The sequence below is a fragment of the Halobacillus kuroshimensis DSM 18393 genome, assembly GCF_000425705.1.
GTDB lineage: Bacteria > Bacillota > Bacilli > Bacillales > Halobacillaceae > Halobacillus > Halobacillus kuroshimensis.
In genome coordinates this window covers 288,358-403,700 of record NZ_AUDY01000009.1, presented here as the reverse complement: position 1 = coordinate 403,700, position 115,343 = coordinate 288,358, and the positions used below count along the sequence as shown (strand labels likewise).

Annotated in this window: 96 protein-coding genes and 2 riboswitches (2 of these 98 only partly in view); of the genes, 17 read left to right on the top strand and 79 right to left on the bottom strand. The window is 47.3% G+C overall.

The window, feature by feature from the left end; translation table 11 throughout:
• From H615_RS0109900 to H615_RS0109885, 4 genes are all read right to left on the bottom strand, one after another.
• Positions 1 to 1,311, bottom strand: partial view of an extracellular solute-binding protein gene (locus tag H615_RS0109900; RefSeq protein ID WP_027955000.1) — the 5' portion only. Its footprint begins 66 nt before the window's first position; only the first 1,311 of its 1,377 coding nucleotides appear in the window; the start codon lies at positions 1,309 to 1,311; the stop codon falls past the left edge of the window.
• Between the two features lie 57 nt (positions 1,312 to 1,368).
• The gene (gene murQ, locus H615_RS0109895; RefSeq protein WP_027954999.1) at positions 1,369 to 2,274 is read right to left on the bottom strand and encodes an N-acetylmuramic acid 6-phosphate etherase; all 906 of its coding nucleotides are present in this window, start codon (positions 2,272 to 2,274) and stop codon (positions 1,369 to 1,371) included.
• A gap of 7 nt (positions 2,275 to 2,281) precedes the next feature.
• A complete protein-coding gene (locus H615_RS0109890) occupies positions 2,282 to 3,241 on the bottom strand; it encodes an N-acetylglucosamine kinase (protein ID WP_027954998.1) in 960 nt (319 codons plus the stop codon).
• 131 nt (positions 3,242 to 3,372) lie between these two features.
• Entirely contained in the window at positions 3,373 to 4,449 is a 1,077-nt protein-coding gene (locus tag H615_RS0109885; RefSeq protein ID WP_027954997.1) for a YkvI family membrane protein, read from the bottom strand.
• 185 nt (positions 4,450 to 4,634) lie between these two features.
• On the opposite strand from H615_RS0109885, the gene H615_RS0109880 reads away from it, so the two are divergent.
• The 4 genes from H615_RS0109880 to H615_RS0109860 all read left to right on the top strand — a co-directional run bounded on the left by H615_RS0109880 (position 4,635) and on the right by H615_RS0109860 (position 10,357).
• Entirely contained in the window at positions 4,635 to 5,885 is a 1,251-nt protein-coding gene (locus H615_RS0109880; protein ID WP_027954996.1) for a PucR family transcriptional regulator, read from the top strand.
• 107 nt (positions 5,886 to 5,992) lie between these two features.
• The gene (ald, locus tag H615_RS0109875; protein ID WP_027954995.1) at positions 5,993 to 7,123 is read left to right on the top strand and encodes an alanine dehydrogenase; all 1,131 of its coding nucleotides are present in this window, start codon (positions 5,993 to 5,995) and stop codon (positions 7,121 to 7,123) included.
• 295 nt (positions 7,124 to 7,418) lie between these two features.
• The gene (locus H615_RS0109870; protein ID WP_027954994.1) at positions 7,419 to 9,077 is read left to right on the top strand and encodes a M4 family metallopeptidase; all 1,659 of its coding nucleotides are present in this window, start codon (positions 7,419 to 7,421) and stop codon (positions 9,075 to 9,077) included.
• 377 nt (positions 9,078 to 9,454) lie between these two features.
• Positions 9,455 to 10,357, top strand: coding sequence for an acetamidase/formamidase family protein (locus tag H615_RS0109860; RefSeq protein ID WP_027954992.1), 903 nt, complete (start codon positions 9,455 to 9,457; stop codon positions 10,355 to 10,357).
• A 58-nt stretch (positions 10,358 to 10,415) separates the two neighbouring features.
• On the opposite strand, the gene H615_RS0109855 is transcribed toward H615_RS0109860, so the two are convergent.
• The 6 genes from H615_RS0109855 to H615_RS0109830 all read right to left on the bottom strand — a co-directional run bounded on the left by H615_RS0109855 (position 10,416) and on the right by H615_RS0109830 (position 18,081).
• A complete protein-coding gene (locus H615_RS0109855) occupies positions 10,416 to 11,708 on the bottom strand; it encodes an aldehyde dehydrogenase (protein WP_027954991.1) in 1,293 nt (430 codons plus the stop codon).
• A gap of 266 nt (positions 11,709 to 11,974) precedes the next feature.
• A complete protein-coding gene (locus H615_RS0109850; RefSeq protein WP_244877740.1) occupies positions 11,975 to 14,134 on the bottom strand; it encodes a TRAP transporter permease in 2,160 nt (719 codons plus the stop codon).
• On the bottom strand, positions 14,134 to 14,628 hold the full coding sequence (locus H615_RS21190; RefSeq protein WP_051254660.1) for a DUF1850 domain-containing protein: 495 nt from the start codon (positions 14,626 to 14,628) through the stop codon (positions 14,134 to 14,136). Before H615_RS21190 ends, H615_RS0109850 begins: the two co-directional genes overlap by 1 nt.
• 38 nt (positions 14,629 to 14,666) lie before the next feature.
• Complete coding sequence (locus H615_RS0109840) at positions 14,667 to 15,662, bottom strand: TAXI family TRAP transporter solute-binding subunit (RefSeq protein WP_027954989.1); 996 nt, start codon at positions 15,660 to 15,662, stop codon at positions 14,667 to 14,669.
• A 132-nt stretch (positions 15,663 to 15,794) separates the two neighbouring features.
• Positions 15,795 to 16,484 carry a response regulator gene (locus H615_RS0109835; RefSeq protein ID WP_027954988.1) on the bottom strand — a complete coding sequence of 230 codons (690 nt, stop codon included), beginning with the start codon at positions 16,482 to 16,484 and terminating at the stop codon, positions 15,795 to 15,797.
• A complete protein-coding gene (locus H615_RS0109830) occupies positions 16,459 to 18,081 on the bottom strand; it encodes an ATP-binding protein (RefSeq protein ID WP_027954987.1) in 1,623 nt (540 codons plus the stop codon). Before H615_RS0109830 ends, H615_RS0109835 begins: the two co-directional genes overlap by 26 nt.
• Before the next feature lie 85 nt (positions 18,082 to 18,166).
• Between H615_RS0109830 and H615_RS0109825 the strand changes: the two genes are divergently transcribed.
• Both H615_RS0109825 and H615_RS0109820 read left to right on the top strand, forming a co-directional pair.
• On the top strand, positions 18,167 to 19,225 hold the full coding sequence (locus H615_RS0109825; protein WP_244877739.1) for a DctP family TRAP transporter solute-binding subunit: 1,059 nt from the start codon (positions 18,167 to 18,169) through the stop codon (positions 19,223 to 19,225).
• A 13-nt stretch (positions 19,226 to 19,238) separates the two neighbouring features.
• Positions 19,239 to 19,544: a DUF3870 domain-containing protein gene (locus H615_RS0109820; RefSeq protein WP_027954985.1), complete on the top strand. Its 306-nt coding sequence runs from the start codon at positions 19,239 to 19,241 to the stop codon at positions 19,542 to 19,544.
• Between the two features lie 149 nt (positions 19,545 to 19,693).
• Here H615_RS0109820 and lhgO read toward each other — a convergent pair whose 3' ends face one another.
• The 32 genes from lhgO to H615_RS0109655 form a co-directional block, all read right to left on the bottom strand.
• Positions 19,694 to 20,905 carry an L-2-hydroxyglutarate oxidase gene (lhgO, locus tag H615_RS0109815; protein WP_027954984.1) on the bottom strand — a complete coding sequence of 404 codons (1,212 nt, stop codon included), beginning with the start codon at positions 20,903 to 20,905 and terminating at the stop codon, positions 19,694 to 19,696.
• 18 nt (positions 20,906 to 20,923) lie between these two features.
• A complete protein-coding gene (glaH, locus tag H615_RS0109810) occupies positions 20,924 to 21,859 on the bottom strand; it encodes a glutarate dioxygenase GlaH (RefSeq protein WP_051254658.1) in 936 nt (311 codons plus the stop codon).
• A 304-nt stretch (positions 21,860 to 22,163) separates the two neighbouring features.
• Positions 22,164 to 23,063: an AEC family transporter gene (locus tag H615_RS0109805; protein WP_027954982.1), complete on the bottom strand. Its 900-nt coding sequence runs from the start codon at positions 23,061 to 23,063 to the stop codon at positions 22,164 to 22,166.
• A 56-nt stretch (positions 23,064 to 23,119) separates the two neighbouring features.
• Positions 23,120 to 24,553, bottom strand: a complete 1,434-nt coding sequence (locus tag H615_RS0109800; protein WP_027954981.1) for an aldehyde dehydrogenase family protein — start codon at positions 24,551 to 24,553, stop codon at positions 23,120 to 23,122.
• 20 nt (positions 24,554 to 24,573) lie between these two features.
• Positions 24,574 to 25,464, bottom strand: a complete 891-nt coding sequence (locus tag H615_RS0109795; protein ID WP_027954980.1) for a class II fructose-bisphosphate aldolase — start codon at positions 25,462 to 25,464, stop codon at positions 24,574 to 24,576.
• Between the two features lie 15 nt (positions 25,465 to 25,479).
• Positions 25,480 to 26,211: a GntR family transcriptional regulator gene (locus tag H615_RS0109790; protein ID WP_035531810.1), complete on the bottom strand. Its 732-nt coding sequence runs from the start codon at positions 26,209 to 26,211 to the stop codon at positions 25,480 to 25,482.
• Positions 26,201 to 27,367, bottom strand: a complete 1,167-nt coding sequence (locus H615_RS0109785; protein WP_027954978.1) for a diphosphate--fructose-6-phosphate 1-phosphotransferase — start codon at positions 27,365 to 27,367, stop codon at positions 26,201 to 26,203. Before H615_RS0109785 ends, H615_RS0109790 begins: the two co-directional genes overlap by 11 nt.
• A gap of 12 nt (positions 27,368 to 27,379) precedes the next feature.
• Positions 27,380 to 28,723, bottom strand: coding sequence for a sulfoquinovose isomerase (gene sftI, locus H615_RS0109780; protein ID WP_027954977.1), 1,344 nt, complete (start codon positions 28,721 to 28,723; stop codon positions 27,380 to 27,382).
• Positions 28,724 to 28,798: 75 nt separating this feature from the next.
• Positions 28,799 to 30,850 carry an alpha-glucosidase gene (locus H615_RS0109775; protein ID WP_027954976.1) on the bottom strand — a complete coding sequence of 684 codons (2,052 nt, stop codon included), beginning with the start codon at positions 30,848 to 30,850 and terminating at the stop codon, positions 28,799 to 28,801.
• A 12-nt stretch (positions 30,851 to 30,862) separates the two neighbouring features.
• The gene (locus H615_RS0109770; protein WP_027954975.1) at positions 30,863 to 32,620 is read right to left on the bottom strand and encodes a solute:sodium symporter family transporter; all 1,758 of its coding nucleotides are present in this window, start codon (positions 32,618 to 32,620) and stop codon (positions 30,863 to 30,865) included.
• A complete protein-coding gene (locus H615_RS0109765) occupies positions 32,617 to 33,303 on the bottom strand; it encodes a DUF4867 family protein (RefSeq protein WP_027954974.1) in 687 nt (228 codons plus the stop codon). The genes H615_RS0109770 and H615_RS0109765 overlap by 4 nt, the downstream gene beginning before the upstream one ends.
• A gap of 385 nt (positions 33,304 to 33,688) precedes the next feature.
• Positions 33,689 to 34,897 (bottom strand): MFS transporter, encoded by a 1,209-nt coding sequence (locus H615_RS0109755; RefSeq protein WP_027954973.1) that lies wholly within the window; start codon positions 34,895 to 34,897, stop codon positions 33,689 to 33,691.
• Complete coding sequence (locus H615_RS0109750; protein WP_027954972.1) at positions 34,884 to 35,321, bottom strand: MarR family winged helix-turn-helix transcriptional regulator; 438 nt, start codon at positions 35,319 to 35,321, stop codon at positions 34,884 to 34,886. Before H615_RS0109750 ends, H615_RS0109755 begins: the two co-directional genes overlap by 14 nt.
• A 315-nt stretch (positions 35,322 to 35,636) precedes the next feature.
• Positions 35,637 to 36,416, bottom strand: coding sequence for an enoyl-CoA hydratase/isomerase family protein (locus tag H615_RS0109745; protein WP_027954971.1), 780 nt, complete (start codon positions 36,414 to 36,416; stop codon positions 35,637 to 35,639).
• A gap of 29 nt (positions 36,417 to 36,445) precedes the next feature.
• The gene (locus H615_RS0109740) at positions 36,446 to 37,633 is read right to left on the bottom strand and encodes a thiolase family protein (protein ID WP_027954970.1); all 1,188 of its coding nucleotides are present in this window, start codon (positions 37,631 to 37,633) and stop codon (positions 36,446 to 36,448) included.
• Between the two features lie 16 nt (positions 37,634 to 37,649).
• Positions 37,650 to 38,801: an acyl-CoA dehydrogenase family protein gene (locus H615_RS0109735; protein WP_027954969.1), complete on the bottom strand. Its 1,152-nt coding sequence runs from the start codon at positions 38,799 to 38,801 to the stop codon at positions 37,650 to 37,652.
• A gap of 76 nt (positions 38,802 to 38,877) precedes the next feature.
• Entirely contained in the window at positions 38,878 to 40,101 is a 1,224-nt protein-coding gene (locus tag H615_RS0109730; protein ID WP_027954968.1) for an ABC transporter substrate-binding protein, read from the bottom strand.
• 60 nt (positions 40,102 to 40,161) lie between these two features.
• Positions 40,162 to 40,869 carry an ABC transporter ATP-binding protein gene (locus H615_RS0109725; RefSeq protein ID WP_027954967.1) on the bottom strand — a complete coding sequence of 236 codons (708 nt, stop codon included), beginning with the start codon at positions 40,867 to 40,869 and terminating at the stop codon, positions 40,162 to 40,164.
• On the bottom strand, positions 40,862 to 41,626 hold the full coding sequence (locus H615_RS0109720) for an ABC transporter ATP-binding protein (RefSeq protein WP_027954966.1): 765 nt from the start codon (positions 41,624 to 41,626) through the stop codon (positions 40,862 to 40,864). Before H615_RS0109720 ends, H615_RS0109725 begins: the two co-directional genes overlap by 8 nt.
• A 2-nt stretch (positions 41,627 to 41,628) precedes the next feature.
• A complete protein-coding gene (locus H615_RS0109715; RefSeq protein ID WP_027954965.1) occupies positions 41,629 to 42,651 on the bottom strand; it encodes a branched-chain amino acid ABC transporter permease in 1,023 nt (340 codons plus the stop codon).
• Complete coding sequence (locus H615_RS0109710; RefSeq protein ID WP_027954964.1) at positions 42,652 to 43,515, bottom strand: branched-chain amino acid ABC transporter permease; 864 nt, start codon at positions 43,513 to 43,515, stop codon at positions 42,652 to 42,654.
• A 64-nt stretch (positions 43,516 to 43,579) separates the two neighbouring features.
• On the bottom strand, positions 43,580 to 45,259 hold the full coding sequence (locus tag H615_RS0109705; protein WP_027954963.1) for a long-chain fatty acid--CoA ligase: 1,680 nt from the start codon (positions 45,257 to 45,259) through the stop codon (positions 43,580 to 43,582).
• A gap of 47 nt (positions 45,260 to 45,306) precedes the next feature.
• Complete coding sequence (locus H615_RS0109700) at positions 45,307 to 46,068, bottom strand: SDR family NAD(P)-dependent oxidoreductase (RefSeq protein WP_027954962.1); 762 nt, start codon at positions 46,066 to 46,068, stop codon at positions 45,307 to 45,309.
• The gene (locus H615_RS0109695; protein ID WP_035531805.1) at positions 46,065 to 46,478 is read right to left on the bottom strand and encodes an acyl-CoA thioesterase; all 414 of its coding nucleotides are present in this window, start codon (positions 46,476 to 46,478) and stop codon (positions 46,065 to 46,067) included. Before H615_RS0109695 ends, H615_RS0109700 begins: the two co-directional genes overlap by 4 nt.
• A 62-nt stretch (positions 46,479 to 46,540) precedes the next feature.
• Positions 46,541 to 47,110 carry a TetR/AcrR family transcriptional regulator gene (locus tag H615_RS0109690; protein ID WP_027954960.1) on the bottom strand — a complete coding sequence of 190 codons (570 nt, stop codon included), beginning with the start codon at positions 47,108 to 47,110 and terminating at the stop codon, positions 46,541 to 46,543.
• Positions 47,111 to 47,178: 68 nt separating this feature from the next.
• Entirely contained in the window at positions 47,179 to 48,354 is a 1,176-nt protein-coding gene (locus H615_RS0109685; protein WP_027954959.1) for a thiolase family protein, read from the bottom strand.
• A 15-nt stretch (positions 48,355 to 48,369) separates the two neighbouring features.
• Positions 48,370 to 49,143: an SDR family oxidoreductase gene (locus H615_RS0109680; protein WP_027954958.1), complete on the bottom strand. Its 774-nt coding sequence runs from the start codon at positions 49,141 to 49,143 to the stop codon at positions 48,370 to 48,372.
• The gene (locus H615_RS0109675; protein WP_027954957.1) at positions 49,130 to 50,362 is read right to left on the bottom strand and encodes an acyl-CoA dehydrogenase; all 1,233 of its coding nucleotides are present in this window, start codon (positions 50,360 to 50,362) and stop codon (positions 49,130 to 49,132) included. Before H615_RS0109675 ends, H615_RS0109680 begins: the two co-directional genes overlap by 14 nt.
• 13 nt (positions 50,363 to 50,375) lie before the next feature.
• Positions 50,376 to 50,795 (bottom strand): MaoC/PaaZ C-terminal domain-containing protein, encoded by a 420-nt coding sequence (locus H615_RS0109670; protein WP_027954956.1) that lies wholly within the window; start codon positions 50,793 to 50,795, stop codon positions 50,376 to 50,378.
• The gene (locus H615_RS0109665; RefSeq protein WP_027954955.1) at positions 50,792 to 51,226 is read right to left on the bottom strand and encodes a MaoC family dehydratase N-terminal domain-containing protein; all 435 of its coding nucleotides are present in this window, start codon (positions 51,224 to 51,226) and stop codon (positions 50,792 to 50,794) included. The genes H615_RS0109670 and H615_RS0109665 overlap by 4 nt, the downstream gene beginning before the upstream one ends.
• Positions 51,227 to 51,244: 18 nt before the next feature.
• A complete protein-coding gene (gene fabG / locus H615_RS0109660; RefSeq protein ID WP_027954954.1) occupies positions 51,245 to 52,009 on the bottom strand; it encodes a 3-oxoacyl-ACP reductase FabG in 765 nt (254 codons plus the stop codon).
• A gap of 15 nt (positions 52,010 to 52,024) precedes the next feature.
• Positions 52,025 to 53,194 (bottom strand): acyl-CoA dehydrogenase family protein, encoded by a 1,170-nt coding sequence (locus H615_RS0109655; protein ID WP_027954953.1) that lies wholly within the window; start codon positions 53,192 to 53,194, stop codon positions 52,025 to 52,027.
• Positions 53,195 to 53,464: 270 nt separating this feature from the next.
• Here H615_RS0109655 and H615_RS21185 point away from each other — a divergent pair, with 270 nt between their 5' ends.
• From H615_RS21185 to H615_RS22070, 3 genes are all read left to right on the top strand, one after another.
• A complete protein-coding gene (locus tag H615_RS21185; RefSeq protein ID WP_051254657.1) occupies positions 53,465 to 54,286 on the top strand; it encodes an alpha/beta fold hydrolase in 822 nt (273 codons plus the stop codon).
• Between the two features lie 144 nt (positions 54,287 to 54,430).
• Positions 54,431 to 56,380, top strand: coding sequence for an alkyl/aryl-sulfatase (locus H615_RS0109645; RefSeq protein ID WP_051254656.1), 1,950 nt, complete (start codon positions 54,431 to 54,433; stop codon positions 56,378 to 56,380).
• Between the two features lie 322 nt (positions 56,381 to 56,702).
• Positions 56,703 to 57,158 carry a DUF948 domain-containing protein gene (locus H615_RS22070; RefSeq protein WP_084163087.1) on the top strand — a complete coding sequence of 152 codons (456 nt, stop codon included), beginning with the start codon at positions 56,703 to 56,705 and terminating at the stop codon, positions 57,156 to 57,158.
• Between the two features lie 163 nt (positions 57,159 to 57,321).
• Here H615_RS22070 and dhaM read toward each other — a convergent pair whose 3' ends face one another.
• From dhaM to H615_RS0109595, 9 genes are all read right to left on the bottom strand, one after another.
• The gene (gene dhaM, locus H615_RS0109635; RefSeq protein WP_027954950.1) at positions 57,322 to 57,702 is read right to left on the bottom strand and encodes a dihydroxyacetone kinase phosphoryl donor subunit DhaM; all 381 of its coding nucleotides are present in this window, start codon (positions 57,700 to 57,702) and stop codon (positions 57,322 to 57,324) included.
• Positions 57,702 to 58,310, bottom strand: coding sequence for a dihydroxyacetone kinase subunit DhaL (gene dhaL / locus H615_RS0109630; protein ID WP_035531801.1), 609 nt, complete (start codon positions 58,308 to 58,310; stop codon positions 57,702 to 57,704). The genes dhaM and dhaL overlap by 1 nt, the downstream gene beginning before the upstream one ends.
• A gap of 13 nt (positions 58,311 to 58,323) precedes the next feature.
• Positions 58,324 to 59,319, bottom strand: coding sequence for a dihydroxyacetone kinase subunit DhaK (dhaK, locus tag H615_RS0109625; RefSeq protein ID WP_027954948.1), 996 nt, complete (start codon positions 59,317 to 59,319; stop codon positions 58,324 to 58,326).
• Positions 59,320 to 59,381: 62 nt separating this feature from the next.
• On the bottom strand, positions 59,382 to 60,875 hold the full coding sequence (glpK, locus tag H615_RS0109620; RefSeq protein WP_027954947.1) for a glycerol kinase GlpK: 1,494 nt from the start codon (positions 60,873 to 60,875) through the stop codon (positions 59,382 to 59,384).
• Between the two features lie 21 nt (positions 60,876 to 60,896).
• The gene (locus H615_RS0109615; protein ID WP_277988094.1) at positions 60,897 to 61,796 is read right to left on the bottom strand and encodes an MIP/aquaporin family protein; all 900 of its coding nucleotides are present in this window, start codon (positions 61,794 to 61,796) and stop codon (positions 60,897 to 60,899) included.
• A 588-nt stretch (positions 61,797 to 62,384) separates the two neighbouring features.
• Entirely contained in the window at positions 62,385 to 66,674 is a 4,290-nt protein-coding gene (locus tag H615_RS22805) for a cell wall-binding repeat-containing protein (protein ID WP_156896474.1), read from the bottom strand.
• Between the two features lie 228 nt (positions 66,675 to 66,902).
• Positions 66,903 to 67,307, bottom strand: coding sequence for a GNAT family N-acetyltransferase (locus tag H615_RS0109605; protein ID WP_027954944.1), 405 nt, complete (start codon positions 67,305 to 67,307; stop codon positions 66,903 to 66,905).
• A 117-nt stretch (positions 67,308 to 67,424) separates the two neighbouring features.
• Positions 67,425 to 69,491 carry a S8 family serine peptidase gene (locus H615_RS21815; RefSeq protein ID WP_051254655.1) on the bottom strand — a complete coding sequence of 689 codons (2,067 nt, stop codon included), beginning with the start codon at positions 69,489 to 69,491 and terminating at the stop codon, positions 67,425 to 67,427.
• 217 nt (positions 69,492 to 69,708) lie between these two features.
• A complete protein-coding gene (locus tag H615_RS0109595) occupies positions 69,709 to 70,479 on the bottom strand; it encodes a tyrosine-protein phosphatase (RefSeq protein WP_027954943.1) in 771 nt (256 codons plus the stop codon).
• 446 nt (positions 70,480 to 70,925) lie between these two features.
• On the opposite strand from H615_RS0109595, the gene H615_RS0109590 reads away from it, so the two are divergent.
• Positions 70,926 to 72,653: an ABC transporter ATP-binding protein gene (locus H615_RS0109590; RefSeq protein ID WP_027954942.1), complete on the top strand. Its 1,728-nt coding sequence runs from the start codon at positions 70,926 to 70,928 to the stop codon at positions 72,651 to 72,653.
• 111 nt (positions 72,654 to 72,764) lie between these two features.
• Here the strand turns inward: H615_RS0109590 and H615_RS0109585 are convergent, their stop codons facing one another.
• The gene (locus tag H615_RS0109585; protein WP_035531799.1) at positions 72,765 to 73,706 is read right to left on the bottom strand and encodes an LCP family glycopolymer transferase; all 942 of its coding nucleotides are present in this window, start codon (positions 73,704 to 73,706) and stop codon (positions 72,765 to 72,767) included.
• A 231-nt stretch (positions 73,707 to 73,937) separates the two neighbouring features.
• On the opposite strand from H615_RS0109585, the gene H615_RS21175 reads away from it, so the two are divergent.
• The gene (locus H615_RS21175) at positions 73,938 to 74,255 is read left to right on the top strand and encodes a VanZ family protein (RefSeq protein WP_051254654.1); all 318 of its coding nucleotides are present in this window, start codon (positions 73,938 to 73,940) and stop codon (positions 74,253 to 74,255) included.
• Positions 74,256 to 74,258: 3 nt separating this feature from the next.
• Here H615_RS21175 and H615_RS0109575 read toward each other — a convergent pair whose 3' ends face one another.
• From H615_RS0109575 to H615_RS0109515, 13 genes are all read right to left on the bottom strand, one after another.
• Positions 74,259 to 75,866: a C40 family peptidase gene (locus H615_RS0109575; RefSeq protein ID WP_169516194.1), complete on the bottom strand. Its 1,608-nt coding sequence runs from the start codon at positions 75,864 to 75,866 to the stop codon at positions 74,259 to 74,261.
• An 85-nt stretch (positions 75,867 to 75,951) separates the two neighbouring features.
• Entirely contained in the window at positions 75,952 to 77,595 is a 1,644-nt protein-coding gene (locus tag H615_RS0109570; protein ID WP_027954939.1) for a gamma-glutamyltransferase family protein, read from the bottom strand.
• A gap of 204 nt (positions 77,596 to 77,799) precedes the next feature.
• On the bottom strand, positions 77,800 to 78,177 hold the full coding sequence (locus tag H615_RS0109565) for a hypothetical protein (protein ID WP_156896473.1): 378 nt from the start codon (positions 78,175 to 78,177) through the stop codon (positions 77,800 to 77,802).
• Between the two features lie 43 nt (positions 78,178 to 78,220).
• Positions 78,221 to 79,378: a CapA family protein gene (locus H615_RS0109560; RefSeq protein WP_027954937.1), complete on the bottom strand. Its 1,158-nt coding sequence runs from the start codon at positions 79,376 to 79,378 to the stop codon at positions 78,221 to 78,223.
• A 12-nt stretch (positions 79,379 to 79,390) separates the two neighbouring features.
• Positions 79,391 to 79,840 carry a poly-gamma-glutamate biosynthesis protein PgsC gene (gene pgsC / locus H615_RS0109555; protein ID WP_027954936.1) on the bottom strand — a complete coding sequence of 150 codons (450 nt, stop codon included), beginning with the start codon at positions 79,838 to 79,840 and terminating at the stop codon, positions 79,391 to 79,393.
• A 19-nt stretch (positions 79,841 to 79,859) separates the two neighbouring features.
• Positions 79,860 to 81,041 (bottom strand): poly-gamma-glutamate synthase PgsB, encoded by a 1,182-nt coding sequence (gene pgsB / locus H615_RS0109550; RefSeq protein ID WP_027954935.1) that lies wholly within the window; start codon positions 81,039 to 81,041, stop codon positions 79,860 to 79,862.
• Between the two features lie 298 nt (positions 81,042 to 81,339).
• Positions 81,340 to 83,217 (bottom strand): LTA synthase family protein, encoded by a 1,878-nt coding sequence (locus tag H615_RS0109545; RefSeq protein WP_027954934.1) that lies wholly within the window; start codon positions 83,215 to 83,217, stop codon positions 81,340 to 81,342.
• 123 nt (positions 83,218 to 83,340) lie between these two features.
• The gene (gene mmuM, locus H615_RS0109540) at positions 83,341 to 84,288 is read right to left on the bottom strand and encodes a homocysteine S-methyltransferase (RefSeq protein ID WP_035531797.1); all 948 of its coding nucleotides are present in this window, start codon (positions 84,286 to 84,288) and stop codon (positions 83,341 to 83,343) included.
• Positions 84,254 to 85,663 carry an S-methylmethionine permease gene (mmuP, locus tag H615_RS0109535; RefSeq protein WP_027954932.1) on the bottom strand — a complete coding sequence of 470 codons (1,410 nt, stop codon included), beginning with the start codon at positions 85,661 to 85,663 and terminating at the stop codon, positions 84,254 to 84,256. The genes mmuM and mmuP overlap by 35 nt, the downstream gene beginning before the upstream one ends.
• An 86-nt stretch (positions 85,664 to 85,749) precedes the next feature.
• A riboswitch (SAM riboswitch) is annotated at positions 85,750 to 85,853 on the bottom strand.
• A gap of 120 nt (positions 85,854 to 85,973) precedes the next feature.
• Entirely contained in the window at positions 85,974 to 88,451 is a 2,478-nt protein-coding gene (locus tag H615_RS0109530; protein ID WP_027954931.1) for a cell wall-binding repeat-containing protein, read from the bottom strand.
• 103 nt (positions 88,452 to 88,554) lie between these two features.
• Positions 88,555 to 92,511 (bottom strand): cell wall-binding repeat-containing protein, encoded by a 3,957-nt coding sequence (locus H615_RS0109525; RefSeq protein WP_027954930.1) that lies wholly within the window; start codon positions 92,509 to 92,511, stop codon positions 88,555 to 88,557.
• Between the two features lie 180 nt (positions 92,512 to 92,691).
• Positions 92,692 to 93,036 (bottom strand): VOC family protein, encoded by a 345-nt coding sequence (locus tag H615_RS0109520; protein ID WP_027954929.1) that lies wholly within the window; start codon positions 93,034 to 93,036, stop codon positions 92,692 to 92,694.
• Between the two features lie 92 nt (positions 93,037 to 93,128).
• Complete coding sequence (locus H615_RS0109515) at positions 93,129 to 94,058, bottom strand: aldo/keto reductase (protein ID WP_027954928.1); 930 nt, start codon at positions 94,056 to 94,058, stop codon at positions 93,129 to 93,131.
• A 419-nt stretch (positions 94,059 to 94,477) separates the two neighbouring features.
• On the opposite strand from H615_RS0109515, the gene H615_RS0109510 reads away from it, so the two are divergent.
• The 4 genes from H615_RS0109510 (at position 94,478) to H615_RS0109495 (ending at position 97,629) form a co-directional block, all read left to right on the top strand.
• Positions 94,478 to 95,476 (top strand): hypothetical protein, encoded by a 999-nt coding sequence (locus H615_RS0109510; RefSeq protein ID WP_027954927.1) that lies wholly within the window; start codon positions 94,478 to 94,480, stop codon positions 95,474 to 95,476.
• Between the two features lie 149 nt (positions 95,477 to 95,625).
• Complete coding sequence (cidR, locus tag H615_RS0109505; protein ID WP_027954926.1) at positions 95,626 to 96,516, top strand: cidABC operon transcriptional activator CidR; 891 nt, start codon at positions 95,626 to 95,628, stop codon at positions 96,514 to 96,516.
• 212 nt (positions 96,517 to 96,728) lie between these two features.
• A complete protein-coding gene (locus H615_RS0109500) occupies positions 96,729 to 97,283 on the top strand; it encodes an acyl-CoA thioesterase (RefSeq protein WP_027954925.1) in 555 nt (184 codons plus the stop codon).
• Positions 97,258 to 97,629: a hypothetical protein gene (locus tag H615_RS0109495; protein ID WP_027954924.1), complete on the top strand. Its 372-nt coding sequence runs from the start codon at positions 97,258 to 97,260 to the stop codon at positions 97,627 to 97,629. Before H615_RS0109500 ends, H615_RS0109495 begins: the two co-directional genes overlap by 26 nt.
• A 56-nt stretch (positions 97,630 to 97,685) precedes the next feature.
• Here the strand turns inward: H615_RS0109495 and H615_RS22325 are convergent, their stop codons facing one another.
• The 9 genes from H615_RS22325 to H615_RS0109450 all read right to left on the bottom strand — a co-directional run bounded on the left by H615_RS22325 (position 97,686) and on the right by H615_RS0109450 (position 106,204).
• Complete coding sequence (locus H615_RS22325) at positions 97,686 to 97,841, bottom strand: hypothetical protein (protein ID WP_156896472.1); 156 nt, start codon at positions 97,839 to 97,841, stop codon at positions 97,686 to 97,688.
• 192 nt (positions 97,842 to 98,033) lie between these two features.
• Positions 98,034 to 99,395: a hypothetical protein gene (locus H615_RS0109485; protein ID WP_027954923.1), complete on the bottom strand. Its 1,362-nt coding sequence runs from the start codon at positions 99,393 to 99,395 to the stop codon at positions 98,034 to 98,036.
• Between the two features lie 120 nt (positions 99,396 to 99,515).
• Positions 99,516 to 100,211: an N-acetyltransferase gene (locus tag H615_RS21170; protein WP_035531793.1), complete on the bottom strand. Its 696-nt coding sequence runs from the start codon at positions 100,209 to 100,211 to the stop codon at positions 99,516 to 99,518.
• Positions 100,212 to 100,226: 15 nt separating this feature from the next.
• Positions 100,227 to 101,363 carry an o-succinylbenzoate synthase gene (gene menC, locus H615_RS0109475; RefSeq protein WP_027954922.1) on the bottom strand — a complete coding sequence of 379 codons (1,137 nt, stop codon included), beginning with the start codon at positions 101,361 to 101,363 and terminating at the stop codon, positions 100,227 to 100,229.
• Positions 101,360 to 102,484 carry an amidohydrolase gene (locus H615_RS0109470; protein ID WP_027954921.1) on the bottom strand — a complete coding sequence of 375 codons (1,125 nt, stop codon included), beginning with the start codon at positions 102,482 to 102,484 and terminating at the stop codon, positions 101,360 to 101,362. The genes menC and H615_RS0109470 overlap by 4 nt, the downstream gene beginning before the upstream one ends.
• Positions 102,485 to 102,497: 13 nt before the next feature.
• On the bottom strand, positions 102,498 to 103,874 hold the full coding sequence (locus H615_RS0109465; protein ID WP_027954920.1) for a YjiH family protein: 1,377 nt from the start codon (positions 103,872 to 103,874) through the stop codon (positions 102,498 to 102,500).
• 26 nt (positions 103,875 to 103,900) lie between these two features.
• A complete protein-coding gene (locus tag H615_RS0109460) occupies positions 103,901 to 104,737 on the bottom strand; it encodes a MurR/RpiR family transcriptional regulator (RefSeq protein WP_027954919.1) in 837 nt (278 codons plus the stop codon).
• A gap of 133 nt (positions 104,738 to 104,870) precedes the next feature.
• Positions 104,871 to 105,482 (bottom strand): hypothetical protein, encoded by a 612-nt coding sequence (locus tag H615_RS0109455; RefSeq protein ID WP_027954918.1) that lies wholly within the window; start codon positions 105,480 to 105,482, stop codon positions 104,871 to 104,873.
• A gap of 113 nt (positions 105,483 to 105,595) precedes the next feature.
• Positions 105,596 to 106,204: a pyroglutamyl-peptidase I gene (locus H615_RS0109450; RefSeq protein ID WP_027954917.1), complete on the bottom strand. Its 609-nt coding sequence runs from the start codon at positions 106,202 to 106,204 to the stop codon at positions 105,596 to 105,598.
• Between the two features lie 241 nt (positions 106,205 to 106,445).
• Positions 106,446 to 106,549, top strand: a riboswitch (purine riboswitch).
• Between the two features lie 132 nt (positions 106,550 to 106,681).
• Here H615_RS0109450 and H615_RS0109445 point away from each other — a divergent pair.
• On the top strand, positions 106,682 to 107,548 hold the full coding sequence (locus H615_RS0109445; protein ID WP_027954916.1) for a 5'-methylthioadenosine/S-adenosylhomocysteine nucleosidase: 867 nt from the start codon (positions 106,682 to 106,684) through the stop codon (positions 107,546 to 107,548).
• Positions 107,549 to 107,587: 39 nt separating this feature from the next.
• Here the strand turns inward: H615_RS0109445 and H615_RS0109440 are convergent, their stop codons facing one another.
• The 5 genes from H615_RS0109440 to H615_RS0109420 all read right to left on the bottom strand — a co-directional run bounded on the left by H615_RS0109440 (position 107,588) and on the right by H615_RS0109420 (position 113,955).
• On the bottom strand, positions 107,588 to 108,127 hold the full coding sequence (locus H615_RS0109440) for a hypothetical protein (protein ID WP_027954915.1): 540 nt from the start codon (positions 108,125 to 108,127) through the stop codon (positions 107,588 to 107,590).
• A 12-nt stretch (positions 108,128 to 108,139) separates the two neighbouring features.
• Positions 108,140 to 109,765 (bottom strand): sodium:solute symporter family protein, encoded by a 1,626-nt coding sequence (locus H615_RS0109435; protein ID WP_027954914.1) that lies wholly within the window; start codon positions 109,763 to 109,765, stop codon positions 108,140 to 108,142.
• Complete coding sequence (locus H615_RS21165; RefSeq protein WP_051254652.1) at positions 109,762 to 110,919, bottom strand: glycerate kinase; 1,158 nt, start codon at positions 110,917 to 110,919, stop codon at positions 109,762 to 109,764. Before H615_RS21165 ends, H615_RS0109435 begins: the two co-directional genes overlap by 4 nt.
• Complete coding sequence (locus H615_RS0109425; protein WP_027954913.1) at positions 110,916 to 112,622, bottom strand: alpha-amylase family glycosyl hydrolase; 1,707 nt, start codon at positions 112,620 to 112,622, stop codon at positions 110,916 to 110,918. The genes H615_RS21165 and H615_RS0109425 overlap by 4 nt, the downstream gene beginning before the upstream one ends.
• A gap of 142 nt (positions 112,623 to 112,764) precedes the next feature.
• The gene (locus tag H615_RS0109420; protein WP_027954912.1) at positions 112,765 to 113,955 is read right to left on the bottom strand and encodes a CdaR family transcriptional regulator; all 1,191 of its coding nucleotides are present in this window, start codon (positions 113,953 to 113,955) and stop codon (positions 112,765 to 112,767) included.
• Between the two features lie 721 nt (positions 113,956 to 114,676).
• Here H615_RS0109420 and H615_RS0109410 point away from each other — a divergent pair.
• Positions 114,677 to 115,343: the 5' portion of an L-lactate dehydrogenase gene (locus H615_RS0109410; protein ID WP_027954911.1), read on the top strand. 299 nt of this gene lie beyond the right edge of the window; the window shows 667 of its 966 coding nt (coding positions 1–667); the start codon lies at positions 114,677 to 114,679; the stop codon falls past the right edge of the window.

Sequence of the window (115,343 nt, the reverse complement as noted above, 5' to 3'; positions counted from 1 at the left end):
TATGTTTCCGAGCATGAGGGAAACGAGCGAGTTGCTGATCGGCGTTTCCAGCTCTGAACTCATTGGGTGGGGCTTCTGATGAATCTGCACCTGTTCCGGATCGTTGATCATTTCATTCGCTTCGATCAAGAAGGAAGGCACTTCTTCACTGGAAGATAAATCAACCCCCTGCAGGTTCATGATTGCTCCTGTATGTTCAGAGAAGCTCTTCGCATACTCTTTTGTGAAAACAAACTCGACAAACGCTTTGGCTGCTTCCTTGTTTTCTGCTTTTTCAGCGATAGCCAGTGGACGAAGGTCAGGAACGATGGCATAAGGCTCTCCTTCATCCTGCATCGGTGATGGAACGAATCCATACTCGAAGTCATCCGGTGTATCGTTGGCCATTTCGTTAGGCAGCCAGAATCCTACAGGAATGAACGCATTGTCATGAAGAAGGAAGTTCATCTGGGACTGCGTATGGTTCAAAGCACCGAACCCATCATCAATCATGCCTTCTGCCTGCATCTGCTCGACTTTTTTCATAACATCAAGAACCGGATCGCTCGTCCAGGCCCCTTCATTACCTTTAATCACATCCGTCAAAAGCTCATCCCCGCCGGCCGCACCGAAGGCGGGATACAGCACACCGCGCAGGAAGTAATACGGGTACTGACCAGTGGTGACAAAAGGAGCGATGCCCTCTTCGTCTTTGATCTGCCCCATCGTGTCCATAAATCCAGGAAAATCTTTTGGAACCTCCCAGCCTTTTTCTTCAAACCAGGCATTGTCATACCACGTTCCCCATGTATCAAAAACAAGCGGCAGGCTGTATACGCTGCCATCATAATCAGCCGGATCGACGATAAAGCTCTCGCTCAAAGCCGTACCATCCTCAAGCTCGACGCCTTCCATCCAGTCGGTCAAGTCCATCAACTGACCGTCTTCCACCATCTGTGTTTCACTGGAGCCTGCTCCATCGATGTAGACGACATCAGGCGGATCGTCCGAAACCCAGCGGGAACGCATTTCTTCGTTAATGTTCGGACCGGCATGCTCCGTAATCGTGACATCCGGATACTCCTCCTGGAAATCACCGATAACCTCTTTCCACCAGGAATCTCCATAACCGCCGACAAAATACTGAATTTCAAGTTCTCCCGAAACCTCTCCCGATTCTTCTCCGCTGTTCTCTGAAGAAGACTCCTCTTCGCTGCCCTCACTATCTGTCTCTTCTGTCCCTGCTCCGGGTGCACAACCGACGAGTAAAAGAAAACCAAATAAAACGGCGACAATCAACCAAGCTGATGTTTTCCTCCATAAACTCAACATAAGCTCCCCCTTTTTTGAATGAAATCATGTATTTGAAACCAACGTGTGGTTTTCAAATTAAGTTTTCGCATTCACCGCATCCCGGAGCTGCCCGTCACAGGTATCGAGGAGACGTTTAGCTTCTTCAAAGGACACCTTCCTTTTCAACATAACGATGGCAGGTTTCACCTGATGCTGCGCTTTCTGCAGAGCCTCTTCCGCTTCCTCATAGGAAGTCCCGGCCGCTTCCATTAAAATGCTTTTAGCCCTCTCCCGCAGTTTGTAGTTGTTTGCATGCACATCCACCATCAGGTTTTCATACACCTTTCCAAGCTTGACCATCACAGCTGTGCTCAGCATGTTCAATACCATCTTATGAGCCGTCGCTGACTTCAAACGGGTGGACCCTGTCAATACTTCTGGTCCGACGATGACTTCGATCGGACAATCGGCCTTCCCACTGATTTCAGACTTATCATTACAGGAGAGAGAGATTGTAAAAGCGCCGACCTCCCCGGCATAAGTCAGCGCTCCGATAGGATAAGGGGTCCGGCCGCTGGCAGTAATCCCGACGACGACATCCTTTTTGCTGAATCCGCGGGCCTTCAAATCTTCCCGGCCCTGATTTTCGTTATCTTCGGAGTTTTCCTTTGCTTCTGTAAATGCCCGGCCGCCTCCGGCCATCACTGCCTGCACAAGCGAAGGGTCAACCATAAATGTCGGCGGACACTCCGATGCATCAAGCACGCCGAGTCTTCCACTCGTTCCTGCGCCGACGTAAAATAAGCGGCCCCCGTTTTTCAAGGCTTCTGCGATGTGGTCGACAGCTTTTGTAATCGCCGGCAGTACGTTTTTCACAGCCTCCGCTGCTTTATGATCTTCGTCGTTCATCACCGTCAGCATTTCTACTGTTGTCATCTCGTCCATATGTATCGTCCGTGCGTTCCTCTGTTCCGTCGTTAAAAATGTAAGGGAATCTGTCATGAGTCCATCACCTTTCTTTTTCCATTCCGGCTGATCTGCCAAGTAAAGCCGCTCCATATTCCGGTGGAGCGTAAGGATCGGTCAAGGGACCGAACTGCCTGTCTTCCAACAGCTTTCCAACATGATTTCGAAGAACTTGGGAGTATGTAAGGATGGAACCCGCTGCTGAAACAGGCGCTTTCGGATCCACTCCCTGCTTAACGAGACTTTCAATATGAAGCACCAGCTCTTCTGCCGCTTCCTTCAGCAGATCCACCGCTGCCTTATCGCCCTGTTCAGAAGCTTCGATGATGTAAGGAGCCAAAGCAGCGACTTCCTTCTTCTCAAAAGGACGATCATACAGACACCGAATCAACTGTTCCGGTCGCTCTAAACCGCAAGCACGCAGAATATAAGAAGTCATTTGTGTAGGCTCTCCGCGCCCATCCGCTGCCTTAGCCACTTTTGATAACGCTTTCAAAGAAAGGTGATAACCGCTGCCTTCATCTCCAATTAGATGTCCCCATCCCCCGCATGTCACAATTTTTCCCTCCGCTGTTATTCCAACAGCATTGGAGCCCGTGCCGGAAATCAACAGCATCCCTTCCTCTATGCCTGGGGCCAGCGATCCCTTCAACGCCGCATGCACATCGGATGTGATGTACAAGTTTAAATTTTCTGAAAAATATGGATTAAAAAAAATAGTACGCATTGTACCCACCATCTGTTCGATCTCATCCCGCCTGCCGACTCCTGCCAGTCCCATTCCTGCTCCTGATATTTCCTGCGGTGCCAGGGAGAACGTCTTCATTCCGTGCCGGATCAGGCTCTCAAGTCTTCTCCCGGCTTCCTCAAAACCAACGACGTGTGGGTTTGTCCCCGGCCCTTTCACCATCAGCGGCCGCTTTGGATACGCCCTTTCGTCCGCTTTCAAAAACAGACAGGTCGTTTTGGTTCCTCCACCGTCAATACCTATGATGTACGTCATGGGCTTCCTCCCAAACCTTGTTGAACTCATTATAGAGCGTATGAATTTTCATGTCAATTAAATGTTAGAAAATTCGTAATTATATTTCAAAAAAGAAAAACCCGGACTGTTATTAGTCCGGGCTGTCTCCGCTATGCTGCTTGTTTGCTGTTCTTTTTTTCTTCCGCCCTAAACCGGAACGGCGCAACAAGGAGTGCCGCAATTAAAAAGAGACCCATATTTCCAATGAGAGGATAGAATAAGGAAACGAGGTCTGTAAATCCGAGGAAGCTCAATCCGAAAGCGGCCGCAATCGTCATTAGAACGAATTTTTTATGCCGGGCTGTCCCCAGTGTTGTAAAACGTGCAGCGAAAGAGAAGAACATACTGACCGCGGTGTTGAATACCATTCCGAATAAAACGATGGAATAAAACGCCCCGAGCACCGGCGACAGCTCGTCCACTAAAGCCAGCAGCGGCATGTCGTACCCCGCAATGGAATCGACTCTTGAAAAAATGGCAAGATGGCTGAGCACGATCATCAGACCGAGACCGAGTCCGCCAAAAAGTCCGCCAAGCGCAGAGGTTTTTTCATCTGTTTCGTTCCCGCCCATCAATAGAGCCATCGAAGCACCGACTGCGATATTAAACGACACATAGTTCATGGCAGAAATGAACCAATAGGAAAAGTCACTCGGCTGCTTCAGGGCGGTCGCTTCCAAAACAGCAAAGCTTTTATCCATCGACATCAAACTATAGATAGAAATAACCACGACAGTCAATATTAAAAACGGGGTAATACTGCCGATAATCTTTACCACTTTGTCGACATTCAACAATAGGGCAGACGTTACGATGACGCACATGAAAATGACACCTGTGATTGCTGGAATTCCGAACTGCTGACTTGGAATCGAACCTGCTCCAGCAATCATGACAACACCTACGCCGAATAACGTGAAAATGATAACCGCATCGACGACCCATCCCAGCCAGCGCCAGCCGCTCACACGGTGGACGGCTTCTTTATGAGAATCGGCTTTCATCCGGGTGCCGAGTCTTGTCAGCATCATCCCCATGTAGGCGAAAAAGGCTGTGGCCAGTACGGCCCCCGCGGTACCCATATGTCCGAAGCTGGTGAAATACAACAACACTTCCTGGCCGGAAGCGAAACCTGCTCCTACAATAATTCCGATAAATGCACTGGCAATCTTAAAAATTCTACTCATGCTGCTCCTCCTTATGTAAAAAATTCCTGTTGTTTTATGAAACGCTTTCTGCCTTTTGTCGTTTTACACAAACAGATCTTTCTATCTTCGTATAAATACACAAAATAAGCAAGGGAAAATGGTCATGTCTGCATACGGAAAACCATGATAGAATAGAAGTAATGATTGAAAGAAGGAGAACGTCTATGAGTCCATCACCACGTACCCCTAAAACATTGAACGATCTGATTGATTCTCCCGAAGGATTAGCCGATCGAATCGCCGAAAGCCTTGGATGCCCCGTAACAATCGAAGATGCCAATCATCAGATTGTTTCCTACAGCAAACATGAAGAACGTGTGGATGATGCCAGAACGGCTACGATCATGCGCCGGAAAGTACCGGAGAGCGTCGTCAACGGCTTATGGAAGCACGGCATTATGGCCAGGCTTTTCGAAAGCGGACGCCCTGTCATCGTCCCTCCGATTGATGACATCGGCCTCGGCCGCAGGCTTGCCGTATCGGTAAGGCATAAAGAGGACATCCTCGGCTTCATCTGGGCACAGACCGCGGAATTGACGATCACGGAAGAGCATCTTCAGACCATTGAAGATGCCGCCCGCATCGTAAGTCAGCACCTGCTCCGCCAGCAGGCGAAGAAAAAGAAATCCGAAGAAAACCAAAAAGAGTTTTTCTGGCAGCTGTTAACCGGCGCTTTGGAAAACTCCTCCGATATCAAACGACTGGGAAAAAAATATCAAATGAACCTCCAGGGTCAGCTTTGTGTAGCTGTCTTCGAATTTACAGAAGACCTCAGTCAGTCTGTCGAACGTCAGGCCTACTATTTATCAGAGACACTGTACCAGACAAGGATTGTCAGCCGGATTTTTGACGATCATCAGCTGATCCTGCTTGTACGGACAGACCCTAAAGAAGAGGCGGAACACTTGAGCCGTGCTTTTCTGAACGATTTCACCCAGAAAATGAAAGAACGGCTGAACTTCGATGATTTAAAGGGAGCCGTCGGCCTCGTCTACCACACACCGTCGCTGATCCACTCCAGCTACAAGCAGGCCCTTAAAGTGCTTGAGTTGAAGGATCAATTCCCGAAAGCCCTTGCTGAAGTGGATCATTACCAGGACCTCGGCATCTATCAGTTCATTAATGAAATTGCCGAGCTGCAGAGGAAAGAACATTACCATAATGATGCCCTCCGCAAAATCAAGGTGTATGATGAAGATAACCGGGCGGCCCTTCTTGAAACGTTGAAGGTCTTCCTTGCTCATAACAGCAACGTCCATAAAGCAGCCGAAGACATGCATATTCACACCAACACATTGAATTACCGGCTGAAAAGGATCCGGGAAATCGGCGGAATCGACTATAAAAATGCCAGTCAAAAAATGATGCTGTTCATAGATTTGCTAATCGATGAACAAGAAAAAGAGGATTTGTGATTTTTCACAAATCCTCTTCTTTATTTTCTCATTTTCTGCTAAACAAAAAACTCATTTCCCGGGCTATACTTTTCTTACAAATTGTTCTGAAAGGTGGTCATTTTCTTATGATTATCGGAGTACCGAAAGAGATTAAAAACAACGAAAACCGTGTAGCTATTACACCATCAGGGGTTGTAAACCTTACAAAAGCAGGACATAAAGTATACATTGAAGTCGATGCCGGTCTTGGCAGTAACTTCACGAACGAAGAATATCAAGCCTCTGGTGCTGAGCTTATTGAAAGCGCTTCAGAACTGTGGGCTGCTTCTGAAATGGTTATGAAAGTTAAAGAACCACTGGCTTCAGAATATCCTTATTTCCGTAAAGGATTAATTCTTTTCACCTACCTTCACCTGGCGGCAGAGCCTGAATTGACGAAGGCACTTGTGGAAAATGAAGTAACGGCAATCGCTTACGAAACCGTTTCTGCTGATCAAAAACTCCCTCTGCTTACACCAATGAGTGAAGTAGCCGGGCGGATGGCTACCCAGATCGGTGCCCAGTACCTTGAGAAATCCTACGGCGGCATGGGCATACTATTGAGCGGTGTTCCAGGCGTTTCCCGCGGTAAAGTGGTCATCATCGGCGGCGGAATCGTTGGTACGAACGCTGCGAAAATCGCAATTGGTCTCGGTGCTCAGGTGACCATTCTTGACCTTAATCCGACACGCCTCCGTGAACTTGACGATCAGTTCGGTTCCGACATCCAGACATTGATGTCCAACCCGTATAACATTGCTGAATCTGTGAAAGATGCAGACCTTGTCATCGGCGCGGTTCTTATCCCTGGAGCTAAAGCACCGAAGCTGGTTTCTGAAGATATGGTGAAATCCATGAAAGAAGGTTCTGTCATCGTTGACGTTGCTATTGATCAGGGCGGGAACTTCGAAACAGTGGATCACATTACCACTCACGATGATCCAATTTATGAAAAACACGGTGTCCTTCACTATGCTGTCGCCAACATCCCGGGAGCTGTACCACGCACGGCGACGATTGGACTGACAAACGTCACCATTCCCTACGCCCTGCAGATCGCCAGCAAAGGAGTTACCGCTGCAGTGAATGATAACAAAGCGATTGAAGAAGGGGTCAACACAGCTAACGGTCACTTGACGTACGAAGCGGTTGCCCGTGATCTTGGCTACTCCTACACACCTGTGTTGGAAGCTTTAAAAGAAATTGCCCACGCGTAAGAAAATACAGTAAATGCTAACCATAAACCCGTGCTGTGAACACAGCACGGGTTTTACAATGTCTCCTCTAAATGCACCGCTCTTCCCTATAAGCATCAGCTGACTTTTCCTGCCCTCTTTTTGTTCGTGAACCCATTGTCTCCTATGACCAGCCCCTCCCCTTCTTACCTGCGTAAATAGTCACAATTCTTGTTATTCCTGCATAATTTTCAGAAAAGATAAACAGTTCGAACGACTCTGTCTTTTTTACCTATTTTTTCCTATAATTGGTTGTATTCCTGATAGGAGGTTGATTATGAAAAAGAAGTACGTCATTCCAGTAGCCGTCTTGTCGTCCGCGTTATTCATGGGAACATTGGCCCCTGTCCAGACACATGCCGTCAGTACATCCGATCAAACGCAGGTTCAACAGAAGATTGTACATAATCAGCAGAACAAGCCTTTTTTCAACAAAGAAAAGACACAGACGTCCTCAAGTGCCACGGAAAAATCCGCTCAAGAGCATTTGAAGCAGAACAAAAAGGCATATAACATTTCCAATCCGGACCAAAGCCTCAAACAGACCGACCTGAAAACCGATGATCTCGGAATGACCCACGTGACCTTGCAGCAGACAAAAAACGGGGTCCCAGTCGAAGGACATCTTGTTAAGGTGCATTACAGTGAAGACGAGAAAGTGGAAGCTGTGAATGGGCAGTTCAACACTTCTATTGAAAAGTCCAGCATGTCCACAAAGCCATCCATAACAAAAGCAAAAAGCATCGCCACCGCTAAGAAAGCGGTTACTGCACCCGATGAACTAGTTGAATCCCCCACTTCCGACCTTGTCATTTATCCATTCAACGATGAAAATCACCTGGCTTATAAAGTAAACGTCAACTTCCTTGGAGAAACGCCGGGAAACTGGATGGTGTATGTAGACGCTAAAACCGGGAAAGTCATCGATCAGTATAATACGATTATGCATGCCAGCTATAAAACGTCCCGCGGCTTTGGCATCGGTGTGCTTGGGGATTACAAGACGCTGCACATTTCCAAGGACATGAGTACCCAGGGACGGGATTACTACCTGCTTGATCAGAGCCATAAGAACTTGGATGGCATTTATACCCTGGATGCTGAAAATCAATGGGTGCTTCCAGGCAAGCTGTTCTCCTCCTCGGATGCGGCTTTCCGCACTTCCTATGAACGACCGGCGACAGATGCCCACTACAATTCGGAAGAAGTATACAAATACTTCCTGGAAGAACACGATCGAAACTCTATCGATGGAGAAGGCATGCCGATCGTATCGACGGTTCATTTTGGGGAGGATTACAACAATGCCTTCTGGAATGGTCAGCAGATGACCTACGGAGACGGCGACGGGGATTTCTTCATCCCACTATCCGCAGGTCTTGACGTTGCTGCCCACGAAATGACCCACGGGGTGACGACTTTCTCAGCAGGGTTGAAGTACCGCTTCCAATCAGGGGCTCTGAATGAAGCCTTCTCCGACATCTTTGGAGCCTTGGTTGATGAAGATGACTGGGAAATGGGTGAAGATATCATGGGAGCTGGAGCGAAAGCAGACGGCCGGACCGCCCTGCGCAGTTTGAGTAACCCGAGTAAGTTTCCTGTCGGGGCAGATTATGTCTCTTACGGAGATGGAAACGGCATGTACCCTTCCCATATGGACGAGTATTATGACCTGCCTATCGAACTGGATAACGGGGGCGTCCACATCAACTCCTCCATCATCAACCATGCCGCCTACCTGACAGGTGAAAAGATTGGTAAAGATAAACTCGGCCATATTTATTACCGCGCCCTTACCGTGTACCTGATGCCTGATTCTGACTTTGACCATGCACGTGAAGTGATCATTCAATCAGCGGTCGATCTATACGGAGAAGACAGCCCTGAAGCAGCAGCTGCTGCCTATGGACTGAACGAAGTAGGAATCACAGGCTGATCAGGAAGCCCCCATTAAGGGAGCGTCTGGCTGTCGAGAGGTCTCGACAGCCTTGTTTTTTTTCGATTTTAAGCCCCCCAAGGAGCGCCGCCCCTTCCACTCCTGCGGAAGAACGAGTGAGCCGAGATCGCCGAGCGTGGGTTTTGCGAGGAAGCTCGGGCGCTCGTCTGCGGAAAGGGAAGGGGCTTTCACTCCTGGCGGTAAGAAAGAAAAAAGCTTGTAAAGAAATATAGGTTTCTCTACAAGCTGAGGCTCCCATTAAGGGAGCCTCTTTCATAAGAATGGGCGGCAGCTCTCATCAGAAGAGACGACCCCAAGCCTTCGATACAAAGGATTCAAAATTTATTGAAATACGGAACCAAAAGGAGGAAAACCCTATGACAGTCACTTTATCCAAGGAACATTTCGTCTATGCGATGGACAAGGATCATCCCCCTGCCTTAAACGTTTCATCAGGCACAACGATTCAGGTGCATACGAACGACTGCTTCGAAGGTCAGATCCAGTCGGAGGATACCGAAATTGATGCGGTGGACTGGAACCGGATCAACCCGGCTACAGGACCTGTCTACATTGAAGAAGCAGAGCCTGGAGATACATTGAAAGTTACGATTCAGGATATTCAATTAGGGGACAGCGGAGTGATGGTCACCGGTCCTGACCTTGGAGTGATGGGGCACCGGATGGAAGAATTCCAGGCGAAAATCATTCCTGTAGAAGACGGAAAAGCTGTTTTCAATAAGGATGTATCTCTTCCGCTTAACCCGATGATCGGGGTGATTGGAGTGGCACCTGAGGGTGATGCCGTGTCCTGTGGCACACCAGGCGCCCACGGAGGAAATATGGATACAAAAGAAGTGACGACAGGAGCTTCTCTCTACTTCCCTGTTTTTCAAAAAGGTGCCCTTCTTTCTCTGGGGGATCTTCACGCAGCCATGGGAGACGGAGAAATCAGTGTCTCCGGTGTGGAAATTCCGGCGGAAGTTTCAATCCATGTAGAGATTATCAAAGGCCGGCCACTTCCTTTCCCTTTCTTGAAAAATGAGGATGGACTGAGTATTCTTGTCTCTAAAGAAACGCTGGATGAAGCTGTAGACTCTGCGGTTGAGCTGATGATTGATTTCCTCCAGCCGCAGACAGACCTTTCTGTATCGGAACTGACGATGCTGATGAGTGCTGCCGGGCAGGTACAGGTCAGTCAGGTCGTGGACCCGCTGAAAACTGCCCGTTTCTTCGTACCAAACCAAGTGCTTGAAGCCTATTCCATCTCTATAGAATAAAAAAAGAGCTGCTTCCGGAAATAAACCGGAGCAGCTCTTTTCGTATAGGGATATTTTTTCATCGTTTCAAAACACTCTTGAAGTGTGTGAAAGTATCAAAGCTTGCTTTGCCGTGATAAGCTCCCATCCCACTGTTTCCTACACCACCAAATGGGAGGTAGTGGGTTGTCATATGGTTGATCGTATCGTTAATCGCACCTCCACCAAAGGAGATGTTCGTGAAGACATCGTTCTGGACTTCCTCGTCTTTTGTAAACAAATAGAGGGCCAGTGGTTTCGGACGGTCCATGACCGCTTCAACAGCTTCAGATACTTCATCAAATGTGAGCACAGGAAGAATCGGACCGAATATTTCGTCCTGCATCACATCGTCCTCCCAGGTAATTTGATCAATAAGCGTTGGCTCAATAAATAAGTTCTCCTTATCCGTACGTCCGCCCATGTAAAGTTCGCCGTTATCCAAAAAGTTTTTGAGACGATCGAAGTGCTTTCCGCTAACTACGTGAGGATACGTATCAGCCGGAACCACATCGCCATACGTGTTCGTTTTCACTTCTTTGATTTTCTGCATCAATGCCTCTTTCACATCGCTGTGGGCTAGAACATAATCAGGAGCCACACAGGTTTGCCCGGCGTTCATGAATTTACCTCCAGCAATACGGGCAGCTGCCTGATCCAGGTCAGCGTCCTTGTGAACAATCGCTGGACTCTTACCTCCCAGCTCAAGGGTCGTTGGTGTTAAGGTCTTCGCGGCAGCTTCTGCTACGATACGACCGACGCCTGTACTACCCGTGAAGAAGATGTAGTCGAAATTTTCTTTAAGCAGGGCCGTACTTGTCTCTACTTCCCCTTCGACTACATGGATGTATTCTTCCTTGAAGTTTTCATTAATCATGCCGGCCAGCAGGCTGGATGTGTTCGGCGTTAACTCAGACGGCTTCAATACAGCCGTGTTTCCTGCTGCGATGGCTCCGACTAGTGGGGCCACAGCCAGCTGTACGGGGTAGTTCCACGGAGAGATCACCAGAGTGGAACCATAAGGCTCAGGCTGGATAAAACTTTTGGCTTCGCCATGAGTTTTAGGAGTCGGAACTTCCTGCGTGGCCGACCATGTATCCAGATTCTCAAGCATAAAATCAATTTCTGACAGTACAAGACCGATTTCTGCACGGTTAGTCTCTTCCTCCGGCTTATTCAAATCCGCCTTCACTGCATCGATGATATCCTGTTGGTGAGAGGTCATATATTCTTTGATTGTTGTTAAAGCTTGTTTACGAAAAGCTGTCTCCTTCGTCTTTCCACTACGGAAAAAGGATTTCTGCTTCTGTACCAGTTCTTGATAGTTTTCCATCATAAACGTCTCCTTTTGAATGTTGAGCAGTCAAACGACCTTCTTGTACAGGCTGTTATGCCCCGGCTCTTCCCTATCCAGGAAACGGTGAAACGCCGGGACCGTCTGCGGCCCAATTCCTTGGACTCACCTAACCAGATGAGCGTGCTGTCTAAACTACTCCTCTATAACCGGACAGTCAATTGATTTGTCTGGAAGAGGCCTTTAAAACAAAATCCCCTGACGTGATTTTTGAATCTCGCCAGGGGTCGGAATGCTGTATTTTTTTAAAGAGCAGACCTCTGCTCGCTGACTGCATTCGTCTGTCTAAAGTTGAATAGAAGGATGACCACAAAGACTGCCAATCCAATAAAGTCAGTCCACAACCCTGGATAAATCAGCAGCAGTGCGCCTGCTCCGGCAAGAAAACGGAAGCCGGTGGAAACCTTCGTCTTCAAGTATCCCTCTGTCATGATGGACAGGAGGAAAACGCCTATGAGGGACGTAACGGTAATCGTCACAATGTTCATCATCGTCGCATCCACCATCAGCATTTCGTGCGAAAATACAAACATGAAGGGCACAATAAATCCGGCAATCGCCAGCTTCATCGCTTGGAAACCGGTTTTGTTCGGATCACCGCCTGCGACTCCGGCTCCGGCAAAGGCCGCCAAAGCTACAGGTGGAGTAATGTTGGCAAAGATACCAAAGTAAAACACAAACATGTGGGCCACAAACGTCGCGGTTTCCGTCGATCCTGCCAGTTCTCTATACAACGGAAGCTGGAGAAGGATAGGTGCCGCCATCGTGCTTGTAATAATATACGTCGGAATACTTGGAAGTCCCATGCCTAAAATGATTGACGTGATCATCGTCAGAACGAGCGTAATGATCAGCTGGATCAGCGGACTGTTCACCGCACTTCCGATACTTACGATACTGTTGGCAATTTCCAGGGCTACCCCTGTTAAAGAGGCAATCCCTACAACAATCCCTACCGCTCCACAGGCAATCGCAACGGGCACCGTTGTTTTCGCGCCTTCCTCTAAAGCCTTCAAGCAATCAACCACGCCTACTTCATCCCCTTTAATTCGGAGACGCTTTCTCCATAGGTTAATCGCAAGTGGAACGGCTACGATAAGCAGCAGCTCCCACCAATCACTCCGTACATTCGGTACGGCGCTTCCGGACAGAACCGCAGACAGTTGCGGCTGGAAGATGAGAAACATAGAGATTCCGAGGATAATAGGAATCATTTTGCTCGTCCCGGCAATGACGACGGTGGCAATAATCGACCAAAACGCCGCATAAAACGGAGTTTTGCCGGAAAACAACAAGTAAAGCAAGGTGAGCATCGGAATGATTAAATGTCCGCGTTCAGCGATGACTTCCTTTACAGACGGCAGTTCACTTTTAGGCAGTCCCTGCAGACCCCGTTTTGCTGCCCGGAAATGAACCTGAAGTAAAATCCCTACATAGAACAAAAGAGCGGGAATAATCCCGGCGAGAATGATTTTCGTGTAAGGGACGTTCAAATTTTCCGCCATAATAAAAGCAGCAGCCCCCATGATCGGAGGAAGGATCTGTCCACCTACACTGGCCGCGGATTCCACGGCACCGGCAAAGTTCTTTTTATAGCCGATTTTTTTCATTAGTGGAATGGTAAACGTTCCTGTTGTGACGACGTTGGCAATCGCTGATCCATTAATGGATCCTAAAAAACCACTGGCGATGACCGCCACTTTGGCAGGGCCACCTTTCGTATGACCGGCCACGGCAAGGGCCAGATCATTAAACAACTGCCCCATACCGGACCGGGCTAGGAAAGCACCGAATAAGATGAACAGGATAATGTAGCTCGCCGACACCCCGATGGCTGTTCCGAGCACCCCTTCGGTGATGAAGATGAGCTGGGCAATGATCTGCTTCGCCACACTCGTAACAATGACGCTGTTCAGATCTGGATAGACAGACAATTTCACATAAAAGCCGTAAACCAAAAAGCCAAGTCCCAGCAGGGTAAGCCCCCACCCCGTCACCCTTCTCGTAATATCAAATAAAAGAAGCAGAATGAGAATCCCTACGTAAAAATCCATATCGTTGATCTGCCCTCCGGATTGGATAATCCGTTCGGCCGTCATAAACATATACAAGCCGGCAAATACTGAAAGACCGGCCGTGATGTAATCATAAACCGGAACTTTCCTGCTTCCTCTTTTCCTAACAAAAGGATACAGCAGAAATCCGAGTGTCATTAACGTATACAAGTGGATGCTCCTTTGTTTTACATCCACAAGGGAACCGGCATAGGACGTGTACAAATGAAATAAGGATAATGAAATCGCAAGGACGGAAATCGCTATCGCCATCGGCTTTACAAAGTCCGTTCTCGTCGTACTTTCCCTGTCATACTTTTCTGCAGTTTCACTGTTCTGTTTGTTCATCATCATTCCTCTCCCTTCCACCCCTGTGCTTTTAAAACAACATACCTCCAGACGGTCATCCGACGGACAACAACCCGATAAGCCTTCTTCTCATCCAGCTGGTACGTGATATCCTTTCCATAGAAAAGGCGGTGTTCGGTTGCTTCCCCTGTACGGACGACCAGCTCACTTCCAATCGGCTGGTGAATGCCTGTCATATACACCCAGCCGTCCTCGACATACGTATCATCGCCTGTATCATGGGGTACACCGGCTCCAAAAGTTTTAAAGCGTGTCCCTGTCAGGGTGATCCCGCCATCCTGGACGATGAATATTTCTTCCCAATCTTCTTTTTCAACCGAATGATTCCAGCGGATGCGGAATTCCTGCTCCGAATCTGTAAGGTATAAAGCTGTGATCTTTCCTTCTTTAATCAATGTCAGCGCTTCTAAAGAATAAAAGGCTGAGAACAGAGACACGGCTGATAGACCGATTAGAAACACATAGAAAATTCTCATCGTAATAAAGGGCACCGGATCAACGATGCCCCTCTCCTTTACTCTAAAATTCCCTGTTCCTCATAGAATTTCTCAGCACCTGGATGCAGCGGAGCAATCAGGCCTTTCGCAATTTCATCTCTGTCCAGCTGTTTTAACGCTCCAACGGAAACTTCTTCTGTTCCTAAATACTCGTAATACCGTTTGGTCATGTCGTAAACGACGTCTTCACTCAAATCTTTGGACACGATAATCATGTTCTGAATACCAACCGTTTCCACTGCTTCATCAAGATCATACGCCGCTTCATTGCCAGCCTCTATCGTATTCGCCTTATAGAAAGGGTACTTGTCCATCAGCGTCTTGGCTGTCTCCCCGCTGATTTCGACAAACTGGATGTCTGTCTGCTGCATCAAATCGGTAATATTACTGTTCGGTACCCCTGATGTGAAGAAGGCAGCATCCAGGTTTCCATTCTTCATTTCCTGCACGCTGTCGGCATAGCCGGTATGCGTCACTTTGGAAAGATCATCATAGGTAATATCCTCTGCCTCCAGGACTTTCTTCGCACTCTGCTCTACGCCGGAACCGACTTTTCCAACTCCGACTTTCTTGCCTTTCAAATCAGCTACAGACGTAATCCCACTGTCTTTTAAAGCGACAATCTGGACAACATTCTGGTACATTCCCGCCATCGCTTGAACGTCAACCGCATTTCCATCAAACTGCCCCTGCCCTTCTATTGCATCATAACCGACATCACTCATAATGATGGCCATCTGATTCAAACCATCTTTAATATTCTGGATGTTCGCGACAGAAGCCCCAGTTGATTCCACGGTGACATTGTCCACAGTTTCACTTTCCTCAAATACGGGTTTGACCGCTCCACCAATGGGATAATAAGTTCCTGATGTACCACCTGTACCTAATACAATCGATTCTGAACCTGATTCACCGGACCCGGATGCCTCTTCTGAATCTCCACTGCCTCCGCAGGCCGCTAAAAATGCCGTAAGAATCAGTACAGATATAAGAAAAACACGCTTCATCATAGAATTGCCTCCAATTCGTAATATTCTAAAAATAATGATAACGCTTACAAATTAGATTGAGAATATTACGGACATAATGAACATTTTGGTCTTTTTGTTCATAAAAAAACTCCCCTGCATACGAGGAGAGAGTCAAGGTTTTATCCGGTAGCGGTTCACCGGACGGCCTACCGTTCCATATTGAATATCAATGACGACCGATCCTTCTTTCTGAAGATATTCCAGATACCTCCTTGCCGTGACACGGGCTGCCCCGATCGCTTCAGCCGCTTCCTCCGCCGACAGTGGGTGCGTCGAGGATTTCAATACATGGACCACCTGTTTCAGTGTCTGCTCATTCAATCCCTTAGGAAGCACCTTATTTTCTGCTGGGACTGTCGATCCAAACAGCTCATCCAGCTGGGTCTGACTGAGCTCTCCATTTCCAATCACAGCCGTCCGGTAGGTTCTGTACTTTTCCAGTGCGTGCTGCAGCCGTTCAAATTTGAACGGCTTGATGATGTAGTCAATCACTCCGTACTGATACATCGTCCGAATGGTTTCTTTCTCTTTTGAAGCCGTAATAGCAATCACATCCGCTTGAACACCGTTCGCACGGAGTTCTTTCAATGTCTCTACTCCATCCAATTCAGGCATGTACACATCGATGACAATCAGCTGAGGGTTATGTCGGGAGGCAAGTGCAACACCCTCTTTTCCATTGGAAGCAATGGCCTGCACCTTGTAAGGTGGCACCTTTTCAATGAACTGCCGGTTGACTTCCTGAACCATTGGATCATCTTCGATCAAAAGAACTTCAAGCGTTTCTAACTGTCTGCTCATCCTGTCCCTCCTCGATGATAAGTGGTACATCAATGATGATGGTTGTTCCCTGTCCCTCCGCAGATTTCACGGTTATTTTTCCTATGGCTTGATCCACGAGGTTTTTGACAAGATACAACCCAATGCCGGACCCATGATCTCCCTTCGTGGAAAAGCCTTTTTTATACATCTGCCGGCTGACCGAAGGGCTCATCCCCATCCCGTTATCTTCAACGATGATGGAGCACGTTTCGTCGTCCTGTATAACTGTAACCCGGATCGTTTTTTCATCCTGTTGGATCCCTTCAAAGGAGTGAAAGGCATTTTCAATCAGATTTCCCAATATAAGCACCAGGTCATGATGGTCCCAGAGCGGGGGAAATACCATCAATCCGCTTTCTTCCTCTACAGAAACATCAATCCCTAATTCCTTTCCTCTGGCAATTTTACTCAGAAGGAGGCCGGCGATGCTGTAATCCTGGAAGGTGGCCAGAAGGGAACGTGACAGCTTCTCCTGTTTTTCTGATGTGTCAAATACATACTGCAGGGCTGCATCGTTCTGTTCCAGCTGAATCATACCGGCGATAGTATGAAGCTTATTGCGATGCTCGTGGTTTTGTACCCGCAGGGCATCAACAAAAGCTTTCACTCCTGTCAGTTCTTCAGCGAGCCGTGTCACCTCGGTCCGATCCTGAAAGATCAAAACGGCTCCTTCATATCGATCCTCTACTTTGATCGGAATACACGTAGCAAGAAGAAGCTTCATCCCTGCACGGATCTCACGATTCAACACAGGCTCTCCACCAGCAAGGACATGGCCGAGTTTCAGACCAGGGACGATAGTATGTATAGAATGCCCTGTCGGTGAGCCCGTAACATCCAGCAGGGACCTTGCCCTTTGGTTGATTAATGTCACTTTTCCAGCCGTATCCACAGTCACGATTCCTTCATTCATGGCTTCGAAGGCTGCCGTCCGTTCTTCATAAAGCTGAACAATTTCGTGAGGCTCCAAAGCAAACATCTGCTCCTTTAAATGACGCGCAAGCAGCCAGGATCCGGCCATCCCGAATAAAGAGGTGAGAAGAAGAACAAGGCCTATTTCGTTTTTCATTTCCCATATGACTGCTCTCATGGAGGGAAGGATTTCACCGACAATCACGACACCGATCTGCTCATGGTTCTCATCCATTACAGGGACAAACCCGCGCACGGCTGTCCCCGATTCTCCTTTCGCTTTGGAGGTATAACTGTGCTCAGCAAAGGCCGGTCCTTCATCTCTTCCGGAAGACAACGTGCCCAGATTTTCCTCGACAGGGTGCGAGTAGCGGATCCGGTTCATGTTCAAAACAACGATGTAGTTCGACTGGTAGACGGTACGCATCTGTTCGACCAGAGGTTGAATGTTCTCCCAGCCCCTGGGTTCTTTGAGATGGCTCTGAATTTCAGGAAGGCTTGCGATGGTCTGTCCGGTCAACAGCGCCCGTTCTCCCAGTTCTTCTTCTTTTGTTTCGACCGTATGACCGACAATGAGAATTCCACCGATCAATAATGAGAAAAGGACCATACCAAACGATAGAATGGTAATCTTCCAGCGAATCGGCATGCGTTTCAATGACATGAATCTGCTCCTTTCCCCTTTTGTTCTTCCAGTGTATCATCTTCCACACAAATTATGGTACACTTGTGTAAACGATTTCAGAGGAGTGCTGTCATTGAGAACGTTCGCACTCATTTCTCTCTTTATATGCAGCGGAGTGCTGGCGGCTTTCGTTTTCGGTTTTGACCTCAAAGATACCGTACAAACGCTGGAATATGATGATGAACAGGAAGGCCTGGAAGATCAGGTCGTCATCAAATTCAGCCATGTCACGTCTGAACACACACCAAAAGGTTTGGCCGCGCGTAAGTTTGCGGAGCTCGTGGAAGCACGTACAAATGGCACCGTGTCAGTAGAAATCTATGCCAATGGGGCGTTGTATAACGATCAGGACGAACAGCAGGCTCTCAAAGAAAACCGTGTACAGATGATTGCTCCTGCTACGTCTAAGCTCACTTCAGAGTATCCCGGTTTTCAAATTCTGGACCTCCCTTATGCTTTCTCTTCCTATGAAGAAGTTAGAAAAGCTTATGAGGGTACAATCGGGCGGACGCTGCTTGCTGAATTGAACAAATCAGATATGAGAGGAATGGGATTCTGGTATAACGGCTTCAAACAAATGACGAGTACCAGTGAGTCTCTCCTTCATCCGAGCGATTTTGAACGGATGCATTTCCGCAGAATGCCGAGTCCGGTGATCGAAAGGCAGTTTCAAGCCCTGGACGCAAGTACAAGTCTGCTGCCCTTTAATAAAACCTACGAAAACCTGCATGTTGAATTTATCAATGGCCAGGAAAATACCACGTCCAACATTTATACGAAAAAGCTCTACGAGACACAAGATCACTTAACCATCAGCAACCATGGCTATCTCGGCTACATCGTCCTTACAAATGAAACCTTCTGGAAGAACCTGTCCGACGAACAACAAGAAATCATTGAAACATCCATGGAGGATGCAACGGAATGGATCCGCCGCCATTCTATTGAAACGAACGATGCCCACCTCAGGGAATTAAAGCGCACCGACTCGATCAGCATCCATTATTTAAATCAAGAGCAGCAGAACATATGGCGGCAGGCGCTCGAACCCGTCTACATAGAAACAGAAGCATTCGTGGGCAGAGAATTGATGCAGGAACTTGATCAAATCACCGACCAGTGAAGGAGGCGTACAAATGAAAACGATTTTCGTAGCCGGCCACGCCAAACTCCCAGCAGGGATGGCCGCCAATCATATCTCGGAATCTTTAACACTGACGCTTGAAGTGGACAGAAAGTATGGCGTCATCGTCGATGCTTCCTGTACACTTGCTACAGAACACGGACGAAGTTTCGTCAAAGCGTTACTGAAAGGCTACAGTTTACAGGACGGTGTGGAAGAGCCTGCAGCTGAATTAAAAACAGGATATCTGGGTAAAGCAGGGAACGCTCTCGAAGCCTCCCTTAAAGACGCACATAAGCAGTACCTTCTCCATCAATAATGGTTTAGTATGTAAAACCCCGTACAATGATTGAATCATTGTACGGGGTTTTTTTATTGGATCGTGCACGACCTCCGCTTTCCTTAGAGACGACTGCACCGGAAATCATTCCAAAGAACGGATAAACACTATTAACGAGGTTTCTTTACTCAGCTTATCGAAACACGTTCCCTTCCCAGCCCGGGCAGTTTTTCAGCAATTTCCTTCCCGATTTCCAACGAAGCAGTAGCTGCCGGGGAAGGGGCGTTGCATACGTGAACCGTCCGTTTCCCTGGAATAATATAAAAATCGTCCACGAGCTTTCCATTTTTCAACATCGCCTGTGCGCGTACACCGGCATCCGTCGGTACAATATCTTCCGCGTTGATTTCGGGAACGAGACGCTGCAGGCTCTTCACAAAGCTTTCCTTATAGAAGGAGCGGACCATCTCTTTCATCCCCTCCTTCATATTGGCTCCTGCAAGCTTCCAAAAACCAGGGAACGTTAAAACCTCTTTCATGTCCTTCCAGTCCATGTCCACTTTGCGATAACCTTCCCGTTTAAGACTCAGCACCGCATTCGGTCCGGCATGAACGCCCCCATCCATCATTTTCGTTAAATGAACCCCTAAGAAAGGGAAGTCCGGGTTGGGAATCGGATAGATTAAGCCTTTGACGAGGTGACGTTTTTCCGGCACCAACTCAAAATATTCCCCGCGGAACGGGACAATCTTCACATCCGTATGAATGCCGCTCATCGCTGTCATCCGATCACTGAACAGCCCCGCACAGTTGACCATATACCGGGAATGAATGGTACGTCCGGGTGTCTCGATGATAACCTCATCCTTTTTTTCTACAATATCCTGGACAGGAGAACCGAGAAAAACATCGGCTCCTCCTTTTTTCAATTGTTCCATAAGCTTCCGGCTGACCTCTTTATAGTCGACAATGCCTGTCGTCGGCACCTTCAATCCAGACAGCCCATGCACATGAGGCTCTACATCATGAAGCTCCTCCTGCGAAAGTCTTGTCACATGCAGCCCATTCTGCCCCACCCGTTCATATAGAGCTTCCATCCGCGGCAGTTCCTCGGGCTCTGTGGCCACAAGCACTTTCCCACAGACGTCGTGGGGAATCTCATGCTCCTCGCAGAACTTCACCATGGAATTTCTGCCTTGAACAGCCATTCTAGCTTTGAGACTGCCGGGCTTATAATACACACCTGAATGGATCACTCCGCTGTTCCGGCCAGTTTGATGAGCCGCAATTTCCGTTTCTTTTTCCACAACCGCGATAGAAGCGTGCGGTTCCTTGTTTCGTAATGCGTACGCTGTCGAGAGCCCGACAATACCAGCCCCGATAATCACATAATCATACATATAGAAGCCCCCTGCCTTTTACTTGAAAAATCGTCCCCGCTGTCGGAGAAGCTCTCTGTGGAGATCGGTATTCTTCTCAAAAGCTCCGCGTCCGTGCAGCCAGAAGCGGTTGTTCAGCATCACCAGATCTCCTGTTGGAAGTTCAAGCTCCACTAAGTTTTCCGAGTTCTCCATTGAATGGGATAGATCTTTTAAATACTGTGCCTGTGTGATCGTTTCTGGATAGACGAATTGGTCAATAAAGCAGATGCACGGCTCATTGTTCCACGTATAAAACGTCTGCCGCTGCACTTCTTCACTAACATTTTTACTCGCTGGGGCTTTGTACGTAAACGGGTAGTCGGCCAGCGCATGACGGCTGTAATAGTCCAGGTCCTCCCATTCATCCAGATGAAGAAGGCGGGAATTACCGCCCGAAGCATTTTCCTCTTCCATTTTCATCATGAGCAGCCAGTCTGTCGGCTCATCCACATACGTCCCATCCGTATGAAGGGTAAACCTCCGGTAAGCCTGTCGCAGGTAGGAATCACTGTCATCCGTATGTTGGACAGAAAAACGAGCGTAATATTTTTTCGACATCGCATCAAAATTCGGAATACCTGCCAGGTGCGAAAACGCAGTTGAAAATTTCACATAATCCTGAGTATCCATCGTCGTTCCCTGAACACCTGTGGTAAAACCGCCGGATCTTCTGTCATTCAGAATAGACGTCACATGCTTTTGGAAATCTTCATCCAACACGTTTACTAAAGCTTGAGCCGTCAACAGCCGCTGGTAAGGAATATACTCCAGCTGTTCATCACTGATATCTTTCACGTCCTCTAAAAACTTCCGAACCGCCTCTGTATCCAATTCAATCGTATACAAACGTTCATGCTTTTCATGAGGGCGGATCGTATATCCGTTTCCTGAAAAAACCGGCATTTGTTCTTTTCTAACGTCTACAGCACACATAAACATTCCCCTTTTTTATAATAGAGTAGGTTTTCCATCCAGGCCTGGATATGAAAAAAAGCCAGTCTTCCCCATAAAGGAAAACTGGCTTTAAACTGCGGATGGTCTCCGGATCATGGAGATGGGGCAGTTTTAACAGTTTGGTATTGCTACAACGTTCATGGCAGACCGAACGGAAAAGGGGATACCTTTTTTAAGGTCTGCTTTCTATTTCTAAGATTATATCTTTTACAATTTTCTGTCAACATGTAAATATCCATTAGAAAGGAACGACTACGTATAAACTTATCATTATTTGAGGATGTTAAGTGACCAAATATATAACTACAGGAATCGTAAGAATGCTGATAAGGGTTGTAAAAAGAGTTGAACTTGTAACCGTTTGTGGCTCGGTCTGGAATTGAATGGCGTACATCGTTGTATTGGCAGCGGTAGGAGTAGCGGCCATAATGATCATGATCTGTTTCATTAAAGGATCAACAGGCAATCCCCATACGATGACAGCTGCAATAGCTGGAGCTGCGATAAGCTTGATAATTAGAGCTGTTGATACTTTTCGATATTCCAAGCCTGTCACTTTTATATTGGCCAGCTGCATTCCTAAAGTCAGCATGATTAAAGGGATGGCCGCACCTGCAATTAAATCCACCCCACCCTCCAGTCCACCGATGCTGAGGTCAAAGGTCTGAAAGAGATATCCGATCAACGCCCCATAAACCATTGGCATACGGCGGACGGAACGGAGTGCGTCTTTCACACCACTTCCACCCTCTCCCCCTTTAGCTGCATAATAAACTCCTAAAGTACTCATAAGCAGCTGTTGGAGAACCATGAGGACAATAGCTGTATCCATCCCTGTAGTTCCGAATAAAAATAAAACCAACGGAGTTCCGTAGTTTCCATTGTTCGTAAATGCACAGGATAGCACCAACCCACATCTTTCTTTCTCCGAGTATCCTCTGACTTTTGATAAAATGGTTACAATAGCAATAATCGTTACACAAAGCCCGAGCATATAAATGGAAATATAAACATAGGAGAATGTAATGGTTTCTTCATAAAAAGTCTGGAACACGAGAAAAGGGACAAGGATATAAAGCGCTAATTTCGAGAAGGCTGACGTATCAAACTGCAGAATCTTCTGAGCTGCAAAACCAATGCCGAAAACGAGGAAAATGGGCAGCAGAATTGTAATAAATTCCATCATCTTTCTCCTATAATTTAAATTAAGAAAGGGAGTCACCATGACTCCCTTTCCCTTTACAAGTTAAATACGACAATTTTTTCTTCTGTCATTTCTTCAATAGCGTAGCGTGGACCTTCTTTTCCAGTCCCGCTTTTTTTGACTCCACCATACGGCATATGATCAACCCGGTACCCTGACGTGTCATTGATGATCAGTCCGCCTACATGAATACGATCAGCTGCGTACATTGCCAAAGCTAAATTATTTGTGAACAGGCCTGCTTGAAGACCATATTCAGAATCATTAACAAGAGAGATGACTTCATCTTCGTTTGTATAAGGCTGAACCGCTACAACCGGACCAAATACCTCTTGTCTGCAAACCTTCATATCAGCATGAACATGAGAGAGGACCGTTGGGTGGTAAAAAACGCCCTCACGCTTTCCGCCGGTTTCAACAACAGCTCCTTCTGCAACCGCTTCGTTCACCCATTTTTCAACCCGAATGGCTTCTTCTTCTGCAATCATCGGCCCCATTTGGGTGGCGGAATCCAAAGGGTCACCTAACTTGATCCGGGAAGTTGCTTCTTTCACTTTCTCCATAAACACCTCATAGACATCCCTATGCACATAGACACGTTGAACAGAGATACACACCTGCCCGGCATTGTTAAAACTTTTCTGAGCCACAAGTTGAGCCGCTTGATTGACGTCGGCATCGTTATGCACAATAGTGGCCGAGTTATTGCCAAGCTCAAGAGCGGTATCTCTAAGTCCGGCTTCCCTGCGGATCTGCTCCCCCACCTGTGGACTTCCTGTAAAAGTAAACATGTTTATTTCCTGGTTAGCGGTAAGCAATGGACCAACTTCACGTCCTTCTCCAGTGAGAACATTTAGTCTTCCTTTCGGCAGCCCGGCTTCCTCAAAGAGTTTAGTAAGTAATAATGCAGATAATGGCGTTTCTTCTGCGGGTTTCAAAACGACACTGTTCCCTGCTGCAATAGCAGGGCCAACTTTATGACAGACAAGGTTTAAAGGAACATTAAAGGGCGTAATGGCTGCCACAACACCGACAGGATACCTTCTTGTAAAGGCTTTGCGATTTTCTGATCCCGGGGCAGCTTCAACGGGAATTTCCTCGCCATGAATCCGCTTTGCTTCTTCCGCAGAATTCTCTAACGTTAAAGCCGAACGGCCGACTTCCCCCCTGGCTTCATTGATGGGCTTCCCAACTTCTTTGGCTATGATTTCCGCAAATTCCTCTACATGATCCCGCAGTAACTGAGCGACCTTTAACAACACTTCGTAGCGGTCGTATAGAGAAAAAGGAGTACCTTGAGCCTGTTTCGCCGCAGCAACAGCTTTGTTCACATCAGCTGCAGTACTGACTGCCGTTTCCCCTACCTTTGATTGATTGTATTTGTTCCATACATTCAATGTTTGTTCTGTCTCCTGCCATTCTCCATCAATAAATAACCCAAACGAATAACTTGTAGCAATACTATTCATCACAACAACCTCCTTATATGTTATAACGTTACGACCTTTTCCTTCATAGAAAATTGATCTGCCTTACCAGCACTACCGAAAACATCAATCTTCTCTTTCACCTTTTCTTTCATATATTCTCGTCCAGCACCCAGCGAATCAGCCAGAACAATATCATCGGGATGGTCCCGCAAGTACTCCTTTATTCCCTTTGTATAAGCTTGACGCAGTTCAGTGTCCACATTTATTTTAGCGATTCCCATCGTAATAGCTTTTCGGACTTGTTCATCCGGTACATCTGAACCTCCATGAAGGACTATCGGCCGTTTCACAGCCTGGGATATTTCCTTCAGCCGTTCAAACCGAAGGTTCGGAGTTCGTTTATAAATCCCATGAGCCGTACCAATCGATACCGCTAAATAATCAACATCTGTTTCATTTACAAAATTCAGAGCTTCTTCTGTCGTTGTGATCAACGCATCCTTTTCATCTACCGTAATGTCATCCTCAGTTCCGCCAATTTTCCCAATTTCCCCTTCGCTGCCTATGCCAAGAGCCCGTGCCGTTTCAACGACCTGTTTCGTGATCCTCGTATTTTCCTGGAATGTTAAGCCGGATCCATCAAACATGACAGACTGGAACCCTGCCTGAACAGCTTCCATTGTCTGTTCATACTGCCGGCTGTGATCGAGGTGGATGCAGACCGGTACAGAAACATTTCTGGCAAACGCATCTACCATTTCTTTCATAGGTTTTAGTCCTAATGTTTGAATCACTTTCTGTCCAATCTGAATCATCACGGGGGACTGTTTTTCTTCAGCTGCATCTAATATAGCTAGAATTGTTTCCGCGTTATGAGCACTGAAGGCACCGATTCCGTATTGATTCTCATATGCATGAGTCAATAAAGTTTTTCCATCTACAAATGGCACAGAAGACCACTCCTTTTATCTTTTCAGCTCAAGGCTGTAATGATATTGATCATTGCGGTATTTCGTTTTCGTATACTCAATAGGGCGTTCGTTTACTCCGAAACTTAATCGTGTCATTTCAAGTAAAGCTTCTCCTCCCCTTATTCCCAGGGCATCCGCTTCATCAATGGTGGCATTAATCGCTGCTATTTTTTCACTAGCTCTATTTAAATAGATATTATAGTTCTCAAGAATTTCGTAGTATCGTGCTTCATCAAGATTGTGCTTGATAAGAATTTCACCAATTTCTTTCGGCCAGCATGTACGTTCAAGTGCTACAGGAATCTCATCGGCCATCCGTATTCGTTCGATAAGCAGGATAGGTTCATCGTCTTTAATCTCCAACATAGATTTTTCGTGATGAAGATTGGATTTGAATTCTGCGCGGATCAGCTTACTACGAGGTGTCTGTCCTCTTTCCAGTACCTCTTCTGCAAAACCTTTCAACTGGCTTAGGTTTCCACTCAATTTCCGCGGCTTGACTATGGTACCGCGTCCTTGTTTCTTTTCCACCAATCCTTCCTGCACCAGAATCGATACAGCTTGACGAATGGTGGTGCGGCTGACATCAAATTCTTTCATAAGTTCCTGTTCCGTAGGGATGAGTTTATCGGCCTCCCACTGACCATTCTGAATTCGATCTATAAACAATTCCTTCAATTGTAAATACAGGGCCAGATCTTTGTTCGGGTTAATTTTAGTATTCACTATATTGAACTCTCCTTTTCGAAAGCGGAGGGTAAGTAGGACGGTCACCTCCCATCAAAGGGGCCAGCCATTCATAATAGGCATTCCTGTCTTTAATGAATGTTGCTGGAAGTAATCGTTCACCCTCAGCTATAACTGTCTCAAGTTTCACTGGTATAATCTCTATTGTATAACAAACATCTGATCTGCGCCCAACAGCAGCCATCACCTTATCATATTCCTGAAAGACCCAATTCCCACCTTCTTCTCCGATTCGATAGGCTTCATTCGAATCAGTGGTGGACAACGATGAAGTGTCGGCCCGCTGATTCATCCCCAGTAATTCGGCTCTGGTATTGACTTTCAATTCTTCACCAATAAATTCACTGATCTGCTTGGAAATCCCCCCAAGAACCGTCCTTCCATCTACTTGGTTGAGCTCAATCTGGCTGCCTTCTTCCCATTGAACACCTTCACTGACAACGATAAGAGCGTATCCAAAGTCATCCAGAGCCTGTTGAACGGTCTTCAGCAGCTGATGGCGATTTAAGGGTTGTTCCGGAAGAGCAGTAAAATGAGGCCCTTCTTCTTCATACTCTTTCCAAGCGCCGGCCGCAGCTGCAAGCCAGCCGGCATTCCGTCCCATCGTTTCCAGTACCCGGACCTGCTCGAAATTCTTCATAGCGTACAAGTCCCTGCTTAAATCTTTGGTCGTTTTAGCAATGTACTTGGCTGCACTGGCAAACCCTGGTGCATGGTCCGTTCCACCAAGATCATTGTCCACTGTTTTTGGAAGCCCAATGACTTGAAGCGGCCAATCCTGGCGCTCAGCTTCTTTTTTTACTTTGAAAAGGGCTTCCATTGTGCCATTTCCTCCAATAAACACGAGCGTATCGATATTGTTCTTCTTAAGAGAACGAACGGCTTCACAAATTTCTTCCTTTTCAAATGGGTAACGACCTGATTGTAAGCAGGCTCCTGGAACAAAGCGGTTTTCTTTAATCCATTCCACCGTTTCTTCATCTCCGGCCAGGAAGTTTTCTTCCACCAGTCCCTTGTATCCTCCTTCAATGAAGGTTAATCGACATCGCTCTTTTACACTGTCCACGAAACCAGCCAGAGTGGCATTAATAACAGCTGTAGGCCCCCCTGCCTGTCCTACTGCGACGTGTTTCATCTGGTGTCCTCCTTATTCTTTTGTATATACGATGGTTTCAAGACCCAGTTGACGCCCCAGTTCCTTAAGCTCTTCTACGACATCTTCATAAACAAGAGCATAGTGAGGCTCAAACCCTTCTTCCATTAAACTGTAAAGGGTGCCGTTGATATCTGTCTCTAATTCTACTTCCACCGATGTCCCGTTGAACCGCTTAGGGGTATCCAAGGCATTCCCACGCATAACAAGCAGCCGGTAACCTTCCGGTGTGTAGCTGACACGGAACATAGTCACTTGACCCGGCTTCAAACCGAACTCCATTGTAAATCCAAGTTTACGATTCGGATGAACCCCGGGTCTCGCCCCTTGATCCGGGTGGGCAAGCGAGTAGGCTCCCGCTCCACAATGCCAGAAAACTACTGAATTACTAGCTTCATTCACGTGAACCATGTCGCCCAGGTACGGAGATTTCCCTCCACTTAATTGCTGAAGGATAAACATAGAAACCGATCCGTGTATATCTGATTCACAGGAAGAAACAATCCCATCTTCTGTGAACTGAGAAAGTGTGGAGCACGCAGCCGCTCCCAGTTCATTAAAGAATTCCGGCCAGCAGCGGATCGCTAATCCTGATAACTGCTCCTTATCTACGATGGATTCTACATACGTTGTGAACTGAGCAAACCTTTGTACCGTTTCGTCATTTCTATTTAAGCCAATGACTTGCTGCTGCGCCCGGTCGACAGCATGCTCCCATTCTCCTTCTGTTAGTTTCTTAGATTCTTCAAAGGCTTTCATCAGATCAACCTGCTTCACTTCCACACCTAGTTGTTTGTGAAGCATTTCTTCGTCTGTTCCGGAGAAGAAGAAACCAGGAGGATGTTCTCCAATGACACCAATCTTGAATTCTCGTAAATCCTGAATCATCTGCTGGACTTTTAAATATTTGGTTAAACGACCACGGATTTGTGCTTCTTCGGGATTACCAAAAAGAAAGGAATACGGATGACCGGCACATTTCAGGACGTGACTGGTACTGTTACCACCAGTTAAAGAATTTAATCGAAGACGGCCATTGATGCTTGGTTCGCGGATCGACCATACCATTACCGGTGCTTGAACCTGTTTGATCAACGTTTCGACAAATTCTCCATCAGCGAATGTGACACTTTGATAGATTGATACTCCAACCTCTTCTTCAGGAATCGCTTTCAAAAAATCATTCAAATCATCTGGTGAAGTAAGAATCCCCTCCGGTTCAATTACTTCAACCCCAAGATCATTCAACATTTCCGAACTTTTTCCCCTTTGAATTTCTCCTGCTTCTAGATCAAACGTCTTTCTTCCAATTGGAAGATATAACACTTTCATAGTCATTGATCTGTCCCACCTTTATCTCTGTTTGAAAACATCATAACATACGTACCTACCTTTAAACAAAGGTTATTACCTTTATTTTTCGATCGTATACTCTGCCTTTATTTTCTTATAGAGATCAGCATATTCAGATCCCTTTCTATAGAATACAGGCGGCTGTCCCAGCGGCGCCTCCACTTCAACATTCCCACCTGTAAATTCCTCTCCAGTCCATAAATGAATCCACACTACATCTGGGAGATACACACGCCAGTGACTTACAGATTCCTCATAAACTGGAGCTACAAGGATGTCTCTCCCCAACATGTATTGGTATTGGATATCATAAGTTTTTTCATCAGATTCAAACTCCATAAATAAAGGACGTTGGACAGGAATTCCTTTTTCTGCATTCTCCTTCACAATTTCTTTAAGGTAAGGAGCTAATGTGGTATGAATATCTGTCATGCGTACGAAAGCATCCATCGTTTCTTCATCACGATCATACTGGTGGCTGTCTGTTGGACGGTTACCTTCATGACTTCTCATGACAGGGGTGAAAGCAGCAAGTTCAAGCCATCGCAATAGTAACTCTTTCGAGCGTTTATTCCCATGTAAACTTGTGTACCCGCCTATGTCACTATGATGAAGACCATTCCCCGTTAACCCCGCTGAGAGAGCTGCAGGAATCACAGAAGCAATTCCATCATCAAGATCCCAGTTAACACTTTGATCACCTGCCCACAGTAGACGGCAGTATTTTTGACTTCCTGTATAGCCAGCACGCATGAAGTACACAATTTCTTCTGTTTTACCAGCTTCATCGACTGCTTCAAAATTAACTCTGGCCCATAACGCAGGCCAGGCATTATGCATCAGCATGGCAGGCTCACCATTGAAGAGTTTGGCATCTGTCGGAAGGTATTCTCCGAAGTCCGCCATCCATCCATCTAATCCGAAATCAATCATATAGATTTGAATGACACGTTTATACCATTCGAAAGCGTCTGGGTTGGTCAAGTCTACAATTCCACAGTCAAACTCTCCAAAATCGACTAGGTAAATGTCATCTTTTTGATTCAGCACAAAGTAGTTTTTCGCAGCAGCTTCTTGATACAGCGGTCCATCAAGAATTAAATATGGGTTGATGTAGCCTAGAAAACGAATGCCCTGCTCTTTCCATTCTTTAAGCTTTTGATCCAGACCAGGATATTCATTCGCATCCCACTGCCAGTTCCAGTTCAACCGACGTCCAAAGGAAGTGAAACGTTTCCCCTGCCAGTCCTGAGCCCATACAGCTCCCACCTTCAATCCTTTTTCCCGGGCCTCATCTATTTTTTTCTGAACAGCATCCGTTCCTCCCTGCATCCCCAGCCATATTCCATCATACGTCCATTCTGGAAGCTCCGGCTGCCTTCCAAGATGCTTCGTTAAACGAGAAACCAGCTCTTTAAAATCCGCTCCTGTTTCAAACATGATGTGTTCAGGAACTTCCCACATTTGCAGCTCATGATATTGATCTTTACGGAAATCAAAATCTGCGTAAGCTGTCGTATCGACATGACAGAAGTATTTCTTAGAGGAAAGGTACGTTGGCTGCGGAAAATTCGTATGATAATAATCGCCGCCTGCTTTGTCATGAACATCCGCAAGAAATGTCGTATACGTCTTTTTATTTCTTCCTACGCCAGGTTCTGAAGTCCATAACGGGAAGTTTTTTCCACGCAGGTTCAAATGGGACATCTGCTCCCCACATCCATAGATCTTCTCATCAGAATCAGCGGCAATCCGGATCCAAAAACGGCTGTACGTCTCACGATCACCAGAAAAAGTTAGTTTTAAATTATGGTCTTTGTAGAGGAAATCCACTGTTAACACTTCTGTGTCTGCAGGCGTTCTTTTAAAGTCTATTTGAAAACCATCATCTCTTTTTCGGCTTATTTCGTAGGTCTTCAACCCGAACCTTTCCACAACATAATCTTCAATATGATAATTCCCTCGATACATCTCAATAGTCTCTTCCCCGCTTCCGACATATAAACATGGAGAAGCTGGGGAATGCTTAAAAATAGATTTACTGTCCAATGTAACCTCAAAGGTTCCCCCATTAGTGTGAATGTCCAATCCTTGCTTTAGTTTAGTCTGCATAATTGGTACCTCCTATAAATTTGCCGCTTTTTTGGTTTGATTTTCTAAAACTTGATCATACTTCTTGTCCCACTTTTTCAGAGCAAATACTAAGGTTACAGTTGTCAATCCAATTAAACCGCCTGACGCTGCCCAGAACCATGACGAAACGACAGCATCCGGGTATGCCAATCCTATTGGAGAGAAGGTAATGTAAACGAATACAATTAAACTTAAGAGAATAATAGCTGTAGGGATCGCGTACTTCCATGGTACCATGCTCACTTTTGGTGCATGTTTGAAAGAATACGGTTCTGAAAGCGGCCGTATATATCCCACAACCAGCATAATTCCTACTTCGATGAAGAAAAGAATAGCAGAGATATGGATAAAGTTCATGGTAATTTCAATACCAAACAACTGATTTAAACCCCATACCAGCATATAGTAGGTCACTACATGAAAGATGACAGCTATTTTTGCTCCCAGAGGGGGGACAAATTTCGATGCAATCCCTACAAGGACAATAGCAATGATTGGAATGTTGAAGAAACCAGTAAACTTACGGATGATGTCCCAAAGGCCATCCGGTGCACTCATCAGCATCGGTGAAATAAAAAAGGACACCAAAGCCAGAATGGTTCCAAAATATTTACTAACCCGAATCAACTGCTCATCGGATGCATCCGGTTTAAAGCCTGGCTTGTAAACATCCAGAGCGAACATGGTCGCAGCAGAATTCAACAATGAGTTAAAGCTGGAGAAGACCGCGCCGAGCAGCACTGCAAGAAACAATCCGGAGAAAATGGTCGGCATCAAATTAGTAACCATAGTTGGGTAAGCTAAATCGACGGTTTTAAATCCGGAACCATACAAATGAAAAGCGATAACACCTGGAATCATCATTAAAATTGGAACGAGGAGCTTGTAAAAACCTGAAAACAGAACCCCTTTTTGACCTTCAGCAAGGTTTTTAGCTCCGAGAGCCCGCTGAATGACATACTGGTTCGTTCCCCAGTAAAACATATTCATGAAAATCATTCCTGTAAAAATTGCTGAAAATGGTACAGAGTCTTCCTTTCCACCAATAGCATTCAACTTATCAGCATTTTCTGTGGCCATCGTTTCAAATCCTCTAAAGAAGTTTCCATCTCCAAGGGCAAACAATCCGATAACAGGAATCATCAAACCGATCAGCAAAAGGCCGATTCCATTTAATGTGTCAGACACAGCTACGGCTCTTAAACCACCAAAGATAGCATAAACAGCACCGATAATACCGATGACCCATATGACCAGCCATACCGATGACTCAAAAGATATACCTAAAAGTGAAGGAACATCAAATAGTTTTAAAACAGCCAGTGCACCTGAATAAAGAACAGAAGGAATCGTCACGAACGCATACCCCAGCATAAACAGAACAACGATATACCTTCTTACCCCATCATCAAAGCGGGTACTTAAAAATTCAGGAAGCGTTGAAAATGCACCACCCAGATATTTCGGAAGTAAGACCAAAGCCATAATGATGACTGCAATGGGAGCGGTTACTTCCCAGGCCATATTTGAAAGATTTGTACGATAGGCCTGACCATTCAACCCTATTAATTGTTCAGCAGACAAATTTGTGAGCAGGAGACTTCCTGCAATAAATCCGCCTGTCAAGCCTCTTCCCGCTAGAAAGTATCCGTCGGAATCATTCACCTGTCCCTTGGCTTTTCGATAAGACACCCAGCCAACCAAACCCATGAACAAGACACATGTAATCAGTGTAAAAAAGAGATTCATTGCTGCTTTCCTCCCTCTCGCTCCATTAAATAATTCACAAAAACGTTAGGACCTTTTATACCAACATGGGCTCCTTCAGATACAAAACGCTGATGATCCTTATGGGATAGCAGCCACTTATTTTTCTTAAATAGAAGGAGATCCTGCTCGACAGCTGAATCATTTAAAGGGGTGTTTGTGCCTTCTGGAAGAATAACAATCGTTTTAAACCCTTCTTCAGATACTTTACAAGGAGCTAAGTGTAAGGTGGTTTGAAACAATTCGACTACATAACCCTCAGGCACGTAAAACGCCCTTAAATGCTCTGTTGAAAACGTATGATCTTTTATATCATTAAAATGACCTATTAAAAGAATCATATCAGTGACAGCTATGTTGAATTCGCTTCCCTTGTGGAATTCCAACCCTCCTAAATGTGAGTTCTTACCAACACAAAAACCAATCTGGACAGGCATCCCACCATAGTAGAAGTTCTCAATTTTTTCTTTATCCCCTGCTGTTTCCAACCTTAGATTAGCGGGTTCGTAGACATTCCCTTCCGCTGGAATAGAGACGTCTTTCATTTTGTCTAGTAAACGATCTTTTGGAAAATTCTCATGCACTCTTCCAAACAAGTGGAAGGACGCCTCATCAATATGGTGGATTTCCATACCTTCATTACACTTCTGAATAGTCTTTAGCATATTGTTCCTCCCCATTAAAAGATAACTACCTTTAAAAATACATAGGTACCTTTTGTTGTTATCCATTCTAATGGAAGCGCATACAGAAAAGCAAGTATAATTTTTAAAATATTTGGTAAATAAAGATGAATCAAAGAAATGGAAAAGAACTTTATCAGCGTTCATAATTACGAAAAAGCAGGACCCCTGTCAGGGGCCCTGCTTTAAAATCAATTTAATTTATTAACATATAGACTGCTGTGAAAATCAATCCCCACAAAGGAACCGATAACAAAACCGCCCAAAACAGTCCCTTCGTGAAGTTCCCTTCTTCTTTCATCATTTGACCACCTCTTTGTTTTCAGTGTAGCCAAATGAGATGCTTTTTATAGAAAAAGCTGCCGCATCAGACTTCTTCAGCTCTCTCTTTTACCATCCGCGTTTTCTGTTGGCGTGTATAAGCATAATAAAAGATTCCGAGTACTAGAAGAACGAGAATCCCGCTGATCTGATAGGTCACACTGAAACTTGTCATGGAAACCATCAGCCCTAAAACATAAGATCCTGCTGCTATTCCGGTGTCATACATCATGAAAAAGGTGGCTGTAGCATGGCCGCTCCTATGCTCTGGAGCAGACTGGACAGCCATCGTTTGGAAACTCGGAAGCAGTGATCCATAACCAAGTCCGACGATGGCTCCGGCCAGCAGCATTCCCCATAAGGAATCGATGTACCCAAGCAGGATCAAGCCTCCTGCAAAAATAAGCAGACTCGGCAGAATGACAATGCTCGGTCCTTTATTATCAAACGCCCGGCCGAGAGAAGGGCGTGAAACAATCATCACGACAGCGAAGACGACAAAGAAGTAACTGGATACGCCTCCGAGCCCTAGTGAATTCGCGTATACGGATATAAACGACACGATACTGGAATAGGAAAAAGCAACAAGGCTGGCAATCAAGGCCGTCGGCAGGGCTCGTGTTTCAAATAAATCATGGAAAGATACCTTTGCTGCTTTCTGTTCAGTCTTCTGTACGGCTTTTTCACCTGAAGAACGAATCATCAATGAACTAATTACACCAAGCAGCATAAACGCACTTAAAACGATAAACAAAGTCTCAAAAGGTGCCGCCTGAAGAATGGAAAGACCGACAAACGGACCGACAACGACAGCCACATTCATGGACATCGCAAAATATCCAAGTCCTTCTCCGCGTCTCTGTGCGGGAACAACATCTGCCGCAATAGCTCCCGTTGCTGTCGTTACAACGGCGAAGGACAGACCGTGAATAAACCTCAGGGCCATCAGTCCTTCAAATTCAGAGACCGTCAGATAAAAGATCATGGTAAGCAAATAAAGGGAGGCCGCCGCAATAAGTCCTTTTTTCTTACCCGTCTTCTCCAAAAATTTACCGGAAAACGGCCGGATCAAAATGGCTGCCACCATAATGGCGGTGACGACGAGACCACCCTGGGCCTCATTGCCGCCAAGTTCATCGATCACGTAAATAGGGAGGGTGGTAAGCAGAGCGTAAAACGTGACGAACACAAAAAAGTGCGTCAGCGATACACTGATAAAGTTTTTCGTCCAAATTGGCTGATTAGTCTTCTGCATTAAGATCCCCCTCCTCCATCATCATTTTTTCTAAAAGATGCCGGAGCTGATGTTCTTCCTCTTTCGTAAGCCCAAGCAGCTGCTCGTTTTCATACTTTCGAATACTCGTAGATATCTCATCTCTGAGCTGTTCTGCTTCTGGAGATATGTGAATGATCCGCTGCCGCTTATCGGCTCCCTGCTTACGGACGAGCCACCCCTTTTCCTCCAAACGGGTAATGGTCCTTGTAACCGTCGGAGCTTCCACATTCAAATACTGCCAGATTTCTTTCTGCGTCATCGGCCCCATCGTATGAAGCGTATATATGATCACCCACTGCGACATGTACAAATCGTATTCCTTCAGTTTTTCATTCATCCTTTGGTTCAACCGCCGCACCTGCTGATTTAACAGGTGGAGAATATTATGATCGGAGCGTTCCATCCTATCACCCCTTAATTATTTACTTAGGTAAGTATTTGGCATACAGACGATTTTAAAGGTTGTGGGGAGTTTTGTAAACCGGTAGGAAGAATGAGGAACTGAGTGTTAGAGGCGCTGGATATCCATTTTTTTATCCATATATCAATTAGTTTTTGAATATATCAATTAAATTGGGATTATATCAGCCAAATTTGAAATATATCGGTCAAAATGGAATTATATCAACCAATTACTAAATCACTCCTGATGCCTGATTCATATTTCCCGGGAAATCCTCTGGAAATCACAAAAAGGGCGGAAATCCGCCCTTTCCTGTTATCTGCCTTCAAAAGAAGGCTTTCTTTTTTCAAGAAATGCCCGTGCCCCTTCATTTTTGTCCTCTGAGTTGAACAGGACCGCCTGAGAGAGACGTTCCAGCATTAATGCCGTCTTCATATCAGTTTCTGCTCCCATATGAACCGAAAGTTTTGCGAGCTGGACGGCGAGTGGGCCTTTTGCCAGAATGCTGGCACATGTGTCCTCGACCTCTGTGCGCAGTCGTTCCGGCGTAACCACTTTCGTGACAAGACCGATCGCCAGGGCTTCTTCTGCGGATATTCTTTTCCCTGTCAAAATCATTTCCAATGCCTTTCCTTTCCCCACTAAACGGGTCAGGCGCTGGGTACCTCCGGCGCCCGGGATGATGGACAATGACAATTCAGGAAGACCGAAGGAAGCGTGGATGGAGGCGATACGGATGTCACAGCACATCGCCAGTTCACAGCCGCCACCAAGCGCAAAGCCATTGACCATGGCTATCGTCGGCTTTTGGTAAGCTTCGATCTTATCGTACAACTGCTGCATATCGCCGCTCTTCAATGCATCCACCGCTTCCGCTTCGGTCAGCTGCTGAATATCAGCGCCGGCGGCAAATGCTTTCTCTCCCTGTCCGGTGAAAATGACGACGCCTACGTCATCATCTCCCTCTGCCCGGCCCAGCGCGTCCTCCATTTCATCGAGCACGGCCTGACTTAAGGCATTCCGGACCTCAGGACGATTAATAACAATATAAGCGAGACGATCTTCTTTCACATACGCTATGTTTTGATATTCCACAACACCGCTCCCTTTCTAAGATTCCTTCCTTAAACACGTTCAAACAGCATGGCCATTCCTTGACCGCCACCTGCACACAACGCAGCGAGTCCATACCTTTCCTTTCTCCGCTTCATTTCATGAATCAGCGTCGTCACAATCCGGGTCCCACTTGCCCCGACGGGATGGCCTAGAGCAATCGCTCCGCCGTTGACGTTCACGATATCAGAATCCACTTCCAGCTCCCGGATAACGGCAAGTGCCTGGGCAGCAAAAGCTTCATTCAACTCTATCAACCTGATATCCTTCAGACTCAAGCCTGTGCGGTCCATCAGCTTTTGGACAGCGGGTACAGGACCGATTCCCATGACTTCCGGGGAGACACCAGCCACCGCCCAGTCCGTGATTTTGACAAGGGGGACACACCCCATTTCATCTGCCTTTTCCCTTGTCATCATGACAACAGCTGAGGCCCCATCATTACGTCCACAGGAATTGCCGGCGGTTACTGTGCCGTTATCCTTAAACACCGGACGTAGAGAAGCCAGCTTTTCCTTTGTCGTTTCCGGTCGGGGGTGCTCATCAATCTTGATCGTTTGAATCCCTTTTCTACCTTTCACTTCATAAGGAATCACTTCATCTAAAAAAACCCCTGCCTCCACTGCAGCAGCAGCAGCACGCCGCTGGCTCTCAAGCGCAAATAAATCCTGATCTTCTCTTGAGATCCCATAGCGTTCGGCGACATTTTCAGCGGTTATACCCATCCCGAGGTCAGGCCCGTACATTTCTTTTGGCTGCTGACCGGCTTCCTTATGGGAGTCCACTAAGACAGGGGCTCCTTCCCCAAACCTTGCCTGTCTTAAATATATAGGTGCGCGGCTCATACTCTCTGTGCCGCCCGCCACTACAATATCTGCCTGTTGAAAGACAATCTGCTGGACACCAGAAGCGATCGCTTCCATACCGGATGCGCACAACCGATTGATCGTGTATGCCGGGGATGATTCAGGAATTCCTGCTCTCAAAGAAGCCACACGGGCCACGTTCGATGCTTCTGTCGTCTGCCGGACTTCTCCAAGAATCACTTCGCTGATATCGTCCCCCTTCAGCCCGGCCGTGGATACCGCCCCTTTGATCGCGTGAGATGCGAGATGGCCGGAAGATTCATTCCTCAGCGAACCGCCATATCGGCCGACAGGAGTCCGAACAGCACTGACGATGACGATTTCCTCGTTCATTGGATCCCTCCATCCATCAGCGGGCATATTCCTTCCGCAGCTGCCCGGCTATGATATTCTTTTGAATCTCTGAAGTCCCTTCATAAATTCTTGTAATTCTCGCATCTCTGTAAAAGCGTTCCACCGGATAATCTGAGATATAGCCGATCCCTCCGTGCACCTGAACCGCCTTATCCGCCACGCGGTTATACACTTCCGATCCATAAAGCTTCAGCATGGCGGCTTCTTTAATGACCTTTTTCCCTTGATCCACCATCCACGCCACCCGGTACGTAAAGGAACGGAGCGCTTCGATTTCCACAGCCATTTCCGATATCATATGGGCGACCGCCTGGTGCTCGATAATCGGGACCTCGAACTGCTGGCGCTCCTCTACATACTGCATCGACATGTCGAGCAGTTTCTGACAGGAGCCCAGGTTCCTTGCGGCAAGTCCGGCACGGCCGTTGGCAAGAATCTTCAAGGCATTCACATACCCTTCCCCTTCTTTTCCAAGCACATTTTCTTCCGGGACTTCACAATCTTCGAGAATGATTTCGGCTGATTGAGAGCCGTGCAGGCCCATTTTCGGTTCCACAGCTCCGACCTTGAAACCGGGAAAATCCTTTTCTACAATGAACGAAGTGATCCCCTTTGCCCCTTTTTCCGGATCGGTAACGGCCATAACCGTAAACACATCTGCCACCGTTGCATTCGTAATGTATTGCTTCGTCCCGTTCAGAATGTAGCGGCTTCCTTGTTTCACCGCCGTTGTCTTTAGAGCGCTGGCGTTGGATCCTGCTCCAGGCTCAGTCAGGGCAAAAGCCCCCAGTGATATCCCCGCTGCCATTGGCGGCAGATACTTAGCTTTCTGCTCTTCAGTCCCAAGCTCGACAATTCCCACGCTGCCAATACCTGTGTGAGCGCCGATCACTGTTGTATATCCGTTGTGGGTCGCTCCGATTTCCTCATACAAGGCACATTTTCCGACCATTGAAATGCCTAATCCGCCGTATTCCTCCGGGATGCTTAATCCGAACAATCCGAGGTCGCGGGACATTTTCATAATCGCTTCAGGAATATGATCTTCCTTTTCAATGACGGCGGCAGCCGCTTCCACTTCTGACTGTACAAAAGCTCTGACACTCTTTTTCAACGCCGTCGTCTGTTCGTCCAGTTGAAAATCCATCTTTCGCCTCTCCTTCCTCCTTGAAAAAAGAAACCCGGCGATGCTATAGGAGTCACCGCCAGGTTGTCAGGTACCATCAATCGTTGACTTCAATCGTTACGATTTCACCATTTTCCACAGCAGCAATGCTTAAATCCGTCGCAAACCCGCCATCTTCCCCGATCTCTTCAATGGTGTACACTTCTTTTTCTTCCGGCAGGGCATCAAGGCCGTCCTGTATATGGTCACGGATGGCTTTCGGATCATCGACGCTGCCTGCCGCCTTCATCGCTTCCATCAAAATGTTCATCGCTACATAATGGTACCCTGCTTCAGATCCCGGCACTTCATTGTGCTCCTCTTTATATTTTTCGATAAAAGCGGGCGTCCCCGGGTATTCGGAATTGGCCAGTGGCAGAACCCCGACGGACCCTTCCAATGATTCATACGATCCGGTAACCGCCTCCATCTCATCCAGCTTGGCCTGGTCCATAATCATAAACCCGCCTTCGAATCCAAGTTCCCTGGCCTGCTTCGCTACTTTAGCGGTCGGTTCAGAGGGACCTCCGATGAACAGAACGTCAGGATTTTCCTTCAAGGCATTGGTCACAAGGGTGAAAAAGTCGGTATCCTTGGAAAAATCAATCGAGGAATTGTACACCACTTCTCCGCCTTGTTCCTCCCAGTAAGGCACGATCGCTTCTGTCCAGTCCTTCCCGTACTGAGAGGATGTTGGCAGGGCGGCCAGCTTCATGCCGTGGTTTTCCATCGCATAGGATGTGAATGGTTCAAGATAGCCATCATAGCTTGGAGGTACACGTACGGTTAACGTGTTTCCTTCAGCTGTAACGGCAGGCTCACTCGTATAGGCACCAATCAAAAAGTTCTCCTGTTCGTTAAATACCTGCATTGCCTTGATTCCGCCGCTGTGTGGAGAGAAAATGACCGGAGTGTCGTTTTCCTGAAGCAGGCGTTTTGCATTGGCTGCGGTTTCATTCGGCAGGTACTTATCATCCAGCGATACGAGGTTGAACTTGTACGTCTGATCTTCAATCTCAAAGCCGCCATTGTTGTTGATTTCATCAACAGCCAGCTTGAGTCCATTTAATGTACGCTCGCCGTAATAGGCAGCCGGACCGCTCAATGGACCACTGTAGCCGATACTGACAACTTCCTCTCCTTCTTCAACTTCCGGTGCTTCGGATTCAGTCTCACTGCTTCCTCCGCTTGTGGACTGGTTCGATGGATTATCAATACAGCCAGCGAGAAGCAGAAGCAGGACGGCCAATAGGAAAACAGCTGAACCTTTGATCATTTTCATAAGAGATCCCCCTAGATATGAAATGTTTGTTGCAGACCAAACAAAAGCAGAACGCTGCCATCAGGCTCCGATATAAGCTTTACGTACCGTATCGTTTGCCAGCAGTTCTTCTGCTGTCCCCTCCACAACGACGGATCCACTCTCAAAGACATAGCCGCGGTCGGCAATTTTCAAAGCGGCGAATGCATTCTGCTCGGCGAGCAGGACCGTCGTTCCGTCTTGATTGATTTTCTGTATCACCTCAAACATCTGCTCGACAATCAGCGGAGCGAGTCCGATGGAAGGCTCATCCAGCAGCAACAGCTTCGGTTGAGCCATGAGCGCACGCCCGATCGCAAGCATTTGCTGCTGTCCGCCGCTTAAGGAGCCTGCAGGCTGATCCTTTTTCTCTTGTAAAATCGGGAACAGTTCAAAGACATCCTGCAAAGACTGATTCACCTGCTTCCGCTTCCTCCGATGCACATAGCCTCCCATCACCAGGTTTTCCTTGACTGTCATCTGCGGAAAGAGCTTCCGGTCTTCAGCGCACTGGACAATGCCTGACCGGACAATTTTATCAGGGCCAGCCCCTTGAATCGGGCGGTCCTCGAAAACAATAGTTCCGGCACTCGGTTTCTGCAGTCCGCTGATCGTGTTAAACGTCGAACTTTTTCCTGCACCGTTTGAACCGAGCAGAACGACGAGCTCTCCCTTTCCTACGTGAATATTAATGTTTTCCACAGCGGTAAAAGATCCATACTGAATCGAAACATCGGTTAACTCAAGCACTCGCACCGCCTCCTAAGTAAGCTTCGATGACCGCTTGGTTGTTCATGATTTCCTCAGACGTTCCTTCTGCGATTTTTTCTCCATAATTCAAAACCATGATTTTGTCCGCAAGCTTCATGATCATTTTCATTTTGTGCTCAATCAAGCAGACGGTAATGCCCCGCTGCACCATTTTTTCCATCAGAGAGGCCAGCCCTTCGGTTTCCCCGGGATTGATACCTGCTGTCGGTTCATCCAGAAAGACGACTTCGGGATCCGTGGCAAGGGCAAGGGCGAAGGCCACCCGCTTCTTCTCCTCCTGCGTGATGCTTCCCGCCTGCTCGTCCATGACATGTGTGAGCTCGACGAATTCCAATACTTCCATCGCTTTATCCCGACACTTCTTTTCTTCAAACTTGAAACGCCTTGTACGGAATACGGCATCCCATAAGTTCGATGACGTCCGGAGGCGGTGACCGACAATCACGTTATCAAGCACGGTGGATTCTTCAAACAAATGCGTCGTCTGAAACGTCCGGGCAACGCCAAGCCTTGCGATTTTATCCGGCGGCCGTTTCGTAATATCCTGTCCTTTATAAAACACCTGACCGGCGGAAGGGGTGTACGTACCGCTCAGCAGGTTGAAAAAGGTGGACTTTCCGGCTCCGTTCGGTCCGATAATCGCATTGATCTTCCCTTTTTCGATCGTAAAATCCACGTCGTTGACAGCCGTAAGACCACCAAACTGCTTCGTCAGCTTTTTTGTCTCCATCAACATGCTCATCCCTCCTTCACCTGTTTCTCCGATTCTTCTGTCTCAAAGTACTCCTGCTCCTTCTGCGGACGCGTCCGCTGAGCAGACTTCCGTTTCAAACGCCAGTCATGATAGGCTCCAGCGATTCCACGCGGATAAAAAATAATCAATAAGGTTAAGAGTGGGCCGAAGATGAGCATCCGGTAATCCTGAAGAAACTGCAGCGACTGGGACAAGGCGACAATGAGGAAGGTTCCTACAATGGGACCTGCGAGTGTTCCGATACCGCCGACCAACAGATAGGTCAGCAGGTCAAAAATAATTGTAATATAACCAATGTCCGGACCGATGAAGCGGATGAAGGAAGCATATAAAGCCCCGGCAAGTCCGGCGAAAAACGCCGAGAGGACAAAAACCATCAGTTTATTTTTCATTGTAGATATGCCAAGGGTGCGGGCCAGGTCTTCACTGTTGCGGATCGCTATAAAAGTCCGGCCGGTCAAGGAATGGACGATCCGGTACATAACCAGAATCGTGAACAGAAGAAAAGCAAAAATTAAGTAGTATTGAGAAATCGGCGTCTGGAAGGATATGGGTCCGATATTGGAAGGTTCAGGGATGCCGATCAACCCGCGTACACCGCCGGTTAAGCTGTCCCATTTGTCGATGATGAGGTAGATGATATATCCGACACAAAGCGTATAGATGGCAAAAAAGTGCTCCCTCGTCCTTAAGGCAACGAGACCGACGACCAATCCGACAGCACTTGTGATTAAACAGGCCAGAATGAGCGCGAGCCAGTAGTTCATTCCTGTCTTGACCGTCAACAATCCCAACCCGTAGGCACCGACGGCAAAAAATCCAGCATGAGCCAGGGACAAATAACCGGTATAACCGGCCAGTAGATTCAAACCGTAAACAGCAATCATCCAAATAAAGGCGAGCGTTAAAATATGCAGAAAATAAGCGTTGGGCAGAACAAAGGGAAATAAAACGCCGGCAGCGATAAACCCTATGATCCATCCCCTGTTTTTCAGAAGTGAGACCAATTAAAAGCCCTCCCTTGAAAACAATCCTTTAGGCTTGATCGACAGAATGATCACAAGCATTAAAAAGGCGATGATATCCTTATAGTCATTGGAGATATACGTGGCTCCAAGACTTTCGGTAAACCCTAGAATGTACCCACCTAAAATAGCTCCGGGTACGCTGCCCATCCCACCAAGAATAATAATGACAAAAGCTTTCAAAATGACGAGATGCCCCATACCGGGAAATACAAGGTTGATGGGTGCGGATAAAGAAGCAGCAACAGCAGCCAGTCCCCCGGACAGCATGAACGTCAGCATGGCGACCCGGCTTGTGTTGATGCCGACAAGACTGGCGCCTTCGCGGTTCTGTGCCATAGCAATGATCGTGGAGCCGGCGTACGTCTTTTTCAAAAACAAATAAAGCAGAATCATGACGACGACAGCTCCAATATTAATGAGGACACGCTGCGTCGTTGCGGTCATTCCGAAAAGGTTGACGACCTGACCATATGGCGTTTCCATCGTACGGTAGTCTGCTCCCCAGATCAGCTGGGCAAAGGCTTCAAGAAACAATAGAATACCGATAGCCGCAATTTTGTCATGGATCGGCGGTGCATTACGAAGGGGGTGAAACACCAGTCTGTCCATTAACACACCAAGCAGACCGACAACAAGAACCGATACAGCCATCGCAATCCAGTAATGGATGCCCCACAAAAGCATCATCGTCAATGTTATGTACGCACCCAGCATGTATAGTGCGCCATGGGCAAAGTTCGGAATGTGAAGGATGCCGTACACAAGTGTCAGACCAAGCGCCACCAGACTGTAGACACTGCCAATCGTCAAACCATTAAACACCTGCTGAATGAAGATATCCATGGAACGTCCCCTTTACCTTCAATTTAAAAGCGGCCGGTCCCGGATTTTCCGGGACCGGGTGTTTTTATTCCAGTGGCCCCGTTTCTGCCTTCTGCCGTTCCTGTTCCTGAAGCTTGCGCCAGAGGATTTTCCCGCTGTTGGTCATCGGGAATGCCTCCACAAATTCCACCTTGCGTGGATATTTATAGGCAGCCATCTTTTCTTTGGCCCAGGAAATGATCGCATCTTCTGTGATCTCTCCTTCAACGCCGTCATTCAAAATGACAAATGCTTTGATTTCCTCTCCTTTTCTCGGATCAGGAACCCCGACGACACACGCCTGCTGGACTGCTGGATGATCGTAGAGCGCAGACTCGACTTCTGTCGGCCATACGTTGTAGCCGGATGCGTTGATCATCCGCTTCAGACGATCGACCATGAAAAAGTAGCCCTCTTCGTCATAGCGTCCAATATCTCCAGTTCTGAAAAAGGACTTCCCTTCAATATCGATAAACGCATGCTCGTTTTCATCCTCCCGGTTGTAATACCCGGTCATCACCTGGGGGCCATTGACGACAATTTCACCAATTTCCCCGACGCCCACTTCTTCAAGCGTCCCTGGGTCGATGATTCTGGAATCGACATCAAAGGAAGGGATGCCGAGGCACTGCATTTTCGGCCGCTCCTGCGGATTGAAGTGGGTCTGGGCGATCGTTTCTGAAAGTCCGTAGCCCTCCACAAATTCAAGGCCTGTCAGCTTGTACAATTTTTCGCCAAGTGCCTTCGGGAAAGCAGCGCCCCCTCCGGATATGCCATGAAGGGAAGCCATGTCCCCGGCCTGCAGTTCAGGGTTTGCCAGAAAATCCACAAGCATCGTACTGATCGTCACCCAGTGTGTACACTGCTCACTGCGCAGGAGCTGCCGGGCAGTTTCCCTGTTCCAACGCGTCATAAGTACCATTGTGCTTCCGCTGTAAATCGGCATGTGCATGCTGTGGACCATACCGGTGACGTGGAACAGTGGAAGCGTCCCGAGAGAGCGGGCATCCATCGTCACGCGCGACCAGTAATAGGCACCGAGTGTATTCGCCTGGACGGTCCTGTGGGTATGCATACAGCCTTTGGGAAGTCCGGTCGTTCCTGACGTATACGGCATGACGGCGAGATCATCGGCACTCGCCACGACGTCTCTGGCAGGCACATGCAGGGCAAGAGCCTCTGACCATACGTGAACGGCCTCTCTGGTATACACTTGTTTAGCAGCCGACACTTCCGGCGGCAGGTCCACGCTGCCGGATTCCTTCACATAGTCAGAGTAGGCCGCGGCTACAATAGATGACAGGGATGTCGATTCCAAGAGCGGTTCGATTACATCCATCAGTTCCTGACCAGCAAGGGCATGATTGATGGCACCATCTTTCACATAAAACTCCAGTTCATTCGTCTTCAGCATCGGGTTAATCGGTACAACGACCGCTCCCGCTCGTAAAATGGCATAATACCCGATAATGAACTGCGGAGAATTCTGCATGAACAACAAGACTTTATCACCCTTGTCCACGTTCAAATGAACTTGAAGGTATCCGGCAAGGCGGTCTACCTGCTCTTTCAATTCCCCGTAGGAAAGGCCTGTTCCATAATAGTGAATCGCTTCATGGGTTGGATAGCGCTCCGCGGACATACGCAGGTTATCGTAGAGTGTTGTTTCAGGAATCGTGAGTGTCTTCGTTAACGTCGGCCAGAAATCATAATGCTTGGTCAGCATGAGATCACTCCTCTTTAATGTAAGCGTTACCAAAAAATGTGGACAGACTACTTTATGAGCCAGCCTCCATCAACAAGAAGATCTGAACCTGTCATGTAAGAGGCTTCATCGGAGGCAGCAAAACAGATGACGCTGGCGATTTCCTCCGGCTGTCCGACTCTTCCAAGGGCTGTATTGCGATTGACAGCTTCTTCAAAGCGTTTGTTCTTCAGACCATCCGCCGTCATCGGGGTTTCAGCGAATCCCGGTGATACGGAATTGACGCGGATCCCTTTTTCAGCAAATTCAAGGGCAAGGGAGCGTGTAAAATGAATCACCGCCGCTTTCGATGAACTGTAATGCGGGATTTTCGCTCCTGCCTTATGGCCGGAAAGGGATGCCACATTGACGATGGCCCGTGCACCCTCCGAACCTTCCATCATAATTTTCCCAAGCGCCTTGGAGGTCAGAAACACACTTTTGACATTCGTTTCCTGAATCCTGTCCCATTCATCAGCACCAAGATCCATAATCGTCGCATTGCCCGATGTTCCCGCATTGTTCACAAGGATATGCAGATCCCCAAACGTTTCTTTGACGAAGGAAGCAAGTGCGCCTACTTGGTTCTCGCTTTTCACATCCGCCTGGAAAACAAAGACCTCTGCCCCTTCGTTTTCCAGAATGTCAGCGGCCACCCGCTCCAGTTTTTCCTTTGTCCGCCCGACAAGCACGACAGACGCTCCTTCACGGGCAAGCTTTTTGGCTGTCTGCTCCCCGATCCCACTGCCCGCTCCTGTTACAACGGCCACTTTGTTTGTAAAACGGCTCAAAGGTTCACCCCCTTTTTTACGTAATCCTCAAGCATCATCCGCCATTCCGACGGCAGGGCTTCGCTCTTCTGCCTTTCATAATTGAAATGGACAACCACCGCTTCCGATGCAGCTACAAGCTGGTCGGTGCCTTCAACATAAACGCGGTGGGAAAATGTGAAACTGGAGTTTCCAATTTTTGAAATCGTCGTTTCGATGAGCAGGTTCTGTCCGAAATAGGCCTGACTGATGAAATCACACTTCGTTGACGCGAGGATAAATCGGCCGAGCGTATTCTCCTGGGAGTGAAACAAGTCCCGAAAAAACTTTCCCCGCGCTTCCTCCAAATAAATGAAATAACTCGTGTTATTCACATGACCGGCCATATCCGTTTCAGAAAACCTGATCCCTACCGTGGTTTTATAAATCATCTCACACCATCCATTCCTACCAGTCAGTATGTGAATGCCGAAGCCTTACGAAAAAGGCTTGATCATTCCTTGGAGCTGATTCCATTTAAGATCATCGACAAGTATATGTTCGTCAGTTCTTCAGCCGACACTTCCCGGTCCGGGTCAAACCAGTAATAACTCCAGTTCGTCATTCCAAGGATTCCTCTTGTCACCATGTTCGGATCCAGACTGCTTTGGAAATCTCCCTTTTCGATTCCTTCTTCCACCAGCTGTTGGAGGTTGACGCGGAACTGGTCCCTTTTTTCTACAATCTGTTCTAAATAATCAGGGCCGAGGTTGCGCATTTCACGGAAAAAGATCCGTGCACTCTTCTTCCTGTACTTGATGCTGTCCAGCACCATGAAAATCATCGAGTGCAGTTTGTCCTTGGAATCCTGTTGGGTGTCGTTTAGAATTTTCTGCTGGTTTCCGAGCAGGAATTCAATGAAATCCAGATGGATATCTGTCAGCAGCTCCTGTTTATTTTTAAAGTAGTAATAAAATGTTCCTTTTGTCACGCCGATCTCCTCGACGATTTCCTGGAGAGACGTTTCGGTGAAGCCTTTTTTATCAAATAAATGAATACTTGTTTGAATGATTTCCTGTTTCATAGATACCGTGTCCTTTCATGTTGGGAAGTGATTTTATTATAACATCCCCGTTTTTTATGAAAGAGACCTTATTTTGCACGTTCCAGAATCATAGCTATTCCCTGCCCGCCGCCGATACAAGCCGTCACCAGCGCATAAGAGGATTTCTGCCGCTGCAGTTCATAAATGGCTTTTACTGCAAGGATTGCCCCGGTAGCGCCAAGCGGATGACCGTGGGCAATGGCACCCCCGTTCACATTCACTATATCCATATCCATGTTCAGCTCCGCCTGGCAGGCCAGCACCTGAGCAGCGAAAGCCTCGTTGATTTCGATGACGTCCATATCCTCCAGCGATAAGCCTGTCTTCTCCAGTACTTTCTTTACTGCCGGCACCGGACCGATGCCCATAAGGTTCGGGTCAACACCTGCAACCGTACAGCCGAGGACTTTAGCCATAGGAGAAGCTCCAATTTCCTCCGCTTTTACCTGAGACATGATCGTAAGAGCTGAAGCCGCATCATTTAACCCTGAGCTGTTGGCTGCCGTCACGGACCCTTCACTCCGAAAAGCCGGTGGAAGCTTCGCCATGCCCTCAAGCGTAGAGTTTGGGCGCGGGTGCTCATCTTTATCAAAAACCACCGGGTCCCCTTTTTTCACAGGGATGTGAAGGGGAACGATCTGTTCAGCAAAACGTCCGTCTTCTACAGCCGCCGCCATTCGCTCCTGACTCGTCTGTGCGAACTGATCCTGGGCTTCTCTGGAGATATGATAGTTTTCGGCCAGGTTTTCGGCTGTTATTCCCATTGGAGGATCCCCGATCTCCTCAGGTGAAAGCTGCGACCCTCTGAATTTCGGCGGGGACGGGCTGTAGGCCCGAGCAGGCTTATCCATCAAGTACGGCGCCCGACTCATACTCTCCGTTCCCCCTGCGACATAAATATCCCCATGCCCGGCTTCAATGGCCTGGGCAGCCAGGTGGATGGCATTCAAGCCCGACCCACACTGCCGGTCCACGGTCAGGCCGGGAAGCTCCATTGATAACCCGGACTGCAAAGCTGAAAGTCTCGCTATGTTTCCGCCACCGCTCAACACGTTTCCAAAGATGACGTCTTCAATATGCCCGGGGGATGCACCTGAACGATTGACGGCTTCTTTGATGACTTCGGCTCCAAGTACATGAGCCGGTATAGATGCCAGGGTCCCCCCTTGTCTGCCAATGGCTGTTCTGACGGCTGAAACAATGACGGCTTCACGGTTACTCATGAGCATCCTCCTTTTTTACATGGCATGCGATCCACCATCCACGATGATGACATCACCGGTGATGTGTTTCGCTGCTTTGGAACTTAAAAAAATGACCGCACCTTTTAAATCATCTTCACTTCCAAACTTCCGGAGCGGGGTGTTCTTCAAGAACGCCTCACTGCTGCGCTCCATAAGTACTTCTGACATTTTGGTCGGGAAAAACCCCGGCGCTATGGCATTGACGCGGATGCCCCGCGGCCCCCATTTCACAGCCAGATCCTTAGTAAAGGTTAAAACAGCACCCTTGCTGGAATTGTAGCCGATCGTATCCATATACTCCGGGTCCGATCCTTTCATGCCTGCGACAGAGGAGATGTTAATGATGGCCCCCTCCTCCTGCTCCAGCATGACACGACCGACCGCCTGTGACATGAGAAAGGTGCCGGTCACATTCACTTGGAATACTTTCTGCCACGCGCTCAGGGGCATGTCCTCGACAGGAGCCCCCCATGTGGCCCCGCTGTTGTTGACGAGAATGTCAATCTTCCCGAAGTGATCCATCGTTTTGTCCACGACTTTCTGAACAGAATCCGGGTCCGTCACATCACAGGCGAAGGCAAGAGAATCGCCTCCGTGCTCTTTTAGCCGCTCACTCACTTCCAGGCAGGGCTCATACTTTCTTGAACAAACGACCACATGGGCCCCGGATTCTGCCAGACCTTCGGCCATCTGTCTGCCCAGGCCCCGTCCACCGCCTGTTACGACAGCTACTTTACCTGTAAGATCGAACAGCTCACTGGCGTGCATGGACCGCATTCCTTCCATAGTCTTTGGCTAGTTCATATTTGGCGATCGCCCGGCGGTGGACTTCATCAGGCCCGTCCGCCAGTCGTAATGTACGGATGTTGGCCCAGTTCGCTGCCAGTTCAAAATCTCCGCTTACACCGGCCGCACCGAAGGCCTGTATGGCGCGGTCAATGACTTTCAACGCCATGTTCGGGGCCACCACCTTAATCATGGCAATTTCAGATTTAGCTTCCTTGTTGCCGACCGTATCCATCATGTAGGCCGCTTTTAATGTAAGCAGGCGAGCTTGTTCAATCTCAATCCGGGAATCTGCAATCCACTCCCGGACCACCCCTTGGTCAGCCAGCGGTTTTCCAAAAGCCTGCCTGCTTTGCACACGTTCACACATCAGCTCAAGCGCCCGCTCAGCTGCACCGATCGTACGCATACAGTGGTGAATCCGCCCCGGTCCAAGCCGGCCCTGGGCAATGGCAAATCCTTTCCCTTCATCCCACAGCAGATTGGAGGCCGGTACACGCACATCCTTGAATTCAATCTCCGCATGCCCATGTGGGGCATGATCATAGCCGAACACAGGAAGTAAGCGCTTTATCGTCACCCCTTCGGAATCCAGCGGTACGAGGATCATCGACTGCTGCTCATGACGCGCGGCATCCGGATCGTTTTTCCCCATAACAATACTGATTTTACAGCGGGGGTCCCCGGCACCTGACGACCACCATTTTGTCCCGTTAATGACGTACTCATCTCCGACTTTCGTGATACTCGTCTGCACGTTTGTAGCATCGGAAGAAGCGACATCCGGCTCTGTCATCGAAAAGCAGGAACGGATTTCCCCGCGCAGCAATGGCTCAAGCCACTGCTTTTTCTGCTCCTCTGTCCCGTAGCGGACGAGCACCTCCATATTGCCTGTATCCGGTGCAGCACAGTTGAACACTTCTGGTGCAATCGCCGAACGCCCTATAATCTCGCACAGCGGGGCATATTCCATATTGGTGAGCCCGGCCCCGTATTCACTTTCAGGGAGAAATAAGTTCCACAATCCCTCTTCTTTTGCCTTCGCTTTCAGTTCCTCCATAATCTTAGGAATTTCAGAAAAGCGGTCTTCCTTTTTCAATTGCTCCTCATACAAGGCTTCATTCGGATAGATGTGATCCTCCATGAATGTCGTCAGTTTCTCCTGCAGCTCTTTTACTTTCTCAGAATGCTCAAAATACATCGCTCTTCCCCCTTTATGTAGCTGAAGTTTCTAAATGCTTCCTAAATACCACATTTCCACGAATCACATCTTTTTCCTGCTGGTTTCTCGCATAGACATCAAATGTAATCATCGATTCCTCGTGGCTGACTACATCCGCATGCAGTGTCAGGACGTCGCCGACAAACACCATCCCCTGAAAACGGATGGAATAATCCTGGATAAATCCATCTTCATAAAAAGGAGTGAACAGCTTGGCAAGACTTCCCATCGTCCACATCCCATGTGCAATCACGCCGGGAAGCCCGGCTTTCTCCGCTTCTTCATCAATCGTATGAATCGGATTATAATCGCCGGATGCACCGGCATATTTGATTAAATCAAGTCTCGTTACCGCCGGAAGCGTCATGGTTTTCAGCTTATCTCCGGGCTGGACGCCGTACATTGGGTTCATACGTTCATCCCCTTTCTGACTGCTTCCGTAATGATCACAACCTGTTCTTCTGAAAAAATGAGCCGGCCGTCAATATCTTCGCCGTAACGCTTCACTTTAAGAAATCCCATATCACCGCTCCGGCCGCTCCGCTCATAATAATCGTCCACCTGGGCGTAACAATAAACATCTTCACCCACATAAAGCGGCCGGTTGTAGTGGTAGTGCTGCTCCCCGTGAATCAAGCCTTTTTCAGGGAGGTGGAGTCCCTCGATCCCACCATATTCAAACACCCGCGGAAAGGTAGGCGGAGCAATATTCCGCTGTACCGCTTCTTCATCGATAAACAACGGATGCGGGTCCCCGATGGCTTCTGCGAACTTCTTCACAGCGCTACGTTCAACGACGTTCTTTACCGGCGTCGATTTTTTTCCTACCGCTTCTTTAAACACGGACACCTCTCCTTTTCGTTACGTTCTTGGTCCACCTGCGACATAAATGACCTGGCCGTTGACAAAAGATGACGCTTCATCCGCAAAAAAAGCTGCGGTATGCGCTATATCCTCCGGCTTACCGCTTCGGCCGGAAGGAATCTGAGCCACACTGGCCTGGACAAGCTCATCAAAAGTAATCCCGATCCGGGCGGCCGTTGTTTTTGTCATATCGGTTTCAATAAATCCCGGAGCCACCGCATTGGCAGTCACGCCGTACTTGCCAAGCTCAATCGCCAGTGTCTTTGTGAAGCCCTGCAGACCGGCTTTAGCAGTCGCATAGTTCGCCTGACCACGGTTTCCGAGCGCAGAAGTCGAGGAAATGTTCACGATTCGGCCGTACTTCTGTTCCACCATATACGACTGAACGGCTCTGGCTGCATGAAAGGATCCTTTTAAATGGACATCCATCACGGTATCCCAGTCCTCATCCGTCATTTTGTAGAGCATATTATCACGGATGACACCGGCGTTGTTAATCAGAATATCGACCGATCCAAACCGCTCGTGGGTCTCCTTTACAGCATTTTCGACTTCTTTGTACTGTGTCACATCCGCTTTTTGGCAGAAGACTTCAAAGCCTTCGTCACGGAATTCTGCCTCCAGTTCCTGAAGCGCTTCCTCATTGACGTCAATGACGGCCACCTTCGCTCCGTTTTCTGCGAAATGGCGGGCTATACCTTTTCCGATACCACGGCTCCCACCGGTAATAAAAGCTGTCCTGTCTTTAAATCTCTCCCTCATCCTATACCTCCTCCATCAACCAATCTTCACATGGCCTTTTAATAGATTTCTGGATATGATCAACCGTTGAATCTCGTCTGTCCCGTCATAAATCCGCCACAGTCTTGCTTCCCTGTACCACCGTTCAATCGGCAGTTCCCGCGTATAGCCCATACCGCCGTGAATCTGCAGAACACGGTCGATCACATTGTTGCCCATGTTCGCTCCATACAGTTTGGCCATGGATGCGTAATGCCGGTTATCCTCACCTTGGTCCAACGTAAATGCCGCGTTTAGGACGAGCCATTTCGCTGCTTCCACCTCCACAGCTGAATCCGCAATCTGCCATTGAATCGCCTGCCGCTCCCCAATCGGTTTTCCGAAGGTTTCGCGTTCGTTCGCATAATCGATCGCCATGTTCAGCAGACGCTCGGCTGCACCAACCGCCCGTGCTCCGACGATCCAGCGGGCAAACCCGATCCACTCAAGACCGAGATCATACCCATGATCAATCTCTCCGAGGATGTTTTCTTCAGGAACCCGGACATTATCAAAAATGAGAGCTGCCGGACCCCATTCCCCCATCGTATGGATGTACTCTGATTCCCAGCCCATCGAACGATCCGCAATGAAACACGTAACCCCTTTTCGTCCATTCGATTCTTGATGAAGCTCTTTGTTGGTTACCGCAATGACCATTACAAAGTCTGCTTCATTTCCACCGGTGATGAATGTTTTCTCTCCATTGATCACCCAGTCACTGCCATCCTTCACCGCTGTTGTCCGAAGGTTCCTCGTATCCGATCCCGCCCCTGGTTCTGTCATCGCAAAACAGGATTTCTTCTCTCCCTGAATCGTCGGGATTAAGTACGTTTCCTTCTGCTTCTCATTTCCGTAATAAAGGATATTGTCGGCAGAACCGCCAAACTGGAAAGGCACAAACGTTCTTGCGACTTCCATTTGAACGATGGCCAGCATCATCTGCCCTAAATCTGCGCCGCCATAGTCAGCCGGTGTATTGATTCCCCAGAAGCCTGCTTCCTTCGCTTTCTGTTGTAGCTCTTCCATCTTTCCTTCCGGAAGGCTCGGCTTTCCTTCCCGTTCATTCCGAAGCACATCATTTTCCAGAGGTATTAGTTCCTTTTCCACAAATTTACGAATGGTTTTTCTCACCATTTCCTGTTCATCGGTCAAGCGTAAATGCATGTGATCAACCTCTTTCCTCACTGAGAGTTCACATACCTACCGGTGGGTATGTTACTTTTTATATTATTTTAAATTTTCTCAAAATACAACACCTTTCAGAAAATTACTGCAAAAATTATCCATACCTGTTTTTCCTTCTTCCCTGGGAAGTGCAGCTTAGAAAGAAAGCGAGCGAAGAATGTGCTGAAGAATTCAGGGATTTGAACAATAATGGTACTCAGTATGTTATAAATATTCTGAAGGATTTTTTTATAGACAGGAGAAAGATAGTTGTTAGAATATAAGATTTTCGGTAATGATCCAAATAAAGAGTATGTATTTCTCATTCACGGTATCGGGGGAAGTGCAAATATCTTCTTCCCTCAAATCAAAAGTTATCGAAACCATTTCAATGTGGTCGCCGTGCATTTAAGAGGGCACAAAAAATCTCCAAGCGTTCTTGACGTTGAAGATTTTTCATTTAATCGGGCAGCACGAGATGTTGTCGATGTCCTCGATGAGATCGGTATTCGCAAAGCCCATATGGTGGGAATATCACTGGGGGCCGTCGTTGCTCATCAAATCCTTGCCATTGCTCCCAATCGTGTCGAAACGGCTGTCCTTGGCGGAGTGATTACGAAAATCACACCACTGCCTAAACTGCTGCTGCTGATCGGCAGCATGGTGAAAAAGTTCGTGCCGCACATGTGGCTCTATACAATATTCGCTCACATCCTTATGCCACGTAAAAATCATCAGGAATCCAGAAATTCGTTTATTAAAGAGGCGGCCCAAATGAAAAGAAACGAATTCCTCGGCTGGTATGACATCGCTCCGACCGTCAGAGGTACGTTTACAACTGCGGTTGAACCAGCGGCCCATGTTCCGAAGCTTTACATGATGGGGGAAGGAGATCATATGTTCATCGATCATGTATGGGAGGATATCGAAGGGCTTCCTAACGCTGACTTTATTGAAGTGAAGGGATCCGGACACGTCGTAAACCTGGATGCTCCCCACACGTTCAACCAATATTCGTTGTCTTTTATGAAGTCTAAAGGGGCTGAAACCACAGGTCCTTTTGAAGTAAATGGCACAAAAATTCGCTTATAGGGAAGGTTCTAGCCTTCACTTCATGAGACAGACCTAATATTTGCGCCTCAAGTCCTAAGGGGACCTCTGCTCATATTTTGTACAAGGATCCATACATGTTAGGAAATTCACCTGAATACTATAATTCATTGGAGGTGACATTTCATGGAACAAAACGACAAGGAGCAGCTGGAGGCAGCATTCACCCCTTTTCGCAAAGATGCGACGATGAAAACCCAAGAAATCAACGAAGCAATAAGAAAGAACCTGCCTTGGGGTAGACTGAAAATTGAACAGGAGTGGGCCACACGAAGTGTGTTGAAAAACGTCCCCTTTCCCGTGATCAAACCAGAGGATTCACTTCTTCCTGTTTGGGATTTAAAGCGCTATGAATTTCTGCTTAAAGAAAAACTCCCTTCATCCGTGAATCCGAAATTATGGTACCAGGGAAAACTGAATTTGAATGCAGGACTTTTCCAAGTGACAGAAAACATTTATCAGGTGAGAGGCTTTGACCTTGCTAATTTAAGTATTATTCGCGGAAAGACAGGCTGGATTGTGTTAGATTGTCTTACAAGCAAAGAAACAGCAGAAGCCGCCTTTGAATTAATTGACAGCTATTTTGGCAGATTCCCGGTTAGTGCGATCATTTTTTCTCATTCACACGTGGATCATTATGGCGGTGTGGATGGAGTTCTCAATAGGGGAACAACAAATGATGTGAAAATTTTTGCACCAAATGGATTTTTAAGTGCAGCGCTGGAAGAAAACGTGACCGCAGGCATGGCCATGTCGAGGCGAGGATTTTATATGTATGGAGAGGTGCTGCCCCGCGGGGAAAAAGGTCAAGTAGACAGCGGCATCGGAAAATATGTATCCACTGGTGTGGTGACTCTAATCAACTCCGCTCAAGAAATCTCCCCCCTCAAGGATGAACCCTATGTCGAGAAAGTCATCGATGGCGTAAGAGTGAAATTCCAGATCACCCCGGATACAGAAGCTCCGGCTGAAATGAACACCTATTTCCCTGAAGAAAAGAGTCTCTGTATTGGAGAGAACTGTACAGCTTCGCTTCATAACATCTATACATTACGTGGAGCTGAAGTGCGTGACCCCGTAGCCTGGGCTAAATATATCCAGCAGGCCATTGATCTTTTTGGAGAAAGCATGACATCTGTATTTGAAGTGCATAATTGGCCGAGGCACGGAAGAGAATACTGTATCGATTATATGGAAAAACAGCGGGACATGTACCAATATATTAATGATCAAACACTTAGGTTGATCAATCAAGGCTACACCATCGATCAAGTAGGAAGGATGGTAACCTTCCCTGAAAGTATAAAAGACGAGTGGTTCAACAGTTCTTTTTACGGCACTGTCAACCACAACTCTAAAGCGGTGTACCAAAAATATATGGGCTGGTATAACGGCAATCCAGTCGATTTAAACAAGCTCCTCCCGGAAGAGTCCTCCAAAAAATATGTGGATTATATGGGCGGAGAGGATGAAGTCATCAAGAAAGCTAAAGAAAGCTTTAGAGAAGGCGATTACCAATGGGTTGCGGAAGTTACCAAGCATGTCATCTTCGCAAACCCATCCAATAAGAAAGCCAAATACCTTTGTGCGGACGCTTTGGAGCAGCTTGGCTACATCGCAGAATCCGGTCCGTGGCGAAATGAATATTTGATGGGGGCCCAAGAACTGCGTTATGGAATTATTCCGATCCAACAGTCTACCATCACAACAGAGGTTCTCGATATTATGACACTGGAACAAGTGTTGAACATGTTAAGCATACGTATAAACGGGTTGATCGCTGGAGACTATGATTTTAAATTAAACTTCATTATTCTGGATCGGGAGGGAAAAGCTTTAACGGAAATCAAACGAGGCATCTTTCGTTACTTATCAAATGAATTACAAGAGGATCAAGTGAAAGTCATCATGAACAAAGAAACGTTATATGAGTTAGCCACCACCAACAACCGCCCTTCCCCTTCTTCCATTAAAGTCATAGGAGATATCAAGAAATGGCATCAATTCTTATGGGCTCTTGATCAGATTGACACAGATTTCCCTATTATGACTCCATTAAAACAAAAAAAGAATTAACTTCGACTTAAAACCAAGTACTGTCGCTCACAATAGTACTTGGTTTATTACAGTTTTGTACCAAAATTGGAAATGGTCTTTTGAAATTGCTCCACTAGTTCATTAACTTCAGCCTATTTTTTTAGATTTTCAGTCTATCATAACTGTATGAACTGGGTGTATATAGTTACTAGGACGAACAGGGAGAACTCTTATTTGCCGAGAAGGTTCCACTCATCTTTTCTCCGGTTATCATATTCCTCGAACTGCTTGAACCTGGTGAATCCTTTTTATAAACAATTCCTCACGATACCCGCCTCCCCCACTTTATTATTGAAAAAGTATTGAGCACAGGCATCTTCCAGATAACAGGAATGTCCGAGCCTCCCCTTCCATAGATTTAGAGAGAAGAAGGGAGGTAATTTCAATAATTGAGTGGAGTGTTAGCATTGCAGCGGTCGGGTTTATTTGTCTCGTCATCTTTTTAATCTTCACATTACGAAAACTCATGGCCACACTGACTGAAACCAAAGAGACGCTGTCTGACGCTCGAAAATCAGTCAACAGCATTACAGATGAGGCTGAAGAACTGATCCACGAAGCCAACAAAATTTCAGCTGATGTAAAAGGAAAAATGGAAGCCGTTGATCCCTTAATTGATTCCGTTCACGATATGGGCGATATGATACACGATGTAACAAGTTCAATAAAACGAACGGCTCTGCAAAAGGAAGACAGGAAAACAAATGATTCAAAGGATAAACAAAAAAGCAAACCGGTACAAATTAAATTGAAATAAGTAAAACGAAATCGCTGCCTATACGTCTATAGATACCATAAAAAGTCAAATGGAAGCAGTACCACCTGCTTCTCATCGCCGGTGTTTGGATTTTCCAAAGAAAACAGGAAGACCAAGTTCAACCATATGAATAAAACCACGCCAAATCGGCGTGGTTTTTTGATTACGATTTTCCAAATTCTTTTTCAAGCGAATCCAGGATCTCTTCCAGACTTTTATCTATACTCGCTTCGACAGCAGCAAGATAAGCCCCTTCCAGTATCGGGTGGGCGACAAGTTTGATTTGATCGGACTCTCTGACTTCAATGGCCATCTCAGCATTCATCCGTGCACTGCCGAGGTCATAAAAAACGATGGTGCTTTCAGCTTTTTTTGTGACCTTCTCCAAAGCGGTCTGGATCTTTTCAAAGCTTGTGCCAAGCTCTCCCTCATCCGTGCCTCCTGCGGCTTCGATTGGAAGATCACCGACAACCTGATGAATAAGATCTTTTACACCCTCCGCCACCTTCTCACTATGCGAGACTAGTAGAATTCCTACAGCCATCAGCCTTCCTCCTTCAGCGCCTCAGCAAGGCTCACAAATAAGTAATAGGAAGAAACGGCACCAGGATCCAAATGTCCTTTGGAACGCTCTTTCAAGTAGGAGGCTCTCCCTTTTGTAGCGGTTAGATCTTTCGTCGCTTCCATAGCCTTCTGAGCGGTTTCTTCTACAATCGCTGCATCAAATCCGCTGCTCTTCACTTCCTCAAGAACAGGAACCCACACATCGAGCATCGTTTTTTCTCCGGTTTCTGCTTTTCCCCGCTGTTTGATCCCGTCAATCGCGGCTTCAAACATTTCCGCAAAAACATCCCCTTCGACGTTTTTTCCTTTAGCGGCCATGGACATTTTCAATAAGGCTGTCCCATATAACGGGCCCGAAGCTCCGCCAACCTTGGACATCACCGTCATAGCGGCCTTTTTCAACACGTCTGCTGATGTCTCAAACGTTTCTGCCTCCACTGCCTTGGCAGCTTCAGCGAATCCTCTTGCCATATTGATTCCGTGATCACCGTCACCAATCTTCCTGTCCAGGGATGTTAAGTAGTCTTTTTGATCCTGGAGATGCTGATTGTAGTGTGTGATCCATGCTGCCGTTTGATTGACATTCATCTGAAACACTCCTTTATATACGGAAAGCCGGTGCTTGACTTGGGGCATCCAGCAGTTCTTTCAATTGGTCGTCCACTTTCAGAACCGTAATCGAACATCCGGCCATTTCAAGAGACGTCATATATTCTCCTACGAACGTATGAGAAACGGTGACACTCTTCTCGGCCAGCAGTTCATGCACTTTACGGTTCACGATGTAAAGTTCCATTTCCGGTGTCGCTCCCATGCCGTTCACCATGACGGCGACTTCGTCGTTTCCGTTCAATTCGAGTTCAGGAAGAATGCGCTCGACCATCTCGTCTGTGATCTCGTCTGCGGATACGAGAGGCTTTTTCTCTATGCCCGGTTCGCCGTGGATTCCGATTCCCATTTCGATTTCCTTATCGCCGAGTTCGAAGCTTTCTTCCCCTGAAGACGGCATGATACATGGACTTAGTGCGACACCCATCGTGCGTACGTGTTGAACCACTTTTTCTGCCGTCTGTTTCACTTCTTCAAGTGATGCTCCCGTCTCAGCCATTGCGCCTGCCAATTTATGAACGAAAACCGTTCCTGCCACTCCACGCCGTCCTGTAGTAAAAGAACTGTCTTCTACGGCAACATCGTCATTAACAACGACTTGATCCACTTGAATCCCTTCTGCTTCGGCGAGTTCAGCAGCCATTTCAAAGTTCATCACATCACCGGTGTAGTTTTTAATAACAAGCAGCACGCCTTTTCCGCTGTCTACAGCTTTGATCGCTTCGAAGACCTGGTCAGGGGTGGGCGATGTAAAAACTTCACCGGAGACAGCTGCATCCAGCATGCCTTCCCCGACATACCCGGCGTGGGCCGGCTCATGTCCGCTTCCGCCTCCACTGACAATACCGACTTTCCCGGAAACGGGCGCATTTTTCCTCGCAACAACAGTTGTATTCTCCACCCTTTTCACAGAAGAAGAATGAGCAGCGACAAATCCATCAAGCATTTCTGTAATCACAAGATTTGGATCGTTGATTAATTTTTTCATCGATTTTCCCCTCGCTTTATAAGAATGGGCACCTCTGATAATCAGAGGTACCCTTCATTTGATTACTTGAATTTACGAGTCGCTTCTACAGCTTTCTTCCATCCGCTGTAAAGCTCCTCCTGTTCATCTGCATCCATCTGACCTGTAAAGGTACGGTCGTTTTCAGAATGCTGCTTGATCTCTTCTTTGTCTTTCCAGTAGCCAACAGCCAGACCTGCCAGGAAGGCAGCACCAAGAGCGGTCGTTTCCTGGACGATTGGACGCTCAACCGGTACACCAAGGATGTCACTTTGGAACTGCATCAGGAAGTCATTCTTCACAGCTCCACCATCGACACGCAGAGATTTCAAATCAATGCCGGAGTCAGCAATCATCGCATCCAGAACATCTTTCGTCTGATAAGCGAGAGACTCAAGTGTGGCACGGATGAAGTGGGCTTTTGTCGTTCCACGTGTCAATCCGAACATGGCACCACGGGCATCACTATCCCAGTAAGGTGTTCCAAGACCAACGAAGGCGGGTACAAGATAAACACCGTCGGAAGATTCTACAGACGTTGCATACCCTTCGGATTCCGGAGCGCTTTCAATCATTTTCAGGCCGTCACGAAGCCACTGAATCGCAGATCCGGCAACGAAAATACTTCCTTCAAGCGCGTATTCCACCTTACCATCAAGGCCCCAGGCAAGCGTTGTCAAAAGACCGTGCTCAGAAGCAACGCCTTCTTCACCTGTATTCATCAACATGAAGCAGCCCGTACCGTAAGTATTTTTGGCCATGCCTTTTTCAAAGCAGGCTTGTCCGAATAATGCTGCCTGCTGATCTCCAGCTATACCGGCAATTGGAACCTCGTGACCGAAGAAGTGATAATCAACCGTCTGCGCATACACTTCGGAAGAAGGCTTCACTTCCGGCAGCATGGATTTTGGTACTCCAAGGATGTCCAGCAGTTCGTCGTCCCACTGCAGGTCATAGATGTTGTACATCAATGTACGGGAAGCGTTGGAATAATCGGTAATATGCGTTTTTCCACCGGAAAGCTTATAAACAAGCCATGTGTCGATCGTCCCGAACATGAGATCGCCGTTTTCCGCTTTTTCTTTTGCTCCGTCGACATGATCAAGAATCCACTTCACTTTCGTTCCAGAGAAGTACGGGTCAAGCAGAAGACCCGTTTTACTGCGGAACAGCTCATTATGACCGGCTGCACGAAGCTCTTTACAGATGCCTTCGGTCTGACGGGACTGCCAGACAACCGCATGATAGATCGGCTTCCCGGTATTCCGGTCCCACACCACTGCCGTTTCACGCTGGTTGGTAATGCCGATTCCGGCAATCTGTGACGGCTCAACATCCGCTTTTCTCAAAACATCCGCGATACAGGCGAGGACAGATGTCCAGATTTCATTCGCATCATGCTCTACCCAGCCCGGCTTCGGAAAGAATTGTTCAAATTCCTTCTGTCCCGTTTCGACGATATTTCCCGCTTTGTTAAAAAGAATGGCTCTTGAGCTTGTTGTTCCCTGATCAATGGATAAGATATACTGTTCTGACATTCAAACCCTCTCCTTTTCGTTTCAGCTGATTTTTTCTTCTACTTGATTACCTAATGTCTTCCCCTTTTTAATCTCTGCATTAGCTGCTCCAATCAGGATGACCGCCATCACGACAGACATCAGCCAGAAGCCCGCAGAGAAATCAGACATAAACATGGCCCGGTAGAATAGTGCACCATAGATACCGCCTAAAATCGGTCCGACAACCGGTATCCAGGAGTAACCCCAGTCTGATCCGCCTTTTCCAGGAATCGGAAGCAGTGCATGGGCAATACGGGGGCCAAGGTCACGGGCAGGGTTGATCGCATACCCTGTCGCTCCACCAAGCGACATACCGATCGCGATGATCAACGCACCTACAATCAGTGGATTCAATCCTTCTGTAAATTCGTTGGCACCGATAAATAAAAGACCCATAATAAGGACAAATGTTCCAATAATTTCACTTACAAGGTTGGAAAAAGGACTGCGTACGGCTGGATCAGTAGCAAACACCGCCAGTTTGGCTCCCTGATCTTTCGTTTCTCTCCAGTGTGGCAGGTAGTTCAGGAATACGACAGCCGCCCCGATCATAGCTCCGATCATTTGAGCAGATACATAAAGGGGAACCTTCGTCCAAGGAAACTCACCAATCACTGCGAAGCTGATCGTTACAGCCGGGTTGATGTGAGCCCCTGTAAAGCTGCCGACGGCGTAAACGCCCATCGTAACAGCCAGACCCCAGGCAATGGTTATGACGACCCAGCCTGACCCTTCTGCTTTTGTATTCTTAAGAACGACCCCTCCAACAACACCGCCACCAAAGATGATCAGAATCATCGTTCCAATCAGTTCAGCTAAGAATTCGGACATGTTGTTCACCTCTTCTTTCTCAATTTTCAAGGGGCATGTGTCCAAAAAAAGACCCGCACTAAGGTGCATACGAATGAGGCTGTATGCAAAATAGTGTGGGTCTCCATATCTCCGCCACATGCTTAACTTGTTACTAATACTATAGCGCTTTCTGAAAACGCTGTCAACATATATTCACAAAAAACAACATAGATTGATAGGATTTTGGTCGGAGGAATCAGGAACATTGTACTACAATTTTTACCATGGAAATATAATGAATGTAATGCCGGTACAGAGGGTGCTTCCGCATAGATAGAAACTACGTGATTTCGGTACCTTCCGCCCCTTTCCTTTCCGCGTAAGAACGTCCAGGCACCTCAGGAAAACCATACGAAGGTATCCTGGCCGTTCGTTTTTTTTAAAGAGGAAAACGAGCTATGCGGTTCCGAATCTAAAAAATCCCTTTTTTTACGTATGTTCAAACAGAGGACCGCTCTCTATTTGGCTGGGCACGTGGAGCGTTCGGTGGTGACGCCTGCGGGAACAACAAGAACTGAAGATCCACTGATAAGCACGACGTGACCATTCACGCGCAGCATGAGCAGATCTACGGGACCACAAGTAGTTTTTACTATTTAAAGAACCCTCCAATATGGAGGGCTCTTCCCAAGCAGCTTATTTGGTAACTTTGTTCTGTAGATCTTCCTTCGCTTCTGGTCCAACAGCAGCATCGCCGCCGAGAACAGTTACAGAAGAGATATCATGGGTATACACATACTTCGTTAAGTACGCATCCACTTCTTTCGGAAGATCATCAGGCTGAACGAGCAGAAGCATACCATCTTTACCTGTTACAAGCGGTGCAGATGCAAGAGCATCTGGATAGTTACGTCCGCTTGCAGCAAATAGGTTCGTTGCATTCGGCTCGAACTCTTCCAAAATGCTGACGAGCGTGCCATAACGGTTCGCACCGGACAGGCGCTCCACAGAAACGGCAACTTCTTTCGCCTGGTCAGCGACCTCATCAGAGATGACGCCTGTTCCACCAACCACATAAACGTCTTCGTTTTCAAGGACAGCCAGAGCTTCGTCGGATAGATCCTTGCCGTTTGTCAATACAATCGGCATGCCCTCGGCACCTGCGATGGAAGCGGCACTCAACGCATCCGCATAGTTTTTACCTGTCGCAAGGAATACACCATTTCCTTCAAAATCAAAGTCGTTCTGCAGTTTTTCTACGATCTCAAGGTTTGTGCTGTAACGAGTATCACCGGAAACACGCTCAATTTGATCAGAGGCAATGCTGATCGTATTCAACTGAGCGAAGACATCAGGAGAAACGACGCCTTCTCCACCGACAAGATAGACGTTTTCAGCACCAAGGCGCTCAATTTCTTTCAACGCTTCCTTGCTCAGCTTCCCATCTCTGTTTACTGGGATGACCGGCGCTTCTGCTGCAGAAGCCATTGGTCCAGCAGACAAGGCATCCGGGAAGTTATAAGCCGTCGTTACTACAACGGTATCCGCACCACCATCCGGGTAAAGGTCCTGGGAAATTTCAAGCGCTGTACCTTCACGCGTTTTACCGGAAAGGACATGGACGACGTCTGCATCCGTTGTAACTGGTACTAAGTCCAGCACTTCATCTGTATCGGCATCCACCATGTACAGACCAGCGTAGCCTTTGATCGGCTGTTCTGGAGTCGTGATGGAAAGAGGAACGTCTACAGTTTCACCGACGCCAAGTTTAGTAGCTTTAGCATCTGTAGTAACAGAACCTTCGCCTTTTTCATCAGAATCATAGGATAGAAGCTTCTCTTCGGTCATGTTCAGCGTGTAATCGACGGAAGCTGAACCCGTACCGAAGTAATCCACAGCAATCTGATAGTTTCCATCAGGAAGACCTGTTACAGTGAAAGCTTCATCATTGGAGCTGGAGGCACTGGATGCGACTTCATCTCCATCTTCGTTGAATAGGAACAGATCCAGATCAACCGGCTCAGCTGGAGCCACATCTACGCTCAAGGAGACATTGTTCTTGATTTCAACATCAATCAAATCTCCATCGTTCGGAATTTCGTCGACTTCCTGAGTGACTGTTCCTTCGATGGTTTTGTTAATAGGGCCGCTGAAGCCTATCGTTTCAAACTTCACGTTTGCCGCTTCTTTCATGTAGTTGGTAAAGGATACTTCTTTTTCGAAGGTTTCAGATGATCCGACTTTACCAAGATCGATGCTGCCCGGCTCACTGACAATATCCTGGGCGACAGCATCTAAGGTGTACTTGTTCATTTCTTTACCTTCTTGAGGAGCAATCGTTCCATAAACATGAACTTCCCATATGCCGGCCTTCGGAGATGGAACAACAACATCTTCGACATCAATGCCGTCGTAGCCGGCATATCCGACAAAATCATTCACCTGTGTGCCATCTGGATTAAACACAAGCATACGGACACGGCCTTGGAACTCTCCGCTTTCCTTCAGAGCGTTCAAGGAGAAGCGCAGTTCACTAACACCGGAATCAACGTCGAAGGTGTAGCCTTTTGTCTGGGAAGACTGCACTTCGTCTGTCGTTCTGAAGCGGTGTTTGTTTTCTTTCGTGAACTCATAGCCAGTGATGATCGTCTGGGCACTTCTGGCTTCGACATAAGGTGTAGAAGCATCATCAATGATTAAGTTCCCTGCGTTCACACCTGTTTCAAGCTTGGATGCATCATACTCGACATCGATATACTCATATTCGCCTGCACCGAGTTTGACTTCATCAACCGATGGTGTAAACCAGTCATGGGAGGCGGAAATACCAAGAGTCTTGGCTTGATCAGAAGTGTTTTCAATCAACACTTCCACGGTTTCTGGAATGTCCTTGTTACGCACATACAATCCAGGTCCGCCGGAAATTTTTTCACCGTGGAAGACGGTTACATCGACATTTTCCACTTCATTGACAAAATTATCTCTCATGTACTCGTAGGCAGCTGGAACATTGATCAGCCCCTGACCTTCCTGAGCACGGTTGTAACCGTCCAGTTTATCCGCTGTCTGCACGAGTGCTTCGCGGGCCAGTTCATAATCAAATGGCAGACGGTCTTTTTCTGCAGCTGATTTAAGCAATGCTACAGCCCCGGCTACATGCGGCGCGGACATACTCGTTCCTTGGAGGACATCATATGCATGGCCTTCTGGGAACTGGTGGACAGGCTGAGCTGCATACGCAGAACCAGGCGCTACGATATCCGGCTTCTGGTCTCCGGCTTCATTCGGTCCTACAGAGGAGAAGTACCAGAGGCCATCCCCTTTAAGCGGATTACCGTCTTCATCTTTACCGTAAGGGTAGGCACCGTATTCCTTCGCCCACATCTGCTCATCAATATGTGCACCAACAGAAATGACGCTGGCTACGTCCCCAGGTGAACCGACCGTATCAATTCCTGGTCCGCTGTTCCCTGCAGATGTAACAAAAACGATATCGTATTGATCGCTGAGCAGTGTCATCAACTCGCCGTAACTTCCGCCGCCATCATTCAAGTCCGGCAGAGAGCCAAGGCTTAAGTTGGCAACATCGACACCGTATCCACCTTTAGATTCAGGCAGGGCAGCGTCAATCATCGCGCGTTGAATACTCCACGTATAAGCTCCGCCTTCTTCTTTGAACACACGAAGACCGACAAGCTCAGCTTCCGGAGCTACACCTTCACCGGCTATCGCTCCTGTAGCGTTGGATTTCAGAGGTCCATTAGCTGCAGAAATTCCGGCAACGTGGGAACCGTGACCGTTGAAGTCTGTAAACAAGTTGACCTTCTTCACAGCATCGAATTCCTGAGTTTCATTGTTTAATAGTTTTTGCTCTTCCAAATTGTTCACACGGAAGTTGGCACCGGCTACATCATCCGTAGGGTCGATATCAAAAGTACCCGTTTCGCCTTCTTTGTAGGCTGTCTCATCTGTGAAGTCAGAATCAAAGTCTGTATCCACATAGACTTCATCCCCTGCTAGAAGGACAGGGAACCAGTCGCCGAAGGTTTCTCCAGACTCACCATCGCCATTAAGGTCGGCCTTGGCTTCGAACCAGGTTTCTCCGTAATACAACTTGTCATCGGGAGAGTCGATCCCCTCGGTCTTGAAAATGCCTTCGTAAATCGTGTCCCCTTCTTCAAACTCATCAAAGAATGGTACATCCCCTTCCGCCAGATAATTGGCGTTCTGACCCGTATATTCCTTGTAGCTGGAATAACGCTCCTCAGCGGCGTAAGGACGGTCTATGAATTCATTGGAAATCGTATAGTCTCTGACGTCTGTAATGTGGGAATCCCCATATTTTCTCGTTTCCTCAAATACTTCCTCAGAAGTTTCATCTGCATCTTCATCAACTTCCGGAAGATTTGTGAAAGATTCGTGTCCTGGGTCTGGACCAGAGTCGATGATTCCAATACGGACACCTTCACCGCTGAATTTATCGTGGAAACCATCAACGCCTGTAGATGGATGGGTCTCCACCTGATCCGGGTCAACAACTGCATCTTTATCCACCTGGTCCTGGCCGTCCGTATTCAATTCATCAGGATTGACCGGTGCAAGTTCAAGCTCCTGGTTCTCCCCAACAGTACGAACCGAATCAAGCTTTACGATATCCAGAATTTTATTGGTCGGAACTTCAGCCAGATAGCCGTAGTTTTTATGGTTTTGGATGACCTTGACACCCAGCTTCTCCAACTGTTTTGTCGCATCCGTTTTCCCGTCACCGATAATGACCAGTTCTTGTTTTGATTCTGAGCTGTTAGCGAGGGAAACGACTTCATCATAATTCATTAACGTATTAAAAGACTTCGCCGCTTTTGTTTCTGCCTGAACTCCTGTTGTTCCATATGTACCAATCCCTGCAAACGAAGACGCCACAATAGCCGCACTGGCTAACACCGATAATGCCTTCTTCTTCACATTCTTTTTATTTTTCTCAGCCACCAAAGTAAATGACCTCCCTATGATATTGGTCCAACAATGAGAATTTCTATGCCTCCTTTTTTTTCATAAATATTTCAAAATATTACAAATTAGATTGTACGTTATCCTCTGAATATCGTCAATGAATATTCGCTCAATTTAGAATATTTGAGACAAATAAAAAACCCGGTGATTTCACCGGGTTCAGCCATTCTTCCTATGAAAAATCATGCACATGAACGAGAAGTGTTAAATAAGGTGCGAAATGAATAGAGGCGTGGTTCCCTCTTCTTTTTGAAAACCAAGTTTTCCATAAAACTCCACCACGTCCGGATAGGCGATCAGCACCTTCGTCCGGTATGTTTTGTATCGATCCAGCATGTGGTCCATCATGACTTTCCCAATACCTCTGCCCTGGTACTCCGGGTCGATCAGCATGTAATGAAAATAAACGGTCAATACACCATCAGACAACGCATTCACTAAACCAATCAACCGTCTGCCGTCCCAAGCTGTCATCACGGAATGTGATCCTTGAATAGCTTGTAGCAGTTCATCAGGATAGCTGCCTGAATCCCATTCCACAGAGTGAAATAACATCTGTAGATCATCCCGGGTGATGTCCTCTGTCGTTGAAGCATAGGAAATTGCCATACAAAACCTCCTTTCCTTAAGATTTCTGAATCCCCTCTCGCACCTTTGTCCTATGAAAGACTCTGCAGAAGAAGCATATATCTCCATAGAGAAAACCGACTTTCTTCCTATTATTAATTACCGGTAAAAAATATCATCTATTTCCCACGCATGCTCTGGAGGTACAGGCTGGGTTCCTCCAATCAAGTAATAACTGGAACGTTCATCGAACCGCCGGATGCTTTCAGCTGTTACAGGTGCATACCTTTCGTTCGTCAAAATAACCGGGCTTCCCGTTTTCACGGCCAGAGGAGCAGCTGCCATCGCGTCTGGGAAGTTCTGTCCAGTTGTAAAATAGAGCGTACCGGCAGAAGGAGAGCCAAAGGTCTGATGCATCGCCTTATTCGTCTCATATCGGTTTTTCCCTGAAACCCTTAGTGGATTGGCATCGGGAAGCGCTGTAGCGACCTTTTCAGAAATTGGCTGGGTTCCTCCGACAATATAATTCTTGGTAATGCCTTCTTCTTCCATATATGCTTGGACAGCTTCTGGAATTTCACCCTGCTTCACATATAAAATCGGATACTGCTTTACTCCGCTGTACGCCGATGCCGATAAAGCATCAGGGAATTCCTGACCTGAAACAACGAATCCTTTATTTGTATCGTAAGGAATGGATTCGTTCACAGCTACAGCGGTCTCATACCTGTCCGCTCCCTTAATCCTGTGGACATCATAGCCGGATCTTTTAACATCGTCCGCCACTCCAGAAGGAACCGCCACTTCTCCTCCGATAATGATGACGTCGGTCGCGTCCAGCCGCTTCAATTCATCTTTAATCGACTGGGAGAGTTCACTCCGGCGTTCTAACAGAACAGGGCTGTCTAGATAAGAAGCAAGCGGTGATGCAGCCAGACTATCAGGAAAATCCTTTCCTGTAGCCAAAATCACGAATTTCCCTTGTTCTTTTTTTCCGTCAATGGTCAACGTCTCTTCCTGTAGAGCGTCCCATCCTTTTTCAGAAATGGCTGTCGACGTTTCAACGGATGTGGCTCCGGATATCCGCTGGTAATCCCGAACCTGGTCAAGCGTTTTCTTTGCGTCAATCATCCCCTCTCCCAGTTCATACGTACTGGAAACAGGTTCTGCTGCATTCACAATCAACCGCTGCACCTGCCCCGCCTTTAAAAAAGGAGCGTGGTTTTCAACTAATGCAGCAAGGCCACTCACATGACCGGAGGACATGCTTGTTCCTCCCATGCTCATATACCCATTTTCCAGGTAGGTACTAAAAAGGCCTGTTCCCGGAGTGATGACATCAACTTCAGGGCCATAATTGGAAAAAGAAGCTTTTTCTTTTTCTCCCAGATCATAACTTCCGACAGAAATTACCGGATCCAAAGCAGCCGGGTACAAGGCTTTTTCCCGATCATCATTCCCAGCGGCAGCCACGACGAGGACGCCTTCCTGTTCAGCAAATTCAACAGCATCGGCCAGTGCTGTCCGGTATACATACGTTCCAAGGCTTAAGTTGATGATATCTACGCCCTGTTCTACCGCATAATCAATACCTTCAATCACGTCGGACAAATTCCCGGACTTAGCCTCCATCACTTTTACGGGCATCATCTGCACATCTCCCGTGGATAAGGATGAAACGCCGAGGTTATTATTTGTAACCGCACCAATCAAACCGGCGACATGAGTTCCATGCCCAAAGGTATCTTCCGGTTTCTCTGATGGTTCGAGAATATTTGTCCCCTCGACTAATCTCCCCTGCAGGTCGGGATGCTTGAGACTCACTCCGGAATCAATGACCGCAACAACGGGATCCTTTCCTCTAACCTTTTCATAGGCCGACCAGGCTTCTTCGACATTCATAGCATCAAAAGTCTCTTTCTGATTAAGGTAATAAGGGTCGTGGGGGATTTCCCCCTGGGCATACACTTTTACATCTGTTTCGATGTATTCCACCTCAGGATCCTTCGACAGTTCCTTTTGTTTCTGAGCAACTTTTTCTTTATCAACTGGTACTACATCCACCGGGAAAGACTTTTCCCCTGACTGTGAGGTGACGTTATCTTTGTATTTTACGATCAGGTGAACCTGTTCTCCCTCCTCAGCATGGATCGCTGGAATCATTAAACTGAACATCACAAAGAAGGCTGCAGCAGCAATTATCGATCGTACGAAGTTCCCGTTCATATATGTACTCCTTTTTATGTAGTAGAGAATACGGGACTGGTTTTAGTCCGATGCCCGGATCCTCCTTTTAGTTTACATGGGGCTGCAGGTTTTTTAAATATTGACTTTATACCCGGCCTGAATGACCCTGACGTTTATCAAGCATAAAGAAAACGCTGGGAATGACCCTGACGTTTATCAAGCATAAAGAAAACGCTGGACCTGAGGCATCCAGCGCTTACGATTGAAATGGGAAGATCCCAAGTGTCTTTTTCGTTTTCATCCGTTCCGGTGGGTCTGTATAAACCATCTCTCCATCCAGGAGCACATGCGCATTCTCCATAAACTGGTACATCACATCAGATCCAAAAGTTTTTTGAATCTTATCATAGGCCTGCCTTAAGAAAGAGCCTTTTTTCTTATCATCCACAGCATGGGAAGCAACCACATGCGCCAGGTTATGACGGATCATCTGCAGCGCGAGCTTTTGGGATGGTTTTCCCTGTTTATTCGCTAAGCTAGCCGCTGAAATCTGAGTAACGGCACCATTTTTGACAAATTGGTACAACAGATCCGGCTGCTGCTGGAACACCTGATTCTGTTCTGGGTGCACGATGACAGGAATAAACCCTTCCATCTGCATGTCATACAGGACCTGCTTGGCATAATGTGGGATGTCCTTGTTAGAGAACACCACGTAAATGTATGGGGTCTTCTCATTCATCGGTATAATGTAACCATTTTTAAGATCATCGACAAGTTCACCGTAGATCTTCACTTCATGTCCTGGGAGGATATTCACCTCAATGCCTTGTTCAAACAGTTCCCTGTTTAACTCTTCACATTGGTTTTTCACTTCTCTTGGATTCCGCTCAGGTTGAAACCGCGGAGCGGCTACAATGGTTTCCACACCCTGTTCAGCAGCTTTTTGTGCCATCGCCAGGCTCCCGTGCATCGACTCAGGCCCCTCTCCTGTTCCAGGAAGGATTTTGCAGTTCAAATCAATCATACCTCTCACCTCTCTGCGTTTTATAGAAAAATCATTCTTTAAAGGAAACAAGTGGATAAAAAATAAAAGAAGCTGGAGGCTTCCAATATCGTTCATTATTGAGAACTATACCCAGTATAATATAGAAGAACCATTGTTATAAAGTGGTATATTCCTCCATTTTAAATCCTTTAGAAACTTTATAAGCCATTTATTGCTAATTAAGTTTCATTATCTTTATATTACTTAATATATCTTCTATTTTTGGTTTACAAAGGAATGTTTACCACATTATGACTCTCAAATAATTTCACATATATACATAATAAAGAACATTCACTCCCCTTTATCAGCTGTTGAACGACTTAAAAATACGGGGTGGATGTATAAGCGTAAAACAAGAATAGGAGGATAAACTTCTTTATAATAGATAACAGAGAAGTTCATATTGAAAGGAAAGTCATAGAATGAAACCAAAATGGAAACAACTCATCACCCTCATCCGCACCACCCAGCCCCCCAGGCTGTTATTCAGCATCGGAATAGGGCTCAGTCTGCTGACCACGATGGCAAGCCTCGCCATTCCCCTGCTCGCCAGCCGGCTGATCGATAACTTTGATGTAAGTCAGCTGAGTACAGCCGTCATCATCGGCATCATTGCTGCTTTCTTCATCCAGGCTCTGGCCGGCGGCGTCTCTGTTTATGTGCTGGCAAAAGTGGGGCAGCACATCATTGCTTCGCTTCGTGAGCGATTGTGGAAAAAACTGCTTGTGCTCCCCGTCAGCTATTATGATGAACATGAAACCGGGGATGCGGTCAGCCGGATGACCAACGATACGGGTGTCATAAAAAATCTGATTACCGAGCATTTCACCGGCTTTATTACAGGTGTGATTTCCGTCGTTGGCGCTATCATTATTTTGTTTTACCTGGACTGGCCTCTGACCCTTGTTATGTTTTCCATTATTCCGTTATCCCTGCTGTTTCTGATCCCTGTCGGACGGAAAATGGCCGAGATTTCACGGAACCTGCAGGCAGAGACCGCCGGCTTTTCCGCTCACCTCACTCGGGTGATTTCTGAAATCAGACTCGTGAAAGCATCCAACGCAGAAACGATGGAGTGGGACAACGGCCGGAGAGATATACGGAAGCTTTACCGTCTCGGCGTTCGTGAGGGTGTTATTCAGGCTCTGATGTCCCCTCTTGTGTCCTCCTTAATTATTGTCGTGCTTGTTTTGATTATCGGATTTGGCGGCATAAGAGTGAGTTCGGGAGCAATGACAGCTGGTGAACTGGCTGCCTTTTTCATCTACCTGTTTCAGATTATTATGCCGATCACCCAGATGGTCGTGTTTGTGACCCAGTTCCAGAAAACGATTGGGGCGACAGAGAAAGTGCTGACCATTCTTGAGCTGGATGAGGAAGAGCTGGAAAAAGGAACAGGAAACGTACCTGACCACCAGAACCTGGCTGTCCGTCATGTATCGTTTCACTACCAGCCGGATGAACCGATTTTAAAAGAGGTTTCCTTCACTGCTGAAAAAGGACAGGTCACCGCTGTTGTCGGTCCCAGTGGAAGTGGGAAAACGACCATGTTTTCATTGATTGAGCAATTTTACAAGCCAGCGTCCGGGCAAATCCTTTACGGAAGCGAACCGATCAGCCATTATGCACTAAAATCGTGGAGAAAAAAACTAGGCTATGTATCCCAGGACAGTCCGATTTATGCAGGGACCATTATGGAGAACCTCACCTATGGATTAGAGGACGAAGTGACACGGGAGAAAGTGATCCAGGCCGCTGAAATGGCTTATGCCCATCCTTTTATCAACGAACTCGCCAATGGATATGAAACAGAAGTCGGAGAGCGGGGAATTAAACTATCAGGAGGACAGCGGCAGCGGATCGCTATTGCACGCGCCCTGCTGAGAGATCCGGAGATTCTGATGCTTGATGAAGCCACCTCCAGCCTGGATAGTCAGTCAGAAGTTGTGGTTCAGCACGCGTTGAAGAATTTGATGAAGGGCCGGACAACGCTTGTCATTGCACACCGGTTATCGACCATTGTCGATGCCGATCGGATTGTTTTTTTGGAAAAAGGAGAGGTTACAGGTATAGGCAGTCATGATGAGCTCTTCGCCACTCATACACTCTATCAGGATTTTGCCCGCCATCAGCTGCGCATCGAAGGATAAACTTTTCCAGCGAGTATGCGGCATGTGACCATCCTGAAAAAACGCACAGACTTATTTCAGCACATATCCTATTTTCACGATAAAAAAGCGCCCCTGATAGGGACGCTTTTTTTATGATTGGTATCCCTGAATCTGTGAACGGACTTTATCCACTTCATCATCTGAAACCAGCAGATAATAGATGCCGTCTATTCTTGTACCACTTCCGGTCATCTGATAGGTTGTCATGTTTTTGCGGGCGCTGCCGTAATTCAACATCAGATCCTTCATAACTGTAAAGTCCATATTGGTCGTAACATTCCCACCAAGCACATCAAGCATGTCCCCGATTTTATTGACGGAGCCAAAGCTTGCTCCTTTTTCAATCACACCTTGGATGACTTCGCGCTGACGTTCGTTACGTCCAGCATCCCCTTGAGGATCCTCATATCTCATGCGGACGTACCCGAGGGTCTCTTCGCCGTTCAGATTCAGTTCTCCCTTTTTATAGTGGTAGCCGTTGCTCCCCTGCCAATCAAGGGAATTCTGGACAGTAATGCCGCCTACAGCATCGACCATTTCAGCAAGGCCTTCCATATTCATCCGAACATAATAATCCAGATCGATGTCGAGGAAATTCTCCACGGTCTGAATCGCCATATCCGTCCCGCCAAAAGCGTAGGCGTGGTTGATTTTATCCTGCTCTCCATTATGACTGGAGTCCCCGACCATCTCTGTCCGCGTATCTCTTGGAATACTGACAATCTGGCTTCGGTTATGATCCGGATCAAGAGAGAGCACCATTAAAGCGTCGGACCGACCGGAATCATTAGAGCGTTCATCTACTCCGAGCAGAAGGATATTCAACGGCTCTTTATCCCGGACTTTCTTTTCCGTCAACTCATGATCAATCGATGCGACCTCTTCATTCATTTTTTTATCGACCGTCGCTTTGGCACCATTATAGACCGTAAATAGATAAATCCCTCCAGCTGCGATAAGGATACTGACAAACAGCAGGGGAATCTTCCACCAACGGCCTCTCTTTTTCTTTTTCTCTTGTAAACGGCTCATTCTCGTTCCTCCAATTTTTTCAAGCAATCTATCAACCATTATATAAAAAATCTACCAATTATGACAATTGATTTTTGTATAAAACTTCCGCTTTCCACCGAAACTGACAGCTATAGGAGTTGATCTTATGGTGAAAAAAATGACGGTGATTCTTCTTCCCCTTCTATATATGGCTGTCATATGGCTGCAGTCCAGCTACCCGATTACAGTAGTGAAAGAGTGGATCCTGATATGGCTGTAACCTTAGGGGCATGTCTTGAAGCCATGCATTTGATAGAGTTCGCCCTGTTATATGGGTTGATCATCACAGCTTTGTGCGTTCATGGGAAATTGACCCAAGGGACAAGTGTCGCTGCCGGTATATTCAGCATGATGTACGGGGTCGTAGACGAGTGTCACCAATGGTTCACCCCCGGCCGGTCGTTTTCCGTGATCGACATCGCTAAAGACTGGACCGGTGTCCTTTTCATGATGGCCGTGGTCCACTGGAAGCTGCGGAAGTCCACGTTCCATAAAAAAAGACCGCGCAGGGAAGCGCGGTCCTCCTAGCATTCAGTTGATCCTTTTAGCGCCGTAATATTTAGGGGCCCAGTAGCTGTTGGAATGCATGTTCGTGACTCTCACACCATCCGATAACGTCACATGGACCACCTGGCCGTTCCCGATATATATTGCAGGGTTCAAGTAGCTGGCCTGAAAGAACACGATGTCCCCAGGCTGTAAATCTTCCTTCGCTACTTCTGTCCCAGTATTCCATTGGTCGTCCGCATAACGCGGCAGAGAAATCCCCGCTCCCTGCTGGAACGCGTATTGAACGAATCCTGCCGTATCAAACCCGTCCGGCGTGGTCCCTCCGGACTGATAAGAAACTTCTCCGATGAATTGGGTCGCTTCGGAAACGACCGGATGTTCTTTCGGAATCTGCAGACCGTCAAACCGTTTTACACCGGTGAACTTTTCCTGCCAGTACGATTCGCTCAAGTAGGAAATGGTCACCTGTTCTGAGCGGGAGGCGTGAATAAACTGCCCGTCTCCGACATAAATCCCGTTGTGAGAAATGCCTTCTCTGTACGTGTCACTGAAAAAGACGACGTCCCCCGGCTGGATATCAGCAAGGTCCACGTCTTCGCCTACCTGCCACTGCTGATCCGTGGAACGAGGCAGGAAGATCTGCCTGGCCTTTTCAAAAACATGCCGCGTGAAGGCGGAACAGTCAAAGCCTGTTTCCGGTGATTCACCCCCAAAGACATAAGGGACACCTAAGTATTTCAAGGCCTCTGCTACGAGATCATGATCTTCAGCGATTTGAGGACCTTCTGTAATTCTGCGGGCTTCCATAAAATTGCCGCTCCAATAGCTGCTTCCTTCAAATGCGGTCACTTCTACACCACTGGATAAGGTAGGGTGGACGATTTGATCACGGCCTACATAAATCGCGGCATGAGATGGAGCACTTCCATCCTTGCTGAAGAAGAGGACGTCACCTTCCTGGATTGATTCCCGGGACACTGGCTCTCCCATCCCAATCTGTTGGGACAACGTCCGAGGCATTTCAAAATTCAGCACACTCTGGATCACATACTGCACAAACCCCGAACTGTCAAAACCATCCGGCTGCTCTCCACCGTAGACATAAGGCGCGCCTACATGTGTTAAGGCCTCCACGGCAACCGGATGAGAAGCTGAAACAGAAGACCCGGCCGGTTCTTCATTCACCCGCACGGCTTTCGTATAACGGGAAGACCAATAGCTGCTGTTCTCATAATTGATGACTTCAATGCCTTTGGATGCTGAGGCGTGGATCATCGTTTGATTTCCCGCATAGATACCGACATGGGTCACACCGCTCGACTCATCTTTACTAAAGAAGAGCAGATCCCCTGATTGAAGCTCATTGTTCTGTACAGAAGCTCCGAACGCCGCCTGATCGCGGACGGTCCTCGGCAGATCTATGCCGGCCCCTTCCTGGTATACATACTGGCTGAACCCTGAGCTGTCGAATCCTTCGGCAGGAGATTCACCACCGTATTGATAAGGAACACCTACATGCTTCTCAGCTTCTTCCACAACGGACGTCAGAGCGGCATCCACAGGCTTTTCCTCCAACAATAAAACCGTACAAACCAGCAACGTCAACACTCCATAATAAAATCGTTTCACCATCACTTCTCCTCTGCTTTATAAATAAGCTCAAAAAAATAAGACTGCAGTCCTAATATCGGACGGCAGTCTTCATTTGTTTACATTATTCGCTGTCTTTCACCTGCCAGGCTCCATCACGGCGGTCATCTTTCCCGCCGTACATCGTGTTGTTGACCTTATCAACAACGAGCGCCTGCACTCCGCCGTAATAGAAAGCAGAGTCTTCCAGGTATACGGTATATCCTCGTTCTTCCAGTTCCTGCCTTACAGCAGGATCAAAATCTTCTTCTACGAATAGATTGTCATCCTCGATGTAAAAACGCGGAGCCGCAATCGCTTCTTCAATCGGTACATCGAACAGGAGATTACGGGTCAGCACCTGTGTCAGCACCTGCGGAATCCGTTTCCCTCCCGGTGTACCAATGCCGATTTTTTTCTCGTCACTCGTTAGAATCGTCGGTGAAGTAAAACTGCGCGGACGTTTACCCGGCTCCTTATCATTCGGTTTCAACCCGGTCAAACTGAAATTTCTCATCGTATCATTCAGGAAGATTCCAGCAACGTTCTTCCCGGATCCAAAGAAGTTACTCAAGGAGTGCGTCGCTGTCACCATCATGCCGTCTTTATCAACAATGACGAAGTGGGTCGTGTTATCATCATCTTCGATATCAGCAATCGAATCATCGACTTCGTAGTTCTCCGATAATTTATCCATGGAAATCGTAGAAGCCATTTCCTCGGAGTATTCCTTCGTCATGATCTTATCCGTTTCGATCTTATGGAAATCAGGGTCAGCGATTTCACTCAGGCGATCATCATAGGTCCGTTTAGAAATTTCACCGATCAAGTGGATGAAATCCGAAGAGGTTCCCTGTGAACTTTTAATATCAAGCATTTCAGCCATCTGCAGGGATTGAATGGTCGTTGCCCCTGCAAGAGGCGGCGGAGACGCATACACATCGAATCCGGCAAATTCCCCTTGGACCGGTTCGCTCTCGACAACTTCATAAGCGCCGAAGTCGCTGACTTCCACTCCGTTGACTTCTGCGGCAATCTGCTCCGCAATTTCACCAGAGTAAAGAACGGAAGACCCCTGCTCCTGGATTTTACGGAGCGTTTCGGCCAGTTCCGGTTGTTTCAGTGTCTGGTTCGGCTCAACCGGCTGCCCTTGTGGATAAAAGTTCTGAAGCTGACTCATATTCATTCGGTAAGCCGCTCCCTGCAGACGATCTGTCAAGTGCTTGTCCGTTGTAAAGCCTTCCTCTGCATAGGTGACAGCAGGGTCGATCAACTCGGCTATATCTGTCGTACCATAGTCTTCATGGATGGCTTCCATACCTTTGACAATGCCTGGAATAGCGAAATTGTACTGTGGATCGCCACCGGAAAGCGGTGCGATCTCTTTATAGTTATAACTTTTCGGGGTGTCTGCGTCACTTGGAAGAACCAGCATTTCGCCTCCGCCCCCGATTCCGGAGCCATACGGTTCTACAACACCAAGGGTATATGTAACCGCAACAGCTGCATCAACAGCATTTCCTCCATTTTCCAAAACTTCCATACCCACTTGAACGGCAAGCGGGTGTGTCGAACTGACCCCGAAGCCATTCGTCGTTTCAATCGGATCCGTCGTCTCCACTTCGTAATCCACTTCATCACTCTGAAACTTCCCTTGACTGTAGTACACAATACCAACGCCTACAACCACAATGATAAAGAGGGTAATAAACAACCCTTTATTCTCCATCCATCCCGACGCACCTTTCATCTTTTTAAATGATTGATTTAAGATTTATAGCTTTCGTAAATCTTTGGTCCTTTATGTCTCTATAACATTCCCCATGTAATTTTAGTATTTTCAGAACGATTTCTATTATATGATAAAAACTTTCAAACAACAAATGCTCTATGCTTTAGAAAAAGAGCACATTCCTAAGAATGTGCTCCAACATCATGATCCAAGCTTATACTTTTCATAGTACTGTTCGCGGTTCTGCTCCCAGTCGGTCAATGTCGTTTGATAGACCTGTTCACCGGAGTTGTTATAAACACGGACAATACTCCCATCACTTGTGACAGCATAATCATTTTCTACAGCGGCTTCCGTCTGAGGCTGCTCGGACTGGACACTCTCCATGCCGGCACTCGTTTCTGCTGATGCCGTCAACGGTTCTGTCTGCTCCTCAGCCGCTGCCTCCGCTTCCTGCTGGAATACATCAATTTGGTACGCCTCTGTAGCAGACAATGTTTCCAGCTGCTTATACTGCGTCATAAAAAACATAGCTCCGAACAACAAAACAAATGGAAACACCGATTTAACTACTTTCATCTTCATACGCACTCCTTTTTTAATGTAGAACGCCGGTATACAATTACTGGCTGTTATTTTTCTGCTCTAAAATGGAAGAATGATCGACTTCTATCGTTAATCTGCCGTTCTCCTCTGTGAAGTTTTCCTGTGGCTCTCCACGAGTCAACTGCAGAAAGATTTTCTTCTGATTATAAGGGTTGGTCGTCAAGGAAGGTCTCGCTTCCCTGATCCTCATAGGCAGGATTTCGAAGCGGCCTGTCCCATCATCCATCAAATGATAATTGACCAGAGCACTATCGCGCGTTCTGGACCATCCCTGGTCAAAAATAAAGTTTCCGAGACTGTAAAAGATTACAGAATCCTTATACACTTCCACCGGTGATAAGACGTGAGGGTGGTGGCCGATGATGACATCTGCTCCTGCATCCACAATCGCCTCGGCCAGTTTCCGCTGTCTCGGGTGCGGTTCGTTATCGTACTCGGCTCCCCAGTGGATATGGACAAAGACCATATCCGAGTTTTCACTCGCTTCCTGTACTAAAGGCAGGAATTGTTCCGGATCAGCATCTGCCACACCTGCACGGAACTGGAGGGCCTCGGAACCGGCTACAGGAACATCAGAAAACCCAAGAGTCGCAACGTTCAAACCGTTGATTTCCTGATAATCAATCTCCTGAGCTTCTTCGATGTTTTCCCCTGCACCCACATAAGGAAGTCCTGCTTCGTTAAGGGATGCTATGGTTTCCATCATCCCCTGCTCCCCGAAGTCCATGGTGTGGTTGTTGGCAAGATTGATGTTCGTGAAGTTCATCCTCGCCAGCGATTGAACAGGTGAAGCATCTGAACTTAAATGAATCGATTTTTCAAGCATCTGGTAATTCTCTTCATCCTGAAGAGTGACAGCATTCTCAAAGTTCCCCGTCACATAATCAGAACTCTGGAAGTACGGGGCCACATTTTCAAAAAGAAAGTCGGTCCCTTTATTCTCTGTAACCTCCAGCACGTGCCGCCCAAACATCATATCGCCTACGAATGTGGCACTGAACTCAGAATCTTCTCTGGATTCAGCTTCCGGGACAGGCTGGGTATAAAACATTTCAAATCCCGCAATAAACAGGAACGTAACAGCCAAAGCGATGAATACATGCTTTGAGGTCGCTTTTTTATCACGCTTAATTCTCTTCAGCAGTTTCTCTTTGAAATCTAATTGTTTAGACATGTGATATCCACCTTAAATCAGGTAATAAATGGTCATGATCAAGAAAGTCAGACCGCTGAGCAGCAATGTACTTGCTGTTGTGACAACCAAGCCCTGCTTCTGCATCGTATTAGCGATCAACCCTGGTACAATAACTCCGATGCCGCGGAATTCCATAATCTCAAATGGAACAACCGGATACAGGAAATCAAACAGCAGCTTGAGCACAATTCCCACACTCAGCATCGCCGCAAACTTTCTGCGTCCGTACAAAATCGTGAACTTCGAAACTCCAAACGTGACAATCACATACGTGAGCAAACTGATAAAAAAGACTACTGCAATAAAAATCGGCTGGTCAAAGACCAAAGCCAGATATCCGGGTACAACGAGACCTGCGGGCAGGACACCCGTTTTCTCAGCAAAAATCAAGCTTAAAATGATCCCTAATACAAGGGATATATATAAATCCGAACCAAACATTTCCTTCGTTTCCCCCTCGTCAGCTGACGCTTGTTTGAATCTTATAATCCTGCATTCGTTCAATCATCGGTTCTGCAGCTCCGTGAATGTTTCCAACTCCATAAATGACGCGGTCCGTGAACATCTCTGAAAGGACATCCATAATCTGATCCGTGGACTTCCCTTCCAAATCCAGCAGCGTTTCCACTTTGATCTTTCCTTCGTTAACCGCAGTGACGATCGGTTCGGTCGTTTCCCCGATTAACACAAGCGTATCAGTTGGAATGTAAGGAAGAACGTCACGGGCAAACTGTTCCGTACGATCCACACGGTCTTCCCGGCAGTTCATAACGACAATCGGATTCTTTGTCGGATATCCGAGGAACTCCACACGTTTCCATATATTAATCGTGGAAACGGCGTCATTCGCCGCAAAACCGTTCACGAAGTATGACGGTTTTTCTTGGTCTCCCATCGGGAGGATCCTCATGGCTCCCGGGTCCGGCTGAGCGTTCAGCATTCCTCTGTATGCTGTTTCCTCATCGATACCAAGGGCCTGAGCGACGCCTAAAGCTAACGAAGCGTTTTCAGGAAATACCATATATTCAAATTGCAGTAAAAACGAATCGGAAATTCGGCTGTTATCAGCCACAATCACCTCGGTGTTCCGTTTCGCTGCAATCTCTTTAAACTTTTCAACATAAGGACTTTCTGACACAATTAAGTGACCGTTGTATGGAATCGTTGCGGTAAAGGATTCAGCCACCTCTTCCAATGTCGGCCCCAGAACATCCATATGGTCTTCCAGGACGTTTACGATAACCCCGATATTGGCCTGAAGCATCTTTTCCTGGAATGTGATCTGGTAGTCGGGATTGACTGCCATGCACTCACTGACGAGGGCCTCTGCACCACGATCTACGGCTTCCTTCACAACCATTCTCTGCTCCCTGATGTTCGGACCTTCCGGACGCCGTTTGATCGGCTGTTCTTCCGGTGTATCCCAGAAAATCATCCGTGCAGAGGTTCCTGTTGTCTTTCCAATCGTTTTGTAACCCGCTTCTTTTACAATCCCCGTAACAAGACGTGTAACCGTGGATTTCCCACGTACCCCGTTGATGTTGACGCGTATCGGCAGAGCATCGATGTTCTTTTTATGGCGCTGCCATTCATAAATACCAGCAGCAAGAACGATGATCAGCACAATAGGGATCAGTAGCATATGAGCTCACTTCCTCTTAAACATATTTCTTCAATAGACTAGATAATTATAGAATAAGCCTCATCGTTCGACAATACTTTTATAATGGACAGCAGAAAATATAATAGTAGATTTACAACTTTTGTTCACAATAGTCCTATGTACCTAATCATAGAAGACACAACTCATAAACTACCAAAAACCTTCCATTTTGTAAACAGAAGGACACCATTCCATTAAAGATTCATTATTCTATCAATTCCCGACAGAAAAAAAGAACCTTACCCAATATAGGACAAGGTTCCTTATACTTCTTATTTTAACGCAGGCTTTCAAAGTAGGCATCCGACCATTGGAGCAATTGGAGGATGTCTTCTCTTTCCTCTTTAAAGGCATGATTCGGGTCTTTATACGCACCTTCAATCCGCTCGTTTGTTTGCATATTCAATATACGTGCATCGAAGCGGCTGTTCTGTGCAATATAGAAGGTTCCATTGTTCAAGAACGAGCTGGTTGGAACATAGTAACGCATACCGAGCAGGTTGTTCTCATAATGAAGCAGGTTATGTCCAAAGTACAGGGACTCCGGTTCCACGCCCAGCAGATTCAGGAGCGTCGGCATCATATCAATCTGTCCTCCGGTGTGATCGACCGTCCCTGTCAGCTCCTCCTCACCGGGGACACCTACAATAAACGGGATATTAAAACGGTTCAACAGGGAGTACCTCTCCCCTAAAAAGTCAGCAAGAAGATCCTGATCCTCGTCTTTAAGCAGTTTGCCGTGAAGGCCGGAGTGGTCGCCGTAGAGGGCAATGACTGACTCCTCCCAGAGGCCGCGGTCTTTCAAGTCCTGGAAGAACTCCCCAAGCGCCTGATCCGCATAGTGAACGGACTGGAGATAGTTCCCTGTTAAAGTTCCTTCATACTCAGATGGAAGATCCAGACCTTCTTTATCTGCGGGCATTTCAAACGGTGTATGGCTCGTCAGCGACAGCACATGGGCATAGAACTTGTCATACTCCTCGTCGATTTCATCAATCGCCCCCATCGAGCGGTGGTAAAACCAGCCATCCGATGGTCCGAAGCCCACCGTGTCTTTCTCCCCGTAAAACTTATCATCATAATAATCATCGAAACCAAGAGCCGGATAAAGCTCGTCCCTGTTCCAGTACTCCACCTCATCGGCATGCATGGTCACGTTATGATACGACTTTTCATCAAGCATTCTTGGCAGAGAAGGAAGTTCCATGCCGCCGACTTGATCGGTGGTCGCTTTTTTTCCTAATGGATAAAGTGACGTATTCATGAGGAACTCAGCGTCTGATGTATTGCCTGAACCGATCTGCTGATAGACATCGGTGAAATACATACTATCGTTCAGCCATTCATTAATGTTCGGTGTAATTTCCTGGCCATCGATCGATTCACCAATTACGAAGTCCTGCAGGGATTCAATCTGGACGACGATCAAGTTCCGATCTTCCGCCACCCCGAAGTAGTCATGCTCGCTCATCGGTGTATAAGAATTGCCTTTCAGCTCTTCTATTTTCTGCTGCGTGACATTCTGATCCTCACCGGAAAAAGCGAAGGCTTTTTCACTGTTCGTCTGGTCCTGGTAATACTGAACAAACTGCGTATTGAATAATCCGTTTTCTTTAGCAAAAAGAGCGCTGTCGAGAATGGGCTCTCCTTTATTCATTTGAAAATTGAAAATGGCAATCACAAGACCCGCAATAAGGAAGACAGACATAGCGAAATTGGACGTTTGTTTCGTTGGATACGTCCATGTCCTGCCCACAATCCAAATGACAACAAGCAGAAGCAGATCTGCGAGAAACAGAAAGTCTGTGCCATTGACGAGCAGCCACATGCTTTCATTCACACTGCCAACTTGATTAAGCTGGGATAGGTCATAGTATGTAGGAACGGTTCCGAAGTAACGCTCGTAAATCAACATCCCAATAAACAAAAGAGACAAAAACAAATCGAGAACAAGATAGGCAGCCGCTTTGCCCCGCTTAAAGACAAGCTCAATGAGAGCCATAAAAATCAAGATAAACGAAGCATCATACCAAATTCCTGCCCAAATACTCGTATCTTGAAGAAGCAGATAACGCAAAATTATAAACTTCAAGGAAATCATAATAAGAAAGTAAAAGAAATAACTGGTTAGTAAACGTTTTATCGAATCTTTCATATAAACACCTCTCTATTATTCTACCCAAATGTAAAGTTTATGTAAACTTCTTGTAAATAAGGTAGAATCATGCCGCTGCAACAGCATGGATTAAAAAGATGGTTGAACAAATCGTGCTACTCTTTATGATTTCCATATTTCCGCCAGCTTTTTTATATGAGCGGGCGTCGTTCTGCAGCAGCCACCGATAAGCCTTGCCCCATACTCGTACCAGATGCTGGACTGCTCATGAAAATCAAGACGGCTGGTGGATCCATGCCACGTTTTCGTTTCCGGATTATAATCTTCCCCTGAGTTTGGATAGACAATGAGCGGTTTGGTCGAATAGCGCCCCAGCTCTTGTAAAGCTTCAGCCGCATGCTCCAGCGTCGCACAGTTCACCCCGATCGCTGCCACCTGCCTGCTGCCCTCCAATGCTTCAGCCACCTCCTTGAGCGGAATTCCTTCACTGATGGATTGACCATCCTTTAATGTAAAGGAAATCCATGCAGAGGCAGACGGATACTCCTGAAAAATAGAACCAATCACCTTTGCTTCCTGTAGAGAAGGCAGCGTTTCAACCGCTAAAACGTCAGCACCGGCTTCAACAAGCGCCTGTATACGTGGTTGATGAAAATCATATAAAAGTTGATCCGTGACGCCGTAATGACCGGTATATTCCGAGCCATCCGCTAAATAAGCACCATAGGGTCCGACAGAAGCGGCTGTAAGCGGCCTCGGCCTCTCTGGATTCTCCTTCCACACTTCATCCCGTGCTTCACCGGCCAGGGTGACCGTTTTTCGAATAAGAGTGACCGCCTCTTCCTCTGATAACCCTCGTTTAGCGAAACCATCAATCGTCGCCTGATAACTGGCGGTGATACTGATGTCTGCTCCTGCCCTGTAGTAGGAGGCATGGACAGCTTTGATCGCTTCTGGTTTTTCCAATAACACTTTCGCGGACCATAAAGGATCATCAAGGTCACATCCGTAGGATTCCAGCTCTGTTGCCAGAGCTCCATCCAGAAGAACAACCGATTGTTTTTCCAGGAGTGCTTCAATGGGATTGGATCGATTTTGTTTGTTGGACATGCTTTATTCCCCTTTTCTTTTTCATAGATTCTCTCACATAATAAGCCGCATAGCAGAAGGCGATGAATGGAACTCCGCAGTACAAGGCGATCCGCTGTGCCGGATCAAAAGCGATGCCGATGCAGGAGGCCAGGCATAGAAGGAATGCCGTAATCGGAACCACCGGGTACCACGGAGCTTTGTAGGATAAGTCACCATCCTCTCCTCCTGCACGCCGGTGGGCCCGACGGAAAAGGAAGTGCGAAGCGCTGATGCTCATCCAGACGACCACAACCGCCAGCCCTGAGATCGATACCAGAACGATATAAACCGTATCCGGGGCAATGACACTGGAAAGCAGTGCCAGACCGCCGCCAAGCATACTGAAGATGATCGCTGTCAAAGGAACTCCCTTTTTTGTCAGCTTCGCAAACACCGGTGAGATGGTTTCCTTGTCCGCGAGTGACCACAGCATCCGGGCTGATGCGTATAATCCGGAGTTGGCCGCGGAAAGGATAGCGGTTAATATAACAAAGTTCATGACATCAGCCGCATAAGGGATACCGATACGGTCAAGGACAGCGACAAACGGACTTTCCACAACTCCCGCCGCTTCACTGGGAAGGAAGATGGATAGAATGACAATCGTTCCAATGAAGAAAATGATCAGCCGTGCCACTGTTGTCCGGATTGCCGTCGGTATGTTTTTGGCTGGATCCTTCGTTTCCCCTGCGGCAATCCCGATCAATTCTGTACCGGAAAAAGCAAAATTGACCGCAAGCATCGTCATGAAAATGGCTGTTATTCCATTTGGGAACAAGCCTTCACTCGTAAGATTTGAAAAGAATGGCGCCGGTTCTGCCCCCGACATCTGCATCCACCCAAAGGCGGCCCCAAATCCGATGATGATAAAAAGGACAATGGCTGCCACTTTGACAGAGGAAAACCAAAATTCTGCCTCAGCAAAAAACTTTACGCTGAAGGCATTCAATCCAAAAATAAGAACGGCAAACAACGCACTCCAAATCCACACACTTACATCGGGAAACCATCGCTGCATCAAGAGTCCGGCAGCAGTGAATTCTGACCCAAGAGCTACCGTCCACGTCAGCCAGTACAGCCATGCTACGGTAAAGCCTGTCCCCGGCCCTATGTAGTTATGAGCGTATGTATGAAAAGCCCCTGTTTCAGGGTTATGAACGGCCAGCTCCCCTAAACAGAGCATAACCAGATACACGACCAAAGCACCAATCAAATAGGCTAGGATTGTCCCGAACGGGCCGGCCTGCTGGATGGTGTACCCTGAGCTTAAAAACAGTCCCGTGCCGATAACTCCTCCCAGTGAAAGCATCAACAGGTGTCTCGTCTTCATTTCTCTTTTAAACTGATATTCCATTCGTCTCCCCCCCTGTTATGGTGGGCAAACAATTAAAAAACGCACCCATGAATGAGTGCGTCAACTGACAAATAATAGATGGAAGTCTCTTATCGATCAGGATTGTTCACCCGCTGGAATTAGCACAGTATCTCAAAGACCTGCTGCTGAGGCTTCCAAGGGCCAGTCCCTCCACCTCTCTGGATAAGATATTTTTTTATTACTCTACTAGTCTCAACCATAATTGTCAATTTATTTTCAATATTCTTTCCTTCCTATCATCCAAATGAAAAGCCCCTGGTTTATAACCAGAGGCTTTTTACTGATGTGCTTATTTCTGCTCCAATCCCTCTGCCACTTCATCACTGACCGCATTTGTACCGCCGAGTACTTGGAAGTTGTTGATTTCAAGCTTTCCAATCGTGTCTTTCGTAGATTTCGGAAGCTGATCCGGCTTAACGAGGAGCATGGAGGCTTCTTCCTTCGCAGCCAGAACAGAGCCCGATAAAGCGTCAGCGAAGTTCTGACCATTCGCTACGAATGTCTTCCCTTCCTTCACACCCAGCTGTTCGGCAATGGAAGAAGCTGTTTCATAACGCGTTTGACCACTGTAACGGGAAGCGTCAGGAAGCATCGCTTCGACCTCTTTAGAAATCGCATTCGTTCCACCTACAACGATACTCTGATCGAAGTCACTAAGCGCTGTTTTGGTAATCGATGGAAGCTCATCTGTTTTGGAAAGAAGAATCGGATAACCTTCCTTGGCAGCATAAGGAGCCACAGCCAGAGCGTCTGGATAGTTGAAACCATCCGCTACAATGACATTCTCAGGATTACCGTCAAGACGGGCGGCAATATTGGCCGCTGTGTCAAAGCGTGTCTTCCCAGAGATGCGATCTACATCGACACCCATTCCAGTCAATTTGTATTTCACGTATTCAGAAACGGCACCGGTCCCACCAAGAATGATAGCTTTTTCAGCTCCCAGGCGCTTAATTTCCGCAGCAACTTCACTGTTCAGATTTCCGGACTTTGTCAAAAGGATCGGCGCGTCTTCCTTGTAGGCTAGAGGAGCACCCGCAAGAGCGTCCGCAAACTCATCTCCCCGGGCAATGATGACTGTGTCAGCAGAATCCCAGCCTTTTTTAGAAATCTCAACGGCGGTTTGGTAACGATCCTCTCCACTCACACGTTCTGTCGTTTTTTCAACAATACGGGATTCTTCATCAGGAGAAACCGTGCCCTGTTCTTCCAGGTATTCATTGAATACTTCATAGTCTACAAAGAATAATTCTGTCATCTTACCGGCATCCTTGGCTTCCTTGAATGTTTCATATCCATCGCCACCTGCGGCGATAAAGGCGTTCGTAGCCACCGTGTATTCTTTGTCCAGATCAAGCGCTTCATATCCATCGTCTGTTTTCACTTTGACATTAACGATACGGTCTCCTGCTTTATTCGAGCGATCGAACGTATATTTCATTCCAGATACATGGGCAAAACGGCCGCCGGTATTCTCGATGTCACTCACTGCATTTTCAAGAGCATCCCACACCTGCTGCCCTGTTAAGTCCAGAGTGACAAGGGTATTACCAAATGGCATCGTTGTAAGGACTTCTCCCATAGTGATTGGTCCTTGGTCAATGGAAGCCCGAATGCCTCCGCCATTTTGAATAGCCATCGTCGTGGAGGGAACTTTTTCTTTAGCTTTGGCAAGCATACTATCTGTGATTAAGTTCCCGAGGTTGGTTTCCCCACTTCTTACATCACTTCGTTCTCCGTTCAAGGCCACCGTCGTTTCTCCAACGACTTCTTTCTTCAATTCATCAAGTGGCTTCTCCAGTTCAGCAAGCAGTTCGGCCGCCTCTTTATCGGATTCAATCACATATTCTTCGTTTTCATCTTCTTCATCAACATCAATGAGTTTTCCGTCCCACTCCGTAAGGACACCTTCATCATCAAAGGAAACTTCCAAATCACCGATGTAATTTCCATATTCCTCTGCCTGTACGACAAGTGTCGGTTCAGCATCTTCGTTAAAGACAAGAGGTTCCTCCAGTTTGGTATGACTGTGAGATCCGACAACAACGTCTACCCCTTCCACTTCCTGAGCAAGCGTTTTGTCATAATTAACGCCAAGGTGGGTCAAAGCGACAATTTTATCGACCCCTTCTCCTTCTAGCATCTTCACTGTATCTTCAGCCTTTTGGAGATAGTTTTCAAAATCAATGGTGTCCCCAGAATTGGCAAGGAACTTCGTTTCTTCAGTCGTCAAACCGAATACACCGACTTTTTCACCATCCACATCGATCACTGAAGCAGGATAAATATTTCCATTGTCCCCAGGCATGCCGATTTCATCGTTGAACAATCCGTTCAAGCGCTCGTCCTTGCTGTAGTCAATGTTGGCACTGACAATCGGGAATTCCGCTTGATCAATAAAATCAGCAAACACAGAAGGACCATCATCAAATTCATGGTTTCCTGGAACCATCGCATCATAATCAAGCATGTTCATGAACTGGACATCTGCAAGCCCTTTGTACTGATTATAGAAAAGCGTACCTGAGAACACATCCCCTGCATCAAGAAGGATAGAATGGTCACGGTCAGCACGGATCTGTTCAATGATGGTCACGCGGCGCGGCACGTTCTCCAAGTGTGCATGCGTATCGTTCGTATGCATAATCGTTAAGTCAAAGTCACCTTCAGCGGCTTTCACTTCTCCTCCAGGGATGGCTAGAGTTCCCAACGCAATGGCACTTGTCACAGCGGCTGTTGCCAATACTTTCAAGTTCAGATTTTTCATTTTCTACATTCTCCCCTTTTATAAATCTCCGGCATCAGCTCTGTCCCGCTTCAGTTGTTGCAAGGCAGGGCAGATCCGATGCTGGAGGAATAGATTAAAAGTTTTAGTCCTGCAATTCGTTCAGCACATCATCGCTTACGGCTTTTGTTCCACCAAGTACATGAAAGTTACGGTAATCCATACTTTCAATGACATCATCAATGCTGTCCGGGATATCGTCCGGCTTCACTAAAAGCATAGGCGCACCGTATTTTGCAGCAAGGACAGACCCGGTCAGAGCATCAGCAAAGTCACGTCCTGTAGAAACGAAAGCGGCTTTGGAATTTCCGGAGAGTTCGCCGGCAATCTTCGCTGCTGTCGCGTAGCGGTCTGCTCCACTGACGCGCATGGCATCGGGAAGCTGATTCAAAACATCATCACTCACAGCTTTCGTCCCACCCGTAACAATCGTGCTCTCCATATTCTTTAAGGCGCGTTTGGTTTCAGCCGGTAGTTCGTTCGTTTTGGTCAATAGAATCGGGTATCCGTTTTGTGCGGCAAAGGAAGCTGCAGACAAAGCATCCGGGTAATTTCTTCCGTCCGCTACGATCGCTTTATCCGGGCTGCCGTCGAGACGAGCGGCAATATTGGCTGCCGTCTCATAGCGGTCTTTTCCGTCAATACGTTCAACAGAAAGACCCTGACCCTCAAGCTGGTAGCGGACATAATCGGATACCGCCCCGTCTCCGCCCAGGATGACAGCTTTTTCCGCACCAAGACGATCCAACTCTGCTTTGACTTCGGATGATAGTTTATTAGATTTCGTCAAAAGAATCGGGGCATCCAGCTTATACGCAAGCGGTGCTCCTGCCAGGGCATCCGGGAATGAATCTCCGCGTGCAATAACCACCGTTCCCGACTGCTCCCAGCCTTTTTTAGATACTTCAATGGCTGTTTGATAGCGGTCTATGCCGGAGATCCTTTCGGCGGTATCCGCAAAATCAATCTGCGCAAGCATTGGGTCATGGTCACTGGCGCGTCCGGCTTCTTCTGAGAAGTCAGCGTTAATATTGACACTGTCGATCGACGTACGTTCGGAAAGATTGTTGGTCACTAAAATGTGATCCAGCACCTGGGAGTTCCCTTGATAGTTATAGGAATAACGCTCTTCTACCGGAAGCTCCTCCACCATATTTGTCATCACATCGCCTTCAAGGGCATTGATCGGGTTGGAGAATTCAAAATCATTCAAGTCGCCCATCACGACGACGTTTGCATCACTTACATGATCCACGACTTTCTGGACGAAGCCGTTGACGACTTCCGCCTGTTTCATGCGCTGGACTTCGCTTCCCAGTTCAATCGGATGGCTGGCTCCAAACAGGGCATCATCTCCGCCTTTGGAGTTAAAATGACTTGTGACCACAACGATTTTCTCTCCGTTAAACTCGAATTCAGCAGCCAAAGGCTTACGGGAATCATCAAAAGCTTCATTTTCAGGATCAATCCGGCCAGGATTCAGCGTAAGGCCGTTTTCATCTACATCCACCGCTGTCACAGCGTCACCTTTTTCTTTGTCAGGAAGAGAAACCCGCTCCGGGTTGTAAATAAATCCAACACGGATGTTCCCTCCCGGCTGGCCGCCATCCGTCTTATCCAACGGAGCGACATCTGTGAACTGATACGACGGTCCGCCGGCATTCTCAATCGCTTGGATAAGCTTCTTGTAGGACTCATCAGCCTCGACAGTCCCGTCATCGGTCGGGCCGTTATTGTCCTGGACTTCGACAAGTCCGATAATGTCAGGCTGGTTGAGATTGTTGACCATCGACTCGGCAATTCGATCCACTTTTTCCTGAGAGGTATCCGCAGAGAAGTTTTCCATGTTGTACGTGGCCACATTCAATTTATCTTCTTCCACTTGGAGGTCAGAGGTTTCACGTCCCGTCCCGCCACCTTCAACCGTTGGGAAATCTCCGGTTGTCCGGATTTTGAAATTGCTGTAATCGTAACCGACAACACCTGTGATTGATCCATTCATCCTGTCTCCTACGGTGACATCAACGTCGTATCCATCAATATCAACAAGGACCCGCTCCGGGTTGTAATCATCAGGGGAAATGAGCAGGCCGCCGGCTTCTGTCATTCGCTGATCTTCGCTTTTGTCTACATAAACGGCCACTTCATCGTACTTTGGAGGTCCTGTAACGGTCGCATCTTTCAGTTCCACCACCATGCCTTCCAGACTTTCGTAAAAGTCAATGGCGTCCTCCTCTGCATCAAAGCTGGTCAATCCGTCATCCTCGACGTTTTCGGTCGGCTGGATGCGGTCCTCACCAATGACCGTCGTATCCGGCAGCGTCTCGTCAGAAGAAGTCACTTCCACAGCAGCAGCACTAATCTGCGTTGTCAAGAGATCGTCCGCATCATCATAGCCGTCTTCTCTCCATTCGTTCACCTGACCATTGACGTTGACGGCATCTCCAACACTTACTCCTGAATTCCTGGAATAGACGTAAATCCCTTCAGAAGTGGCCACATCGCTGTCAGGATCCTGGTCCTGCATATAGAATCCATTGCTTCCATCCAGAGCGGTTACCACCCCGTCTACATTTTCCACGTTCATATCCTTATAAGGGGATTCATGAGCAGCACCCTGAATATCATGGATATCTACGTTATCAAGCGGCGCCAGGACTTCATATGAGAAACTCGCCGTTTCACTGACCTCTCCACTGTCTTTGATAACAACAGCTTTAATCGTTGTATCTTCATTCAGTGTGATAGGACCTGTGTAGGCAGTACTTTCTTTTGTCGGGTCACTTCCATCCATTGTGTAGTAGATCGACGCATCCGGCTGGGCGGTACGAAGTTTGATTTCTGCTCCTTTCACTACACTACCTGATGACGGGCTGGCAGCTACTGAGAAAATGGTCTCAACGACATCCGCTTCTTCTCTGGGAACAAGGCGGTATTCACCGTATGCGTATGTAACCACACCTTCGACAAGTTCATATGTTTTACCGACTTCCATCTCCAAATCCGTTTTCGGGGAAATCAGGAACGTACCATCCTCATCTTCAGCTGTATAATCCCCATACTGATTGACATCCGTGATCGTAATATCCTGAACTTTCACGTATTCACTTTCGACACTTTCCCCCTGCTCAGAAGAAAAATCAGCGCTGGTCACGAGCTGAACATCCGGCGTTCCTTTGTTTTCAGTCGTTACGATTACCTGATCTGCACTAGTCGCAATCTGCTGCAGGCCGTTATACGCTCCGAAAGGACCCTGTGCTGTCACTTCATCTCCAATAGAAGCATCCAGACCAGCGGCGCGGACGATAATGCCTGCCGTATCATCCTGTATGTATAAGTTGGTTTGTCCGCCCTCTACAAACGATGCCGTCACAATTCCCTGTACTTTGACAGTCGTCCCATCATCAACACTTCGGGCATCCTTGATCTTGCTTACATCAACGTTTTCTGTTACGTCCGGGTATTTTCCTAGATAAGAAATGGTATCTTTGGCGTGGGTATTGTACGAAGTGTTTATATCAAAGCTATCTGATGGATCGGCATCTCCAACAAGCTGATCCGTTTTCCTCGTGAGCGTAACATCCTTAGCAAAGTCATCACTCAAACCGACTTGTCCGATGGAATCAATAATCACTCCATCCTTTTTAAGGACAAGCGTATCATTTCCATTGAAGCCCATCGTCTGATCATTGGTCACTTGGTCAGCCACATCCAGAATATCCTGCGAGGCTTTTTCATTAGCAATCACATATGTTTCCCCAGCGTCCAGTGTGCCTTTAAGCTCTAAGGAATACGTAGGTTCCCCGGCCCCCCCATTATGATGATCAAGCGTAAACTGACTAAGGTCTAAATCATTTTCCGTCCCATTGAACAGTTCCAGCGCTTTATTAAAGGAACCGCCTTCCACATACTCCGAAAACAACAGCGTATCCGCTGTGGGTGCTTCCGCTTTCACATTATAAGCGGGTCCGGCAAGCATGCCTAACACCATTGAGCTTACAACAACTGAACTAACCCCTTTGACGAGGCCTTTCTTTTTCATTTGTGGTCCTCCCCGATAATTATTGACACGATACACCAACATCCCCCATTATAAAGCATTCATTGTTTGATTTGTGTAAATAGTATTAATATTAGACAAATAAAATGTATGCGTTTACAATGGAGAGAATAGACTTCCGGATACAATAAAAGCCCGGCTGATAGGCCGGGCTTTTATTTTCTATAAAGAGGATAAGATGGTCACAGGCATCCCGTCAGGGGCGGTTGTCGAATACATCTTTTCCCCATGTTCTTCAATGGGGCCGTGAACCTCAACCCCCTGCTGTTTGGCGTGCTCCGCAAAAGCATCCGCATCATCCACGACCAGCTGCAGCATTTTCACAGGCATCATACACTCATTTTTGTGCCAGAACTCGAGCCAGCTGTCTCCTGCCTTAAAGATACCGCCGCGATATTCCTCCGTATCCTCCCACGCATTCCCGACGCCCAGTTTGTTTTGAAAAAAGTCCACCATCGCCTCACTATGTTCAGAAACATCAACATACCTGTATCCAAGAATCTTCATCTTCCACCTCTTCCCTTTTCTATTTCCAGGATGACCCCTTCCACCTTTCTTATTCTATCCACAGAGAAAAAAGCCTGCACAAAGGCAGGCTTTTAGGAAAAGATCTGATCGATTTTAGATATTTCATTGTCGCTCAACTTCACATCCAGCGTTTTCAGATTATCGACGACCTGCTGGGTGCGTTTTGCACCAGGGATAACCGCATCAATGGATGGCTGATTCAAATACCACGACAGGACAATATGCGGAATATCCACGCCTTTTTCCTCAGCGATTGGACGAAGCTTCTCAACTTTATCCAGATTCTTTTTGAACTCTTCTCCTTGGAACAACGGATTTTCTGAACGCAGATCGTTGAACGTCGTATTTTTATCATACTTACCAGCTAACAGTCCGGAAGCAAACGGGAAGTATGGAACAAAGCTTATATGGTTGTCCGCTGTGTAAGGAAGCATATCCTCTTCCGCTCCACGCTTGAACAGATTATATTCACTTTGAATCACATCCACATATCCGTCCTTGTTGGCTTCTTTCAACTGGTCAACAGAGAAATTAGAAACGCCTATTGAGCGTACTTTCCCTTCATCCTTCAATTCCTTCAGAGCACCGACCGCTTCATCTTTCGGCGTATCCTCATCCGGGAAGTGAATGTAATACAGGTCGATATAATCCGTCCGTAGACGCTGCAGACTGTCCTCCACGGACTGCTTTAAGAAGGCAGGAGAGTTGTTGAAGACAACCTCTTCACCCTTGAATTCATGAGCGCCTTTAGTCGCAAGGATGATATCATCACGCTTATATTCGCTCATCACCTGGCCGACCAGTTCTTCTGAACGTTTCGGTCCGTAAATAAAGGCCGTATCGAGAAAATTCATGCCGTGGTTCAGTGCTGTCCGGACGACGTCCTTACCTGCTTCCTCATCCAAATTCGGGTAAAGGTTGTGCCCTCCGACGGCATTTGTACCAAGGCCGATGGGATTGACATACAAATCTGATTTACCGAGTTTTGTTTTGTTATCCATTTTCTCATCTCCTTCTCTTCAATAGCTCCTTTTACATTTACCACCCCTCACTTTCATTCAAACCATGTACATATATGTAAAAAAATGACTATACATTTTACCCCGATTACCGATTCCACTCAAATCTAGAAGTATTAGAAAAAAGTCGCACTATCGTTCTTTATAAAGAAAATATATTCTTTTCAATGAAAAATGAACTAATTTGCACTATTTTTGATATTTACTTTTATTCTCAATTAAGAATATAATCGTTCTGTAAATAGAACAAAAGGAGGGGGATCCACTAACAGATTATAGGTCATGATGGGGACATACATAAGAAGCCCTGATTCATGTAGTCTGTTTGAATTGGTACTTAATAATCAGTCCTTTAGTAGAATCTCTTAATTCTAACAAAACAATTAATGGAGGAATGAATGATGGCATTATTACCAGCTAAAGCAGTTGTTGCAGGTGTGATAGGAGCTGCCGCGATTACAGGTGGCGTAGTATTTACAGGTGGAGATACAGTGGATACGGTAAAGCAGCAGCTCGAGGACTTCAAAAATAAGATTGTACAATATGAAGCCAATGAAGGAAGCCTTTTGGATAAAATCGGTTTAATCAAAAAGGATGCCTCTGCCAAATTGACAGACGCTAACGCGAAAATAGTTGATGCGAAGTCTCAAGTTAAGGACCTTGAAGCAGAAAGAAGCTTCCTTCAAAAACAGATTGATAAACTGAATGGCGAGGTTACCCAGTTAAAATCAGATAAGGAACAGCTCGGAGCAGACCTCGAAGAGACAAAAGCAGCCTTAGCAGCTAAAGAGCAAGAACTTGAATCTACAAAAGTTACTTTAGCTAATGTAGAGCAAGCTCTGGCAGATAAAACAAATGAGCTTAATGAACTTCAAGATGATTATGATAAACTTCAAACTGAATACGATCAACTTGAAGAAACAAGCGGCGCACAAAGTGCTGAAATTGAGCGCTTGGAAGGCGAAGTTGTTGCAGCCAATGATAAAGTCGCCGAGCTCGGTGAAGTTTCAGATCAAGTTAATGAGGAGACTGCAGACGCTGAACCATTAACCGCTGACGAGCTTGACGGCATTGGTGTAGAGAATGAACCAGATGTGTACGACGCTGAATTAGTCGTGCAAAAATTGAATCTTACGTATATCCAGGACGGACAATCCGAGGAATTTAAAGATGCTCACCCAGACTTGGACATTAAAGAAGGAGACCGTGTCTGGAGAATCACTAACAACAACGAATTCAAAGTATATGTCGAATACAGAATGGCAAATGGCAGCGTTTCAAGCGAAATTATCGCCAATCCTTCCCAAACGTTCTTTATGTCTGGAAACGGCGGCACAATGGTTATCAAATGGCAGGATGAACACGGACAATGGCAGCAAACCACAAAAGCGGGAGCTTAAATAAATAAAAAGGGGACCACAGTTCAAGCTGTGGTCTCTTTTCTGTTTGTATACCCTTGTGAAGGTTTAATCTGATCACTCTTTGTGAGAGATTGAAAATTCCTATATGATGAAAGAATAAGTCCAAACTTCTAAAGGAGATTTCATTCATGGACATCCGTCACCTGCAGTATTTCATTGAAGTCGCACACTTCCAGAGTTTCACAAAAGCGGCCGAACACCTCTATATCTCCCAGCCAACCATCAGCAAAATGATTAAAAACCTCGAAAACGCCCTCGGTGTTGAGCTTTTTGAGCGGCGGAGAAAAAAAGTCGTCCTGACAGACGCCGGACGACTCATCCTCACTCAGGCGAAAACGATTGATAAAGCTTTCCAGAACCTGACGACTCAACTGGATGATCTGCTCGGCCTCCAGAAAGGCCACCTGCGTATCGGCCTGCCACCCATCATGGATGCAGAGGAGTTCATCCAGACACTCGGAAGTTTTCATAAACAGTATCCACACATTACCTTTCAGCTCGTTGAGAGTGGTGCTAAAAAGATTGAGGAGCAGATTCTCCAGGAGGAACTGGATGTCGGGATTACTGTCCTGCCGACGGATGAAGAACGTTTCCATTACTTTTTCCTGTTAAACGAAGAATTGGAGGTTGTGCTGCACCCGGACCATCCGCTAGCGGGCCTCGAGGAAATTGAGTTAGCTGATCTAAAAGAGGAATCCTTTATCCTTTTCAACAAGGATTTTGTGTTGAATGACCGGATTTCAAACGCCTGTCAGGAAGCCGGCTTTCTGCCGAAAATCGTATCGGAGAGCTCTCAATGGGACTTTATTGGTAAAATGGTCGCTTCCAATTTCGGGATCTCCCTGCTGCCTAAGAGCGTTTCTCAACTGTTGAGTGACAATGTACGTAAAATCAAAGTGACGGAGCCTTCCATCGCGTGGGAACTGGCTATCATCTGGCCGAAAGATCAATACATTTCCTTTGCTGCCAAGGAGTGGCTCACCTACACCCAAAACCGCATGAGCAGAATGGAAGATTAATCAGCTTTGAACGCCAAAGCTGATTTTTTTATTCCACTTCAGACTAATTGTAAGCATTTCCATAGATATTATCTATCGTATGAATGCCGGATTGCTATTTCACTTTCTGATTATTCAGGCTTACACTGATGGTGTTCTCCTTTTTGTAGGGACATGTCTTTACGAATAAGCGCTTCGAAATGATTTTATTTACAGAAAGGAAGTCAGAAATAATGACAGGTAAACGAGCAAAAGAAAGTCTTGTGATCAATACAGACCAAGTGATGATTAACGATTTGAATAATTACAATACACTGTTCGGCGGGGTGCTGATGAAAAAGCTGGATAACAACGCCACCCTTTCTGCACGAAGGCACGCCCGGGTAAAAGAGTGTGTAACAGCGTCAACAGATTCCATCGATTTCCTTCACCCCATCCATCAGACGGATTCGGTTTGTGTGGAATCCTTTGTTTCTTATACAGGAAATAAATCAATGGAGATTTTCTGTAAAGTCATTGCAGAAGATATGATTACCGGTGAGCGGCGGATGGCTGCTACAGCTTTCCTGACGTTTGTAGCTCTTGATGAACATAAACAGGCGGTGAAGGTACCTAAGGTCATCCCTGAAACCGAAGAAGAGAAGTTCCTCTATCAATCGGGAGAGGAAAGAGCCAAGCGCCGGCGGTTCCGCCGCGACCATAGTGCTGAATTAACAAGAATCATCGGGTTGGAGAAACCGTGGGAAAAAGGAGTGGATGAACATGATCAAATTAGCAAGCTTGGGTGAGCTCTATGAGGCAAAAGAAGATATCCGGGAGATCCGCACCCGCTATCCGGACGTTTACGCCATTTTAAACCATGTGGTCAGTTTCACACGTCAGCTCCAGATCAAATACGGATATATGGGCGCCCTGCTGATGGAGGAAGACCTTGAAGCCTGCTATCCTGAATTTATTAAAGGGTCGATTCTATCTGTCTATCAGCGGGAAGTGAATCGTCTGAAGGACCACGAGGACTTCCAGGTCGTACAGGAATTTCTCAATAAGCACAGGGAAGTCGGGGACGCCAAGCTTTTTCTTCTCATTCTTGGTGCTAAACCCGAACTGCTGCGCGGCTCAACAATCATGAAATAATAAAAGATTCCCGGGGTTTCAGGACAACCCCGGGAATCTTTTTACAACACTTATGATTAAGCACCACTTTTAGAAAGCAGCTGCTCCTGCTGCAGCTTTTCCTGAAGCATGGCAACTTTCTGACGCTCTTCTTCCAGCTGCTGCTGCAGTTTTTCATTTTCCTTCACAAGGATATCTCTCTGATCTAAAACACGGATCATATCTTCTCTCATGTAAATGTCCCCTCTTTCTTTGTACTTGTTCACCAGTCGACTCAAACAACTACTAGAAACGTTACTTTGTAAAAATTATGTTAAATAATGACGAATTTTGCAACTAAAATCTTTCGACAAAAGAGAAATACCCTATTCCTGAAGAAATGAACCATGTAAAAAACCTCCAATTTTTTGGAGGTTCTCGCAAGATTAATAGATCCACATTGAAAATAAAGCGACACCGATGCCCACAAAACCAAGTCCGATACTGTAAGGAAGGTTCCGAAGAACAATCTGGTAAGGGTTCACCTTCAATGCCACAGACGTCAAGGTCACAATCAATCCATAGGGTGCCGAAGGGACGGTGGCTATCGCACAGGCCGAAAGCAGAATCGTCAAGGTTACCGGTGGAAAGGCACTGGTCAATAGCGCGCTGACTCCTCCAAAGATTCCCATCGTAGCAATGGGATGGACACCAAGAAGGGTCATCACTAAAAACGCGGCCTGGATAAACAGCATAATGAAGATCGGCTGCCCTTCCATAGCAATTAGAGGGTCCTGTAAGTATTGGAGGTATGGCGATGCATTCAAGGTTTTAGTCAAGAACGACAATGTCAAAAGGAGGACGATGAAATTATCAAGCCGGTTCGTTTTCCACTTCCATGTCGGCCACCCAATATTCATAAAACTGCGCCTGCGCTTGATCAGCAGTGACCATACAAAGGCAAACGGAAAAATAGCGATCGTCACAGAGAATAGAAAATCAAGCTGGACAACATTCCCCAGGAAAACAACGAAGCACAGAAATAAAATCAGGGCGGCAATAAACTGAATGAACTTGCGTTTATTCAATGGTGCTGCTCCTGTACGGTCTTCTGGAATCGATTCACCCCGGTACATGAATTTGGCAGTAAACGAGTCAAGAGCAATACCAATCACGGAAATCGCAAGCATCCACGGCAGCACTTGAAGGTAGTCGGCCCCGGTAATAAAGATGGATGTGGCCAGTAAAATCTCCAGCGGGCTCCATAAAAGAGCGAGCGAATAGCCCCGCAGCGTAACCATCAGAATGAAGTTATTCTTCATTTTCAAGTTCATCTGCTTCAATTTTTCCTTAAGAAGATCCTGAGAGACCGCAGCAGAAGAAAGGTTCAAGAAAGCCGCAAGAGAAACCATCGTGACTTCACTGCGCGCATACAATCCGCTTAAGCTCTGATTCCCCCCTCCAATCAATGACTGAAGCAGCTTATTATATCTGCCCGCCTTCACAACACTGTTCATCCACGGCAGCATGGAAATAAGCAGCAGCAGACTGATATTCCCGGCAAAAAATTGGGGGATATCAGACAGGACCGCATCGCTGGAAAAGTAGAAAAAGCCGCCGGCTGTCAGCAGTACAGTCCCTAAAATCTTAAAGACGCGGTCCGACCTGGGGAAGCTGACAGCCGTCATCACCATTCCCAGAACACCAATGATTATGTACAGCGTTTCATCCGCCCAGAACGTATGAAGGACATTCAGTAAAAATACAAACGAGTAGAATAGATATAAATAGTTCGACCAATGGCGCACAATTATTCTCCTCACTATGGTAGCGTATCCAATGATCTCATCCTATAGAGGAATGGAACTTTTTTCAATCCTAAAGCTCAAAAAGGTGACAACGCCTGAAACGTTATCACCTTTCTATAATTATTGTTTTTTTGCAAAGAGAAGCGTGGAAGGCTGCCACTGTACGCCTACATACCCATTCTCAATCAAGGATTTTTGTTCATCGTAATCCTTCTGCTGAACGGTTACGATTGTAGACTCATCCCACAGCACAGGACTGGAAACCGGACGATAGAAAATATAGCGCAGCATGCCGGCGTATTTTTCCTTGATCGCAGCAATGACCATTCCTTGAGAAAACTTATCCTTTAAACTTCCGGGATTTTCAGGGTGAACCGTACAAAAGAGATGAGTCCTGCCGTGGTTAGCTGCGTGGAAAGCATCCATAATCCAGACACCCATGCTTTTCTGCAGGCGGTTTCCTCTGTATTCAGGAAGCACGCATGAAATCTCCTGATGGACGACCTTCTCCCACTCGGCTTCCGGAAGACCGACATCGCGGCCGAGATTCTCTATGTGGTGTCCTGGATACCATAATGCTCGGAAGGCAGCTAGGGTCTCTCGCACGTAAACCCCGATCAGCAGCCCTCCGCCTGTTAAAATGGTCGTGAATTCTTCTTCGCTCAGCGGCTGCAGCGTCGATGAATCCTCTACATGCTGATCCACTTCCTTCTGCATCGTCTGCAGTTCTTCCAGGGCATCCAAAGAAAGAACCTGGACACTGTACTTCCTTTCCTGACCTGTTGGTTGATGCTGTAATATCCCTTGGGCAATCATTCTATTCCCTACTTTCTAATCGTGCTGCCGCACAGCCATTTCCTTTGGTGTAAACGTTTCTTTATTGCTCGTTAATTGTTCAATATAGTCAATATCGGGCTCAAAGCCAATTCCCGGCTGGTCTGGAACTTTCATTTCACCGCGGTCCATCCGCACTTCCGGATGGATGATGTCACGCTCCCAATAATGACTGGAAGGAGCTGTATCTCCTGGATAAAGGAACTGAGGCAGGGCTGTGACGGCAATGTTATGCGCCCGGCCGATGCCGGTTTCCAGCATGCCGCCGCACCACATCGGAATATGGTGGTCCTGACAGAGCTTATGAATCTTCAGCGTTTCCTGCAGGCCTCCAACACGGCCGATCTTCAAATTGACGATCCTGCAGCTGCCAAGCTCAATCGCTTTCCGAACATCATCATAGGAATGCAGGCTCTCATCGAGACAGATCGGTGTATTCAAATGCTTCTGCAGTTCTGCATGATCAATGATATCGTCATGAGCCAGCGGCTGTTCAATCATCATCAGGTTCAGGTCATCCAGCTGCTTCAGACGGGGAATGTCATCGAGCGTGTAGGCGCAGTTGGCGTCCGCCATCATTTCAAGATCAGGAAACCGGCGCCGGACGGCACGAAGCAGCTCCACATCCCAGCCGGGCTTGATTTTCACTTTGATCCGCTTATACCCTTCCTTCACATAGCCGGCTATTTTTTCCAGAAGGGCGTCTTCACTTTCCGTAATGCCGATACTGACGCCCACATCAATGGAGGACTTCGTTCCACCAAGCACTTCGGCCAGTGGACGTCCCTGTTCCTTGGCGTACAAGTCCCAGACCGCCTGCTCCACAGCAGCTTTTGCGTTGAATTGGCCCCGTATGGACTGAAAGCGCTCCGAAACTTCTCTCGGGTGACCAATCGGTGCTTTCAGCAGTTCGGGCAGAAGAAACTTCCGAAGCATCGGCCAGTTGGTATCAATCGTTTCTTCATTATAAATCGGCTCATTGATGGATACGGATTCGGCCCAGCCGGAATGACCGTTGGCAGACTGGACTTCCACAAGGATGACGTCCTTATCATATTCAGTCCCGACACTGGTCGTAAATGGATGCAGAAGGTCCATCTTAATCTGACGGAGAATCACTTTTTCGATATTCACGGAGTCCCCTCCTTCCAGTCTACTTGATCGGCCTGACGCAGCATTTCATATAAAATATCCCGGCCGGTAATCAAAGCCTTTTTGTTGAAGTTCATCGCTGGATGATGCAGCCCTGGAGTAAGCCCGCACCCAAGTCCGATCATCGTCGCAGACAGTCCACTGTTATGGAAGGTATAAAAATGAAAGTCCTCCGCTCCCGGTGAAACACACGGCGGTGCCAGGGCATCCTTGGAGCAGGCTTTCACGACCGCTTTTTCAGCCAGCCCTACAGCTTGATCGTTTTGGACAGCTGCAGGCGAGAATTCCACCCATTCGCTCCCGATTGCTGTTCCTGTTTCCTGCTCGACCTGTTGGATGATCTCCTTCGTCTGGTCGATAAGCCGCTGCAGCCCGTCGTTGGAAACGGAGCGGATATCAAACGTCATTCTCGCCGTTTCCGGAATGAGGTTCGCAGCTTCACCGGCATGCAGTTCTGTCGGCTTCAAAGAATAACCGGTATCCACATGTACAGCTTTTAACGACGCCATCAAGCGGCCCGCAGCTTCAATCGGGTTTTTGGCGAGTTCAGGACGGGCAGCATGAGCGGGTACTCCTTTAATTGTCAGCTTCAATGTAATAATTGCCCCGTGCAGAATTACGGGTGCGGCCTTGCCGTCAGGAACTTCCTGTTCCGGACGCAGATGGATACCACCTAAAAATTTCACATTCGCAAGGGCCCCGCTTTCCATCATCTGCAACGCCCCGGCGGCCGTTTCTTCTGCGGGCTGGAAGATAAACCGGACCGTATGATATGGCTTTTCACCGGATTCCATAAGCTTTAATGCGGAATGGAGCACCATCGTACTATGGCCGTCATGACCGCACGAGTGGTTCGGGCGCACTTCCCCGTCTACCTCCTGAACGAGCGCATCCATATCCGCCCTCAAGGCGATCACTTCTTCTGTCTCTCCCGGATAGTCCACGTAAAATCCATAGTGGCGGGCAAAGGTATTCACTTTATAGCCGGCATCCTTCAACCGGCTCTGTAAATAATGGGAGGTTTTTTCTTCTTTTCCACTCGGTTCCGCAAGCGCGTGGAGCGCTTCATACGTTTGTATAAGGTCATCCTGGTGCTGATCCACGATGCATTCCCCCTTAGAAAATGAGATGGGCTATACCGACAACAATCGGCAGTGTAATGATGGTACGCAATAGAAAGATGAAAACAAGATCTTTGAAGCTTACCGGCAGCTTCGACCCAAGCAGAAGTCCACCCATTTCCGACATGTAGACAAGCTGGGTGACAGAAACAGAAGCGATGATGAAGCGGGTCATTTCACTTTCGATGCCGCTTCCAATAACAGCCGGGAGGAACATATCCGCAAACCCGACGACCATCGTCTGACCAGCGGCCGATGCTTCCGGCACCTGCATCACGACAAGCAGCCATTCAAAAGGCTTTCCGATGATCGTGAAGAAAGAGGTGAATTCGGCAATCACAACAGCCACCGTACCGATAGCCATGACGACCGGCATCACACCAATCCACATATCCAGCACGTTCTGCAGGCCTTCTTTCACCGTTGCCTTCGCCCCGCCACTGTGCCGTGCTTTTTCAAGGGCTTGGCCTTTCCCCCATTTGACAACAGATACGCCGGACGGAATCATCTCCTCTGTTCTTCGTTCGGCGCCTTCGTACGTATCATCCGATTTTCTTGAAAGCGGTGGAATCCGCGGCATAATAATCGCAGCGGCCAGACCGGCAATGATAATCGTTGCGTAATAAGGCAGGAAGTACGCCTCCATGTTCAAATAAGTGATGACGACAATCGTAAACGTGATGGAAACAATCGAAAACGTAGTCGCTACAACGGCGGACTCCCGCTTCGTGTAATAGCCTTCTTCGTACTGCTTAGAAGTCAACAGCACTCCGATCGTTCCATCTCCCACCCATGAAGCCAGACAGTCCAGCGAGGAACGTCCAGGAAGTGTAAAAGACGGGCGCATCACTTTCATCAATAGAGCTCCGACGAATTCAAGCAGGCCAAAGTTGAGAAGCAGAGGCAGAAGGAATCCTGCCAAAAGAAACGTTGTGAACAATACAGGCAGCAGATCATTGAGGAGAAGGCCGCCGGTCACATCCGATACGAGAAAATCAGGACCGAAAGCAACCAGCACCATCCACCCAAAGACCATCCCGGCTGTCCGGGTGACGAGCCAGTTGTTACTTACATAAAAGAGATTTTTCAAATACGCAGAATTCATGATCCAGCCAGGCTTCATTCCCCTGGCCAGGATGGAACCAAGTACAGACAGCGTTATAACCGCTACTGTAAAGGCTGGTATATACGCACCAAGAGCACCGTTGATACTGTTGGCAAAATAGGCTACCGGAACAGTCATGCCTGATTCTGTATTAATAGGAACGATAAAAAACAAAAGACCAAATAATGACGGCAGTATAAATTTCCAGTAATCCTTCTTCGTATAAGTTTTCTCTGTAACATTCGTCGTCTGAAACTCTCCCTGCATAATCCCCACTCCTTTTTAATAGATCCCTACTCTAAAAACATCCCCCGCTCTGCATACATCAGTTCAATTTTCTGCTGCCTTGCTTTTACCTGTTCCGAGTACTTGTCCGCTGCCGTCTGAATAACCATTTCGGAAACGCTGACGGCGCCCGCAATGGAATGATAATCCGTCTCCATCCGCTCTTCTGTCGTAATAGTCACATCCGCTTCCCGGCCAACCGGTGACAAAGGCTTATCTGCGAAGGCGACGATGGATGCGCCGGCTTTCCTGGCAGCGTCAGACAGCTCTTTTCCTTCTTTCCGATACCTCGGGAAAGAAAAAATGACGACCGCGGACAGCTCATCGATATCTACCATTTCCTCCGGGAGCAGTCCCTCAGCGCTGAAAAGGGACACGCGGTCTCTCAGCTGTCTCAGCGCGTAGTAAAACCAATACCCAGCCGCATAAGACCCCCCGAAGCCCCCGATGAACACCCGGTCCGCTTTCATCATGACCTCCGCTGCTTCCCGGATTTCCTCCGGATTCAGCTGATCCATCATATGAGCAAACACTTTCTTTTCCTGTTCCGCCACTTGATAAAACCGGTCTTCTTCCTTCACCTGTCCTGACATTGTAGAAGACTGAGAGGACTGAAGCCAGTTGGAGCGGATGGCCTCCTGCATATGGGAATACCCGCGGAACCCAAGCACATTGGCCAGACGGATGACCGTCGTTTCGCTGACGCCGACATTCCGACCCAGCTGTGAAGCCGTTATGATGGCTCCCTCCTCTTTATGCTCAATCAAATAGGAGGCCACTTTTTTCTGCCCCTGAGACAAAGAGGGATAATACGTTTTAATGGTCTGAAGGATCGGTTCCTCCATCTTCCTCCTCCTTTCTCAGAATGTGTGAAGTTTTTCCTTCGTTTCTATTAATCTACCGTACTTTTTCCTTCACATCAATAATTATTAGAAAATTCAATAATAATAGCTGTCCCTCAAAATAGAGGAACAGCTATTATTTTCCATAGGATTGGACTCTCATCAGGTAAGCAGCCATCCCTATAATTGGCACACACCCCATCCAATGTCTCTGATTCTCCCTTCCATACTTCCGCTCCCGCCAGTAGATGGCGTAAACAGACAATGCGGTCAAGACGAAGAAATCAACCGTCATCACGTGAACAAACTGCGACACTTGAAAAGCAATTTCGTAATCCCCGGCGCTGCCTTCTGTTATTCCATAAACAAACAGGGCAGCTGTGCCAAGACTTACCACAAAAAGGAATGCCCTTGACCTCAGCATTTTCACGATCCACCCTGGAGTCCTTGTCCTCCGAACCAAGCCATTTTTGGCTAAGAAAAAATAAGGCATCAAGGCAAAGGCTCCGAGCATGAACGAACCGATCACAAACGGCCATGCAGGCACGCGGGCGTCATCCTCCCCAAGCAGAAAAGCCGCAAAAGCCATCGGGTACATCCCTAAAAAGCTGAACACCATAAGGAGCATCGGATCAGGGTCATCCATTTCGATCAGCTGAGCCAGATACCCCTGATTCCCATCCGGTGCAAGGAAAACCGCATATAAAATAAAAAGGATCCATCCAATAAACAACAAAGAACGGCGCATCCTATCATTCCCTCCTGAATGTAACAATAGTGGTCTATCTCCTGTATCGATCATACATAAACCAACCCAGATAAAAAAGGACCTGCTCTTTAAGAAGCAGGCCCTCCCTTCAACTAAGAGTCTATGGATTCAATGACACATTCGATCGCTGCCGTTAAATCCTGCTGCGGCCAGCTGGGAAGTTTTCCGTGCTGGACGGCGAGTTCATGAGAAGCAGGAAGGTGAATAAATCCTGAAGGGACGTGCTCTTTCCTCTTTTTAAAATGATAGAGCGTCTGATACATCACATGGTTACAGACATAAGTGCCTGCTGTGTTCGAGATTTGAGCCGGATACCCGTTCTCATGAAGACCTTCCACAAATTGTCGGATTGGAAGTGTCGTAAACAAGCCATCAGCCCCTTCCTCATGAATCGGTTCTCCGTCCGGTTTGTTTCCACGGTTATCCTTTTCACTGCTTTCGTTCCAGTTGATGGCTATCCTTTCCGGTGTAATGCTCTGCCGTCCAGCTGCAAGTCCAAGCGAGAGGACCACATCCGGCTGGGTCTCTTCGATATGAGATAGGATCTCTGCCCCGGACGTATCATAATCGACCGGCAGAATACGCCCTTCAATGTGGTAACCACCAATCTGCCTGCCGTGAAGATGGTGGACAATCTGTTTCGTCGGATTGATCGGGAAGCTGAGGAATGGTTCAAAACCAGTCAGCAAAAGTGTCGGCACATGTTCATCTCCTTTCATACGAATGCTTTTCAAGGTGTAAAATTGGTAAATTAAACCATGTTTATCCTTTCCCTTCACTCGCTCAACAGAAACGTTCACATTCATTAAAAACCAGTTAAAATATCAAAAACAGATAAAAAACACGAAAGAAACCTTTATAAACGAACAATTGAAAGATAAACTGATATAACATTCGTTTTTATGGTTGTGAAGCAACATCCACTCTGTTATAGTAAACTCGTATCCAATTTCATATCGCACTCGTATATTTTCAGTAATACGGTCTGAGCGTTTCTACCTGGTTCCCATTTTAAGAACCGGACTACGAGTTACATGTGTACACCTGTGTCCCCATTGGCACAGTCCAGCTGCGTATGTAAACGTTGATGTCTGAAGGTAGAACCCATTTTCTGCTTTCAGGCATTTTTTGTAGAGGCGGCGTTATCGTGGATAACAACATCTAAGGAGCGTCTACGTATGTCTTATCTCGCACGAACACTCACCTTTGTACTATTCTCTATCTTTTTGTTAGCTGGGTGCAGCAACAACGAATCAGCACCTGCGGAAGCAAGTGCTGAAGAAGAAACACAACAGCCCATCCTTATTCAGGGCCCGATGCCGATTGAGGCAGAGAACTTTGCCGAACGCCTGGAAAACGTAGAAGAGGAACAATCCGGTACATTTGTTTTTTATAAAGGAACGGTGAATGACTACCCTGTCATCGTCATGAAAACAGGAAAAGGTATGGAAAACACAGCCGCTGCCACAGCCCTGGCTATTGAAAAGTTCACCCCAGCAGCCATCATCAATCAAGGCACATCCGGCGGACACGATCCGGAATTGAATGTTTTTGATATCGTACTTGGAGAACGAACGGTCAACCTCGGTTCCTTGAAGACAGGAAGCCGTGAAGAAGGAGAAGGTATCGCGCCGACAGAATGGATTCCGATGGACTTGATGGCATCTGAAGGAAGTGCCGGCGAAGATCCGGATGCCGAAAACATCCGCTACTTTGAAGGAGACAAAGGCCTTTTGGAAGCAGCCAAAGCGGTCAAGGAAACGCACAAGGAAGGGAAAGTCGTGGAAGGTACTATCGGATCCGCGGACGTATGGAACAATGAAGTCGACCGTATTCAGTGGTTTCACGAGAACTTCGGTTCAAGCGTAGAAGAGATGGAAGGAGCCGCCGGTGCACAGATCGCCAAAGCGTACGATACCCCGTACCTCGGCATCCGCATTCTTTCCAACAATAAAACCAACGGCGGCGAATACAATCCAGAAACCGCCGCATCCAACCAGGACTACGTCTATGAAGTGGTCAAAGAATATATCCAAAACAAATAAGGAAAGCAAAAGGCAGCTCTTCAATGAGCTGCCTTTCCTTTATCCCATATTCACTTCATCTTCTGCACATACATAACTCAAAACCGTATCTTTAATCGGAACATCCACTTTCCCATTCAATCCATCCAGAGCCAGCACATCATAGCCTTTTCCGTCTTTGATATAACCGAGCCAGTACGGCACGTAGACGATAGAACGGCTCACAATCTCCACCTGGATTTTCTCGCGCCGCTTTTCCTTCGAGAACATTTCCCAGTACAGCACTTCACGGGCTTCCTGCTTCGACACTTCTCCCTGCACCGGCCAAAAGCTCCGGCTGCTTTCTTCCAAAGGAAGATCCACGGGTAAGATCGCACTCATGCGGCTTAACGGCTCGATTGCCATCCGGCCCTCCAGACCGTCAGGAAGCGAGTGAGTGACCGCCTTATAATCAAAGCAGAAAAAGGGAATGTACACCTGCTCCATGGATGTCAGCTGCTTCGTTTTCCTGAGCTTCTTCCATAAGCCTGTATGAATCTGCCCGGACATTTTTTGGACGGCTTCCTCTTTTTCAATGACAGGTTGAAGATAGTGAGTCATGGATTTTCCTCCTTATAAATTCTGCAGATACATCAGGAACGCAAAGACGACGAAGAAATAAAGGACAAGGTAGATCGGCCATCTTTTCGTTTTCTTCTCTTCTTCCACTTCCTCCACAGAGGCCGCAGCTTCCGCACGATCCTGCAGGGTTTCCTGGACGTCTTTCTTCGTCCGGTCGATCGTCAGACCTTCCAGCTTTTCCTTTGGAGGCGCTTTCGATAACAGGCTGACGGCGTAACCGGCCGCAACAGCAACGACAGCACCGACAAGGTTGTTGTACAACCAGGAAATTTCTGCAAAAACGGTCACTGCCCATACAGCAAGCATTCCGGCAATAACGCCGGCAAAGGCGCCCGTTCCGTTGACACGCTTCGTAAAGATCGCAAGGATAAACACACCAAGCAGGGCACCATAGAAGTAGGAACCAATCTGGTTGACCGCTTCAATCACCGGTCCGAGGTTGCCGGCAAAGAAAGCGAAGATCGTTGCATAAATCCCCCAGAATACCGTCGCATAACGGGAGGCTTTCAAATAGTGCTCTTCGGATTGGTTTTTCTTCATAAATTTACTGTAAAAGTCACGGACCGATACGGCAGACAAGGAGTTCAGCGCAGAGTCCAGGCTGGACATCGCTGCGGCAAATACTCCGGCAATGATCAATCCGGAAATACCGACCGGAAGCTCATTCACAACAAAACGCGGAAACAGTTCGTTCAAGTTGTTGATGTTCGGATCCCCGGCATATTGATAGAAAATGTAGAGCAATACACCAATAAGCAGGAACAACAGCATCTGTGGAATCAACAAGACACCACTCAGCACAAGAGACAGCTTACTTTCACGAATCGATTTACTCGTCAATACACGCTGGATCTGGCTCTGGTCCGTTCCAAAATAAGCGGCATGGAGGAAGAAACCACCGATCACACCCGCCCAGATGCTGTACTCTACACTCAGATCTGTAGAGAAATCAATCGACTCAAGCATACCGGTCTGGGACGCTGTCGACATCACTTCTCCCCATCCGCCGGGAACATCCTGGAAGATGATGAATACACTGAGGCCGGCACCGATCCAGAGAACGACCATCTGAATGACGTCCGTCCAGATGACGGCGCTGATACCGCCAAGAACCGTGTAGGAAACGGCGATCACGGCCATGAGGATGATCATGATGTTGACGTCTACACCAGTAATGACCGACAATACAAGCGCCGGGGCATACAGGACGACCCCTGTAGCAAGTCCGCGGGCAATAAGGAACAGCCCGGCCGTTAATGTACGCGTTTTCACATCAAACCGGCGTTCCAGGTATTCATAGGCCGTATAGACTTCGGTTTTATAGAAAAACGGAACGATCGTCGCAATGAGGAAGGCCATGGCAAGCGGCACGTTGATGAACGTGATGATCCGCGTCAGCCCTCCGTCATAGCCCCACCCCGGGGCCCCAATAAACGTGATGGCACTGGCCTGTGTCGCCATGACCGACAGACCGATCGCCCACCAAGGGATGCTTCTTCCGCCAAGAAAATAATCCTTAGTCGATTTCTGGTTTTTTCCGAAGGCCGCTCCGATAAAAGCGGTTCCAAGTACATATACGACAAAAATGATATAATCAATGACTGTAAAACTGCTCATTTTGTCCTCTCCCCATTTCGTTGATCTAACATATAGACATCCATAAACCGGCGGGCTGCCTGCTTCAACAGTTCAGGTCCCTGTCTGACAGCTTCCTTTAGTGTCATCGGTTTGTCGACAATCGGAAGCACGGCCAGAAGTCCTTCATTCTCCGCTTCGGACAAGTCTCCTTCCATCATGCCGGCAAAAGCGACACACGGTACATGATGCTTTTTCGCCAGTCTCGAAAGACCAATCGGCCCTTTGCCGTACAGCGACTGGGCATCGACTTTCCCTTCACCAGTAATGACGAGATCCGCACCGGCAATCTGCTCTTCCAGCTTTCCGAGTTCTGCAATCATTTCAAAACCGCTCTCCACATGGTAATCATCCAGCAGACTGAATAAAGAAAAACCAAAGCCTCCGGCCGCTCCGCTTCCATCCTTGTCACGGACGGTCCTCCCGGTATGCTGTTCAATCACAGCGGCATAACTTGTCATGCCCTCCTCGAGCTCGGCCAGGCACGACTCATCCGCGCCTTTCTGCGGTCCGAAAATCGTCACCGCTCCTTCTTTTCCAAGCAGTGGGTTGGAAACATCCGAAGCAATCCGCCATTCCACACCTGTCACCCTCTGCTTGAAGGCGTCTGTTTTGACGTTTTCAACTTTCTCGAGTGACTTTCCGTTCATCTGCAGTTCTTGTCCATCGTCATCCAAAAACTGAACGCCAAGAGCCTGAAAAAAACCACTCCCGGCATCAACAGTGGCACTGCCGCCAAGGCCGAGGATGATCGTTTCCGCTCCTTTTTCAATCGCTGCTTTCGCCAGTTCTCCGGTTCCGAAGGTGGACGCTTGAAGAGGGTTTTTTTCTTCTTCGTTCAGAAGGGGGAGACCGGAAGCGGCCGCTGTTTCAATTACAGCCATCCGCTCCTCCGGAATCCAACCATAAGCGGCAGTCATTGTTCTTCCTAATGGATCATGAACCGTCTCTTCAATCAGTTCCCCATCAAACATCTTCATCAAAGCTTCAACGGTCCCTTCACCACCATCCGCCATCGGAATGGACTGAACCTCCACACTAGAATCGCTTGCTTTAAGTCCGTGCTTCACCGCTTCGCACGCTTCTGCACTGCTCATCGATCCTTTAAAAGAATCGGGCGCTACAATGATTTTCATTGTTCTCCCGCCTTCAGCCACAGCGCTCCATAAGGCTGGACCGTTATTTTTTCTTCCGTCGTATAGGACACTCCGCTTAAAGCATCAACAAACACTTCTGACTGCAATGGAGCCTGAAACTCTTCCGGATCCACTTCCACAGCTTCTTCAGATACGTTCACAACCGAAACAAGTTCACCACCACGGACGATTGTAAACAACCGGTCATCAAGGAACAGCACATCCTGCGTGGCGTTCGGGTGGAAGGCCTTCTGCTGTTTACGAAGTTCGATTCTGTCCATAAACGTCGTGAACACCCGGTTTCGTAAAGTTCCTTCCGTATCGAGGTCTTTCTTAAGCTTGTCCGCCGCCAGCTTCTCACGATTAATGGAACGGTTCCTCCCTGTCACTTCGACTCCTGCCAAGTCATTCAGTGACCCGAGCAGACTGTGAACGTAAATGCCGGGAACACCTTTGACAGAAAGAAGGATCGTCTGTGCAGCAAGGAAACGGTCGACCGCATCCTGAGGCGTCTCTTCCGGTTTCGTCAACGCACTTAAATAGTTGATATTCAGTTCATATGGACTCTTTGTACCGTCTCCATTATCTTTGTAGGAAACGAATCCTCCCTGTTCCTTCGCACGATCAGCAAGGCTCTGTACTTCCCCTTCATTTAAAATCCCTTCCACAGGACGGAGGCCGACACCGTCGTGGGAAGCCAGGAAATTGAAGAATGATGTATGGTCGCTCGTGTCTTCCAAAGCGTCAGCCCACTCGGAAAGATGGCGGGCGTTTCCGGAAACAAACGAGTGCAGTGTTAATGGAGGCAGTGGGAATTGATAAACCATGTGCGCTTCATTATGTCCGCTCCCGAAGTAGCTGATGTTGTCTTTGTGCGGCACGTTGGTTTCCGTAATCACGATGGTACCCGGGGAGATTTCCTCCAGGACGTGGCGCATCACTTGAACAATTTTGTGCGTTTCCTCAAGGTGGATGCTCGTTGTGCCAAGCCGCTTCCACAAAAAGCCGATGGCATCCAGTCGCAGATAACGCGCTCCGTGTTGGACGTATGCGGCAAGAATCTTAAGCACTTCTGCGAATAACGCCTCACTCTCGTAATTCAAATCGATCTGATCATCACTGAACGTGGTCCAGACATATTTTGTCCCTTCGGCGTGCTCCACTTTTGTTAAGAGTGGAAGAGCCCGCGGACGGACAACGGAACTATAATCAAGCGAAGGATCGGATTCCACAAAGTAATCCTGGTATTCTTCTTCCTCTTTTAGGTAATTTTGGAACCAATTACTTTTTCTTGAAATGTGGTTGATGACCGCATCAAACATTAAGTCGTAATCCTCGGACAATTCGTGCACGTTATCCCAGTCACCAAGCTCCGGGTTGACCTCCAGATAATCCTGGACAGAAAAACCGTCATCCGATGTGAACGGGTAAAATGGAAGAATGTGAACCGAATTGATGGTCTGCCCGACATACTCCTGCAAAAACTGTTTCAGCGTTGTGAGCGGATTTTCTCCCTCCTGCTTGATGGAGTCTCCGTACGTAATCAGCATCACATCGCGCTCATCCACCCAGTCCTTCGCCTGGGCCTTCTGCCTGCAGGTGTCTATAATATCAAGCGTTTTTTGGTAAAGGCGCTCGCCTTTTTCATTTCCATATACGTCATAAAGGTTCTGTTTAATTTGATCGACAGCCGTTTGAGTCATTTTGTCCCCTCCAAAAATGATGTTAACGCTATCATAAGTGAAATGCGGGATGCTTTCCATGTTACGAAGACCAATAATACAAACGTTTTCACAGCTTTATTTTGGTATAAAGAACAAAAGAGAAGCTCAATCCGCTTCTCTTTCAGGTGATTTTATGGAAGGCAAGAGCCATCTGCAGTAATGTCGAATCATTGATATCGCGGGGATCATATCCGGTTACGTCCTTAATCTTTTTCAACCGGTATTGAAGGGTGTTCTTATGAATATGAAGCACCTCCGAGGTCGCTTTAATCGAACCCTTTTGTTGATAAAAAGTCTCCAGGGTGTTCTCCCAATCCGGAATGGACCCAAGATCCTCCGGCTGAAGCTTTCTTGCAATGAAATCACGCCGAACCGATTCCGGTACATCATACATGAGTGACTCCACACCTAAATCTTCATAAAAATAAAGCGGTTGATGGTGATCAGAAGCATAGCGGAGCGCACGGTCGGCTTCGTCCACCGATTTCCACATAGTACCGGGATGCCGGCACACGCTGCCGACACCAGCAGAACTTTCCTGCTCATACGTCTTTCGGAGTGCCTCCTGGATTTCCCGCACCCGTGCGTTGACTCTTTCTTTTTGATAGAGCGGATCTTTATGTTCGTTCACAGACAGCAGGATCATATAGCGGGAACTGCCCTCTGGAATCAGGACATGTTCATTGTAGTCGGGGAAGTGGCGGAGGATCAGCTTTTCCACATTTCTCCGGTACCGCTGCATCTGCACTTCATCATTGACATCTCCGAGTGGTGATCCCAGCTTGTCATACCAATAATCCTGAAAGCCGCTGAGCTCCAGCAGCACAGCCACACGGGGTTTATAAATGTTGATGCCGAACATCCACCCTCTTGTCGCAAACAGCTTTTCATCCTGATACTGATTACGGATCCATTCGTTCACAAACGTCTCTCTGGCCTGCGTCTCCAGCTCGACCTGTTCATCTAGATACGCTTCTTTAATGAGGATTTCCGTCATTTTTTGAAGCAGCGCGCCCTGCTGGCTAAGCTCCTCCGGTTCACCCGTGATTCCGATCACACCGACGATCTGTTCATGCAGACGGACAGGAAGGTTGATCCCAGCTTTCGCTCCTTCATACGTTTCTTGCGACGAAATGATTAACGTCTGGCCGGTTTCCAGCACTTTAGCTGCACCCTCATGAAAATCACCGATCCGCATTTTATCCAGACTGGCGATGATTTTCGCCTTTTCATCCATGAAGTTGATATTTTTATTCATAATTGGTTCGGTTTCCTGAACAATTGATTGAGCTACCTCTCTTGGAATCAGCATACCCATACCCCTCTCCGTCGTTCTTATTGTTATCCATCCTAGCACAGATTACAGGGAGGAATGATGGAGAAAATCAAGAACCGATGTTTCTCTTAAGGAATTGTTCTGGATCTATCCAGCAAAAGCTTTTGTGATCATCATAAACGCACTTTTCATTAGTTCCTCCAGCTTGAGAAAAAAGTAGAACCAAATATACAGCTGAAAACCCTGGGTAAGGAAGTGAAGGCGGAGTTCTGCCGGCGTATAAAGATGCCCTTCAAACAGAATCTGGAAAAAACAAAGAAATGCAAACACAGTGAATTGGATGCAGTCGTAGAGGAAATAGATACGAAAAAGGAAGGAAGCGCATGATTGGAAATGGCTGCTTTTTTGTGAATGGTGGTGCTTAAGTCAATATCCATTAATGAAAGAGAATAGATCTTTGAGGCCGTGGATGGCGGCGAAATCGAACGGATCACATCTGCATATTTTACATCCATTCAATAGTTTTCCATCCTGCTTCCATTTATAATAGAAGGCAGGGGGAAGATCTTCCCCTTTCCCTCCAAGACCCCACACAAATATGTCCAACTTTTGAACAAGAAAACGCTTTATTTGAAATGAGACAAGTTAATTGTGAATTATTTCACAAAAGCCATTGAATTCACTTTGGAAGTATTGCACAATGTAAATGTGAAATGATTCACAATATCTTGTTCACTATCCTTAGGGAGGAATTCATATGCCAAAACAAAATGTAAACCGTGTCGCTTTAATTGGAGCTGGGTCCGTCGGGAGCAGCTATGCTTTTGCGATGTTGAACCAAGCCGTAGCCGAGGAATTCGTTATCATCGACTTGAATGAAAACAAAGCGATGGGCGATGCGATGGATTTGAACCACGGAAAAGTATTTGCCCCGAACCCTACGAAAACATGGTATGGAACATATGAAGACTGCCGCGATGCTGATATTGTCTGTATCTGTGCCGGAGCCAATCAGAAACCTGGTGAAACCCGTCTCGACCTCGTCAAAAAGAACCTGGTCATTTTCAAATCCATCGTAGATGACGTGATGGCCAACGGATTTGACGGCATCTTCCTTGTGGCCACCAATCCTGTTGATGTGCTTACCTATGCCACATGGAAATTCAGCGGCCTCCCTAAAGAACGAGTCATTGGAAGTGGGACCATTCTGGATTCCGGCCGGTTCCGTTACCTGCTTGGAGAATACTTCGATGTTTCTCCATCCAGCGTGCACGCAAGTATCATCGGCGAACACGGCGATACAGAGCTCCCTGTATGGAGCCACGCCACAATCGGCGGTGTCCCTGTCCTTGAATTAATCGAACGTCACGACAACTATACAAAAGAAGACCTGGACGAAATTTTCGTGAATGTCCGCGATGCGG

Bases quoted from the DNA above. Each gene is read 5' to 3' on its own strand.
- murQ (WP_027954999.1), bottom strand. From the start codon at position 2,274: ATGACAGATTCCCTTACATTTTTAACGACGGAACAGAGGAACGCACGG.
- H615_RS0109890 (WP_027954998.1), bottom strand. From the start codon at position 3,241: ATGACGTACATCATAGGTATTGACGGTGGAGGAACCAAAACGACCTGT.
- H615_RS0109885 (WP_027954997.1), bottom strand. From the start codon at position 4,449: ATGAGTAGAATTTTTAAGATTGCCAGTGCATTTATCGGAATTATTGTA.
- H615_RS0109880 (WP_027954996.1), top strand. From the start codon at position 4,635: ATGAGTCCATCACCACGTACCCCTAAAACATTGAACGATCTGATTGAT.
- ald (WP_027954995.1), top strand. From the start codon at position 5,993: ATGATTATCGGAGTACCGAAAGAGATTAAAAACAACGAAAACCGTGTA.
- H615_RS0109870 (WP_027954994.1), top strand. From the start codon at position 7,419: ATGAAAAAGAAGTACGTCATTCCAGTAGCCGTCTTGTCGTCCGCGTTA.
- H615_RS0109860 (WP_027954992.1), top strand. From the start codon at position 9,455: ATGACAGTCACTTTATCCAAGGAACATTTCGTCTATGCGATGGACAAG.
- H615_RS0109855 (WP_027954991.1), bottom strand. From the start codon at position 11,708: ATGGAAAACTATCAAGAACTGGTACAGAAGCAGAAATCCTTTTTCCGT.
- H615_RS0109850 (WP_244877740.1), bottom strand. From the start codon at position 14,134: ATGATGAACAAACAGAACAGTGAAACTGCAGAAAAGTATGACAGGGAA.
- H615_RS21190 (WP_051254660.1), bottom strand. From the start codon at position 14,628: ATGAGAATTTTCTATGTGTTTCTAATCGGTCTATCAGCCGTGTCTCTG.
- H615_RS0109840 (WP_027954989.1), bottom strand. From the start codon at position 15,662: ATGATGAAGCGTGTTTTTCTTATATCTGTACTGATTCTTACGGCATTT.
- H615_RS0109835 (WP_027954988.1), bottom strand. From the start codon at position 16,484: ATGAGCAGACAGTTAGAAACGCTTGAAGTTCTTTTGATCGAAGATGAT.
- H615_RS0109830 (WP_027954987.1), bottom strand. From the start codon at position 18,081: ATGTCATTGAAACGCATGCCGATTCGCTGGAAGATTACCATTCTATCG.
- H615_RS0109820 (WP_027954985.1), top strand. From the start codon at position 19,239: ATGAAAACGATTTTCGTAGCCGGCCACGCCAAACTCCCAGCAGGGATG.
- lhgO (WP_027954984.1), bottom strand. From the start codon at position 20,905: ATGTATGATTATGTGATTATCGGGGCTGGTATTGTCGGGCTCTCGACA.
- glaH (WP_051254658.1), bottom strand. From the start codon at position 21,859: ATGTGTGCTGTAGACGTTAGAAAAGAACAAATGCCGGTTTTTTCAGGA.
- H615_RS0109805 (WP_027954982.1), bottom strand. From the start codon at position 23,063: ATGGAATTTATTACAATTCTGCTGCCCATTTTCCTCGTTTTCGGCATT.
- H615_RS0109800 (WP_027954981.1), bottom strand. From the start codon at position 24,553: ATGAATAGTATTGCTACAAGTTATTCGTTTGGGTTATTTATTGATGGA.
- H615_RS0109785 (WP_027954978.1), bottom strand. From the start codon at position 27,367: ATGAAACACGTCGCAGTAGGACAGGCAGGGGGGCCTACAGCTGTTATT.
- sftI (WP_027954977.1), bottom strand. From the start codon at position 28,723: ATGACTATGAAAGTGTTATATCTTCCAATTGGAAGAAAGACGTTTGAT.
- H615_RS0109775 (WP_027954976.1), bottom strand. From the start codon at position 30,850: ATGCAGACTAAACTAAAGCAAGGATTGGACATTCACACTAATGGGGGA.
- H615_RS0109770 (WP_027954975.1), bottom strand. From the start codon at position 32,620: ATGAATCTCTTTTTTACACTGATTACATGTGTCTTGTTCATGGGTTTG.
- H615_RS0109765 (WP_027954974.1), bottom strand. From the start codon at position 33,303: ATGCTAAAGACTATTCAGAAGTGTAATGAAGGTATGGAAATCCACCAT.
- H615_RS0109755 (WP_027954973.1), bottom strand. From the start codon at position 34,897: ATGCAGAAGACTAATCAGCCAATTTGGACGAAAAACTTTATCAGTGTA.
- H615_RS0109750 (WP_027954972.1), bottom strand. From the start codon at position 35,321: ATGGAACGCTCCGATCATAATATTCTCCACCTGTTAAATCAGCAGGTG.
- H615_RS0109740 (WP_027954970.1), bottom strand. From the start codon at position 37,633: ATGAACGAGGAAATCGTCATCGTCAGTGCTGTTCGGACTCCTGTCGGC.
- H615_RS0109735 (WP_027954969.1), bottom strand. From the start codon at position 38,801: ATGGATTTTCAACTGGACGAACAGACGACGGCGTTGAAAAAGAGTGTC.
- H615_RS0109730 (WP_027954968.1), bottom strand. From the start codon at position 40,101: ATGAAAATGATCAAAGGTTCAGCTGTTTTCCTATTGGCCGTCCTGCTT.
- H615_RS0109720 (WP_027954966.1), bottom strand. From the start codon at position 41,626: ATGTTGATGGAGACAAAAAAGCTGACGAAGCAGTTTGGTGGTCTTACG.
- H615_RS0109710 (WP_027954964.1), bottom strand. From the start codon at position 43,515: ATGGATATCTTCATTCAGCAGGTGTTTAATGGTTTGACGATTGGCAGT.
- H615_RS0109705 (WP_027954963.1), bottom strand. From the start codon at position 45,259: ATGCTGACCAAGCATTATGATTTCTGGCCGACGTTAACGAAGACACTC.
- H615_RS0109695 (WP_035531805.1), bottom strand. From the start codon at position 46,478: ATGATTTATAAAACCACGGTAGGGATCAGGTTTTCTGAAACGGATATG.
- H615_RS0109690 (WP_027954960.1), bottom strand. From the start codon at position 47,110: ATGAAACAGGAAATCATTCAAACAAGTATTCATTTATTTGATAAAAAA.
- H615_RS0109685 (WP_027954959.1), bottom strand. From the start codon at position 48,354: ATGAGTAACCGTGAAGCCGTCATTGTTTCAGCCGTCAGAACAGCCATT.
- H615_RS0109680 (WP_027954958.1), bottom strand. From the start codon at position 49,143: ATGCACGCCAGTGAGCTGTTCGATCTTACAGGTAAAGTAGCTGTCGTA.
- H615_RS0109675 (WP_027954957.1), bottom strand. From the start codon at position 50,362: ATGTATTTTGAGCATTCTGAGAAAGTAAAAGAGCTGCAGGAGAAACTG.
- H615_RS0109670 (WP_027954956.1), bottom strand. From the start codon at position 50,795: ATGAACCCAATGTACGGCGTCCAGCCCGGAGATAAGCTGAAAACCATG.
- fabG (WP_027954954.1), bottom strand. From the start codon at position 52,009: ATGAGGGAGAGATTTAAAGACAGGACAGCTTTTATTACCGGTGGGAGC.
- H615_RS0109655 (WP_027954953.1), bottom strand. From the start codon at position 53,194: ATGCATTTACGCTTGACCGATGAACAGGAAATGGTGAGAAAAACCATT.
- H615_RS0109645 (WP_051254656.1), top strand. From the start codon at position 54,431: ATGGAACAAAACGACAAGGAGCAGCTGGAGGCAGCATTCACCCCTTTT.
- dhaM (WP_027954950.1), bottom strand. From the start codon at position 57,702: ATGGCTGTAGGAATTCTACTAGTCTCGCATAGTGAGAAGGTGGCGGAG.
- dhaL (WP_035531801.1), bottom strand. From the start codon at position 58,310: ATGAATGTCAATCAAACGGCAGCATGGATCACACACTACAATCAGCAT.
- dhaK (WP_027954948.1), bottom strand. From the start codon at position 59,319: ATGAAAAAATTAATCAACGATCCAAATCTTGTGATTACAGAAATGCTT.
- glpK (WP_027954947.1), bottom strand. From the start codon at position 60,875: ATGTCAGAACAGTATATCTTATCCATTGATCAGGGAACAACAAGCTCA.
- H615_RS0109615 (WP_277988094.1), bottom strand. From the start codon at position 61,796: ATGCACCTTAGTGCGGGTCTTTTTTTGGACACATGCCCCTTGAAAATT.
- H615_RS0109605 (WP_027954944.1), bottom strand. From the start codon at position 67,307: ATGGCAATTTCCTATGCTTCAACGACAGAGGACATCACCCGGGATGAT.
- H615_RS21815 (WP_051254655.1), bottom strand. From the start codon at position 69,491: ATGAACGGGAACTTCGTACGATCGATAATTGCTGCTGCAGCCTTCTTT.
- H615_RS0109595 (WP_027954943.1), bottom strand. From the start codon at position 70,479: ATGATTGATTTGAACTGCAAAATCCTTCCTGGAACAGGAGAGGGGCCT.
- H615_RS0109590 (WP_027954942.1), top strand. From the start codon at position 70,926: ATGAAACCAAAATGGAAACAACTCATCACCCTCATCCGCACCACCCAG.
- H615_RS0109585 (WP_035531799.1), bottom strand. From the start codon at position 73,706: ATGAGCCGTTTACAAGAGAAAAAGAAAAAGAGAGGCCGTTGGTGGAAG.
- H615_RS21175 (WP_051254654.1), top strand. From the start codon at position 73,938: ATGGCTGTAACCTTAGGGGCATGTCTTGAAGCCATGCATTTGATAGAG.
- H615_RS0109570 (WP_027954939.1), bottom strand. From the start codon at position 77,595: ATGGAGAATAAAGGGTTGTTTATTACCCTCTTTATCATTGTGGTTGTA.
- H615_RS0109565 (WP_156896473.1), bottom strand. From the start codon at position 78,177: ATGAAAGTAGTTAAATCGGTGTTTCCATTTGTTTTGTTGTTCGGAGCT.
- H615_RS0109560 (WP_027954937.1), bottom strand. From the start codon at position 79,378: ATGTCTAAACAATTAGATTTCAAAGAGAAACTGCTGAAGAGAATTAAG.
- pgsC (WP_027954936.1), bottom strand. From the start codon at position 79,840: ATGTTTGGTTCGGATTTATATATATCCCTTGTATTAGGGATCATTTTA.
- pgsB (WP_027954935.1), bottom strand. From the start codon at position 81,041: ATGCTACTGATCCCTATTGTGCTGATCATCGTTCTTGCTGCTGGTATT.
- H615_RS0109545 (WP_027954934.1), bottom strand. From the start codon at position 83,217: ATGAAAGATTCGATAAAACGTTTACTAACCAGTTATTTCTTTTACTTT.
- mmuM (WP_035531797.1), bottom strand. From the start codon at position 84,288: ATGTCCAACAAACAAAATCGATCCAATCCCATTGAAGCACTCCTGGAA.
- mmuP (WP_027954932.1), bottom strand. From the start codon at position 85,663: ATGGAATATCAGTTTAAAAGAGAAATGAAGACGAGACACCTGTTGATG.
- H615_RS0109530 (WP_027954931.1), bottom strand. From the start codon at position 88,451: ATGAAAAATCTGAACTTGAAAGTATTGGCAACAGCCGCTGTGACAAGT.
- H615_RS0109525 (WP_027954930.1), bottom strand. From the start codon at position 92,511: ATGAAAAAGAAAGGCCTCGTCAAAGGGGTTAGTTCAGTTGTTGTAAGC.
- H615_RS0109520 (WP_027954929.1), bottom strand. From the start codon at position 93,036: ATGAAGATTCTTGGATACAGGTATGTTGATGTTTCTGAACATAGTGAG.
- H615_RS0109515 (WP_027954928.1), bottom strand. From the start codon at position 94,058: ATGGATAACAAAACAAAACTCGGTAAATCAGATTTGTATGTCAATCCC.
- H615_RS0109510 (WP_027954927.1), top strand. From the start codon at position 94,478: ATGGCATTATTACCAGCTAAAGCAGTTGTTGCAGGTGTGATAGGAGCT.
- cidR (WP_027954926.1), top strand. From the start codon at position 95,626: ATGGACATCCGTCACCTGCAGTATTTCATTGAAGTCGCACACTTCCAG.
- H615_RS0109500 (WP_027954925.1), top strand. From the start codon at position 96,729: ATGACAGGTAAACGAGCAAAAGAAAGTCTTGTGATCAATACAGACCAA.
- H615_RS0109495 (WP_027954924.1), top strand. From the start codon at position 97,258: ATGATCAAATTAGCAAGCTTGGGTGAGCTCTATGAGGCAAAAGAAGAT.
- H615_RS22325 (WP_156896472.1), bottom strand. From the start codon at position 97,841: ATGAGAGAAGATATGATCCGTGTTTTAGATCAGAGAGATATCCTTGTG.
- H615_RS21170 (WP_035531793.1), bottom strand. From the start codon at position 100,211: ATGATTGCCCAAGGGATATTACAGCATCAACCAACAGGTCAGGAAAGG.
- H615_RS0109465 (WP_027954920.1), bottom strand. From the start codon at position 103,874: ATGCAGGGAGAGTTTCAGACGACGAATGTTACAGAGAAAACTTATACG.
- H615_RS0109460 (WP_027954919.1), bottom strand. From the start codon at position 104,737: ATGGAGGAACCGATCCTTCAGACCATTAAAACGTATTATCCCTCTTTG.
- H615_RS0109455 (WP_027954918.1), bottom strand. From the start codon at position 105,482: ATGCGCCGTTCTTTGTTGTTTATTGGATGGATCCTTTTTATTTTATAT.
- H615_RS0109445 (WP_027954916.1), top strand. From the start codon at position 106,682: ATGTCTTATCTCGCACGAACACTCACCTTTGTACTATTCTCTATCTTT.
- H615_RS0109440 (WP_027954915.1), bottom strand. From the start codon at position 108,127: ATGACTCACTATCTTCAACCTGTCATTGAAAAAGAGGAAGCCGTCCAA.
- H615_RS0109435 (WP_027954914.1), bottom strand. From the start codon at position 109,765: ATGAGCAGTTTTACAGTCATTGATTATATCATTTTTGTCGTATATGTA.
- H615_RS21165 (WP_051254652.1), bottom strand. From the start codon at position 110,919: ATGAAAATCATTGTAGCGCCCGATTCTTTTAAAGGATCGATGAGCAGT.
- H615_RS0109425 (WP_027954913.1), bottom strand. From the start codon at position 112,622: ATGACTCAAACGGCTGTCGATCAAATTAAACAGAACCTTTATGACGTA.
- H615_RS0109420 (WP_027954912.1), bottom strand. From the start codon at position 113,955: ATGCTGATTCCAAGAGAGGTAGCTCAATCAATTGTTCAGGAAACCGAA.